Source organism: Xanthomonas sp. BRIP62411 (genome assembly GCF_003993525.1).
GTDB classification, from domain to species: Bacteria; Pseudomonadota; Gammaproteobacteria; order Xanthomonadales; family Xanthomonadaceae; genus Xanthomonas; species Xanthomonas euroxanthea.
The window spans coordinates 229,259-334,519 of the sequence record NZ_QEZI01000022.1 but is presented as its reverse complement, the minus strand read 5'-3'; the positions used below and the strand labels follow the sequence as shown (position 1 = coordinate 334,519).

The following is a 105,261-nucleotide window of genomic DNA, read 5'->3' as shown; positions in this document are numbered from 1 at the left end:
GCTGATCTGCAACTTGGCTGCAGGGCCCTGGTCTGCTGATCTGCAACTTGGCTGCAGGGCCCTGGTCTGCTGATCTGCAACTTGGCTGCAGGGCCCTGGTCTGCTGATCTGCAACTTGGCTGCAGGGTCCTTGCCCGCCCACCGTCGCGGGACACGCCGCAAGTACGTCCCTGTAGGCTCTTACGCGGCATCCATGCCGCGTAAGGTCCCGCGACGGTGGGCGGGCAAGGACCTGTCGAAATGGTCGGTGTGTGTGTTTGCAAGCAGTGCATGACGTGCTCTGGTTGGATCACGGGGGCGTCCGCAAGCCGAGCGGAAGACCAGACTACAAACGTCTAGCCTGCCCACCGCAAGCCGAGCAACATGTTTTCAAGAAAACAGCCGACCAACTGTCTGGTGCGGTGCCCTCACCGGTTGCGGGACCGTGTGGCGGCATGGATGCCGCCACCGAGCCCCCAGGGACGGGTTCACGGCGTGTCCCGCAAGCGGTGAGGGCACCGCGCCCTCGACCGACTAAAGCGTTTCACCTGGCTCTCTGACTGCCTCCGACAAGAGGCGGCTAACAAAAACCATTGCGTTCACCGCCTGACGCGCGCTCTTTGTCTCCTGTCAGCCATTCGCGACCCGGGCGTGGCAGCAACAAACCCTGCTGCGCTGCACCTGACCGTAATCCGGCGGGGCAGTAGAATAGGACCATGAATGCGACCACTGCCCCCCTGCCCTATAGCGCCGCGCGTCTGCACGAGCTGGCGCAACTGCTGATCGGCAACATCCGCGAGCTGGCCCAGGCCGGCTGGACGCCGGCCACCAGCAGCAATTTCTCCCATCGCCTGGACGAACAGCACGCCGCGATCACCGTGTCCGGCCGCGACAAGGGCCGCCTGGTCGAGGAAGACATCATGGTGGTGGACTTTGATGGCCTGGCCGTCGGCCGGCCGTTGCGCCCGTCCGCGGAGACGCTGCTGCATACCCAGCTGTATCGCCGCTTCCCGGAGATCGGCTGCGTGCTGCATACCCATTCGCCGGTGCAGACCATCGCCTCGCGGCTGTATGCCGGCGCCGGCGTGATCCGGCTGGAAGGCTATGAGCTATTGAAAGCCTTCGAGGGCAACACCACCCATGAAACGGCAGTGGACGTGCCGGTGTTCGCCAATACGCAGGACATGCAGGTGCTGGCCGCGCAGGTGGAGGCCTTGCTGGACAAACAGAGCCTGTGGGGGTATCTCATCGAAGGACACGGTCTGTATGCCTGGGGCCGCAACATGGCCGAGGCACGCCGTCACCTGGAGGCCTTCGAATTCCTGCTGCATTGCGAACTCGAGCTGCTGAAGCTGCGCGGCCCGCGCTGAGTCCTCGCCACCTCCCCCTTCCCTTGTGAGCCAGATCGCCATGAGCCGACTGCGTATCTTCGCCGACACCAATCCCAGCATTCCGGAATTCGACAGCCGTGACGGCGATGCCATCGCCGCCGAGCTGACCAAGATCGGCGTGACCTTCGAGCGCTGGCATGCCAGCCAGCCGGTCGAGCCCGGCGCCACGCCCGAGCAGGTCATGGCTGCCTACCGCGTCGACATCGACCGCATCAGTGCCGAGCGCGGCTTCAAGACCGTGGACGTGGTCAGCATCGCGCCGGACAATCCCAAGCGCGAGGAAATGCGCGCCAAGTTCCTGGACGAGCACTTCCACAAGGAAGACGAGGTGCGCTTCTTCGTCGCCGGCTCGGGCCAGTTCACGCTGCACGTGGACAACAAGGTCTACGAGATCGAATGCGTGAAGGACGACCTGATCGCCGTGCCCGACAGCACCCTGCACTGGTTCGACATGGGGCCGGAGCCGCACTTCGTGGCGATCCGCTTCTTCACCGAGCCCGATGGCTGGGTCGGCCACTTCACCGGCACCGAAATCGCCCAACAATTCCCCCGCTACGCCCCCGAGAAACCTCCAAAGGCCAGCTGACGATGACACGACCGCAAGCGATCCTCACCGATATCGAAGGCACCACCAGCAGCATCTCGTTCGTCAAGGACGTGTTGTTTCCGTATGCGCGCCGCGCCATGCCGGCCTACGTGCAGGAGCACGGCGGTCACCCGCAGGTGCGGCACTGGCTCAACCAGGTGGCCGACGAGATCGGCGAGGACGTGCCGGACGAAGTCCTGGTCAGCACCCTGCAGACCTGGATCGACGAGGATCGCAAGCACACCGCACTCAAGGCGCTGCAGGGAATGATCTGGAGCGACGGCTACAAGACCGCCGACTTCACCGCGCACATCTATGCCGATGCGGCGATCCAGCTGCAGGCCTGGCATGCGGCCGGCATTCCGCTGTACGTGTATTCGTCCGGCTCGGTGCCGGCGCAGAAGCTGTTCTTCGCCCATAGCGATGCCGGCGACCTGAGCGCGCTGGTCACCGACTGGTTCGATACCGAAGTCGGCCCCAAGCGCGAGAGCGCCAGCTACCGCCGCATCGCCGAACGCATCGGCGTGCCGCCGGGCGAAATCCTGTTTCTGTCGGACGTGATCGAAGAGCTGGACGCCGCCAAGCGTGCCGGCATGCGTACCGCGTTGCTGGACCGTCGCGAGGATTACCCCACCCCACGCTCGGCCGACGAGATCGGCAGCCACCAGCGCGTGGAAAGTTTCACCGAGCTGGCGCTGTAAGCGCGATCGGCAAGCCCGCTGCGCTCATCCTCGGGTGAGCGCAGTCGTTACCCGGCGTTGCATGCGCTCTTGATGCATTGCGGATCAAGCGCGCCGTGCGCACCCGCCTGACGGCAGGCTCGCGGCGCTGTTGCAGGCGTGGCTCAGCCGACCTTGCCGATGCGCAGTGGCGAGACTTGGCAGGCCTGCTGCAGGCAACGTGTTCTGCAAGATGTGCTTGAAGCGGATCGATGGACGTTGTGCAACGTCATGGCCTGCGTTGCGATCACTGCGCCCCCGCGCTCCACCCGTCCTCCCAGACCTCGGCGTTTGTCATGTCGCTGCATTCCCCCTTCGGACCGAACGCCTTGTTGCGGCGACTCTCCTTGTTGATCCTCATCGTGGCCTTGATGGCCGGCTGTCACCCCGATGCCGGTGCCGCACTGCCCAAGCAGGCGGCGGCAGGCAAGGATGAGGTGGACCCGGTCGACCAGGCGGCGCTTGCGCAGGCATTGAACGCGCTGCAGCCACAGCGTCCTGGGGTGACCGACCTGTATGTGGTCGGCTTCGCCGGCGATGCCAGCGACGATGTGTTCCGCAACGAAACGCTCTACCTCAAGCAGCTGTTCGAACGGCGCTTCGATGCGCGCGGCCGCGTGGTCACGTTGATCAACAACCCGGACAATCTGGGCGAGCAGCCTTACGCGCCATTGGCGACCTACGACAACCTGTACGACACGCTTGCGGCGGTCGGCAAGCGCATGGATCGCAAGGAAGACGCGCTGCTGCTGTTCGTCACCACCCATGGCACCGAAGACCACACGCTGTACGTGCAGGTGGACCAGAACGAGGAGGATTTCATCAGCCCGCAGGATCTGCGCCAGGCGCTGGACGATGCCGGGATCGGCAACCGCATCATCGTGCTGTCGGCCTGCTACTCGGGCGGCTTCATTCCGGCGCTGCGTTCACCGGACACGCTGGTCCTCACTGCTGCGCGCGCAGACCGGCCTTCGTTCGGCTGCGGCAACACCTCCAATGCGACCTACTTCGGCCAGGCCTGGTTGATCGATGCGATGAACCGCAGCGACGACCCGTTGGCGGCGTTCGCCAGCGCCAAAACGGCGATCACTGCGCGCGAGAAACAGGACGGCGAATTGCCATCGTTGCCGCAGCAGTCGCTCGGCAGGCACATCGCGCCGGTGCTGGCACGCTGGCGTGCAGGCCTGCATGCAGGCCCGGCGGTGGCCTATCCCTATCCACCGCTGGATGCTGTGCCGGATGACGGGCAAGACCGCGCTCCAGAAAGCGATTCCGATACGCAGCCACTGCACAGCGCGACGAACGCCAAAGCGCCGGCCGCTCCCACCCGCCCGCGCAACCCGCTGCCCGTGCCGCCGACACCGGCACCGCCACCCTGATCACTGTCATGCACTGAGACTAATTCTCATTTCGTCAGCGCTTGCGCGGCCTCGCTACACTCGCCGGGCCAGCCAGCGCACGCCAGCCAGCATCGATCCCCGCCAGCGCGCCATCGCCTGCCAGCCCGGATCCCAGAACGCCTCCCTCGTGGAGGCGTTTGTGTTTCTGCCCCCCAGGATTCAGCCGCGCATCCATCCACAACGCTCCCGTAGGAGCGCATTCATGCGCGAAGGACTCTCCACACACACCCGCACCCCGCACAGCCCTCAAGGATCGGCGCGCTGCAGGCGATACACCGTGCGTGCGCTGTACTGCCCGGTCGGCAGCGACGCGCGCACGTCCACGGTGTGTTCACCCACCTCCAGCGTGGTCGGCAATGCGCCACGCCACAGGTGCGTGGACGGCGTGGCCTCGGGCGAGCGGTCGTAGCCGCGCAACTGCTCGGCCGCATCGTCGCGCACGTTCTCGGCCAGCAGGCGCGGATCGGCACGCTCCACCCGCTTCATCGGCTGCCATGCGCCATTGTCGATGCGCATCTCGACGAGGGTGTCGTCCCGGCCCATGAACACATTGGCGTAGATCCCCCAGGCCGCATACGCGCCCTGGCGCAGCACCTTGGGCGCGTGCAGCAGCAGTTGCGCATCATCGACCGAACGCGCGACGTGATAGGCCAGCGTGTAGTCGCCGCCGGGCGCCACCTGCAGCACCGCGTAACCGTTCGGCGTGCCGTCGCTCATCGTCGCGTCGGGAATGCCGGCGGCGTCCTTGGCACCGGACCAGAACGCACCGCAGGCCGCGCCGACGTTGTATTCGTGCAGCGGGCGGGCGCCCTGCCAACCTTCGTCGGCGCCGTGATCGACCTGTCGCTGGGTATGACTGTGTGCGCTCAGCACCAGCACATGCGGGAAATCCTTCAACAGGGCGAACAGGCGGCGGCGATCGGCATGCCGGAAGGTCTCCTGCCCCGGCGCCGCGTCGAACAACGGAATATGCATGCCCAGCACCAGCAGCCGCTCGCGTGGCAGCTGCGCCAGATAGGCCTGCAGGAACGCGAACTGGTCCTCGCGCAGGCCGCCGACATAGGCCGGTTTGCCGCCTGGCGTATAGATCACATCGTCCAGGAACACGAAGCTGGCGTTGGCCTCTTCCACCGCGTAGGTGTCCGGGCCGTAGACGGCACGCCAGCTGTCCAGCGACTGCGCATCGTCGCCCGCATCGAAGTTGAGATCGTGATTGCCCGGCACATGGAACCACGGCACGCCCAGTTGGGTGGTGACCTTGTTCAGGGCCGGGTACAGGCTCAGATCGTCGCTGACGATATCGCCCAGCGTGGTGCCCAGCCGGGCCGGGGTCTTGCCGACGATCGGCGCGACGATATCGCGCTGGTAATACCCCACGTCGGTGAGGCTGGCGGTCTGGCTGTCGGCGAACACCAGCATCTGGAACCCATCCTTGCCGGCACTGGCGCGCGGGGTCAGCGCGAAATCCCAGTGCCGGGTGTTGCGCCCGGTGGCGGCGATGCCAGGGTACTTGCGCTTGGCCGATCCCGTGGGTGCGTAGTGACGCCAAAAACCCGGCAGTCCGTCCGCGCTTGGCACAAAGCTGCGGTCGCCTGGCTTGATCACGAACACCGTCTGCCCGTCGCGTACCGGCAGGCGGTAGCGGCCTTGCGCGTCGGTGCGCACCAGCTGCTCGCCATTGGAGACGGTCACGTCGCTGATGCCCGGCTCGTCGGCGCTGCGTCCGGCACGCCCGTCGCGCTCTTCGTAGACGATGCCATCGACCACGGCATCGCGTGCGTACGCGCCCCCCGCGAGCAAACCCAGGGCCAACAGAGCGAAACGAAGCTGCATGCGTTTTTCCGCGGAAAGACCAGCGGAAATTGTACCTGCCAAGGCCGGGCGCACATCACGCCCCCCCCCTCATCGTAGGAGCGCACCCGGGCGCGACGGGCGTTATCGGTAACGCTCCATCGCGCCCGGGTGCGCTCCTACGGGGTGATGCTATTGGTGCCGCGACTCCAGCAGTGCCACCGCATCGGCCAGGCCCAGGCCGCGCGCGCGCAACAGCACGATCAGGTGATACAGCAGGTCGGCCGACTCGCCGAGCAACTCGGCATCGCCCTGCACCACGCCGGCCAGCGCGGTTTCCACGCCCTCCTCGCCCACCTTCTGCGCGATGCGGCGGATGCCCTGCTCGAACAGCCTGGTGGTGTAGCTGCCGTGCGGGCGCTCCTGCTCGCGCGTGGCGATCAAGGCATCCAGGCTGCCGAGGAACTGGCCGGGCGCGGTGGGGAAACAGCTGGTGCGGCCAAGATGGCAGGTCGGCCCATGCGGGCGCGCCTGCACCAGCAGCGTGTCGGCATCGCAATCGGTCTGGATCGACACCACCTTCAACACGTTGCCCGAGCTCTCGCCCTTGGTCCACAGGCGCTGCTTGCTGCGGCTGAAAAAGGTGACTTCGCCGCGTTGCTGCGTGACCGCCAGCGCTTCGGCGTTCATATAGCCCAGCATCAGCACGCGCAGGTTGTCGGCGTCCTGCACGACCACCGGCAACAAGCCATCGCCCTTGCTCCAGTCCAGTGTTGCGAGCGCATCGCCCGCTGCCGTCTCGTTACTGCCCATCACGTACCTCGATCTGTTGCGCGCGCAGGAATTGCTTGAGTTTCGGGATCGGAATCGCACCACTGTGGAACACGCTTGCCGCCAGCGCGCCATCGACATCGGCCTGGTCGAACACGTCGGCAAAATGCTGCATGTCGCCGGCACCGCCGGAGGCAATCAACGGCACGTGGCACAGCGCACGCACCTGGCGCAGCTGCGCGATGTCGTAGCCGCGCCGCACGCCGTCGTTGTCCATGCAGTTGAGCACGATCTCGCCGGCGCCCAGGCGCTGCGCTTCGGCCACCCAGTCCAGCGTACGCATCGGCAGGGCCTGGGTCTTGCTCGGATCGCCGGTGTAGCGGCGCACGCGCCACTGCCCATCGTCCTCGCGGATCGAGTCAATGCCGACCACCACGCATTGCACGCCGAAGGCGTCTGCGAGCTCGGAGATCAGCTGCGGCCTGCCGAGCGCCGGCGAGTTGATCGAAATCTTGTCGGCACCGGCATGCAGCACCGCGCGCGCGGTGTCCACATTGCCGATGCCGCCGGCCACGCAGAACGGGATATCGATCAGCCGCGCCACCCGCTCGACCCAGGTGTAATCGACCGAGCGCCCTTCCGGGCTGGCACCGATGTCGTAGAACACCAACTCGTCGGCACCTTGCGCGCGGTAGCGCAGCGCCAGTTCGACGATGTCGCCCATGTCGATGTGGTCGCGGAACTTGACACCCTTGACTACGCGTCCGTCGCGCACGTCCAGGCAGGGAATGATGCGGCGGCTCAGCATGCCAGTGCCTCCTTCAACGCCAGATGCCCTTCCAGCAAGGCCTTGCCGAGCACGATGCCGGCGCAGCCGGCAGCCTTGGCGGCAACGACATCGGCCAGGTTGCGCGCGCCACCGGACACCTGCACCTGCAACTGCGGCGCCAGCGTGCGCAGGTGCGCGTACAGCTGCATGTTCGGGCCAGACAACATGCCGTCGCGCGCGATGTCGGTGCACAGCAGATGCTGCAGGCCGGCCTGCGCGTAACGCACGGCCAGCTGATCCAGCGTGGCCTCGGCCGCTTCGGTCCAGCCATGCACCGGCAACTGCCACACACCGTCGGCGTCCTGGCGCGTGTCCAGCGCGATGGTCAGCCGATCGGCGCCGAATTCCTGCAGCCAGGCGATGACGGTATCGGCCTGGCGCACCGCCAACGAGCCGATCACCACGCGCGCGGCGCCGGCATCGAGGATGCGTGCCACGTCCTCGCGTGAGCGCACGCCACCGCCGGTCTGCACCTGCAAGCCGGTGGCACGGGCGATCTCGCCGAGCGTGCTCGCCAGCGTATAACCGCCGGCCTTCGCCGCATCCAGATCGACCAGATGCATCCACTGCGCGCCGGCATCGGCAAATGCCTGCGCGCGTGGCAGCACATCGTCGCCGTACTGCGTCTCGCGTGCGTAGTCGCCTTGCAGCAAGCGCACCACGCGGCCGTTGCGGATATCCAGCGCCGGGTAAACGGTGAAACTCATGGGAAGCTCATCTCAAGAAAATTGCGCAGGATGCGTGCACCGGTCTCGGCCGAACGCTCGGGGTGGAACTGCGCGCCGCAGCGCAGGCCGTGCTGCACCACTGCGGTGAACAGACCACCGTGGTCGCAGGCGGCCACGGTGTCGGCCGTCACCGGCGCGGCATACCCATGCACGAAATAGGCACTGGCGCGTTCCGGCAAGCCGGCCAGCAACGCGGAGTCGCGCATCGGCACCAGCTGATTCCAGCCCATATGCGGCACGCGTATGCCGAGTGCGGGCGTCATGTGCCGCACGATGCCCGGCAGCACGCCCAGGCAATCGACATCGCCTTCTTCGGAATGTTCGAACAGCAGCTGCATCCCCAGGCAGATGCCGATCAGCGGCACCTGCAACTGCCGCAACGGCTCGACCAGGCCCTGTGCGCGCAGGCGCGACATCGCCTCGGGCGCGGCGCCGACGCCAGGCAGGATCACCCGCTGCGCGCCCTGCAACCCTGCTGCATCGCGTACCAGGCGCGCTTCCACGCCCAGCCGTTCCAATGCGTAGCGCACCGAGCCCAGATTGGCGCCGCCGGCATCGATCAACGCGACATCGGTCATAGCGCACCCTTGGTGGTGGGCAAGGCGGTGCCTTCGCGACGGATCGCCTGGCGCAGCGCACGCGCCAGGGCCTTGAAGCAGGCTTCGACCTTGTGGTGGTCATTGTCGCCACGCACGCTCAGGTGCAGGTTCAGGCCGGAGGCATCGCAGATCGAGCGGAAAAAATGCGGGACCAGTTCGGTCGGCATGTCGCCCACGCGCTCACGCTTGAACTGGCCTTCGAACACGAAGTACGGCCGGCCGCTGAAGTCCAGCGCGGCGCTGGCGATGGTCTCGTCCATCGGCAACGTGAAGCCATGCTGGGTGGTATCGCCGGCAACACGCCACGGGCTGTCTTCGGGGTCGAAGCCGTAACGGCCGATGCCGCGCTTGTCGCCCAGCGCTTCGCGCAAGGCTTGGCCCAATGCCAGACCGGTGTCTTCGATGGTGTGGTGCTCGTCGATATGCAGATCGCCCTCGGCGCGGATATCCAGCGCAAAGCCGCCGTGCTTGCCGATCTGCTCCAGCATATGGTCGAAGAACGGCAGGCCGGTGGCGGTCTTCGGTTCGGCCACGCGATCCAGATCCAATTCGACGCGGATCCGGGTTTCCTTGGTATTGCGCTGGACCACCGCACGCCGTGGCGCATCAGCCAGCTCGTGTGCAATGCCTGGCCAGTCCCACTCGCCGCCGAATTCGTCGGTGCGCAGCTGGAAACCGCGGATATTGAGGTTCTGCGCGAACTGGATGTCGGTGATGCGGTCGCCCACCATCGCCGAGCGTGCCCAGTCGATCGTGCGGTCCTGCAGGTAAGGCACCATCAGGCCGACACCGGGTTTGCGCGTGGGCGCGTTGTCGGCCGGCCAGCTGCAGTCGATCAACACCTCGCGGAACACGATGCCCTGGCTGGCGAAGATCTGCAGCATCAGGTTGTTCGGGCCATCGAAGGACGCCTGCGGATAGCTCTCGCTGCCCAGGCCGTCCTGGTTGCTGACGATGACGAATTGATAGCCGGCGTCGCGCAACTTCAGCATCGCCGGAATCACGTTGTCGACCAGCCGCAGTTTTTCGTAGGCGTCGATCTGGTAATCGGCCGGCTCGGTGATCAGCGTGCCGTCGCGGTCGACGAAGAGAATCGGGGTCATGCGGCGGCCTCCTGCGTGCGTTGCAGCGCGCTCAGCACGCGCGCGTTCTGTTCGGGCGTGCCCAGGGTGATGCGCAGGGCATCGGACAGCTGCGGTACCGCGCGTTGATCGCGCACCACCACGCCGGCCCCCAGCAGCGCCTGGAATGCCGCCTCGGCATCGTCGAAACGCACCAGCAGAAAGTTGCCCTGCGAGGGGTACACCTGACGCACGCCGGCCAGCTGCTCGAGTGCGGTATGCACGCGTGTGCGCTCGCTGCGCACCTCGGCGATGCGCCGGCGCGTGACCTCCAGCGCCGGCGCGGACAAGGCCTGTTCGGCCATTGCCGCGCACGGCGTCGGCACCGGGTACGGCGCCTGGCAGCGCCGCAACAGGGCGATCAACTCGGCGTTGGCGATCAGGCTGCCGATGCGTGCCGCTGCCAGCGCATGCGCCTTGGACAACGTGCGCAACACCGCCAGATTGTCGTAGCGCGCAAGCAGGCTCACTGCCGAGGCTATGTCGGAGAACTCGCCATAGGCTTCGTCAACCACCACCAGCGCCCTGCCCCGCAGGGCCTGCAAGGCGGTTTCGATGTCGTCCAGGGCAATTGCCGAGCCGGCCGGGTTGGACGGCGAGCACAGGAACACCAGCTTGGCCTGCGAGCTCAGCGCTGCTTCGACGATCGCCGGGATATCCGCGTGGAAACCGTCCGGTCCATCCACCAGCGGCACCTCGACCAGGGGTGCGTTCTGCAGGCGTGCGCACACCGCGTACATGCCGAACACCGGCGGGGTCACCACCACCGCATCGCGCCCGGGCACGCACAGGCCGCGCACCAGCAGATCGATTGCCTCGTCGCTGCCACGGCCGATCAATAGCTGCTCGGGCGTACAGCCATACAGCCCCGCCAATGCAGCGCGCAGACCCTTGGGCTGCGGGTCCGGGTAGCGCCGCGTGCTGCCGTCGGGATCGGCAGGATTGCCCCAGGCTGACTCGTTGGCGTTGAGCCACACATCGCCCTGCAACGCGCTGGTGCGCGCCGACGAGTAGCCGGCGAACGCACGCAGGTCTTCGCGCACCAGTTCCAGAATCGATGGCGTACTCATGCCGCCACTCCCATGCGCAATGCCACTGCATTGGCGTGCGCATCCAGGCCCTCGGCGCGCGCCAGGATCAGCGCGCATGCGCCGATGCCGTCGATGCCGGCCTTGCTGGCGGCCTGCACGCTGACCATGTTCTGGAAGCTGGCCACGCTTACGCCGCTATAGGCGCGCGCCGCACCGCTGGTCGGCAGCACGTGGTTGGTGCCGCTGCAGTAATCGCCCAGCGCTTCGGGCGTGTAATCGCCGAGAAACACCGAGCCGGCCGCTTCGACCTGGCCCAGCCACGCACGCGGCTCGCGCAGCGCGAGGATCAGGTGCTCCGGTGCATAGCGATTGCTGATCGCAAACGCTTCTTCCAGCGCCTGCACCTTGATCAGGCGCGATTGCGCCAGCGCCTGGCGCGCGATCCCGGCGCGGGAGAGTTGCGCCAGCTGGGCATCAAGTTCCACCTGCACCGCCGCGATCAACGCATCGCTGTCGGACAACAGCAGCACCTGCGAATCCGGGCCGTGTTCTGCCTGCGAGAGCAGATCGGCGGCAACGAAGGCCGGCTGCGCGCCGGCATCGGCGATCACCAGCACTTCGGACGGGCCGGCCGGCATGTCGATCGCCGCCGCGCCGGACTGCGCCACCTGCTGCTTGGCCTCGGTGACGAAGCTGTTGCCCGGGCCGAACAACTTGTCGCAACCCGGAACCGAATCGGTGCCATACGCCATTGCCGCAATCGCCTGCGCACCGCCGAGCTTGAACACACGGCGCACGCCGGTCAGTTGCGCGGCGACCAGCACCGCCGGATCCACGCTGCCGTCCTTGCGCGGCGGCGTGCACAGCACCACCTCGCGGCAGCCGGCCAGACGCGCCGGCACGCCGAGCATCAACGCAGTCGATGGCAACGGCGCACTGCCGGCCGGCACGTACAGACCGACCCGGCCGATCGGCCGCACGATCTTTTCGCAGACCACGCCCGGCGCGGTCTCCACTGCATAGCCTTCGCTCATGCCGGCACGGTGGAAGGTGTCGATGCGCGCCACCGCGTCCTGCATGGCCTGGCGCAGTTCCGGCGCCACCGCCGCTTCGGCGGCGGCAAATTCGGCATCGCTCACGGCGAAGCTGTCCAGCGCCACGCCATCGAAACGCGCGGTGATCTCGCGCAAGGCGGCATCGCCGCGTGCGCGCACATCGGTAATCAATGCAGCCACCGCATCGCGCGTCTGCGTGGCCACGGTCTGCACCGGGCGGGTCAATGCCTGGGTCCGCGCAGCGGTGTCCAGTTGCGACCAATCGAGAATATTCATGCCAGCGAGCGCTCCACCGTCAACACCATCAGACCTTGCGCACCTGCGCGTTCGAGTTCTTCCAGCCGCTGCCAAGTCACCGCGCCATGGCACATGGTCTGCAGCCGCAGTGCGCCGTTGCCGTCGTCGGGCAGCTGCACCAGCGGCTCGGCATCGGGCAGCAGGCGGCGCAGCGCATCCACGGCGTCATGCTCGGCGCGGAACATCAGCAGCTTGCTGTCGCGCAGCTTGAGCACGCCGTCCATGCGCCGCAGCAGCATCGCCAGCAATGCTGCGCGCGCGTCGGCCGGCTCGCGCACCGCACCGGCCAGCACCGCTTCGCTTTCCATCACCAGTTCCACCGGCTTGAGCTGGTTGGCGGCCAGGGTGGCGCCGCTGGAAACCAGGTCGCAGATCAGATCGGCGGTGCCCAGGCGCGGAGCAATTTCCACCGAGCCGGACAATTCCACCACTGCCGCATCGATGCCCTGGCGCTCCAGCCAGTCGGCCAGGATCGCCGGGTAGCTGGTGGCGATCCGCTTGCCGGCCAGTTGCGCCACGCCCTGCCAGTCCCACTCTTCCGGCACCGCCAGCATCAGCCGGCACTGGCCGAAACCGACCCCGCGCATCGCGTGATACGCGGCCGGCAGGCCATTGCGGCGGCGCTCGGATGCCTGCTCCTCGAGTTCGTTCTGGCCGACGATGCCCAGGTCGCAGACGCCATCGGCGATCAGGCCGGGGATGTCGTCGTCGCGCACCAGCAGCAGGTCCACCGGCAGCGATTCGCCGTAGCAGAACAGCTTGTCGCGGCTCTGCCGCCAGCTCAGACCGCAGGCCGCCAGCAGGCTGCGCGCCGGTTCGGCCAGGCGGCCGCTCTTCTGGATGGCGATACGCAACCGGTCACGTGCCGGTGCTGCCGTGGAAGCACTCATCTTGTTCTCTCAGTGGGATTCGACAGGGCGCGAGGATTGCTCGCGCAGGGCCTCGGCGTAGCCGCCGGCACCATGTTCCAGGGTGCGCGCAACGCGCCCGATGGTGGTCACGCTGACCTGGGTCAGTTCGTGGATTTCGCGATACGGCACGCCCTTGATCAGCAACGGCACCACCCGCCAGCGATCCGACATGGCCTCCAGCTCGGCGGGCGTGCACAGATCGCGCAGGAAGGCCTCGACCGCGCCAGGCTCCTTCAGGCAGGCCAGGGCATCGGCCAGCATCTTGAGGGAGGCGGCGGCATCGGCACTTTCGCGGGGGGCGGGTCGTTGTTTCATTGCGTTAATGTAATAGCGTGTTAGCACATTAACGCAAACGCAGGCCATAGGACAAGCGCCGCGGGCAAAGCGTTCAGGGACGCCCCGGACGGTGCAGCGAGTCAGAAACGACAAACCCACCGACACCGAGGCGTCGATGGGTTTGTCCGTGCATCGGGATGCACCCGGCGCCGCTGCTGCCGTTACCGACCAGGCGGCGCCCCCTCACCGCTTCCGGCGACGTCAATCGCCGTCGACGCCCCCGGCCACCAGCATCGCCCTGGCCTGCTCCAGCTCCACCAGCAAGGTGCTGGCCAGCTCGTCGCGGGCCACCTCGAACTGCTGCTCGCGCACCAGGTCCTTGACCGCCACCACCCCGCGCGCCAGCTCGTCGTCGCCGGCCAGCACCACGAAGCGGATGCCTGCGCGCGCGGCGTACTGGAACTGCTTGCCGATCTTCTTCGGCTCCATCTGCACTTCGGTATTGATGCCGCCGATGCGCAGCCGGCGCGCGATATCCAGCGCGTCCTCCAGCCGCGACTCGTCCATCAGCGCCACCATCGCGTGCACGCTGCTCTCGGCGATGCCCTGGATCAGGCCGGCCTCGCGCAGCTGCCAGAACAGGCGGGTCAGGCCGATCGAGATGCCCACGCCGGGCAATTTGGACTTGGTGTAGTGGCTGGCCAGGCTTTCATAGCGGCCGCCCGAGCAGATCGAGCCGATCTGCGGGTGGTCGGTCAGCGTGGTCTCGTAGACGGTGCCGGTGTAGTAGTCCAGCCCGCGCGCGATCGAGAAGTTCAGGCAGTACGCGCTCTCCGGCACGCCCAGTGCCTTGACCAGATCCAGCACTTCGCGCAGCTCGGCGATGCCCTCGCCCAGGGTCGCGCTCGCAGCGACCGAGGCCTCCAGCGCCTGCAACTGCGCAAGCGCATCGGCATGCCCGTTCGAGCGCACCGCCACGAAGGCCAGGATCCTGTCGACCTGCTCGGCGGCGATGCCGAAGCCTTCGCCCACCAGCGTGTCGCGCACGTAGTCGGCGCCGCGCTTGTCGATCTTGTCGACCTCGCGCAACACCGCCAGCTGCAGCTCGCCCTCGGCCACGCCCAGGCTTTCGAAGAAGCCGCGCAGCAGCTTGCGGTTGTTCAACTGCACCTTGAACGCGCCGATGCCCAGCTCGGCGAACACCGCGTGGATCACCGCCAGCACCTCGGCGTCGTAGCGGATGCTCAACGCATCCTTGCCGATCACGTCGATGTCGCACTGGTAGAACTCGCGGAAACGCCCGCGCTGGGCACGCTCGCCGCGATACACGCGCTGCATCTGGTAGCGGCGGAACGGGAAGCTCAGGTCGTGCTCGTGCTCGGCCACGTAGCGCGCCAGCGGCACGGTCAGGTCGAAGCGCAGCGCCAGCTCGGGCAAGCCCCCCTCGCCGCCTTCGTCCGCCGCGGCGGCGGCATTGGCCAGCGCACCGGTGGACTGCACGAAATACACCTGGCGCTCGGTCTCGCCACCGGACTTGGTCAGCAACACATCGGACAGCTCGAATACCGGAGTTTCGACCGGCAGGAACCCGAACCGCTCGTAATTGCGGCGGATGACGTCCAGCATGCGCTGGAACGCGATCTGCTCGCGCGGCAGCAATTCCATGATGCCGGGCGGCGTACGGGGCTTGATCACGAGCGAAACTCCTGCAGGGCAATGTGGCGAACGCGCAATTCTACCGGCTGGGCGGCCGCGCTGACCGCATGGCGTATCATTCACCTGCGTTCCAGCAGTGCGTGACTCATGTACCGGCAGCTTTCAGACCCCAGCACGACCTGCCCGGCGCCCAGCGCGTCCGGGCGCAGCGATGCGCGCGGTTCCGACTGCGCGCTGTGTGCAGTCCGCGGCCGGGCCATCTGCGCGGCGCTGTCGCCGCAGGAAATGGACGCGCTCGACCAGGCCACCAGCGCCCAGTCCTATGCGCCCGGCAGCACCCTGGTGCGCGCCGGCGACATCCGCCAGCACGTCTATACGCTGACTTCCGGCGCGCTGCGCATGGTGCGCACGCTGGCCGACGGCCGCCGCCAGGTCACCGGCTTCGTGCTGCCGGGCGACTATGTCGGCCTGACCGAAACGCCGCAGCACCGCCACGACATCGAAGCCATCATCGACAGCCGGGTCTGCCGCACCCCGATGGCACAGATGCGCCAGTTGCGCGAGCGCTATCCGCAGCTGGAACGCAAGCTGCTGCAGCGCGCCAGCATGGAACTGGCCGCCGCACAGGACACCGGCCTGCTGCTGGCGCGCCTGCAACCCAGCGAACGGCTGGCGCACTTCCTGCTGCGCCTGGCGGCCCGCTCCACCCAGCCCGGCGCCAGCGGCGACACCGTCGCGCTGCCGATGAGCCGTAGCGATATCGCCGACCATCTCGGGCTGACCGTGGAAACGGTCAGCCGCACCTTCACCAAACTCAGGCAACAGCAGTTGATCGCGCTGCCGCAGCTGCATCTGGTGCAGATCCTGGATTACGCGGCGCTGCGCAGCCTCGCCGGCGATACCGTCTGAGACTTAACAGCTGGCAAGCCGGAACGCCTCAGCGCCCGCCCGCATTCGCACTTGCCACCGACGCACCACATCCGCCGCCCAGCAGCCGCGATTGCCGCAGCCAGGCCCGGTCCGGGTAGTAGGCGAACACGAAGGCGCCTTCACGCAAGGTATCGATCAATTGCCTGGCCACCGCCGGACGCACCGCCGGGCAGCCCAGGCTGCGGCCGAGCCGGCCCTGCGTGCGGATCACCGCCTCGCTGACATAGGGCGCGCCGTGGATCACTATTGCGCGGTCGCGCGCATGATCGTTGAACCCGGGCTCCAGGCCCTTGAGCCGCAACGAATAGCCGTTGTGACCGGTATACGACTCCTGCGCGGTGAATGCGCCCAGGCTGGACTGGAAACTGCCGTCGTCATTGGAGAACTTGGCCGCCAGGTTGTTGCCGGTATTGCGCCCGTGCGCCACCCATTCCTGGAACAGCAGCCGCTGCCGCTCCAGATCGAATACCCATAGCCTGCGCTCGGTCGACGGCCGGCTGTAGTCGATGACGCTGAGCACGCGCTCGGTGCCCACCTGCTGGCGCTGCCGCGCGCATTGCAAGGCTTCGGCCGCCAGCGCCAGCACCTGGCGATCCAGCGATGGCGCCTGCCGCGCCAATGCATCGACCAGACCGATACGCGGTGCGCCCAGCGCCGGCAACGGCGAGGCAGACATGGCATCGGCCGCGCTGGCCGCTCCAGCCGCTGCCCACCCGCACAACGCGGCGGCAACGGCGATCACTCGATAAGACATGCACCAACCCACATCGGACGCGGCGCCACGCTGGGGCCGCACCCGCTAGAAATAGCCCCATGGGCGGCACTTTCCAACCCCAATAGCCTGAACACGTTCGGTCAGGCCGCATCCGCAAGCAGGCGCTGCCGCAACGCGGCATAGTCCGGCGCCAGCGTTTCGGCATGCGCGGGACGCTGCAGCAGCGCGGCCAGCGCCGGCGGCACGGCCACCTCGCGCCCGATCAGGGGCTCGACCACGCCCTCGAACTTGGCCGGATGCGCGGTGGCCGCCACCGCCCAGTCGCCGGTGCCGCCTTCGGCCCCTTCCGCGCGCAGCTGCTCCAGCACATGCACGGCGGTGGCGGTATGCGGGCAATGCACTTCGCCATAGCGGGCAAAGCGCTGCTGCACGGTCTGGCGGATCGCGGCATCGTCCACCGAAAGCGCACGGAATGCCTCGCGCAATGCGGCATCGTCGCCGTCGTAGAGCCAGCGCAGCCGTTCGAAGTTGCTTGGCGCGCCCACGTCCATCGCATTGGCCAGCGTCGCCACGCTGGGCTGCGGCGCGTAATCGTCGCCGGCAAAATAATCCGGCACTACATGATTGGCATTGGAGGCCAGCGCGATACGGCCCAGCGGCACGCCGAGCGCACGCGCCAGGATCGCCGCCAACCCGTTGCCCAGGTTGCCGGTGGGCACCACCAGGTTCAGCGCGGCACCTGTGCCGGCATGGTGCTGCAGGGCGGCATGCGCGTAATAGCTCATCTGCGGCAGCAAGCGGCCCAGGCTGATGCTGTTGGCCGAACTCAGCGGCAGCTGCGCCTGCAGATCTGCATCGTTCAGGGCCTGCTTGACCATCGCCTGGCAATCGTCGAACGTGCCGGCCACGCGCAAGGCCTGGATGTTGTCGCCGAAGCAGCCCAGCTGATGCGCCTGGCGCGGCGACACGCGGCCATCCGGATACAGCACCACCACGCGCAGGCCCGGCTGGCGATGGAAGGCCGCCGCCACCGCAGCGCCGGTGTCGCCGGAAGTGGCGACCAGGATGGTGAGCGGCCGGCCTTCGGCACGCCGCAGGCGGGTCAGGCAGGCCGCAAGAAAGCGCGCACCGAAATCCTTGAACGCGGCGGTCGGGCCATGGAACAGCTCAAGCGCGTAATCGCCGGGCGTGCCCAGGGCCACCAACGGCGCCGGGAAGTCGAACGCTTCGGCACAGATGGCCGGCAGCTCTGGCGCCAATGCATCGCCGTCGAAGAATGGCTGCAGCAACGTGGCGGCGGTGTCGGCCAGCGTGGCGCCTGCCGTCAGCGTGCGTGCCGGTGGCAGGGCCTGCGGCACGTACAGGCCGCCATCGGGTGCCAGGCCGGCGGCAATCGCCTGGCTCAGGCTTGCGGCGGGCGCGCCGCCACGGGTGGAGAGAAAGTTCATGGTGACGACTCCAGACAAGGCGAAGACGGGGCGTGGCCCGTGAATGAAAAGACCGGACACTGCGGCATGGCCGCGCTGCGCCGCAGGGGCGCCCGGCAGGAGCGGCGCGGCGCTATGCTGCGCGCACCTCCCAGTGGAGCCGGCAGATGATCAAGGTCAGCGTGATGTACCCGTACCGCGAAGGCGCCCGCTTCGACCATGCCTACTACCGCGACGCGCATATGCCGCTGGTGAGCGCGCGGATGGGCGCGGCCTGCCTGCGCTACACGGTGGACAAGGGCATCAGCGGCGGCGAGCCGGGCAGCCCGCCGGCCTACATCGGCATGTGCCACATTTTCTGCGACTCGGTGGAGGCCTTCAACGCCGGCTTCGGGCCACATGCACAGGAAATCCTGGGCGACATTCCCAACTACACCGATCTTGCGCCGGTGATGCAGATCAGCGAGGTCGTGGTCGGTTGACGCGTGCCTTGCGCGCTGCACGGCCTGCCTGCGATGCGCGGGCGATCGATCGACAACGACAGGCGTGCGATGGCTCATGCGAGCAACCGCGCGGCCGGGCTGGCGATCGGGGATACCCAGTGCTGGCTATCCAGGCCAACGCCTGCGAAGGCGGCCTTCACCGCTGCGGCGGCAGCGTCGGCGGCCGCGCGCGATGCGAACCAGGCGAACACACTGGGGCCGGCGCCGGAGATGCTGGCACCGAGGGCATCATGATCCAGCGCGGCCTGCTTGGCAGCGGCGAAGCCGGCGATCAACGGCGCGCGGCGTGGTTCGATCAGCACATCGCGCAGGCCCGTACGCACCAAATCGGCATCACCGGCATGGCAACCGGCCAGCACCAGGGCCAGGTTGGTGCTTTGGGCGACGAACTCGCGCAGCTGATAGTCGCCGGCCAGGGCTTCGCGCGCGCGCCGCGTTTCCAGCACCGCGTCCGGATGCACCAGCAGGCTGTGCCACGCCGCCGGCACGTTGATCGGCACCAGACGCTCCAGCGTGCACAACACCAGGCCGCCTAGAAACAGCGGGCCCAGGTTGTCGCCATGGCGGCTGCCGCTGGCCACCGCCTCGCCATCGAGGGCGTGCTGATACAGCTGCTCGTTACTCAGCGGCGCATCCAGCAGCGCGTTGGCGGCAACCAACGCCGCCACGCAGGACGCTGCCGAACCGCCCATGCCCGAACTCAGCGCGATGCCTTTGTCGATTTCGATCTCGAAACCGAACGGCAGCGCCAGCGCCGCGCGCAACGACATCAAGGCCGCACCCGCGGTGTTACGCGCGGCATCCAGCGGCAAGGCCACGGTAGTGCCGCGGATGGCGGCGATGCGCACCAGCGGCGCCTCGATACGCCGCACCGTGACGGTGTCGCCGACGCCGTCGATGGGATAGCCGAGCAGATCGAATCCCACAGCCACATTCGCCACCGAGGCCGGTGCGAAGGCGCGTGCCTGGCCCAGCTCGCGCGCAGCAATCGCCACCTGTTGCATCTGCGCGGCCTGGTCTGCAACCGCCTGGTTCACAAGCGTGCCCCCTCGCCCGCCGCCACCCGCAGCAGATCGGCAAACACGCCGGCCGCGGTGACTTCCGGGCCCGCACCGGGCCCCTGCACGACCAACGGATTCTCGCAGTAGCGGCGCGTGGTGAACTGCACCACGTTGTCGGTCAGGCGCAGATTGGCGAAGGCGTGATCGGCCGGCAGCTCCACCATGCCCACGCTGGGCGCGCGATCCGGCGGCAGCTGCGCGACATAGCGCAGCACATTGCCGCGTGCACGTGCATCGGCCAGGCGCTGTGCGAAGGTCGCATCCACCTCATGCAGGCGCGCCATGAAATCGTCCACGCTGGCCTGACGCAGTGCTTCGGGCACCAGGCTCTCGACCTGCACGTCCTCCAGGCTGATCTCGCGCCCGGCTTCGCGCGCCAGGATCACCAGCTTGCGCGCGACGTCCACACCGGACAGATCGTCGCGTGGATCCGGTTCGGTATAGCCCATGCCGCGTGCCTGCGTCACCAGCTCGGCAAACGGCACGCTGCCGTCGTATTTGTTGAACAGCCAGGCCAGCGTGCCGGAGAAGATGCCTTCGATCGAGGTCACCGTATCGCCGGTATCGACCAGGTCGCGCAGCGTGGTGATCACCGGCAGGCCGGCGCCAACGGTCGCTTCGTAACGGAAGCGCGCGCCGCTGGCATCGGCCGCCGCACGGATCGCCTGATACCGCTGCAACGGACCGGAGCCGGCCTGCTTGTTCGGCGTCACCACGTGGATGCCGGCAGCCAGCCACTCCGCATAGCGATCGGCCACGTCCGCGCTGCCGCTGCAATCGATGATCACCGTATGCGGCAGGTGCGCGGACAACAGATGCGTGGTGAAACGCTCCAGATCGGTCGCGGTGGCGGCGGAGGCGAAGGCATCGCGCCAGTTGCCGACCAGGCCGCGCTCGTCGAGCAACATGCGGCCGCGCGACACCACCGCGCGCAGGCGCAGATCCAGGTTGGCCTTGCCCAGCAACTGCGGTTGCGCGATGCGCAACTGGTCCAGCAACGCCGCGCCCACATTGCCCGGGCCGATCACGCCGACAGAGAAGGTCTGCGGCGACAACCAGAAGCCGGCATGCGCCGCACGCAAGGCCTTGGTCGCATGCGCCGCGTCGATGGCCACCGAGATGTTGCGCTCCGAGGAGCCCTGCGCGATCGCCAGGATATTGACCTGCGCACGCCCCAGCGACTCGAACAGCCGCGCCGCCACGCCGGGTTGCCCGGCCATGCCATCGCCCACTGCAGCGAGCACGCTGATGCCGGTGGTCAGTTGCACGCGCTGCACCTGGCCGACCGTGAGTTCATGCGCAAACGCCTGCAGCAAGGCATTGCGCGCGCGCTCGGATTCATGCTGCTTGACCACGCAACAGATCGAATGCTCTGAAGAACCCTGCGAGATCATCACCACCGACACCTGCGCGGTGCGCAGCGCCGCAAACACGCGCTCGGCGGTGCCCGGCACGCCGATCAGGCCGGTGCCTTCCAGGTTGAGCACGGCCAGATCCGGGCTCAGCGTCAGCCCCTTGATCGGCCCGCTCACCGCGCTGCTGGCGGTGATGCGCGTGCCCGGGTGTTCAGGCTGGAAGGTATTGCGGATGATGATCGGCAGGCCGCGCTCGATCGCCGGCGACATGGTCTGCGGATGCACCACCTTGGCGCCGAAATAGGCCAGTTCGCAGGCTTCGTCGTAGCTCAACGTTTCCAGCTGTACCGCTTCGGGCACCACGCGCGGGTCGGCCGACAGCACGCCATCCACATCGGTCCAGATATGCAGCTCATCGGCATCGAACAAGGCCGCAAAGATCGCGCCGGAATAATCGCTGCCGTTTCGCCCCAACGTGGTGATGCGGTCGGCGCGGTCGCGCGCCACAAACCCGGTGACCACCACGCGCGTCTGCCGATGCGCCTGGCGCCAGGTCGCAAGCCGCTGCGCGCTGACCTCCCAATCCACATCCACGCCCAATTCGCCGCGGTTGACCACCAGTACATCGCGCGCATCCAGCACCGCGCAATCCTCGCCAAGCGCACGGAAATGGTCGCCGAGCAACTGCGCCGAATACACCTCGCCCAGGCCTTGCACGCGGTCGAGCACTTCGCGCGGCAACTCGCCGATCACCGCCAGCGCGCCAAGGATCTGCGCCAGATGCTCGAAGCGCTCGTCCAGCCAATCCACCGTCGGCCCGGAATGCTCGCCCAGCAAGGCCACCGCCGCACCGCGATGGCGTGCCCGCGTTTCATGCCAGCGCTCGCGCCACTCGGGGCGATCTTGCGCCGCCAGTTCGGCCAATTCGATCAACGCATCGGTCACACCTTTCATCGCCGACACCACGGTGACCTGCACCGACTCCTCGCGTGCCAGCAACAGCTGCGCCACGTGCCGGTAGCGCTCGGCATCGGCCACCGAGGTGCCGCCAAATTTGTGCACAACGGTGCGCGCAGAGGACGCGGAAACAGCAGCGGGTTCGAGCGAAACAGCAAGCGATGGCATCGACAGACCTCATTAGGGAGGCCCCGTCCGCATCAGATGAGGGAGGAAAGCCCCCGCATCCTGATCCGGGTGCGGGGCCGTGGTTTTCGGAAGTTACGCGAAGACGACGGGCCGCACCGGGCGAATGGTGACGGTGGTAATGGTGGTGCTAATGCCGGCCACGCCCGCACCCGGCCGCAGCTGCGGCTGGCAGGTAAGCGAGGTGGTGGCGAAGGCATCAGGCATGTACGCAAAAGACATCACCGGGGTGAAGGCTGTCAAGCACTGCGCATCAAGCCAGCCTTGCGCAACGCAAGACCCACGCAGAAAGCCTTGCAGGACAAACATTTAAGCGATGCAGCCACAAGCGATTGATTGCTATGGAAACTTTTTGTGCGCCGCGCCGAGCGGCGCTTGCGCAGCATCCTGTCGCGGAGACCTGGTGCCGGACAACACGGATCCGGCTAGTCCAGCGTGGCGGCCACGCCACCTCTCGCGCCTGACGCAGAGGTGCATCAGACGCTTTTGACCCATGCAGGCCCTAGCCAAGCACCTGCGGATTGAGTTGCCACACCGCATGGTTCAACGCCGCCGCAAAACTCACCCACAACAGATATGGCACCAACAGCCACGCGGCAGCGCGTTGTCGCCTGGCGAAAGCCGCAATCGTCAGCACCAACGTCAACCAAAGCGCCACGATGTCGACAAATGCCCACGCCCCCATGTGCCAGGCAAAGAACAGCCAGCTCCACAACCCGTTCAACCCCAACTGCAACACGAACAGGCTCAGCGCCCCACGGGCACTGCTCCACCCACCGCGCCGCCAGACCAGCCACACGGACACCGCCATCATCCCGTACAACACAGTCCACACCGGCCCGAACACCCATCCCGGCGGTGCCCAATCCGGCCGCAGCAAGCCGGCGTAGAAGCTCGCCGCCTTGATTGACGCCGCCGCCCCTAATGCCGCAACCAGATAGCACAGCACCAACCAGCCCAGCAGTCCCAGCAATCGCGATTTACTCGTCATTTTCATGTCCAATCTCACTACGCCTGCTTTCGCAAAAAAAAACGCTTGCCGTCGTGCCAACCCCTTCACTTCCGCAGCGCTAGCCAATGCCCAATAAATCAGAGCACGTAAATCATACATCGACGGGAGATTCAGCCCCCCGCATTCCCAGTGATCCACCTGATTTAGCGGCCGCCTGAATTTCCAAGCAGTTCAATTGACATCGATTCAAGCCCGCCAACTCGCGAAACCGATTAACTCAGGATAAAGTCAATCGACGGAGCAGTATTCAATAAAAGCAAGGTTATTATCTATCACGAAACCTGCGCGGGCACTGCAACCAGGGAATATCATATTCGCCTAGACGCCATGACCGATTATTCCTGCTGGATGAGCTGGGCTGCACATCATGGTGTCGATCATTGTCCGGTCTGTTTTGATGAGCGTCTCCCGCTTGTCTACGGCTCCATCAGTCGACGGTGGACAGTGGCGCCAGTCGTCGACACACTAGTTAAGTGTGCTGTACGTCACAATTCAAGCGAACTGATCCGATGAAGGTCGCGTCAATTTCTTGACGACGTAGACTTTACATAGGCATACGCAGTATCGCCGGTCGTCATACGCCCGGATCGCTAATGCACTGCCTCCTCCCCCAGCTTTTGCAACCACGTGCGTCGCGGTTGTCCTGACCGCTCAGGCGCATTCACCCCTCTGCTCAGCCTTGCTTTGATTGCCGCATGTGTGCCCCAGGCGCACAGTGGTGAAGTGCGGCCGAACGCGGTGACTGACGCCTCCACCGCCCTCACTCCCATGCGGCAGGCCGAGCAGTTACGCGGCCAGCAGCGGTATGCGGATGCTTTGGCCATTTACGAGCGCGTGTTGCGTGCGAACCCACGGGATCGTGGCGCCTACACCATGCGCGCGATCACGCTGAGCGACCTCGGGAGCGCACAGCTTGCGGCAGAGGCCGTATGGCGGCATCCGGACTGGTTCTCGCAGCAGGAGCGCGAGCGCATCGAAAACGACCGCGTCGCCCGCATGATCGGGTGGGCCAGCGCCGAGCCCATCGATGCCGTGCACCGCTACGCGGAGACCGACCAGGCCCTGGTCAACATCGCCCGCATCGAACGCGAATCACCGCCGACGTCGAGGTGGGAAGCCACGCGGCTGCGTGTCGATGGCCTGGCCGCACTCAACCAGCGTCAGCGCCATCGCGACGTGGTGGCCAGCTACCAGGCCTTGAAAGCAGAAGGCATCGACGTTCCCGCGTATGTGCTGCCGACGGTCGGCGATTCGCTGATGGGCCTGCGCCGCCCGGCCGAGGCCGAGGCCGTGCTGCGGCAAGCCTTGCAGCACACCCCGGACGACTTCAATACACAACTGTTGCTGGGCTACGCCCTGCTGGAGCAGGAACGCTTCGATCTAGCGATGCCACTGTTCGAAACGCTCGCGGCCACGCAGGCACCCTGGCCGCGTCGCAACGGTGCGAACAGCGGCTACGAAAACTGGGATCGCTTCAGCGCAGACATCGCCCTGGCCACCGCGCGCTCGGCCGCCAATGACAATCGCGGCGCGGACCGCCTGCTGCGCGAGCGCGTGGCCATCGGCCCCGACAACGCGGAACTGCAGGCGGCACTGGCCTCGATCGAATTCCGTCGCGGGCACCCCGGCAAAGCGCTGCAGCGTCACGCGGTGGCATTGACGCTGGACCCGCATCAAAAGCAGGCGCGCAGTGGCGTGGTCGAGGCGCAGCGCGATCTGGATCGCCTGGACCTGGCCGATGCGACATTTGCCCCGTTGCGCAGGGAATATCCGGATGACGCCGGCCTGCAACGGCTTGGCGCTTCGCTGGAACGTCAACGCGGCTGGCAGGTGCATCTAAGCCATGCACGCGGACGCAGCGACAACGACACGTTGACCAACAGCACCTCGCCGCTGGGCAACGACTTCGGTAGTACGTTGCTGGAAGCCGAATCGCCATTTCTCGGCGAAGGCTGGCGTGTGGGTCTGCGTGCACGCGACGACTGGGCCGATTTCCAGGACACGCGTGTGCGCTATCGCAGCTTCTGGCTGGGAACGCACTATCACTACGACCGCCTGGATGTCAGTGCGTACGGCGGACGGGCGCTCGACGACTTCGATCGCGATGGCACCGCCTGGGCACTGGATGCCGGCTGGCGGTTTTCCGATGCCTGGTACGGCAGCGTCGCCTGGCGCACGCGCGATCCGGAAGCCTCATTGCAGGCCCGCCGCTTCGGCATCACCGGCGACAGTATCGGCGCGGCCCTGCGCTGGACACCCAACGACGAAAGCCGTTGGGAACTGCAGGCACGCCAATTGCGTTACAGCGACGGCAATCGGCGCGATCAACTCGATCTGTCCGGCAGCCAGCGCCTGTGGGCCAGCCCGCACCTGCTGCTGGATGGCCTGCTCGCCGCTTCGGCCGGACGCGCCGAAGACGAGCGCGCCGTCACTTACTTCAATCCGCGCCGCAGCTCTGCGGTGGCGGCCGGCGTGCGCATCGATCAGATCGGCTGGCGTCGCTACGACTACGCGTTCCGGCAGCGGTTGGAGGTCACGGTCGGGCCGACCTATCAGTCCGGCTTCGGTAGCCAGTGGGTGCCCGGCGCGGCCTACCGGCACCTGTGGTCGCTGGGCGACGGCAGTGCGCTGAGCTACGGCGTGAGCTGGTCGCGCCCGGTCTACGACGGCCAGCGCGAACAACAACTTGGATTCGACCTGGATTTCCGATGGGGAGGTACGCCTTGATCCGCCTGCCGCTGCTGCTGGTCGCCTTGCTGCTGATGACGTTCGCGTCGTCGGCGCAGGCGGGCCTGCTGGTGCTCAGCTACCACGATGTTCGCGACGATGTCGCCGCCAAGGGCGATCCCGATCGTTATGCGGTGTCCACCAGCAACTTCGCCGCACATCTGGACTGGCTGCGCTCGCACGCCTATCACCCGGTGAGCGTGCAGCAGGTGCTGGATGCACGGGCCGGCAAGCGTGCCCTGCCCTCCAGGCCGGTGTTGCTGACCTTCGACGACGGCTTGCGCAGCGTCTACACGCGTGTGTTCCCGTTATTGCAGGCCTACGGCTATCCCGCGCTGGTTGCGCCGGTGACTAGTTGGGTCGAATTGCCGGCCGGCCAGGTGGTGCCCTACGGCCATCGCGATTTCACCCACGAGGATTTCGTCACCTGGGCGCAGCTGCGCGAGATGCAGGACAGCGGCCTGGTCGAAATCGGCTCGCATAGCGACGATCTGCACAAGGGCATCGCGGGCAACCCGTTCGGCAATCAGACCCCGGCCGCGGTCACCCGGCGCTGGGATGCAGGCAAGGGCTACGAGAGCGAAGCGGAGTATCGCCAGCGCATCCAGACCGACCTGCGCCATAGCCGCGACGCGATCGTGGCGCATCTGGGCACACCGCCGCGCGCCATGGTGTGGCCGTATGCCGCCTACAACCGCGCCAGCAACGCCATTGCCGCGCAACTGGGCATGACGCTGAGCTTCGACCTGGAAGGCCGCTCGCACGAAGCCGATATCGGCCAGCAGGGCCGCGACCGCGTGGACGGGCAATCGCTGGCCAGCCTTGGCCGCCTGTTGCTGTTCAACAATCCCGATGTGCGCGACCTGGCCGGCGAACTGCGACGCGATCTGTCACGCGATGGCCTGCGTGCGATCCAGATCGATCTGGATTACGTCTACGACCCGGACCCGGCGCAGCTGGCACGCAACCTGGACATCCTGGTCCAGCGGGTCAAGGACATCGGCCCCAGCCATGTGTTCCTGCAGGCCTTCGCCGACCCGGACGGCGATGGCGCCGCCGATGCGTTGTATTTCCCCAACCGCCATCTGCCGATGCGCGCGGACCTGTTCGGACGTGTGGCCTGGCAACTGCGTACCCGTGCCGGCGTGCGTGTGTTCGCCTGGCTGCCGGTGCTGGGCTTCCATCTGCCCGATGCACAGCAGCAGGCCGCGCTGCAGATTCGCGGCAAGGATGCCAAGGATGTGCCGCGCCTGGATCCGGGCAATCCGCGCACGCATCAGCTGGTCGCCGACATCTACGAAGACCTGGCCGCCAACACCTACTTCGAAGGCCTGCTGTTCCATGACGATGCCTATCTGCGCGACGACGAAGTGCCTGCCTACGGCAATGGCGACCCGACCAGGCGCACGCAGCAGCTGATCGGTTTCACCCAGGAGTTGAAGGCGGCCGCCGAACGCTGGCGACCCAAGCTGGTGACGGTGCGCAACCTGTTCGCGCAGCCAGTGCTGGAGCCGCACAGCGAAGCCTGGTTTGCGCAGCGCCTGGACGCCTTTGCTTCGGCCTACGACTACACCGCGCTGATGGCGATGCCGTACATGGAGCAGGCCAACGATCCGCAGCAGTGGCTGCAGCAGCTGGCACAGCGTGTTGGCCAGCAGCCGCATGGTTTGGAGAACACCATTTTCGAACTGCAGACCGTGGATTGGCGCACCGGCAAGCCATTGCCTGACGGTGTGCTGCTCGCACACAGCAAATTGCTCCTGGCTGCGGGCGTGCGCCACCTGGCGTACTACCCCGACGACTTCATCGGCGGCCACCCGTCTCTTCCCGAAGCGCGCGAGGCCATGTCGGCTCGGCAATTCCCATATATCGAGCGGTAGCCGATGACGACCAGCCTCCTGTTGGGCGCCCTGTTCAACTTTGCGTTTTTCTATCCCATCATCATGGCGTTCTTCTGGATGATCGGAGGCACGTACTACTACCTGCGACGCGAACGCGGCACGCCCGGCCCCTCGTCGCCGCCACCGTTGGCCAGCGAGCCGTTCGTATCGCTGCTGGTGCCCTGCTACAACGAGGCCAAGCATGTCGGCGAGACCATCGCCGCGATGAGCGCGCAGAACTATCCGGATTTCGAGATCATCGCCATCAACGATGGCAGCAGCGACAACACGGCCGAAGCGCTCGACGATCTCACCCACCAGCATCCGCGCCTGCGCGTGGTGCACCTGGAACAGAACCACGGCAAGGCCAACGCACTGCGGGTCGGCACGCTTGCATCGCGCTCGGACTATCTGGTGTGCGTGGATGCCGACGCCATCCTGGACCCGAATGCCACGCGCTGGATGGTGGGCCACCTGATCTCCGGCCCGCGCGTCGGCGGTGTCACCGGCAATCCGCGCGTGCGCAACCGCACCACATTGATGGGCCGCATGCAGGTGGGCGAATTTTCCGCCATCGTGGGCCTGATCAAACGTGCGCAGCGCGTCTACGGGCGCCTGTTCACGGTGTCGGGCGTGATCTGCGCGTTTCGCCGCTCGGCGCTGCACCACGTCGGCTTCTGGTCCGACAACATGGTCACCGAAGACATCGACATCTCCTGGCGTCTGCAGCTGGACGACTGGGATATCCGCTACGAGCCCAACGCGCTGTGCTGGATCCTGATGCCGGAGACCTTCCGTGGCCTGTGGATGCAGCGCCTGCGCTGGGCACGCGGCGGCGTGGAAGTGCTGCTGAGCCACGGCCGCCGCGTGCTGTCCTGGCGCAGCCGACGCATGTGGGGCGTGTTGCTGGAATACGCGCTCAGCCTGGCCTGGGCCTACACGATGCTCTTCATCATCGTGCTGTGGCTGCTCGGCAAGGTCATCCCGCTGCCGCCTGCGCTGTACGTCGACACCATCCTGCCGCGCTGGCATGGGCTGGTGCTGGCGGTGGTGTGCCTGATGCAGTTCGCCACCAGCCTGGTGATCGAACGCCGCTACGAAAAAGGCCTGGCGCGCCAGTTCTTCTGGGTGATCTGGTATCCGGTCGCCTTCTGGATGATCGGCATGCTCACTGCCGTCATCGCCTTCCCCCGCGCCCTGCTCGCACGTCGCAGCAAACGCGCCCGCTGGAAAAGCCCCGACCGAGGAATCCAATGACACCGCCCATCATCAACCTGCCACAACGCCTCGGCCGCTCGCGCCGCCTCGCCTACGGCGCCGCCACCGCCGGCGCCTGGATGGTCTATTTCTATCTGTGGGCACCACTGGCAACGCTGATCGCCTGGTTCTTCGGCCTGCGCAGCGCCTACACGGAGCTGTATCTCAAGCACAACGCCCTGGATCCATTCGCGCTGGGCGCCCTGCCGGTGATCGCACTGATGAGCGCCATCACCACCGTCGGCTGGGCCGAGTACAACCGCATCCGCTTCGCCAAGGCCGACCGGCGCAAGCGCCGCCCCACCGTGCTCGAACCGGAAGTCGATCAGCGCCTGGGCGTCCCCGAACAGCTCGGCAGCCTGCTGCGCCACAGCCGCATCTCATCGGTGGCGATGGATAAGTTTGCGCGGCCGGTGGGGGTGCGGGTGGTACGGCGCGGGTGAGTGGCTCTTGCAGTTCGTGCAACATCCTGGCGCAAAACCATGATGTTCGCTCCAGGCTCGGCCCGTATCAAAGAAACCGTACAACGTGCGCACCGGCGGATGCACATTGCGGACAGGAGCCTGGGCACCGTGACGATTTATACGGTGAGAACAACCATGGCAACTCTCCACATCCACGCCATCAAAACAACGGGCGCAGATCAGCTTCGGGCCGGGATCCTGTACACCACGGAATCGTATTTGACTCCCGAACTTCGCCCAACCTCGACTCCACCAAGGGACTCTGCGATGCGACGGCTTGGCCTATTCACATCCGCTACGGGATAGATGAATCCGGCAGAGCCAAACGCTTCCGCCCCCCAGCCGACGATTGTTCTAACCGCTTCACGCCCGTACCCATGGCCATGTTCGCTTTCCCGGATCCAGATGCCGACTTCCGGCTCAGGCGTACCTGTGCGATGAAGACCGCACAGTCCAGCAAATGCTCGCGTAGCGTCGATCCGTATCACAAAGTTGAAATCCTCCCCCTTTTCATTTTCCTTCAACCACCCTTGCCAGACACCCTTGAAATCCATCCGTGATTGCGGAGGATCAAACGACATGTAGCGCGTCAAGGAAGGAGTGATGCATGCAAACACCTCGTCTGCATCAGCTGGCGTAAACGGCCGAAGTCGCAGGCGCGGCGACACCAGTTCGATCTGGCTCCAGTCCACTCGCAGGTGTTCCAACGTCATGCATTGCGATCCTTATCCAAGCAACGTCCCATTGACCTCGGCGACCCAAGCGCATGGAGCTTCTAGAATAGCCTTTTGTATGGTTGCGGGGGTAATGCCCATTTCCACCAGTTGATCGCGGGATAAATGATTTTCGTGAACCCTGGTGCGAATATCAAAAATTGCATCGATATCGGCCCGGCCAGCGAGTCTGCTGGTTTTCTCCATGATGCACTGCTTTATATTCAATCCATATGATCCAGATGGTTTTTAGATATCTGGCGTAATCAACGGCGGCCTCGTTCGCATGGCAGCAGCTCCGTCATCTCACTCCTCCCGCTGCGTCGCAGCCGTGGCGGCACGTCTTTGAGATCGGCTTACGCATCATGACCGCTTGCGTGTCGGTTGGACCAGCCCATGACCGCGGCTGCCCATTTGCCAGATCATTCCGATCAGGTGGAAACATCTTCGAGGATGAGCCGGCACACATGTGCCTGCCGAAACCAAACCGCTCGAGATGCTAAGTGATTGATTCCTGGTGACCCCGGCCCGATTCGAACGGGCGACCTTCCCCTTAGGAGGGGGACGCTCTATCCAGCTGAGCTACGGGGCCAAGGTGGGCATTGTCGCACGATCGTTGCGATTGCCAAGCCGGTGGGTGGTTGGCGGAGCCTGCTAAAATCGGCGGCTACCCGTGTCGCGGTGGCCCTGGCTGCCGCGCGACCGTCCCGACCTTTGGAGATCCCATGTCCGCTGACCTGCTCAAGGCGCTCGACCTCGCCGCGTCCAATTCCGGTACCTATCTTGGCGAGGCGACCTGGTCGCAGGCGACCGGCGCCGGGGTGCTGCAGCCGCTCAATCCGACCACCAATGCGGTGATCGCCGATGTGCAGGCGACCACGCCGGAGGATTACGAGCTGATCGTCCAGCGTGCGCAGGCCGCCTTCAAGGTCTGGCGGACCACGCCTGCGCCGCGCCGTGGGGAAGCCGTCCGCCTGTGTGGCGAGGCGCTGCGCGCGCACAAGGATGCGCTGGGCTCGCTGGTGGCGCTGGAAATGGGCAAGAGCAAGCCCGAGGGCGATGGCGAGGTGCAGGAGATGATCGACATCGCCGACTTCGCAGTGGGCCAGAGCCGCATGCTGTACGGCTACACCATGCATTCGGAGCGTCCGGGCCACCGCATGTACGAGCAGTACCAGCCGCTGGGCCTGGTCGGCATCATCAGTGCGTTCAACTTCCCGGTGGCGGTGTGGGCGTGGAATGCGTTCCTGGCGGCGATCTGCGGCGATATCTGCATCTGGAAGCCGTCCAACAAGACCCCGCTGACCGCGATCGCGACGATGAAGATCTGCAATGCGGCATTGAAGGACGCCGGCTTCCCGGACATCTTCTTCCTGATCAACGATGCCGGCACCTCCCTGTCCGAGAAGCTGGTCGAGGACAGCCGCGTGCCGCTGATCAGCTTCACCGGGTCGACCCAGATCGGCCGCGTGGTTGCGGAAAAGGTCGCGCGCCGCCTGGGCCGTTGCCTGCTCGAACTGGGCGGCAACAACGCCATCATCCTGGACGAAACCGCCGACCTGAAGCTGGCCATCCCCGGCATCGTGTTCGGCGCGGTGGGCACCGCCGGGCAGCGCTGCACCACCACGCGCCGCCTGATCGTGCATGAATCCATCTACGACAACGTGCTGGCCACGCTGGTCAAGGCGTACAAGCAGCTCGACAGCAAGATCGGCGACCCCACCGACCCGGCCAACCTGATGGGCCCGCTCAACAGTCAGGGTGCGGTGGAGCAGTTCCTGGCCTCGATCGCCAAGGCCAAGGCGGCCGGCGGCACGGTCGAAGTGGGCGGCACCGCGATCGATCGCCCTGGCAACTTCGTGCTGCCGGCGATCGTCACCGGGCTGCAGAACAGCGACGCGGTGGTGCAGCACGAGACCTTCGCGCCGATCCTGTACGTGATGAAGTACAGCACGCTGGACGAGGCGATCGAGCTGCAGAACGGCGTGCCGCAGGGCCTGTCGTCGTCGATCTTCACCCAGAACCTGAAGGCGGCCGAGAAGTTCCTGTCGGCGGCCGGCAGCGACTGCGGCATCGCCAACGTCAACATCGGCACCTCCGGTGCGGAGATCGGCGGTGCGTTCGGTGGCGAGAAGGAGACCGGCGGTGGCCGCGAATCCGGCTCGGATGCGTGGAAGGTCTATATGCGTCGCCAGACCAATACGATCAACTACTCCGACTCGCTGCCGCTGGCACAGGGCATCAAGTTCGATCTCTGATCGACGTGTGCAGGCGCGCCGGGCATCGCGCCGGCGCGCTGTCGCATGCGTGCCGGACCATGGCTGCTCCGGTGCGTCCGCGCCCGGCATCCACGCTCCCGGCGGCGTGGCCCCGATGCCGTGGTCACAGCCGTGAGTCGCACCTGCGCATCATCTGTGCGTCCACGATTGCCCTCGCCGCTCAGTCCGATGCCGGGGCGAGCAGACCTCCAGCCCCGCCCGTTCGCGTCAAACCCGACCACGCGATTGCGTTTGGCCGCAGATGGCACGCCATTCGGGCGGCGGCTCTGGGATAATCGGGCCACGCCAGCCGTCGGCTGCCGCCACTTCAGGAGTTCATGATGAACGTCGTCGTTCGACAGACCAGCGCCATGGCCATCGTCAGCCTGGTCTCGGGCATTCTCGGCTGGACGCTGATCCCGTTTCTCGGCAGCCTCTGCGCCATCATCACCGGCCATCTGGCGCGCGGCGAAATCCGCCGCAATCCGCAGGGGCTGGACGGCGACGGGCTCGCCATCGGCGGGCTGATTCTTGGCTGGTTGGCGGTTGCGCTCTGGGTGGCAGGGGTGGCGATCTTCATCCTGTTCTTCGGCGGCCTGGCCTGGCTTGCGGCAGCCAACAGTTGAGCATGGCCGCGCCCTCCTCCGCCCAACGCTTCAACGACCGCGTCGCGGCCTATGTGCGCTACCGGCCAAGCTATCCGCCACAACTGCTGCGCTGGCTGCACGAAGAGCTGGGCGTGACGCCGGCCACCACGGTGGCCGATATCGGCGCCGGCACCGGCATCTCCAGCCGGCTGTTCCTGGAGGCCGGCTATCCGGTCACGGCGGTGGAACCCAACCCGGCCATGCGCGAAGCCGCGCAACAGTGGCTGGCGGAATTCCCCACCTTCCGCGCGGTCGACGGCACCGCCGAGGCCACCGGGCTGGCCGCCGCCAGTGTCGGATTGGTGTCCGCGGCGCAGGCCTTCCACTGGTTCGACGTTCGGGCGGTGCGCGCCGAATGGGCGCGCATCCTGCAGCCCGGCGGGCTGGCGGTGATCTACTGGAACAGCCGCGAACTGGACACCACCGATTTCCTGCGCGGCTACGAACAGCTGCTGCTGGACTACGGCACCGACTATTCGGCCGTGGCCGAGCGCTATCAGGACGATGCCACCATGCAGGCCTGGTTTGGCGACGGCTTCCGCGCGATGGCGCGCTTTCCCAACGTGCAACGGCTGGATTTCGATGCCTTGCGTGGCCGGCTGTTGTCTTCGTCATATGCGCCGCTGGCGCATGACCCGCGTCATGTCCCGATGCTCGCCGCGCTGCGCACGCTGTTCGATGCGCACGCGCGCGACGGGCTGATCGACTTCCAATACCAGACCCGGGTGTTCGCCGGGGGATTGAACTGACCCACATGTATTCGCTTGCCCGCCCCTTGCTGTTTTCCCTCGACGCCGAGCGCGCCCATGCGCTGGCATTGCGCTCCATCGATGTTGCCTACCGCACCGGCACCACATCGCTGCTGGCCAGGCGCCCGGAGCCGCTGCCGACACCGGCCTTCGGGCTGATGTTTCCCAACCCGGTCGGTCTCGGTGCCGGCCTGGACAAGAACGGCGAGCACATCGATGCGCTGCTTGCGCTTGGCTTTGGGTTTGTCGAGATCGGCACGGTCACCCCGCGGCCGCAGGAGGGCAATCCCAAGCCGCGCATGTTCCGCTTGCCGGAGTACCAGGCGGTGATCAACCGCATGGGCTTCAACAACCTGGGCGTGGATGTGCTGGTGGCCAACGTGCAACGCGCGCGTCGTCGCGGCGGCCTGCTCGGCATCAACATCGGCAAGAACAAGGACACGCCCAACGAAGAGGCGACCAGCGATTACCGCTATTGCATGGAGCGCGTCTACCCGCTGGCCGATTACATCACCGTCAACATCTCCTCGCCCAACACCGCCGGCTTGCGCGAACTGCAGGAAGAGCAGGCGCTGCGTCGGCTGATCGCCGACCTGCGCGAAACCCAGGAAGCCCTGGCCGCGCAACACGGCAAGCGCGTGCCGATGCTGGTGAAGGTGGCGCCGGACCTCAACGACCGCGACATCGATGCGGCCGCGCGCGTGCTGGCCGACCTGGCGGTGGATGGCGTGATCGCCACCAACACCACGGTGACGCGCACCTTGATCGCCAATCATCCGCTGGCTGGCGAGGCTGGCGGCCTGTCGGGTGCACCGCTGCTGGGGCAATCCACGCTGGTGCTGCGCCGCTTGCGCGCCCGCCTGCCCGAGTCGATTCCGTTGATCGGCGTGGGCGGCATCAATTCCGGTGCGGACGCGGTGGCCAAGATGGCGGCCGGCGCGACCCTGGTGCAGTGCTACAGCGGCCTGGTCTATCGCGGGCCGCCGCTGATCGGCGAATGCGTCAATGCAATCCGCCGCCGCCGCGAGGCGCCCAGCGGCGGTGCGGTGTCGCCGTTATGAGCACCGCAGCGCAGGCCGGCTGGCGCTTGAGCGAGCACGCGCCACTGCGCGCGCTCAATACCTTCCATGTGGAGGCCACGGCACGCTGGTTGCTGGGCATCCACGCACCCGATGCGCTGCCGCAGGCGCTGGCGGCACCGGAGATCGCCGGGCAACCACTGCTGGTGTTGGGCAGCGGCAGCAACGTGCTGCTGGCCGGCGACCCGCCGGGCTGCGTGCTGTGTTTCGAAAACCGCGACATCGCCATCATTGCGCACCACGCCGACCATGCCATCGTGCGCGCCGGTGCCGGCGTCAACTGGCATGCGCTGGTGTTGTATTCGCTGCAGCAGGGGTTGTCGGGGCTGGAGAACCTGGCCTTGATTCCCGGCACGGTCGGCGCCTGCCCGATCCAAAACATCGGCGCATACGGCGCGCAGGTGGGCGACTTCATCCATGTGGTGGATGCCTTCGACCTGCAGGCCCAGCAATTCGTGCGACTGACGGCGGCCGAGTGCGCCTTTGCCTATCGCGACAGCGTGTTCAAGCAGCAGCCGGAGCGTTACCTGATCGTCGCGGTGGAATTCAATCTGCCGCTGCTGCATGAGTTGCGGCTGGACTATGCCGGCATCCGCGAGGAACTGGCCAGCATGGGCGCCGAACTGGCCGGTGCCGCAGATGTGGCGCAGGCGGTGATCAATATCCGTCGGCGCAAGCTGCCGGACCCGGATGTGCTCGGCAATGCCGGCAGCTTCTTCAAGAATCCGTTGCTGCCCAGCGAGCAGATCGCCGCGTTGCAGGCCACATTCGCCGACATGCCGGTGTATCCCGGCGAACAGCCCGGCCAGGGCAAGTTGTCGGCGGCCTGGTTGATCGAACAGTGCGGCTGGAAAGGCCGGCGCGAGGGCGATGCCGGGGTATCGCCGGACCACGCGCTGGTGCTGGTCAACTACGGCACTGCCAGCGGTGCGCAACTGCTGGATGTTGCGCGGCGCATCGCCGAGTCGGTGCGCGAGCGTTATTCGGTGATCCTGGAGCCGGAGCCACGCATCATCGGAGCGCATTGGTGACCGCAGCGCAGGCGTCGCGACGTGCCGCGCTGTGGATGCTCACCAGTACCTTCGCCTTCGGCCTGATGGCCATCTGCATCCGGCTGGCGTCAAGCACGATCGCCACCACCGAGATCGCGTTCTTTCGCAATGCGTTCGGGCTGCTGGCCCTGTTGCCGCTGATCCTGCGCCCCGGCAAGGCGCTGCCGCGCACGCGGCAGTTACCGCAATATCTGGCACGCACCCTGATCGGCCTGGCCTCGATGCTGTGCGGGTTCTGGGCGATCGGCCACCTGCCGTTGTCGCAGGCGATCTCGCTGTCGTATTCCACCCCGTTGTTCGTCACCGTCCTTGCCGTGGTGTGGCTGCGCGAACAGGTGCGCCTGCGGCGCTGGCTGGCGGTGGCGGCCGGATTCATCGGCGTGCTGGTGATCCTGCGGCCGGGCTCGTCCACCTTTACGCCCGGGCTGCTGATTGCGCTGCTGGCAGCGGTGATCAGCGCCGTGGTAGCGATCCAGATCAAACAGCTCTCGCGCAGCGACGACTCGGACACCGTGGTGTTCTACACCTATGTGTTCTGGGTGCCGATGTCGCTGATTCCGGCACTGTTCCAGTGGACCTGGCCGCACGGTATCGACTGGCTCTGGCTGGCGGCGACCGGCATCTTCGGCACCGCCGGGCAGCTGTTCTGGACGCGCGCGCTCAAGCTGGGCGAAGTCTCCGCACTGCAGCCGATCAGCTTCATGCAGCTGCCGCTGGTGGCGCTGCTGGGCTGGTGGCTGTTCGGCGAGGCGATCGAACACCATACCCTGGTCGGTGCGGCCATCATCATCAGTGCCAACGTCTACATCGCGCATCGTGAAAGCGTGCTGGCACGCCGCGCCGCCACGCATGCGCCGCTGGAAGGCGCAAAACCGGGCGAGTGATCGATCGTCCGCAGGCGGCCTGACCGGCGCGCGCAATGGCGTGGCGACGCTGCCGACGTACACTGCGCCGGTACGCGCTCCCCGGGCATCGAAGGGCGATGCGTACGCACATTCGTTGACTGTTCCAAGGTGAGGTCGGCATGCCGGTTCCAAGCAAAACCATCGGCCTGATCGGCGGCATGAGCTGGGAATCCACCCTGCCCTACTACCGCATCATCAACCAGCGGGTGCGCCATGCCTGCGGCGGCCTGCACTCGGCCAAGGTCTTGTTGTACAGCGTCAATTTCCATGAGATCGAGCGCCTGCAACACGCCGGCGACTGGGACGGCGCCGGCCAGGCGATGGCGGCAGCGGCGCGCGCGCTGCATGCCGGTGGCGCCGACTTCCTGGTGCTGTGCACCAACACCATGCATTGCGTTGCCGATGCGATCACCTCCGCCACGCCGCTGCCATTGCTGCATATCGCCGATGCCACGGCCGAGGCGCTGATTGCGGCGGGCGTCACCCGGGTCGGACTGCTCGGCACGCGTTTCACCATGGAACAGCCGTTCTATCGCGAGCGCCTGGCTGCGCGTGGCCTGCAGGTGCTGGTACCGCCGGCCGACGTACGCGCGCAGCTGCATCGGGTGATCTACGACGAACTCTGCCAGGGCATCATCCGGCCGGCGTCGCGCGGCTATTTTCGTCAGGTCATGGCCGACCTCGGCCAGGATGGCGCGCAAGCGATCATCCTGGGCTGTACCGAGATTTCGCTGCTGGTGGACAGCAGCGATGCACAGTTGCCGTTGTTCGACACCACCGCCCTGCATGCCGAAGCGGCCGCGCACGCAAGTGTGCGCGACTGACCGCCACCAAAGGCGCAGCCAGCGCGCCTTTCCCGAAGTGCGTCCGCCCCGCCGTTGCGTGCAAACGTGCAAGCTGCGCATTGCCGCAGCGATGGCATGGGTGCCTCACACTCCGCGGCTGCAGCACGCGCAGGCGCGCGATCACCTGCCACAGGATGTCATGCCTTGAAGACCCGTCCAGCAACAGGCACCGCACCAGCAAGCCAGCTCACACGCGGTGATTACAAGACGCTGGCGTTGTCCGCACTGGGCGGCGCGCTGGAATTCTACGACTTCATCATCTTCATTTTCTTCGCCACGGTGCTGGGGGAGCTGTTCTTCCCGCCGGGCATTCCGGAGTGGATGCGGCAGTTGCAGACCTTCGGCATCTTTGCAGCCGGGTACCTGATCCGCCCGCTGGGCGGGATGGTGATGGCGCACTTCGGCGATCTGCTCGGTCGCAAGCGCATGTTCGCGCTGAGCATCGGGCTGATGGCGTTGCCGACGCTGGCCATCGGCGTGCTGCCGACCTACGCGCAGATCGGCCTGGCCGCCCCCTTACTGCTGCTGACGATGCGGTTGCTGCAGGGCGCGGCCATCGGCGGCGAAGTCCCCAGTGCATGGGTCTTCGTCGCAGAACACGTGCCTGCACAGCGCAGGGGACTGGCGTGCGGGACCTTGACGGCCGGCCTGGCAGCCGGCGTGTTGCTCGGCTCGCTCAGTGCCGGGGCGATCAATCGCGCCTTCACACCGCAGGAAATCGCCGAAGGCGCCTGGCGCCTGCCGTTCCTGGCCGGTGGCATCTTCGGCCTGCTTTCGGTGTATCTGCGGCGTTGGCTGCACGAAACACCGGTGTTCGCCGAGCTGATGGCGATGCGTGCCCTGGCGCGCGAGACGCCGCTCAAGGTGGTGCTGCGCGATCATCCACGCAGTGTGGCGCTGTCGTTGTGGCTGACCTGGATGGTGGCGGCCGGGGTACTGGTGGTGTCGTTGATGACGCCGACGCTGCTGCAGAGCGCCTACCACTATCCGGCAGCGGTCGCCTTGCAGGCCAACCTGCTTGCGGTCCTGCTGCAGGCGGCCGGCTCGATCGTGGCCGGCGCCTTGTCCGATCGCTACGGCAATGGACGCGTGCTGCTTGCCGGCAGCGTATTCCTGGGCGCCAGCGCCTGGCTGTTCTATCGGCTGGCCGGTGATCCGCAGTTGCTGTTTCCGCTATATGCCCTGATGGGCGCGGCGCTCGGCGTCCTGGGCGCGGTCCCGCGCGTCATGGTCGAGGCGTTTCCGCCGGTGGTACGCCTGTCCGGCGTGTCATTCGCCTACAACCTGGGCTATGCGGTGTTTGGTGGCCTGACCCCGTTGGTGGTGGTGATGCTGCTCAAGCAGCACCCGATGGGACCGGCGTATTACATGATTCTGCTGGCCGTGATCGGCAGCGTGATCGGGCTGCAGTTGTGGCGCCGGGAACGTGCGAGTCGTCGCTGAGTCAAAGGCAGCACGGCGCCACTTTCGGTACCCGCACTTACGCCGACCGCGTTCGACCGCAAAGCGGTCGTGCCCTCAGGTCGAAGCGGGATGGCGACGCCAATGCGGCCGCCGCGCGCCGCGAAACATCACCAGATACAGCCCGACCACCCACACCAGCGCGGCCGACCAGCCGCCCAGGATGTCGGAGGGGTAATGCACCCCCAGGTAGATCCGCGACACCCCCACCAGCACCGCGAACCCACTTGCAGCAATGGCCACCGGCCAGCGCCAGCGGGTGTTCCAGGCCAGCGAGACCACCACCGCGGCGAGCGTCATCGAGCCCATCGCATGCCCGCTGGGAAAGCTGAAGGTGCTTTCCGGGGCAATCGATTCCCACAGGCTGGGGCGGTCGCGCTGGAAAACCTGCTTGGCGCCCATGTTCAACAAGGCCGAGCCAGCAAAGCCGAGTGCGGCAAAGGTTCCCTCGCGCCAGCGCCGCAGCATCAGCAATACCAGCACGATGGCGATATCGGCCGGGATCACCCCGTACTGGTAGCCAAGCTTGGAAACCACCCCGAAAAACGCATCCAGCCCCGGCGTGGCGATGCTGCGCATGCTCCACAGCAAGGGCTCGTCGAAGTAAAAATTTTCCAGTTCGTGGACTTCGTCGGCCAGGTCGACGAACAGGCCCAGCGGCAGCAGCACGCCGGCAAACAGCAACGCCATGCGCCACGCATTGCTGCGCAGCCATCCCCTGAAACCGGCCGGCGATTCAGCCGGCGCGGCGGACATAGGTGCGTTCGACGTACTGATCGATCAGATCGATGAATTCGTAGGCAATGTTCTCGCCACGCAGGGTGACGCTTTTCTCGCCATCGATGAACACCGGCGCCGACGGCGCCTCGCCGGTGCCCGGCAACGAGATGCCGATGTTGGCATGGCGCGATTCGCCCGGCCCGTTGACCACGCAGCCCATCACCGCCAGGGTCATGTTCTCCGCGCCGGGGTTGCTGATCTTCCACTCCGGCATCTTGGCGCGCACATGGTTCTGCACCACGCCGGCCAGTTCCTGGAAGAACTCGGAGGTGGTGCGGCCGCAGCCCGGGCAGGCGGTGACCATCGGCGTGAAGGCGCGCTGGCCGGTGGTCTGCAGCAGTTCCTGCGCGACGATCACCTCCTGGGTGCGCGACTGGCCCGGCTCCGGCGTCAGCGAGATGCGGATGGTGTCGCCGATGCCTTCCTGCAGCAAAACGCTCAGCGCCGCGGCCGAAGCCACGATGCCCTTGCTGCCGATACCGGCTTCGGTCAGGCCCAGATGCAGCGCAAAATCGCAGCGGCTCGCCATGTCGCGATACACCGCGATCAGCTCCTGCACGCCGGACACCTTGGCCGACAGGATGATGCGCTCGCGCGCCAGGCCCAGTTCCACCGCGCGCTCGGCCGAATCCACCGCCGAGCGGATCAGCGCCTCGCGCAGCACGCGGCCGGCATCCCAGGGCGTGTCGCGCTGCGAGTTCTCGTCCATCAGCTGCGCGGCCAGCGACTGGTCCAGCGAGCCCCAGTTGGCACCGATGCGCACCGGCTTGTCGTACTTGATCGCAAACTCGATCAGCTGCGCGAACTGCAGATCCTTCTTCTTGCCGAAGCCGACATTGCCCGGATTGATGCGGTACTTGGCCAGCGCTTCGGCGCAGGCCGGCTCGGCGGCGAGCAACTGATGCCCGTTGTAGTGGAAGTCGCCGATCAACGGCACCTCGATCCCCATCATGCGCAGCTTGTCGACGATGCGCGGAATGGCCGCGGCCGACTCGGCGTTGTTGACGGTCAGGCGCACCATTTCCGAGCCGGCGCGCCACAGGTCGGCCACCTGCTTGACGCTGCCGGCGATGTCGGCGGTGTCGGTATTGGTCATCGACTGGACGACCACCGGGTGGCCACCGCCAACGGTCACGCTGCCGATCTTGACGGCCTGGGTGATGCGGCGCGGCCAGGCGGTGGCGTCGGCGGGAGGGGTTGGGCGAGTCACGGCGTCGTACATCGCGGTATTTTAGCCTGTCATCGGTCCGCTCACAGCTGAAGCGCTGCGCGCGCCGTCTTCCAGGCCGATGCGACGGTTTGTCGCAGGCCGCCACGCCCCCGAGCGCATAGCATTGCCGTGATGAATTCCTCAGACGCCTCTTTCCTGCGGACCCTGTGCAGCCTGCGCTGGCTGGCCACTGCCGGCCAGGCCGCCACCATCCTGGTCGCCACCGGGCTGATGGGCCTGGATCTGCCGCAGCAACCCTTGTGGGCCGGCGTGGCCGCACTGGCGGTGTTCAACCTGTATGCGCAGCTGCGGGTGGCCCATCGCGGCGCGGTCAGCCCGGCCACCGAATTCGGCCACATCCTGGTCGATGTCACGGTGCTGACCTGGATGGTGGGCTGGAGCGGCGGCATCGCCAACCCGTTCGGCTCCCTGTTCCTGGTGCTGATCGCCCTAGCCGCGCTGGCCCTGCCGCTGGGCTGGGCGATGGCGGTGGCGGCGGCCTGCGTGGCCGGTTATGTGATCAGTGCAGCGTTCGGGCTGCCGCTGCCCTATGGCAGTTTCGACCCGCTCAGCCTGCATATGTGGGGCATGGCCGCCAACTTCCTGTTGTCCACGGTGGTGGTGCTGGCCTTCGCCACCCGGCTGGCCTTGTCGATGCGCGAACGCGAGCGCGAGATCTCCACGCTGCGCGAGCGCTTCGCGCGCAACGAGGGCATCGTGGCGCTGGCCACGCATGCGGCCTCGGTCGCGCATGAGTTGAACACGCCGCTGGCGACGATGACGCTGCTGGTCGACGACATCGCCGACCAGTGCGACCAGAGCGAGTTGCGCGAGGATCTGGACACCCTGCGCGAGCTGCTGGTGCAGTGCCACGAGCGCGTGCTGGCGCTGGCCGCACCGGCCGACAACGGCCACCTCAGCCGCGAAGTCGCGGTCAAGGACGTGCTGGAACAATGGCGGCTGGTGCGCCCGACCATCGAGCTGCGCCGCAACGACGATGCGCCGATGCGCCTGCTGCTGCAGCCCGGGGTCAGCCATCTGCTGATGGTGTTGCTCAACAATGCGGCCGATGCCGGCGAACGCGCCGGCCGGCCGCAGATCGACCTGACGCTGCGCGTGGAGCAGGATCATCTCAGCGGCGAAGTACGCGACTACGGTCCGGGCTTCGATACCTCGCAAGCCATGCTGCCCGGCACCCTGTTCAACAGCGGCAAGCATGACGGCATGGGTGTTGGGCTGGCGCTGTCGCATGCCACCGTCGAACGGCTGCAGGGCGAGTTGTGGATGCTGCCCGCCGAAGGCAGCGGCGCCCGCGTCGGTTTCCGTCTGCCGCTCTCCGAACACGAGGCACTCGCATGACAAGCACTCCCCTGCGCACCGGCCTGCTGGTCGACGACGACACCTTGTACCTGCGCACGCTGCAACGCAGCCTCGCCCGCCGCGGCGTGGACACCCTGACCGCCACCGATGCGGCCAGTGCCTTGTCGACCGCACGCAGCGCCCTGCCGGATTTCGCCTTGATCGATCTCAAGCTCGGCCACGATTCCGGCCTGAGCCTGATCCAGCCGTTGCGCGAGATCCGCGCCGACATGCGCATCCTGCTGGTCACCGGCTACGCGAGCATCGCCACCGCCGTGGAGGCCATCAAGCTCGGTGCCGACGACTATCTGCCCAAGCCGGCCAATATCCCCACCATCATGCGGGCACTGGGCGAAGAGGACGACGAGCTGCCCGAGCCGGACGAAGAAGAAACCGCCCGGGAAATGATGACACCGCTGAGCCGCCTGCAATGGGAGCACATCCAGCAGGCGCTGCACGAGACCGGCGGCAATGTCTCGGCTGCCGCACGCCTGCTCGGCATGCACCGCCGCTCGCTGCAGCGCAAGCTGACCAAGCGGCCAAGCCCGGGGCCGTTACGCGAGCCTGGGCGTTAAGACGCGGCCAGTTGCCGTGAGGACAAATCGTTCGAGGGCGCGGCACCCTCGCCGCTCGCCGGACACGCCGTGACCCCATCCCCAGGGGCGCGTTGGCGGCATCCATGCCGCCAACGTTCCGGCAACCGGCAAGGGCACGGCTCCAGCCAGTTGGTCGGTGCTCTTGTGAGAGCTGTCTGTCGTGCGGCGCCCATCAGACATGGCCCATGCGTCGTGAGCGAACGACGCATCCAGCACCGCTCTTACCGTGCACACCGACCATCTCAACTGGTCCTTGCCCGCTCACCGTCGCGGGACCCTGAGCGGCATGGATGCCGCGCCGGAGCCTACATGGACGTACTTGCGGCGTGTCCTGCGATGGTGGGCGGGCAAGGGCCCTGCAGCCAACGCGCAGCGTCGAGGGCGCGGCGCCCTCACCGCACCAAACAGTTGGTCGGCGCTCTTGTGAAAAGCTGTCTGTCGTGCGGCGCCCATCAGACATGGAGCCGATACGTCATGAGCGAACGACGCATCCAGCACCGCTCTTACCGTGCACACCGACCATCTCGATAGGTCCTTGCCCGCTCACCGTCGCGGGACCTTACACGGCATGGATGCCGCGTAAGAGCCTCCATGGACGGATTCACGGCGTGTCCCGCCATGGTGGCCGGGCAAGGGCCTGCAACCAAGCGCCGGATCGACCACTCTACCGACTGTGGAGCTTCAATCTCAACGCGGGCCGAATACGCTCGCCCTGCGCGAGGTCGCCGTGATGCCATCGGCGCCCAGGATCAAGTTGCGGCCCCAACTGCTGAGGCGCGTGGCGTTCCAGCCGATTGCGATATCCAGCGATTGCGTGCTGCTGTCGTTGCCCGACCACGACCAGCCCAGGTAGCCAACGTTGTATTCGCGGGCGCGACGCATGATCGCCGCCTCGTCCACCTGCGCGCCGCGATGGTCTCCTCCGAACTCGCCGATCACCAGTGCCAGCTTTTTATCGCGGAAAGCGCGCAAATACTTGTTGACCGTTGCATCGCTGCCGAACACTTCGTACATGTGCACGCTGAAGATCAGGTTGCGGCGGCTGTCGCGCGCCAGCAAGGCGGCCGCGTTGTCGCGCATGTAGAACTTCCAGTCCTGGCCCCAGTTCGGTGCATCCACCATCAATGCGTGGGTCAGCCCGGTCTTGCGCAACGCGGCGATCGCCGTTGCATGGCCATTGACCCATTCGCTGGCGCTCAACTGGTTGCCGAACGGCTCGTTGCCGATGTTGATGATGACGTGGTCTTCGTTGCCGATCAGTGCCTTGCGGATGCTGGTCCAGTACGCAGTGGCATGGGACAGACCGGCGGCGGCGCCGTCTTCGCCATAGCCGGTGGTGTCGTGCACCTCCAGCACCGCGATCAAGCCCAGGCTTTTGCAGCGCGCGATGATGCGCGCCACCTCGGCCTCCGGCGTACGGTTCCAGCGATAACCGGAACTGAGCACCACACGCACGCTGTTGGCGCCGGTGGCGGCAATGGCGGCCAGGGCCGCATCGGTTCGGCTTGCGTACCAGGCGTGCGGCAGATTGACGCCACGCAATACCACGGTATTGCCATTGGACTCACTCAGCTGGGTGCCGGACACCGACAGCCCTGCGTGCGCGGCAGACGACAATGCCAGGCCTGCAACGACCAGCAGCATGCGGCGGGCAAAACGGGGCAACGGTGATTTCACGATCGATTTCCAGGCAGCGGGGAGGATGACGGGCGATGGCGTAATTCACAGCGCCCGTGAACACTGTGTCAATTTGCGGTAGCTGTTGATGCAATGCCTGTCACACAACGAACAAGCAACAAATTAGGTGCGCTGAATCGTTACGGCTCGTGGGACGACAAGGTGGGCTTACCACCAGTGATCGGCCAGGCGTCGATAATGTTGAGCGGCGCGGATCGGTGCCGACGGCGCTGCCGGCCCGTCGCATCAGGCATGACGCAGGAACCGGCGCAATCGCCGGCCTGGCGCCCAGCCGTCGCCCAAACCGTTGCCTGATGCCGTCGCATTGCGGCCGTCGCCGCGGCGCTTCAACCGCGGCCACCGTGCGGGAAAGCCGCGTCAACTGAACAAAGCCCGGTGCTGTCGATCAAGGGATCACGCTTCAGGCCGATACGAGCACATGCATTCCGCGCTCGCTCCCGTCAGTTCCCCTCCTCCGCCCGAGGTCGATGAGTCGACCCGGTTGGCCGTCCTGCGTGGTCTGTGCCTGCTGGACTCGCCGCCCGATCCGGTGTTCGAGACCATCGCCGCGATGGCTGCCCGCAACCTGGGCGCGGAAATCGCACTGGTGTCGCTGGTGGACGAGCATCGCCAGTGGTTCAAGGCCCGCATCGGCCTGGAGCCGCAGGAAACACCGCGCGACCAGGCGTTCTGCGCGCATGCGATCCGCACCCACGAGTTGATGGTGGTGCCCGACGCGCAACTGGATCCGCGCTTTTGCGACAACCCGCTGGTGCTGGGCCCGCCGTTCATCCGCTTCTACGCCGGCGCACCGCTGACGCTGCGCGACGGCCACCGCATCGGCACCTTGTGCGTGATCGGAACCAGCCCGCGCCCGGGTCTGGACGCCGAGGCGATCACCCAACTGGAAGGCCTGCGCGACCTGGCGGTGCTGCGGGTGGAAAACCTGCGCAGCACCACCTATCGCGACGGCCCGACCGGGCTGCCCAATCGGTCGCGCTTTGCCGAAGACCTGGATGCCTGGCTGTCGCAACGCGACAGCGCCCCGGCCACCACCGCCGTGGCGGTCGACATCTGCGGCAGCGATTATTTCCGCGAAATGGTCAAGGCGCTGGGCTGGGACTATGCCGACGGCTATGTGGCGCTCGCGCAGCGCCGCCTGGCGGCCTATCTGCCCGCCGGCACCGCGTTGTATCGGCTGGACCCGACCACCTTCGGCTTCCTGGCCCAGGTCGAGACGCACCGGTTGTCCACGCTGTGCACCAAGGTCTCCAAGGCCTTTGCCGAGCCGCTGGAACATCAGGGCATTCCGCATACCCCGGTCGCCTCGATCGGCGCGGTCTCGCTGCAAACCAGCTATGGCGCGGCCGACACCATCCGTTCACTGACCACTTCGGTGGACATCTCGCGCGAGCGCGGCGCGCCCTGGAGCATGTACGAGCGCAAGCACGACGTGGCCCAGCGCAATACCTTCCGCCTGCTGGCGGCCCTGCCCGCCGCGCTGGACAGTTCCAGTCAGCTGCGTCTGCACTACCAGCCGCGCGTGGACCTGCACGATCACCGCTGCGTCGGAGTGGAAGCGCTGCTGCGCTGGCAGCATCCGATGATCGGCCCGGTGATGCCCGCCGACTTCGTGCCGATGGCCGAGAAGACCGCGTTGATCAACCGCATCACTGCCTGGGTGATCGACAACGGCATCGCCCAGGCCGCGCGCTGGCAGCAACAGGGCCTGGACTTCAATCTGGCCTTGAACGTGTCGGCCGCCGACCTGGACCGGCCCGGATTCGTCGGCCTGCTGCGGCGTGGCCTGGAGCGCCACAAGCTGGATCCGCGCCGGCTGGAGATCGAATTCACCGAAAGCGCGATGATCCGCCACCCCGAGCATCTGGCCGAGCAACTGGCGGCGATCGCGGCGCTGGGCGTGCACATCGCCATCGACGACTTCGGCACCGGCTACAGCAATTTCAGCTATCTCAAGCAGCTGCCGGCCAGCTCGTTGAAGATCGATCAGTCCTTCATCCGCTCGTTGCCGAACAACCGCACCGACCGCACCCTGGTGCCGGCCATGATCCAGCTCGGCCACAGCCTGGGCCAGCGCGTGGTCGCCGAAGGCATCGAATCGGCGGAGGCCTACACGCAGTTGCGCGCCTGGGGCTGCGACGAAGGCCAGGGCTACTGGATCGCCAAACCGATGCCGGCGGCCGCACTGGAAACCTGGCTGCAGACGCCGTGGCACGAGCAGTTCGAAGCACCGGTCAACCTGCTCGCTGCGAGCCTGGCCGCGGCGCGGGTGTAAGCGGCAACCGCACAACGGCCAAACGCAATGCGGCGCGACACCTGCGTGTCGCGCCGCATATGCACGGCTGATCTCAGCGTGCGGTCCGATCGACTACCAGAACACCGCATAGAGCGCGACCAGGATCGCCACCACCCCGATCGCACCGATCTTGAAGCCCAGCGTGGTGCCGTAGGCCACATCGTCAGTGCGGATCAGATCGCGTGCCTGGGTCGGGGCGGTCATCAACGACACCAGCACCGCCAGCACCAGCGCGGCCACGAACACCACGCCGATGCGGTCCATGAACGGCAGTTCCGGCCAGGCGAACTTGAGCGCGAACGACAGCACCACCGAGCCGATCGCCGCGGTCAGCGCGCCGGCTTCGTTGGCGCGCTTCCAGAACAGGCCGAGCATGAAGATCACCACCACACCCGGGGTGAAGAAGCCGGTGAATTCCTGGATGAACTGGAAACCCTGGTCGAAGTTGCCCAGCAACGGCCGCGCGGTCAGGATGCCGATGATCACCGCCACGATGGCCACGATGCGGCCCACGCGCACCAGCTGCTTCTGCTCAGTCTGCGGCCGGAACTTGGCGTAGAAATCCAGGGTGAAGATCGTCGCCACCGAGTTGATCTTGGAAGCCAGCGAGGCCACGATCGCCGCCACCAGCGCCGCGAACACCAGGCCCAGGATGCCGGTCGGCAACAGCTGCATCATGGTCGGATAGGCCTGGTCGGGCTTGGCCAGGTCCGGCGCCAGCACCACTGCGGCAATGCCCGGCACCACGATCACCAACGGCATCAGCAGCTTCAGGAACGCGGCGAACACCATGCCCTTCTGCGCCTCGCCGATGTTCTTGGCCGCCAGCGCGCGCTGGATGATGTACTGGTTGAACCCCCAGTAGCTGATGTTCATCACCCACAGGCCGCCCAGCAACACGCTCAGGCCGGGCAGGTCCTTGTAGAACGGGTTGTCCTTGCTCAGGATCATGTGGAAGTGCTCCGGGTGCGCACTCCACAGATGCTTGAAGCCGGCCAGCACGCCGGCACCGTCGCCGATCCGTGCCAGGGTCAGCCCGGCCACCAGCAGGCCGCCCAGCACCAGCAGCGTGACCTGCACGATGTCGGTCAAGGCCACCGCCTTCAACCCGCCATACAGCTGGTAGACCAGCGCGAACACGCCGATCAACGCCAGCGCCAGGGTCTGGTCCATGCCGGTGACCTGGCTGACCGCGATCGAGCCCAGCCACAGGATCGAGGTGAGATTGACGAACACGTACAGCAGCAGCCAGAACACCGCCATCAGCGTGCGGATCCACTTGCCGTAGCGCTGTTCCAGGAACTGCGGCATGGTGTAGATGCCGTTGCGCAGGAAGATCGGCAGGAAGAACTTGCCGACGATCAGCAGCGTCAGCGCCGCCATCCACTCGTAGGACGCGATCGCCAGGCCGATCGCATAGCCGGAACCGGCCATGCCGATGATCTGTTCGGCCGAAATGTTCGCGGCAATCAGCGAGGCACCGATCGCCCACCACGGCAACGACTTGCTCGCCAGGAAGTAATCCTCGGCGCTCTTGGTGTGACCGGCCTTCTCGCGCGAGACCCACTGCGCGAGCACGAAGATGCCGGTCAGATAGACCAGCACAATCACGATATCCAACGTCGCCAAACCCACTGCACTCTCCTGTCTGGCTCTGGGCGGCGCGTCGTGGAGCGGACAGGCCTGCAGACTGCCGCCGCCCGCACCGCGTGCGTGGCGGCAGCGCGGCGAACCGCAGCTGCAGGCCTTCCCGGCCGATCGACGCGCGCGTCCCGCGGCGGCTGATGACACCACCGCTGAGGGTGGCCGCTGTAGCACGTCGCCGGGACCGGCGACGCGTGTGTCCTGATTACCTGGGCACGCCCGCAGGCGCGCCTGCGGGTGTGCTGCTTACTTGACCGGGCAGTCGAGCGTGACTTCGGCTTCGTTGAGCGCGCCCAGCGCGATCTTCGACACCGACAGATCCAGCGCCGCAGCGCTTTCGATGCTGGCGACCTGGGTCAGCTTGGTCACGTCCGCACCGGCCACCGCAAAGCACTTCAGCGGCACGCCCAGCACCTTCCACTGGCCCTGCGGCAGCGCGGCCAGGGTCTTCTGCGCATCGACACGGCCGCCGCAGTTGTCGCCACAGCCCACGCCCAGCCATACCGGCCCAGTCACCGCGCTGTCGCGGCGCACGGTCAGCTGCAACTGCACATCGCCGTTGCTCTCGCGCGAGACGTCGACCGGCTTGCCGGACACCAGCAATACGCTGGAGGCCTTGGCACCGGACCACACCAGGCGCCGCGCATCTTCCTGCGCCTTGTGATCGACGGCGGTCATCTTCAGGCTGCCATCGGACAGACCCACCGGCAGCGTGGTGGCCGGCATGTTGGCCTGGCCGGCGTTGGACAGCTGCATCGCAATGCCCAGCGCCGGCTTGCCGCGCACGAAGTACACCCCGCCCACCGACTGCTCGCCGGACACGCCCGATTCCTCCGGCAGCGCGGCCAGGTCGCCCTTGTCGGCATAGGTCAGGCCGAAGCCGAACTTGAACTGCGGGTCGTAATCCTTCTGGCCGACGTTGTTGGCGAACTGCACCGCGGTCCTGGGCCAGGAGAAGCTCAGCTTGCCTTTGAAGTCGTTCTGCACCGTGCCATCGGCCTTGCGCAGCAGCACGTCGGCAATGCCCTCGCCTTCGGAACCCGGCAACCAGGCGGCGACGAACGCATCGGCCGCATTGATGTACTGGTTCATCCACAACGGGCGCCCGCTCAGGAACACCGCCACCACCGGGATGCCCTCGGCCTTGAGCTTCTTGATCAATGCCAGCTCGCTCTCGTCGCCCGGCTTGTACAGCAGGGTGGCGATGTCGCCCTGGAACTCGGCGTACGGGTTCTCACCGAACACCACCACCGCCACGTCGGGCTTGGTCTTGTACGCACCATCGACTGCCAGCTCGGCGGTGCCGCCGGCGGCCTTGATCTGCTTGTCCAGGCCTTCCCAGATGGTGTTGCCGTTGGGGTAGTCGCTGCGCTTGGTACCGGTGCCCTGCCAGTTCAGCGTCCAGCCGCCGGACTGCTTGCCCATGTCGTTGGCGCCATCGCCCAGCACCAGCACGCGCTTTTTCGGATCCAGCGGCAGGATGCCGGCCTGGTTCTTCAGCAGCACCAGCGACTCGCGTACCGCCTGGCGGGCGATCGCGCGATGTTCCGGCGCGCCCAGCAATTCGTACTTGCCGCCGAGCGGGCGCTTGGACGGCTTGCCGGCTTCGAACAGGCCCAGGCGCAGCTTGACGCGCAGGATGCGGCGCACCGCATCGTCCAGGCGCTCCATCGAAATCTGGCCAGACTTCACCGCGGCCAGCTCGGTCTCGTAGATGCCCTTCCAGCTGTCGGAGGCCATCGCCATGTCGACACCGGCGATGAACGAGGCCGGGCAGTTCTCGTTGGTGCAGCCCTTGACCTGGCCGTGGCCATTCCAGTCGCCGACCACGAAACCGCCGAAGTTCATGCGGCCCTTGAGCACGTCGGTCAGCATGACCTTGTTGCCGTGCATCTTTTCGCCGTTGAAGCTGTTGAACGAGGCCATCACCGTCTGCGCACCGGCCGCGATCGCCGGCGGATAACCGGCCGCGTGGATGTCGCGCATGGTGGCTTCGGACACCTTGGTGTCGCCCTGGTCCTTGCCATCGGTGGTGCCGCCGTCGCCGACGAAATGCTTCACCGAGGAAATCACGTGGCTGCCGTCGAGGAACTGCGGGGTGCCCGGCGTGCCCTGCACGCCTTCGACCATCTTGCCGGCGAAGCTGGCCACCACGTCCGGCGACTCGGAATAGCCTTCGTAGCTGCGGCCCCAGCGGTCGTCCTGCGGCACCGCCACGGTGGGCGCAAAGGTCCACTCCATGCCGGTGACGCGGGTTTCGGCGGCGGTGACTTCACCGATCTTCTTGATCAGCTCCGGGTTGCGCGTGGCGCCCAGGCCGATGTTGTGCGGGAACAGCGTGGCACCGACGATGTTGCTCTGGCCGTGCACCGCATCGATGCCGAAGATGATCGGGATCGCATTGTCGCCCTTGGAGGTGTCCATCGACGCTTCATAGAAGGCGTCGGCCAGCTTCAGCCACTCGGCCGGCTTGGCGTCGTACTTGCCGCCCGGGTCGGAGTTGCCACCGGCCAGCACCGACCCGATGCGGTACTTGCGCACGTCGTCCGGGGTCATGCTGGCGATGTCGCCCTGGATGGTCTGGGCGACCTTCTCTTCGACACTCATCTTGGCCATCACATCGGTGATGCGCTGCTCCAGGGCCTGGTCCTGGGCGAACGGCCACTTCGGCGACGGCCACTGGTCGGGATGGATGGCGGTGGACGCCTCGGCGGGCGCGGCGGCCGGTGCGGTCTTGCTTGCCTCGGCGGCGGTGTCCTTGCCTTGGCAGGCGGCCAGCATCAGCACCGCGGCGGCGGTAGCCAGAGAGAGGGCACGACGCGCGACAGGCGAGGCGGTACGACGAAGCAGCTTGTCCAAGATCCAGGTCTCCAGGTGGTTCTCCCCACGGCGATGCGTGACGCCGCAGGCCATTAGGCGGCGTACGCTTGCGTGATTCCCCTACCCTGTCAACACCGCGCGCTCGTATGCCAAACGACGAGCAACTTATTGGCCCGGGCTATAGGCTTGGAATACCGGCAGCACCCGTCAAACCACGGGAAACCGCCAAATCCGGCGTGGCGCCTGGGCTTGCGTGGCGGCGCACTTTGCTGCGATGCACCACCGTGCCGGCTCCGCACTGCGCAGCCCAACCCGCCGTTGCAGGTATTGCCGGGTTCGCTTGCGGCGCCCTGTTCGAATGCCCGCCAACAGGTGAGCTCGCCGTCAAACAACTGTCATACCCCGGGCCTAGCGTGACCGGCTTGCCGATGCGCCACCGGCCATCGTTGATCGTCGTCTTTGCCTGGAGTTTCGATGTCCGCCTCCCCCGATCCCGCCCGCCGCCGCCTGATGCACCTGCTGGCGTCCGTCCCGCTGTTGCCGCTGGGCAGCGCCAGCGCCGCCGCCCTGCAACACCTCGGCGGTGCGGCATTAGCCGCACGCCCGCTGCGGCCGTCGGACACCCCGACCCAGCTGGTGTCGGCCACCTTCCATGGCATGCCGGCGCCCAGCCTGGCCAACCCCGCGGCGATGGCCACCACCACGGTGGGCTCGTCGCTGACGGTGGCGCGCAGCGACGGCAGCACCCAGCGGTATGCGCTTGCGTACCACCCGTTCTTCGTCACCGGCGATCAGGTGCCCGACGGCAAGGGCGGCACCGTGCTGGCCGGCGGCTACTACGACATCCAGCACCGCCCGATCATCGACCGCTCCAAACCCGGTGCCGAACGGCCGTTCTTTTCCGACTGCCCGGACGGCTCCTCGCTGCTGACCCTGCCCGATGCCAAGGTGCCCGGGGTCAAGGGCAATCACGTCTTCGCGGTGGTGCAGTTCGAATACACCACCCGCGACCAGGCCGGCAACGACACCAACCGGCACCTGCCCGCGCCGATCGCCGTGCTGACGCTGGATCAGGACCCGGCCACCGGCAAGCTGTCGCTGGTGAAGTACCACAACGTCGACACGGCACCGGTGCACGGGCTGTGGACCACCTGCGGGGCCAGCCTGTCGCCGTGGAATACCCACCTGTCCAGCGAAGAATACGAACCCGACGCCACCGCGCTGGCCGGCAATACCCAGTTCCGCAGCTATAGCACGCATCTGTACGGCGACCCGGAGAAGGCCAACCCGTATCACTACGGCCATCTGCCCGAAATCACCGTCCACCCGGACGGCACCGGGAGCGTGCGCAAGCATTACTGCCTGGGCCGCATCTCGCACGAGCTGGTGCAGGTGATGCCCGACCAGCGCACCGTGCTGATGGGCGACGACGCCACCAATGGCGGGCTGTTCATGTTCATCGCCGACCGCAAGGCGGACCTGTCGGCCGGCACCCTGTACGTGGGCAAGTGGCAGCAGACCTCGGGCGTGGGCCCGGGCGCGGCCACGTTGCGCTGGATCAAGCTCGGCCATGCCACCAGTGCCGAGATCCAGGCCATGGCCGACCGCCTCACCGCCGCCGACATCCTCGACGTGCATCTGAGCGACCCGGGCGATGCCGCGTTCACCAAAATTCCGTTCAACGGCACCTTCAACTGGATCCGCATCAAGCCCGGCATGGAGAAGGCGGCCACGTATCTGGAAACCCACCGCTACGCCGCCCTGGCCGGCGGCAGCCTGGGCTTCACCAAGCTCGAAGGCACCACCGTCAATGCCCGCGACAAGATCGCCTACATGGCGATGTCCTACATCGTCACCAGCATGCGCGACGGCTCGGGCGACGTGAAGGTGGAGGGCCCGGACGCGGGCGCGGTGTACGCCTTGAATCTGCGCGGCGGCCAGCGCGACCACCACGGCGCGCCGATCCACAGCGACTGGGTGCCGATCGACATGGCCGCACCGGCCGCGCTCACCGGCCACGACCTGGCCAAGGCCGACGCGCTGGGCAACCTGGCCGATCCGGAGCGCCTGGCCAACCCGGACAACCTCAAGTTCTCCGAAGCGCTGCGCACCTTGTTCATCGGCGAAGACAGCAGCCTGCACGTCAACAATTTTCTGTGGGCCTACAACGTGGACAGCGGCAGCCTCACGCGCCTGCTGTCGGTGCCCGCCGGCGCCGAATCCACCGGCCTGCATGCGGTCGACCAGATCCACGGCTGGACCTACGTGATGAGCAATTTCCAGCACCCCGGTGATTGGGAAAGCCCGCTGCACGACACCGTCAAGGCCACACTCGATCCGCTGGTGCGCGCCAACTACAAGAACCGCTTCGGCGCGGCGGTGGGCTACCTCACCGGCGACCCGGTGGCAGTAAAGCTGGGCCAGGCCTAGGCGCCGCCGTTCCAGTTGCAGCGTTGCGTGGCGCTGCAGCTGACACATACAGCATGGCGCTCTCGTTGCTGTCGCAATGCCGGTAGGAGCGCACCTGGGCGCGAGGAGCTTTGCCGATCTAACCTGTCGCGCCCGGGTGCGCTCCTACAGGTGAGGTCGCCGGATGTCGGGCCGCGTCGGCGAGAAGCGGATCAGACCGCAAGTGCATGAGCGCGCGGCTCAAGACTGCCGCAACTCCAGCGCCACCATCACGATGGGCTTGGCCCAGCCGGGCACCTGCGCCAGTTCGTCCGGCGTGGTCGGGTACTGCAGGCCGTTGCGGTCCAGTTCCAGCACCAATAGCGGGGCGACCTGCCCGGTCGCATCGGCGGGCACGCTGTTGTCGTAGACATGCAGCACCGCCAGATGCGGCAGCAGCGCGATCAGGTTGGCACGCGAGGCATCGTAGCGCTCGCGGATCTTGTGCTCGGGGATGGCATGCCCGCCGGCGGCCACGCGTGCGGCCACCCGTTCGATATGCAGCTCGACGCTGGACAGGCCGCAGAACCAGATCGCCACGGTGTGCTGCGCGCAGGCCTGCCGCAGCAGGCGCGGGATGGTCGTCGCCCCCAGGGTGGTTTCGAATGCATAGTCGCTGCCGGCATCCATGGCCTGGCGCAACCGTCGCACGCCCTCCTGCCAGGCTTGCGCATTGGCCTGTTCCGGTGGCCACCCCTGCTCCACCAGCTCCCGGGTGAACGCGTCCGGGTTGAACCAGGTGCCGCCGTCTTCCCGCAACACGCTGCCCAGCAGCGAACTCTTGCCGGCGCCGTTGACGCCGGCCAGCACCAGGATGTTTCCCACGATTTAGAGCGACGGGCCCAGGGTGACCTTGCTGCGCCGGCGTGCCGGCTTGCCGATCACCTGGGCCAGGCCTGGGCCATCGGTCACTGCCGCCAGATGCGCGTCGAACCTGGCCTGCAACGCCTGCAGCGATTGCGCCCGCGTCGAGGCGGCCGCCGCTGCGCTCGCCTGCCTCACCAGACGGTGGTACTCCTCCGCATCCACCACGACCGCCTCGGGATGGTTATGGTTGGTGATGACCACCGCGCCATGCGAGCGCACCTTGCGCATCAGGCTGGGCCAGCCCTTCACCTTGATGTCGGCGGCAGGGGATGTTTCGAGCTCGGGCAGATCCTGGAGGCGAGACATGGGACGGTCCTGCACGTGGGGGTGACTCACAGCCTACGCCCAACTTCCCATTTTGGGAAATTTGGCTATTTTGAACCAATCCATGCCGGACAGGCCGCCGCACAACGAAAACGGGGCCCGCAGGCCCCGTCGTCTTGCAATCGATGCGCCAGGCTCAGCCGCGCAGCTTGGCCAGCAGTTCGCGCGTCACCGGGTCCGCCACGTCGGCCGACTCGCCCTTCAGTGCCGGCAGCAACTGGCTGGCCAGCTGCTTGCCCAGCTCCACACCAAACTGGTCGAAGGCATTGATGCCCCACATCACCGACTGCACGTAGACGCTGTGCTCGTACATCGAGATCAGCGCGCCCAGCGCTTGCGGGGTCAGCGCGTCGAGCAGGATCACCGTGCTCGGGCGGCCGCCCGGATAACTGCGGTGCGGATCGCTGCTGTCCTGGCCGTTGGCCAGCGCCTCGGTCTGCGCCAATACGTTGGCCATCAGCGCGACATGGTTTTCCGCGTACGGATCGTCGTTGTGCACGGTGCCGATGAAATCGGCCGGCACCACGCTGGTGCCCTGGTGCAACGCCTGGAAGAAGCTGTGCTGCACATCGGTACCGGCACCGCCCCACCACACCGACACGGTGTCGCTGTCCACGGCAGAACCGTCCAGCTTGACCCGCTTGCCCAGGCTTTCCATCACCAGCTGCTGCAGGTAGGCCGGCAGCAGGGCCAGACGCTGGTCGTAAGTCATCACCGCATGCGTGGCGCTGCCGAGCAGGTTGCGGTTCCACACCGCCGTCAGGCCATGCAGCACGGCGACGTTTTCTTCCAGCGGCGTGTCGAGCGCATGCGCGTCGAACTGCGCCGCGCCTTCCAGCAATTGTTCGAAACGTTCGAAGCCGATCGCCAGGGCGATCGGGAAACCCACCGCCGACCACAGCGAATAACGGCCACCGACCCAGTCCCACATCGGCAGTACGCGGCTCGGCGCGATGTCGAAGGCCTTGGCGGCGCGCTCGGGATTGGCACTCACCGCGTACAGCCGCTCGCTGCCACCCAGCCAGGCGTGCAGGATGCTGCCGTTGAGCAGGGTTTCCTGGGTGCCGAAGGTCTTGGAAATCAGGATGCCGGCAGTGTGTGCCGGGTCCAGCGTGGCCAGCGTGCGCTGCATTGCCGCGCCGTCGACGTTGGAGACGAAATGCACGCGAAACCGCGCACCCGACGGCGCACGCAAGGCGTCGGCCACCAACCGTGGCCCCAGGTCCGAGCCGCCGATGCCGACGCTGACGATATCGGTGACGTCGGTGGCTTCCAGTTGCTTGATCAGCGCGCCCATGCGCTGGCGCACTTCCGCAGCGGTTGCATACGCTTCGGAGGCCACCGGCGCATCGGTCAGGTCGCCGCGCAACGCGGTATGCAGTGCAGCGCGCTGCTCGGTGACATTGACCTGCTCGCCGCGGAACAGGCGCTGGAACGCGCCGGCCAGATCACGCTCGCGCGCGATGGCGAACAAGGCATCGAGCGCGGCGCGGTCGTACTTCTGCCGCGCGAAATTGAAATACAACGGACCGACCTGCCTGGCGTACTGCGTCGGCCGTTGTGGCTCGGCGGCAAGCAATGCGGGGATGGCAGCGCCGCGCAGGCGCTGGGCGTGGGCGTGAAGCGCGTCGAATCCGTTGGTGTGTGTCATGCGGCCTGCGTGGGGATGCTGTGGTTGGTGTGGGTGATCGCGTTGCTGCCGTCCACATATACCAGATTGGGCTTGAAGGTCTCGGCTTCGGCTTCGCTCATGCTGGCGAAGGCGGCCACGATGATCAGATCGCCCACCTGCACGTGACGCGCGGCGCCGCCGTTGAGCGAAATGATGCCGCTGCCTTCGTCGGCACGGATGGCATAGGTGCTGAAGCGCGCACCGTTGGTGACGTCCCAGATATGCACCTGTTCGAACTCACGGATGCCGGTGGCTTCCAGCAGCAGGCCGTCGATGGCGATCGAGCCTTCGTAATTGAGCTCGGAGTGGGTGACAGTGGCGCGGTGGATCTTGGCTTTCAGCAGGGACAGGTGCATGACGGGCAACGGCAAAGGAAAGCCGGCATTTTAGCGGAAAGCGCCGATGTCCACCGGCCTGCCGCGCAACCGGTGGTGAGGGCTTCAGGCCGGCGCTGGACAACCGCGCCTGTGCGCAGGATCGCAGGCGTTGCCGGTCGCGGCCTGACGCAGCGCCTGCAGCGGCATCAGACCGCTCAGAATTCCAGGTTGTCGATCAGCCGCGTGGCGCCCAGGCGGGCGGCGATCAGGGCCACGCGCGCGCCGGCATGGCTGTCGCCCGGTTCGCTCAGGTCGGGCAGCCGCACCACCGCGTAATCGACGCGGAAACCGGCCTGTTCCAGCGCCTGGGTGGCGGCGTCCTCGACCTGCGCACGCGGCGTACCGGCGGCGTAGCTGTCGCGCATCTGCAGCAGCACCTTGCGGATCTGGGTCGAGCGCGGGCGCTCGTCGGCGGTCAGATACTGGTTGCGCGAGCTCATCGCCAGGCCGTCGGCCTCGCGCACGATGCTGCCGCCCAGGATCTCGATCGGAAACGCCAGGTCGGCCACCATCTGGCGGATCACCGCCAGCTGCTGATAGTCCTTCTTGCCGAAGGCGGCCACGTCCGGCTGCACCTGGTTGAACAGCCGCGCCACCACCGTGCACACGCCGTCGAAATGCCCGGGACGGCACACCCCTTCGAGCACGTCGCTGACGCCCGGCGCGTGGATCGGCGTGGCCAGCGCGGTGCCGAGCGGATACATGGTGTCCACGTCAGGCAACCACAGTGCATCGCAGCCGGCGTCTTCCAGGCCGCGCAGGTCGGCCTCCGGCGTGCGCGGGTAACGCGCGAAATCTTCGTTGGGGCCGAACTGGGTCGGGTTGACGAACACGCTCGACACCACGCGGTCGGCGTACTGGCGCGCCAGCATCACCAGCGAATAGTGGCCGGCGTGCAGGTTGCCCATGGTCGGCACCAGCGCCACCCGCAAGCCCTCACGCTTCCAGCCGGTGACCAGCGCGCGCAGGGCGGAAAGATCGGTCAGGGTCTGGATCATGCGGCGTACGCGTGCGCTGCATCGGGGAAGCTGCCGTCGCGCACGGCCTGCGCGTAAGCGCGCACCGCGCCCGCCACCGAGCCGCCTTCGGTGAGGAAATCCTTGACGAACTTGGGACGGCGGTGGCCGCTGTCCAGGCCCAGCATGTCGTGCATCACCAGCACCTGGCCATCGCAGCCGGGGCCGGCGCCAATGCCGATGGTGGGCACCTGCAGCTCGGCGCTGATCTGTGCGGCGATCGGCGTGGGTACGCATTCCAACACGACCAGGCTGGCGCCGGCATCGACCACGGCCTGCGCATCGCGGCGCAACTGCTCGCCGGCTTCGCCGCGCCCCTGCACCGTGTAACCGCCAAAACGCAGCACCGATTGCGGGGTCAGCCCCAGGTGCGAGCAGACCGGGATCTCGCGCTCGACCAGATAGCGGATCACCTCGAGCTTGTGCCCGGCGCCCTCGATCTTGACCATCTCCGCGCCGGCCTGCAGCAGCCGGGTGGCAGCGTCCAGCGCGCGCTCCGGCGTGGCATCGGCCTGGAACGACAGATCGGCCACCAGCAGTGCCTGCTCCAGCACCCGCGCCACTGCGGCGGTGTGGTAGACCATGTCGGCAGTGGTCACCGGCAAGGTGGAATCGTGCCCCTGCACCACCATGCCCAGCGAATCGCCGACCAGGATCAGGTCCACGCCGTTGGCATCGAAGGTCCGCGCGAAACCTGCGTCGTAGGCGGTCAACATGACCAGTTTTCGACCCTCGCGCTTGGCCTGCGCCAAGGCGGGCACGGTCCAGGGCTTGCTGTCGGTATGGCTGCTCATGAAGTCATTACGTGGGGTGATAAGCCGGCCATTATCTACCCAATCGGCTCCAGCCCACAGGCATCGATGGCCTGCAGAGCGTGTCGCACTGTTCCATGGCCCGGAATGATCGCGTCCGGGGCAAGCTCGGACAGCGGCAACAGCGCAAAGGCGCGCGCCTGCAGATGCGGGTGCGGTACCTGCAAACGCGGCAGGTCGATCACCTGGTCGGCGTACAGCAGCAGATCCAGGTCCAGCGTGCGCGGGCCCCAGCGCTCGCCATCCACGCGCTGCCGACCGAAGGTCTGCTCGATGCCGAGCAGGGCCTCCAGCAGCGGCAGTGGCGCCAGCGCAGTGCGCAGCTGCGCCACGGCATTGATGAAATCGGGCTGGTCTTCGCGGCCCCAGGCCGGCGTGCGGTACAGGCGCGAGGCGGCAACCAGCGTGGTCTGCGGCAGCTCGCCCAGCGCGGCGATGGCCGCGCGCACGCTGGCCTCGGCCGGGCCCAGGTTGGCGCCCAGGCCGACAAAGGCGGTATGCACGCCCTATTCGCCTGCGGGCGCGCCGGTGCGACGGCGGCGACGGCGGCGCTTGCGCGGTGCATCCTCCTCGCCGGCGTGATCGGCCTGCGCGGTTTCGATCGCATCGACCAGTTCCTGGCCGGAGGACTTCTGTGCCTCGCGCCAGAACTCCACATCGGCGGCATGGTCGGCCGAGGCGAACTGGCGCAACACCAGGAAATCGAACGCGGCGCGGAAACGCGGATGCGACAAGGTGCGGAACACGCGCTTGCGCTGGCGCGAGGAGAAGCGCGTCTGCAGCAGCCAGATTTCCTGCATCGGCAGCGAGAAACGGCGCGGCAGCGCCACGCGTTCGAGCTGATGCAGGGTGACCCGGTCGGCGGCGCGACGCTGCGCGTCCTCCGGCTGCACGCCTTGCGCCTGCAGGCCCATCAAGGTGCGGCAGAACGCCGGCCAGAGCAGCAGGGCGAACAGGAACGCCGGCGACACCGGTTCGTCGTTGGCCACGCGCGCGTCGGTGTTGCGCAGGCCTTCCAGCACCATGGCGCGCAGTGCGCCACTGCGGTTGGATTTCAGGGCCGCCGCACTTTCCGGGAACAGCGCACCGAGCAGGCCGTAACGCTCCAGGCCTTCGAAACTGGCCACGCCGTGCCCGGACAGGAACAGCTTGAGAATCTCTTCGAACAAGCGCGCTGGCGCCGCTTCGGACAACAGACCGGCCAGGCGCGGAATGGGTTCTGCGGTGCCGGCTTCGATGTCGAAGTTCAACTTGGCCGCCAGACGCACCGCGCGCAGCATGCGCACCGGATCTTCCTGGTAGCGCAGCTCCGGGTCGCCGATCAGCTTCATCAGGCGCGCCTGCACGTCTTCGAAGCCGCCGCAGTAATCGCGTACCGAGAAATCCTCGATCGCGTAGTACAGGGCGTTGCAGGTGAAGTCGCGACGGATCGCATCGTCTTCGATGGTGCCGTAGACGTTGTCGCGCACCAGGCGGCCGTTATCCAGCTCGCGGTCGCCGCTGCCATCGTCGATGTTGGCGCGGAACGTGGCCACTTCGATGATCTCGCGACCGAACACCACATGCGCCAGGCGAAAGCGGCGGCCGATCAGGCGACAGTTGCGGAACAGCGCTTTGACTTCTTCCGGCGTGGCACTGGTGGCCACGTCGAAATCCTTGGGATGGCCGCCGACCAGCAAGTCGCGGACCGCGCCGCCGACCAGGTAGGCACCAAAGCCCGATTCGCGCAGGCGGTACAGCACGCGCAACGCGTTGGGGCTGATGTCCTTGCGCGAGATGGTGTGCTGATCGCGTGGGATGACGCGCAGCGTGAACGGAGATGTAACTGAGGATTCGATGATGGCGCTTCCGTCTTGTGTTGCAGGATTGCCCAACGGGTTTGAGCGCACTATACTAGCGCGCTGCACAAGACGCACCAAACGCTCCCTTCGTCTAATGGTTAGGACGTGGCCCTCTCAAGGCTAAAACAGGGGTTCGAGTCCCCTAGGGAGCACCACCGTCGTCTGGCTGCAGAACACGCCAAGGCCCCGCATTGCGGGGCTTTTGCGTTGCTGGGCATCGGTGACTGCCGCTGGTCGGGCGACGCGCGATGATCCCGTTCCCCGCCCCGGCGAACATGTCGCCCATGGCGACTGCGTCGATCCGATCTACCGGTGCGCCGACTGGCTGAGGCCGGTTGCGGGCCAAACACCCGTGCACCAAGCCGCGCAGTCGGCCGCCCGCTCCACGCCTGCGGCTGCATGTGCTGCCACGCGAGGGCGGCGCATCGGCCTGGCCGATGCCGATCACCCCGCGACAAACATCATGTATGGCCCGATCAGGACATGGACCTGCGCGACAATGCGTCCGCATCGGCGCCACGTGCGATCGCCCTCGTACTTGCGCGCAGCGATTGCAGATCGACGTGGATGTTTGCAGTGCATGGCAACGCCTCACTCGGCCAATGGATGAAAAATGCCGGCATCACTGTCGGTTTCGGCGACGGCGTCGTGGGCATGCAGACTTTCCAGGTGGCGCACCGCCACATGGAAAACGGCATGGTGCTCGGCCAGCACCTTGCGCAACCGCCGCGCGGCATCTTCGACATACATCAGGTTGGCGCCATTCAAGCGGGCGAACGCCTGCTCGTCGACACGCCGTACCGCCGCCTGTACCGGCGTCGCCAGCGCCTGCTCGCACAGGCCGACCAGCGCGCGGATACCGAAACGCGGCAAGCTCGCGCCCAGCTCCACGCGTATTTGCGCCACGCTGCGCTGGCTGTGCGGCGTGGCGTACGAACCGTGCTGTTGCAGCCACTGCGCCACCTCTTCGACCGGCAACGCATCGCGCCTTGCGTGTTGCTGCAAGAACGCACCGCTCAGCAACTGGCGCGACAAGGCCGCCGAACAGGGACAGGTGGAGGCGTACAGCACCTCGACCTGCAACTGGATCCGGGTGCGGCCTGCACTTGACTGGGCATCGATGCGCACCGGATAGGCGCGCCAGCCGCTCAGTCCTTCGCTGCGCAGCGCCGGCACCCGCAACATCAGCTCAAAGCTCAGCGTCAGCCGCGCCGCCCGGCTGCCGCAATCGGCATGACTGTCGATCAGCGCCTGCAGCAGCTGCGACACCATCGCCGGCGACACCGGCTGTTCCAGATGCCGATCCAGCAAGCGATACAAGCGCGACATATGGATGCCCTTGAGTTCCGGGCGCGGCAGATCCACCTGCACGCCGGCACGCGCGGCCACGCTGCCGCCGGGTTCGGCATCGTCCAGGCGCACCGGCACGGCAATGTCCTGCATGCCGACCCAGCGCAGCGGCGCACTCGATGTGGACGGTTCGGTAACGGCAACATCGGGAAGCGTGGTGGACATCGAAAGCTCGTTGAAGGAGATGGGGGAATCGCGCCTCAGGCGCGACCGGGGAACATCTGGAAGTAATCGTCGATACCGGCATGCAGCGTTTGCGCCAGTTCGTCCTGATGCGTATCGCCACACAGCCGCCGGCAATCGTCGCGATTGCTCATGAAGCCGGTTTCCACCAGCAACGACGGAATATCCGGCGACTTCAACACCGCAAAGCCAGCCTGCCCGACCTGGTCCTGATGCAGGCGCGTCACCTGCTGCAGCCGCCCGAGCATCAACTTGCCGAACGCCACGCTGCTGGCGATGGTGCCGCTCAGCGACAGGTCGGCCAGCACCTGCGACAGCACCGGGTTGCTGGGCACCCGCAGACGGCGCGCACTGTCGCCCATGTCGTCGGCGGCGTTTTCGCTGTCGGCGATCCAGCGCGCCAATGCCGAGCTGGCGCCGTTCTGCGACAACGCAAACACCGAAGCACCGCGCGCCTGGCTGCTGGGCGCAGCATCGGCATGGATGGACACGAACAGATCGGCATTGCGGCGATGGGCGATCAACACCCGCTCGTGCAACGCCACGAAGCGATCATCGCTGCGGATCATGGTCGGCCGGTAACGCGGGTCGGCCGCCAGACGCTGGTGCAGCCGCCCCGCGACCGCCATGGCCACATGCTTCTCGTAGCGCGCATCGGCACTGACCGCGCCGGGATCCTTGCCGCCATGACCGGCGTCGATGGCGACCACGTAGGGATGCAGGCGGGAGCGCGTGGGCGCAGCCGCCGCAACAGCCGGCTCGGTCGGATCGGCTGCGGACAACGACGCAGTACCGGACACAGCAGCAAGATCGAGCACCAGCGCACCATCCTCCCAGCGCGCCGTGGCTGTCAGCGGCTGCACCAGATCGAGCACCACGCGCAGCCCATCGCAATGCGGGCCGCTACGGATGGCAACGACTGCGAGACCGTCAGGCAATGGATCGACCTGCGGTGGCTGTGTCGAAACGCCCGGCAAGTCGATGACCAAGCGCGCTGGATTGGACAGGCTGAAGCTGCGGTAGGCGACCTGCGTACTCAATGCAAGTCGAAGCTGCAGTTCCCTACCCTGGCGCTGCAGGTTGCAGCTGCGCAGCTCCGGGAGCGACTGCGCATGGGCAAGGCCCGGCGACAGCACCAAGGCTGCGCCGACGGTGCGCAACACCTGCCGCCGCCTCATCGGGCCGGTTCCGGAGGATCGACGCGGCCACCGAGCCGATTCGAGTATGGAAGGTTTGGCATGGTGACCAGGCAAACAACACTCTGAGGTAAGGAGCGCGACACGATGTAACCGGACGAACGACGGAACGAAGTGTTATAAAGTAACATTTATCGCGCAAAAGCAAGCCTGTTGTGTCCCGCCTACACCCTCACGTTCACTCTTGCCGAAGAGCCACAATGTCCCCCGTCATCCCCGACAGCTATACCGCCTGGCGCCACTGCATCGAGGTCGACTGCGGCCAGCCACTGACCGCCTCCTTCATCGCCCGACGTCTCGCGAGCCTGCACGACCTCGGCGACCACCACACTCAGCAATTTTTGCGTCGTTGGGGCGAACGTCATTACCGGCGGGTGACTGGATGGTTTGCGCGTGCTGATGGCGAACTCGAGCCGAGCCGCTAAATAGCGCGCGCGCTCCAGCACCGCACATCACGCCTGACCGGATAGGTCCAGGTAACGGCGGATGCGGTTGACTGTCCTCGCTGATCGGCGGACGGTATGCCACAGCGATTTTCTGCGACAAACAATCAACAAAATCTGCCATTCAACACGTAACGTATAAGCGCCTGAATCGCAGGCGGAGTTGCCCCATGCAGGGGGAAGGCAAAATCATGAAGAACGCAAAAACCTGGCCTATGGCTTTTTGTTTAATCGTCGGACTCTTCGCATCGAGCGCAGCGATGGCTGATTGCTGCCCCAGTGGCGGCATCGGCGCGCCCGCCGTCGGGCTTGGCGATAGCAATCCCAAGGCAGCCAACCTCGCTATGGACTCCTCGCTTGCCATCTACGAGTTCCATCGTGATGGCGTGACATATTTGCAAATCAACGATGTCACCGGCGTGGTCCACGCTGTCGTCGCCCGGGTGGATGACGCTCTATGGACCCTACCAATGGGCAAGGATGTGGATCGCGTTGTATTGCCCAAGAAAAATAAAATCTCCTCAGCTCCAAGCCTGAGCGAGCTGACTGCAAACGATGCAGCCCAGCTTAGTCAAGCCCAACTTGTCTATAAGACAAGAAACTTCACAGTGCTCACACGGCGCGGAGCAACTGGGGATCAGTGGATCGTGTCTCCCTGACCAGTACGGGATTGGCTTCAGCGACCAGGAATGTCAGAACCAATGCATGGCGGCGATGAAACATGCCGCCATGCGCTTTCAATCTTGCTTTCAGTTCTGCTTCTACGTCATTCGAGTCGCGCCGCACCGTGTCAACCGATGCGGAATCAGCAATAACACGTACTGCAACACCACGGGTCTCCCTCGCTATCCATGCACGCACCTGGATGAAATGCCTGCCAGCCGGAGGCAGAATCTCGACGCAATTGAGCACACTGCGATAGGCGCTCAACTGTAGCTCCAAAGACAGGCTCCTGCAGTCGCCACGAAACACATACTGGAACTTAGAAGCACAGAAGCGCTCAAGCGCCGGCGAACATAGCGCTTGATACAACCCATGCGTCTCTATTTCCAACGGATACAATGCAGCCACATATTGCTGCAACAGCTGCGATTCGATAACACCCACTCGTGTCATCTCCATCGCAACCGAGTGCTGCCCTTTTGCTCTCAAATCGGCCACCACATCTTTGCGCATCCGATTGATCTGCACATTGATGTCGGAGTATTCAAGCACGCGATTGCGCAACAAGCGCTCGGCGCTGGCGTAGCTTGCGCGACCCAAAGTGTAAATATCATCCTTCGACTGATTCGATATACCGTCGCGGACAGGCTCACGTAGACGGGCGTTAAAGACAAACAGAATCGTCGTCACAAACGCATAAAGCAGTTGGATATTGAAAACAGCCTGATCAAAGAACCCGAGCTGATACACCTTAGGCATTGAGAACTCAAGCGCAAAACTTGCCAACAGCGCCCCTAAGGCATTCCCTCTCCACCCATGCCTGAAAGTCAGCACCACCATCGGCACGAGCATCGCGACCATCAAAACGTTTCGAATCGATGGATCATTCAAGACACTAAGAGTGAAGAAGAAGCTGAGGACAACAACCACAGCGACGCCAACATCCCGCGGAAAACTGGAACGCACAGGACTCTGATTCCAATTGGCCCACAACATTACCGGCAACAACAGGGTGAGCACGCCGAGATAGCTGCCCGCTCCATATCGCAACAGCAAGTCGATAACAGGGTAGATCGGCGGCCCACCGAGCAGCCCATTCAATAACAGGCTGCATAACGCATTCCAAAGCGCTAGCGCGAGAGCAGCGGGGACAAGCCACTGCTCCCGCTTGACGATGTAAGGAGCGCGGTAACGCAGCAGTCCAATCGCACAGGCGATCAAGGGCGCGTGCAATAGGGGGCTCAAATACGACCAGAGCGGGCTGAACCCCTGAAGCTCGCCCAAAGGAATCCGCAGGAACAACATCGCTGCAGCGTCCCCTGCCAACAGAAACGGCCACTCCCGATAGGGTCGATAGAGCAAGGTAACGACCCGCAAACCAACTGGCAGGTACCACTGATCAAGGGAAAAACGCCAAAGCAACAGAAACACCAAGCAGTAGCACACGCTGATCAGCATGCCCCTGACAAGCTCTTTAGCTACTGCCATACCACCACTCCTTGGTTCCACGATTCGCCCTAGTCTGGAGGGAAACTGCCTGGTGGAGTATAGCGGTGGCGCACAATTTGCAAAAAGAGCCGGTGCCCTTCAAGGCGGTTATCGCCGTTGAAGACGCGCATTGCACTTTGCTGGTGCGTTGGGCCACGCGGGAATCGGGTCGCCTGACACAGCAGAGGCCAGAGCTGCGAGCAGTCGCGAGGAGGCGCATGCACCGCATCCAGCCCAACGATGACAGCCGGCGCGATTGAGGCGCCTGCAGCGATGCAGGCATGCGAGACATCGGCAAGATGCCAGGCGAGACCGTCAACGAACAAGGCCGCGCAGTGCGCGGCCTTGTTCGTCTTCCATGCCGATATCAGCATAACGGAGCAGATCAGCCCTCCATCTGCTCCAGCTCCTTGCCCTTGGTCTCGTAGACGTACCTGAGCACGAAGAACACCGAGATGAACGCGGCGACGGTGTAGATGCCGTAGGCGCCGGCCAGGCCGATGCTGCCCAGCAGGATCGGGAAGCTGACGGTGATGGCGAAGTTGGAGGTCCACTGCGCGGCGCCGGCAATGGCCAGGCCCGAGCCGCGGATCTGGTTGGGGAACATCTCGCCCAGCATCACCCACATCACCGGGCCCCACGAGGCATTGAAGAACACCACGTAGACGTTGGCGGCCACCAGCGCGAGCATGCCCATGGCATCGGACATGGCGAGCTTGCCGTTGGGATCCAGCGAGGCGGTGGCAAAGGCATAAGTCACCAGGGCCAGCGAGACCGCCATGCCGGCCGAGCCGACCCATAGCAGCGGCTTGCGGCCGATCTTGTCGACCAGCATCACCGTGACCAGGCAGGCGCCGATGCTCAGTCCGCCGGAGAGCACGTTGATCAGCAGCGCGTCCTGTTCGGAGAAACCCACCGCCTGCCACAGCACGGCGCCGTAATAGAACACCACGTTGATGCCGACCAGTTGCTGGAACACCGCCAGGCCCACGCCGATCCAGACGATCGGGCGGATCTTGCCGGTGGCCTTGTTGATGAGGTCGGAGAACTTGGGTTTGTGCTGGTCGGCCGACATCGAGGCCGAGATCTCGGCCAGCTTGGTCTGCGCGGCGGCGTTGCCGTACAGGCGCTTCAAGACCACCAGCGCCTGCTCGCGGCGGCCCTTGACCACCAGGTAGCGCGGGCTCTCCGGGATGACCAGCAGCAGCAACAGGAACAGCAGCGAGGGAACCGCCTGCATCCAGAACATCCAGCGCCAGGCGGCCTGCCCGGCCCATAGCGGCTCGGTGGAGGCACCGGCGGCGTTGGCCAGCAGGTAGTTGCTCAGGAACGCGCAGAACAGCCCGCTGATAATGGCGATCTGCTGCATCGTGGCCAGCCGGCCGCGATAGCGCGCGGAGGCGACCTCGGCGATGTAGGCCGGCGAGATGACGCTGGCCGCGCCCACCGCGAAGCCGCCCATCACGCGGGCGAAGATGAAGAAGCCGGAACTGTGCGAGGCACCGGCGCCAATGGCCGAGAGCAGGAACAGTGCCGCAGAAATGATCAGGACCGCGCGGCGGCCCCAGCGGTCGGCCAGACGGCCGGCGAAGAAGGCGCCAATGGCGCAGCCCAGCAGCATCGAGGCGACTTCGAACCCGGTCTCGGCGGCACTGGAATTGAAGGTCTGCTTCAGGCCGTCGACAGTGCCGTTGATCACGCCGCTATCGAAACCGAACAAAAAACCGCCGATCGTGGCTACGCAACTGATCAGGACGATGAAACGGGTGTTCTCGCCGGCATCGGGGGCGCCGTCTATGGAGACACTGGACATGGGTTCACCTGGAAGCATGCAAAGGAGCGGCCACGGGGGCGGCCGACATCGGCCGGCGACGCGCAGTGCGCCGCCGGCCACGGGACATCAACGCGTCAGATACTGGTTGATCAGGTTCTCGTAGGCTTCCTGGCGGCCGCTGAGTTGCTTGGGTTCGTTGCCGGCCGCGTACTGGGCCAGATCCACCAGCGTGCTGCTGCCGTTGGCAAACTCCGCACCCGCGCCGCTGTCGAAGCTGGCGTAACGCTCGGCGCGCCACTGCTCCAGCGGCGAGGACGTCAGCAGCGCATTGGCCACTTCCAGCCCGCGTGCAAACGCGTCCATGCCGCCGATATGCGCCAGGAACAGGTCCTGCGGGTCGGACGACTCGCGGCGCACCTTGGCATCGAAATTCAGCCCGCCCGGTGCCAGCCCGCCCTGGCGCAGCACCACCAGCATCGCGCCGACGGTGTCGTACAGGTCGGTCGGGAACTGGTCGGTATCCCAGCCGTTCTGCGGGTTGCCGCGGTTGGCATCGATGCTGCCGAGCAGGCCTGCATCGGCTGCCACCTGCAGGTCGTGCTCGAAGCTGTGGCCCGACAGCGTGGCGTGGTTGGCTTCGATATTGAGCTTGAAGTCCTGGTCCAGGCCGTGCTGGCGCAGGAAGCCGATCACCGTGGCGCTGTCGAAGTCGTACTGGTGCTTCATCGGCTCCATCGGCTTGGGCTCGATCAGGAAGTTGCCTTGGAAGCCGATCGCACGGCCGTAGTCGCGTGCCAGGGTCAGAAAGCGCGCCATGTTGTCCTGCTCGCGCTTCATCTGGGTGTTGTGCAGGCAGGCATAGCCCTCGCGGCCGCCCCAGAACACGTAGTTCTCGCCACCCAGCTCGACGGTGGCATCGATCGCGGCCTTGACCTGCACCGCCGCACGCGCCACCACATTGAAGTCCGGGTTGGTCGATGCGCCGTTCATGTAGCGCGGGTGCGAGAACAGGTTGGCGGTGCCCCACAACAGCTTGACGCCGGTGTCGGCCTGGCGCTGCTTGGCGATGCCGACCATGTGTTTGAGGTTGCGCTCGTACTCACCGATGTCGTCGGCATCGGGCGACAGGTCGATGTCGTGGAAGCAGTAATACGGCACGCCGAGCTTGGTGAAGAATTCGAACGCGGCATCGGCCTTGGCTTCGGCACGGTCCAATGCGGTGTTGCCGATATCCCACGGATACGCACGCGTGCCGGGGCCGAACGGATCGGCGCCATTGCCGCAGAAGCTGTGCCAGTAGGCCACGGCAAAGCGCAGATGCTCGGCCATGGTCTTGTCGCCGATCTGCTTGTTGGCGTCGTAGACCTTGAAGGCCAGCGGGTTGTCCGAGTCGCGGCCTTCGAAGCCGATCTTGCCGATACCGGGGAAATATTCTTTGGCGCCGATGTAGACGGTGTTGCTCATGGGGTGGAATGTCCTTGCTGCTGGGGGAGTTGTAGAAAGCGGGTCGATCAGCCGGCGTAGAGCGGGCTGACCACCTGCAGGTGCTTGAGGAAGGTCTGGTAGTGCTGCTGGTACTGGGCCACGCGTTGCGGATCCGGGTGCGCCGACAGGTCCTGGTCGATCTGCAGATGCTCCAGCACCACATCCGACAATGCGTCCGCACCGCCGTCGTCGCGATCACAGGCCCACAGGGCCTGCAATGCGGCACCGAAGGCAGCGCCTTCGGGCTGGGTCGGCACCACGACCTGCAGGTTGAAGATATCGGCCACCATCTGCCGCCATTGCGCGCTCTTGCTTCCGCCGCCGGTGAGCAGGATGGTGTCGAACTGCAGACCCGCCGCGACAAAGGCATCGAAGCCGTTGCGCAGGCTGTAGGTCGCCCCTTCCATCGCGGCGCGATAGAAATGCGCGGCGGTGGTGTTGTGCAGGTCCATGCCGAACAGGCAGCCGCGGGCGTCCGGCAAATTGGGCGTGCGCTCGCCGTTGAAGAACGGCAGCAGCACCAGGCCATCGGCGCCCGGCGTGGTGCTGGCGATCAAGGCCTCGGTCTGCTCGCGGGTGATCGAGAACATGCGCATCACCGCCTCGGTGGCGACGGTGCAGTTCATGGTGCAGATCAGCGGCAGCCAGCCGCCGCTGGACGAACAGAACGCCGCCCAGCGTGCCTCGTCGTCCACCACCGGGTGATCGGCGTAAGCGAACAAGGTGCCCGAGGTGCCCAGGCTCATGGTCAGGCGACCGGGCACGACGTTGCCGGTGCCGATCGCGGCCATCATGTTGTCGCCGCCGCCGGTGGTGACACGCACGCCGGCCGGCAGGTTCAATGCGTCGGCGGCTGCGTTGGACAAGGCATAGACCGCGCCGGTCTCCACCAGCGGCGGCAATGCCTCGCGCAGGTCGCGCTGTGCGTCCACCGCGCCTAGCATGCGTTCGGACCACTGCCGTGTGCGCACGTCCAGCCAGCCGGTGCCGGAGGCATCGCCGACTTCGGCAAAGCGCTCGCCGGTGAGCCAGAAATTCACGTAGTCGTGCGGCAGCATCACCGTGGTCATCGCTGCATACGCCTCGGGACGATGCTTGCGTGTCCACGGCAATTTGGAGGCGGTGTAGCCGGCCATGATCGGGTTGCCGGCGGCGGCCACGCTGCCTGCCGCACCACCCACCGCGTCCATGATTTCGTCGCATTCCAGCGCGGTGCTGGTGTCGCACCACAGCTTGACCGGCGCGGTGACGCTGCCATCGGCGGCCACCGGCACGAAGCCGTGCTGCTGGCCGGAGACCGAAATACCGCGCACCCGTGCACGCTGCTCGCCATCGAGCTGGGCGAAGCAATGCACGATGCCGTCGATCCACCACTGCGCCTGCTGCTCGCGGGTGCCATCGTCGCGGCTGATCAGCTCCATCGGCGCGGCGATCGTGGCGACCACGGCGCGCTCCTGCGGATCGTAGGCAACCAGCTTGACGCTCTGCGTGCCCACATCCAGTCCTACGTACAAGCTCATTGCATCACCAATCGGTTGTTGTTGAGGCCCACCTGCTGGGTGCGACCGGCGCCCAGTTCCAGGTCCAGGGTCTGCCCTGCGTAAGACAGTTGATAGCGCCCGCCACGATCGCTGTGCACGCGGGCCTGCTGCAGGCGACCGCCGTCCCAGTGCAGGTCCACGCTGGCGCCGCCGCGCACGCGCAAGCCCCGCACACTGCCGCGCGGCCAGGCCTTGGGCAGGGCGGGCAGCAGAAACACGCTGCCGCCCCAGCTTTGCAGCAGCATTTCGGTGATGCCGGCGGTGCCGCCGAAGTTGCCGTCGATCTGAAACGGCGGATGCGCGTCGAACAGATTCGGGTAGGTGCGTTCGGGCGAGATCAGCAGTTGCAGGATGCGGTAAGCATGCTCGCCATCGGCCAGCCGCGCCCACAGGTTCAGCCGCCAGCCGATGCCCCAGCCGGTGGTGTTGTCGCCACGGGTTTCCAGCGTGCGCCTTGCGGCAGCCGCTAGCTCGGGCGTGTCGCGCAGATTGATCTGGCTGGATGGATGCAGCGCGTACAGATGCGAGACGTGGCGGTGATGGATCTCCGATGCCTGCATGTCCCAGTCCTGCTGCCACTCCTGCAATTGCCCTGCCTTGCCGATGCGGTTGGGCGGCAATTGCTCGCGCAATTCACCCAGGCGTTGCGCAAAGGCAGCGTCGACCTTGAGCAGCTTGCTCATCGCGATGCATTGGGCGAACAGATCGCGCAGCAGCTGCGCATCCATCGTGGGGCCGGCACACAGCGCGGCGTTGAACGGATGCTGGTTTTCCGGCGACATCGAGGGGTTGGTCACCATCGCGCCGGTCTGCGGATCCTTGACCAGCGTGGCGACGAAGAACTCCGCCGCGCCCTTGAACAGGGGATAGATCCTGCCCAGATAGGCACGGTCGCGGCCGTAATCCCAGCGGTCCCATAGCTGTTGCAGCAGCCAGACGCCGCCCATCGGCCACAGGCTCCACTTGGCGCCATCGATCGGCCCGGCCTGGCGCCACAGATCGGTGTTGTTGTGCACCACCCAACCCGGTGCGTCGTACATCGCGCGTGCGGTGTGCGCGCCGGTTTTGGCCAGATCGAACAGCATGGCTTCCAGCGGTTCGACGCACTCGTGCAGCGCATTGGCCTCGCTGGGCCAGTAGTTCATCTCGGTGTTGATGTTGATGGTGTACTTGCTTTCCCACGGCGGCTGCATCAGGTCGTTCCAGATGCCCTGCAGATTGGCCGGCTGGGTGCCGGGCCGCGAGCTGCAGATCAGCAAGTAACGGCCGAACTGGTGATACAGCGCAGCCAGTGCCGGATCGTTGCCCTGTGCAAAACGCTGCACGCGTTCGTCGGTGGGCAGCTTGGCCGCGTCGCTGCTGCCCAGGTCGATCGCCACGCGCCGGAACAGCCGCTGGTGATCGGCCAGATGCGCACGCAGCAATGCGGCGTAATCCAGTTTGCCCGCCCTCTGCATGCTTGCGGCGGTCAAGGCGAGCGGGTCGCCATCGACAGCGTCGTAGCGTTGGTAGCTGGTGGCGGCGGTGAGCAGCAGCACCACTTCATCGGCCGCTTCGATGCGCAGACGGTCGCGCAGGCCACTGAGCGTGCCGCCCTTGACCTGCGGCAGCACGCGCAAGGCAAAACGCAGCTTGCCCTCGATGCCGGCGAAACTGCCGTTGCGACCGCTGAACAGCAACCCGCCCTGCTCCACCGTGACCTCGCCGGTCTGCGGGCTGTCGATGCCCACGCGCAGGGAAATTGCGCGTGGCCGATCGCAGGACAGGCGCACCACGATGCATTGCGACTGCGCCGACACGAACACCTCGCGCGTGTGCACAGCACCGCCGGAGCGAAACGTGGTGGTGGCCACGCCAGTATCCAGATCGAGCTGGCGGCGATACTCGCTGATGCCGTCGGCACGATCGAAGTCCAGCAGCAGATCGCCCAGCGGTTGATACGGCATCTGCTTGAGCGGACGCGAGAGCAGCTTGGCGTCGGCCAGTGTCTCGGCCTCGGCATAGCGCCCGGCAAACACCAGCGCGCGCACCTGTGGCAGGGCCGCCAGCGCGTCGGGGCTGGTGGCATCGTACGGGCCGCCTGCGTACAGCGTGTCCTCGTTGAGTTGCAGGCGCTCGTGGGCAATGCCGCCCCACACCATCGCGCCCAGCCGGCCATTGCCGACCGGCAACGCCTGCACCCACTCGTTGGCCGGTTCGCGGTACCACAGCTGCAAGGCATCGGCGGGCGCCGCGGCCGGCAACGCGGCGTGTCTGGACGATGCGGCAGCCTGCACGGCAACCGGCGCAGCGCCCAGGACCGCAATCGCGGCCCCGGTTGCCTTGCACAGTTCGCGACGGGTCAGCACGGCCACCGCCGTGCTGCCTCACCGGAACCGCACGCGACTGCCTTGCGGCGTTCCGGCATCTGCTTGCTCATCGACTGAAGACAGCCTGCGATCATCGACGACGCGCTTTGCCGGACGCAATCTTGCGCTGCAACACGCTGACCGGCTTGCCGTCGTACTGGATGCTGGTATCGGTCTTGGGCTCGAGCGCACCGGCGTCGTCGCGCGGGCCATCAACGAAGCGCACGTTGATGGTGCGCTTGGCCTGCATGCCGGTCCAGCTGCCCTCGCGCTTGCCGATGCTCAGCTCGCCCTTGGCCTGGTTCCAGACCAACGGGATGCGGCTGAACTCGCCCTTCTCGTAGCCGTAGCCCTTGCCGTCGTCCTCATACAGCGAGAACTGGCCATCGGCGCCGGTGTAGACCACCACGGTGAGCGGCGCATCCGGCTTCTGATCCACGTATTCCTGCACCGGGCCGGTCGGCACGATGGAGCCTGCGCGCACGAACAACGGCATGCGCTCGATCGGCGCGGCCGCCTCGATGCTCTGGCCGCCCTCGTAGCGCTTGCCGGTGGCGAAATCCAGCCAGCTGCTGCCGGCCGGCAGATACACCTGCCGCGAGGTGGCGCCGAAGCGGGTCACCGGTGCGACCAGGAACGCCGGTCCGAACAGGTACTGGTCGTTGATGTCGCGCGCCTTCGCGTCGTTGGGGAAGTCCATCATCATGCCGCGCATGATCACGCCATCGCGCTGATAGGTATCGCCGGCCAGGCTGTAGATGTACGGCAGCAGCGCATAACGCAGGCGGTTGTAGTACGCCATGCTGTCGTAGAACGGCGTGCCTTCGGGGGCGATGTTCCAGATCTCGCGGTACGGGAATTGACCATGCGAGCGGAAGATCGGCACGAATGCGCCGAACTGGAACCAGCGCGTGTTGAGTTCGCGCCATTCCGGCAGATGCGCCGGGTCCTGGTTCTCGTAGCGCTTCTCCACCGCAAAACCGCCGATGTCGAAGGTCCAGTTGGGCAGGCCCGACAGCGCCATGTTGACGCCCCCGGAGATCTGGTCGCGCATGTCGTCCCAACGCGAGACGATGTCGCCGCTCCACACCGCCACTGCATTGCGCTGGGTGCCGGCATAGCCCTTGCGCGAGAGGATGAACACGCGCTTGTCGTCGGCCGCGCGGTCGCCCACGTACACGCCATGGGTGTGCGGCAGCGGATAGGAATTGAAGTACTCGGTGGACGAGCCCAGCGCATTGGGGGTGGTGCGTGCCTTGCGCTCGCCGATGTCCAGGTTGGAATGCACGTCCGGTTCGTCGGCGTCCATCCACCAGGCATCGAAACCCTTGCTGTTGAGCTTTTCGTTGACCTGGCGCCAGAAGATGGCCTGGGCCTTTTCCGAGTACGGGTCGTAGAACGAGTTCTTGTAGCCCTTGCCGATCCAGTCCAGCTCACCGACTTCGACATTGCGCTTGTACATGAAACCGGCAGCGTCCAGTTCCTTGTAGTTGGCGGTGGTGGGATAGAACTTGGGCCAGATCGAAATCATGATCTGCGCATGCATGTCATGCACGGCCTTGACCATGCCGTCCGGATCGGGGAAGTGCTGCGGGTCGAAATCGTGCGAGCCCCAGGCGTCTTCCGGCCAGTACGACCAGTCGAGCACGATGTTGTCCAGCGACAGCTTGCGCTTGCGGTATTCGGCCACCGCGCCGACCAGCTCGTCCTGGCTCTTGTAACGCTCGCGGCTCTGCCAGAAGCCATACGCCCACTTGGGCAGCATCACCGACTTGCCGGTGAGTTCGCGGTAGCCGGCCACGGCCTGGTCGTACGAATCGGCCGAGACGAAGTAGTAGTCGATCATCTGGCCGGCTTCGGACCACAGCGACAGGTCCTTCGCTTCGGCGGCCGGCAGCGGGTCGCGATGCAGCAGCGCGATGTAGCTGGGGTCGATCAGGTCCCACTCGACCTTGACGGTGTGGCGCGTGCCCGGCTCCAGCGCCAGCTTGAACTCGTGATTCCACGGGTTCCAGTTCTGGCGCCAGCGATCGACGATCAGCTTGCCGTCCACGTACAGCTTGGCGTACTCGCTCGAATACAGCGAGAAGGTGTGCTCGCCACCGGTGAGTGCTTCGATCTGCCCCTCCCAGGTGACCTGCATGCGGCTGTTCTTGTCCTTGGTGATCGCCTTCTTCGGATACTTGGTCAAGTCGCTGAGGTACTGGTAATTCACCTCGCTCTCGCGACGTTCGACGATCTGCTTGCCATCGATCGCATAACGCGCGGTCAGCGCACCGGCCTTGCCCTTGGCGTCGTACAACTTCAGCGTCTTGGGCAGCGGCTGCAGGCCACGCGGGTCGCCCAGGCGACTGATCGAGTTGTTGTCCCACAGCAGGCCGTAGTTGCGGCTGGACACCAGGTAGGGCACAGCCATGTCGATGTTGTTCTGCTGCAGCTCGACGTTGCGGCCCTTCTGGTTCATCCAGCCCTGCTGGTGCTGGCCGAAGCCGTACAGTGCTTCGTCGTCGGGCGACTGGAAGCGCTGACGCACGGTCAGGTATTGCTTGCCTTCCACCTTCAGCGGGGCAAAGCTGCGCCCGCCGGCCACTTCCGACAACACCGGCCTGCCATTGGCATCGGCAAAGCTGACGTGGCCATCGACGGTGGAGACGGTGGCGGTGACCTTGCCGGTCTTCAGCTGCACGTTGCCGCCCTGCTCGGCCACCTGGAAGGCGGTGTCGCCTTGCACCGGCACGCGCATCAGGCTGGGGCTGCGGGCGAAGTCGCCATCCGGGTCGGCACTGACGCGGATGATGCCGGCGTCGACGACCTGCAGACGTACCGGTGCGGCGCCCTTGGCGCTCGGCACCACGGTGACGCCGTCGGCGGCCTTGCGCACTTCCTGCGCGTGCGCGGCATTGGCCAGCAAGGCCAGCGACAACGCCAGGCACTGGGCAAGCGGTGTACGTCGGGTGGCAGGCGCATGGCCGGCGGAACGGTTGATGGTTTGCATGTTCACTCCCTTGGAATTACGAAACGGTGCCGCGGGGGCGGCAGCGCATGGTTCAGTGGATTCAGCCTGGCGGACCGCGTGCTGCGCGGCGGTGGGGCTGTGCAGCACGCTTCCGAGCAGGCTTATTTGTAGGTGGCCAGCTTGATCTTCAGCAGCTGCGGCGCGCTGGAAAAGTTGACTCCGTAATCGGTCTGGTCGCCGTTCCAGTTGCGCTCGAACTTCCAGTCGCTGCCTTCGTAGACGCCTTCCTCGACACGGTCGTAGAGCATGTTGGCGGTCGCCTCGCTGGCCGGATGCAGGGTCACGCGCACGTGATAGCCGGTGACCAGGAATTCGTCCGGACCCAGCTCGGCGATCAGCGCCGCACCGATCGGCTCGGGGTTGCCCGGCGGCTCGCCCTTGAACCAGAACTGCGGCACGCCGTAGGTGATGGTGGCGCTCCAGCGGTCGTTGAGCTTCAGCTCCTGCACCGCCTGGCCGGGCTCTTCGGCGGTGCCGTGCAGCTTGCCTTCGGAGGCGGCCTTGGCGAACGGGCGCATGCCGCGCTTGACCAGCTCGAAACCCAGCGCGAACGGCGCCAGCGTTTCTTCATTGACGTGCTTGGCGCCCAGCGGATAGTTGGAGTACCGCGTGTAGTCCATGCCGAACGCCGACCAGCCGATGCCATCATGGCCCAGCGCGGGGAACAGGTAACGTGCGTATTCGGGGCGGTTGCCGGTTTCAGCGACGAACAGCGCATTGTCCGGGCGCGCGTAGCGTTCCAGCACCGTGGTGTAGGTGCGGTACTCGGGCATGTAGATATCCGGCGCCAGCAGATCGATATGCGGGCCGGCCGCCTTCCACACGTCCAGCACGTTGTCGGTGGGGCCGCCGCTGGCGTACTGGCCGGGCTGGCCGGGATTGAACGGGCCGCGCAACGCGGCATTGACGTACATCGGCAGCGGGTATTCGGCCTTGCCAGCCTCGGCCACCTGGTCGATGTAGCGACCGATCGACCAGGCATGGAAGATCTCATCCGCATCGGCACCGAACACCTGTGCCCAGCTGCCCGGCTGCTTGTTCAGGCGCTTGAGCAGTGCGTCCGGCACCGGGCCGTCGAACAGCTTCTGCGCCATCGGCGAGAAGTCGCGCACGCTGCCGTAGGTGCCCGGCTCGTTCTCGGGCTGGATCATGATCACGGTGTGCTGCGGATCGACCTGCTTCAGATGCTGCATGAAGGCCACGAAGGCCTTGCGGTCGGCATCCAGGGTGGCCTGCGCATGCGGCGACAGCGACCCGATCGCCTTGCCCTCGCGCGTCACCACGCGCGGGAAGCGCTGGTTGTCGGTCTTGACCCAGTGCGGCGCGTACGCCGGGCCGTTGTTCTTCCAGGTCGCAAACCACAGCAGCACCAGCCGCACCTTGTGCTCGCGCGCTTGCGTGAGCAGCGTATCGACGAAGGAGAAATCGAACTTGCCTTCTTCCGGCTCGACCTGCTCCCAGGCGATCGGCACCTGCACGGTGTTCGGGCCCAGCACCTGCATCGCCGGCCACACCTTGTCCATCACGCCGGGATAGTTGCTGGAGTTGTTGACCTGCGCGCCCAGGATCAGGAACGGCGCTCCATCGACCATCAACGCGTGCTTGCCGTCCTTGCTGACGAACTGCGGCATCGGCGTCTGCGCAGCCGGCGCCGCTGCCGTGGCAGGTGCGGTCGCTGCGGTGCCGGCAGTCGGTGCGACTGCGGTCGGCTTGGCTTTGTCGTCCTGCTCGCCGGATTGGCACGCAGCCAGTGCCAGCGTCAGCGCGGACAGCAGCAGCGGACGCAGGCATCGGCGTGCAGTCGAAGGAGTAATCACACGTGCAACGGGGGAATGCATGGACATAAGACTCCGTGTCACCAGGTATCGGTGCGGAAGGGGGAAACAGGAAGGTGTTCGCGATTGACCAGGTTGGCGTCTTCCGGGTTTTCGCTCCAGCCGTAACGCACCGCGACCGGTGCAGCCACCGCGTCGCTGCGCACGATCACCCGATCGCCGTCGATGCGCGCGGTGGCCGGATGGAAGTGTTTGTCGGCACCGGCGACGCGGAAGCCCTGCACGTCGCCACCATTTCGCACCTGCAAGGCACTGCCCTGCAGATCGAAGCGCAGCACGGCCTGGCCCTGCTCAAAGCGCGCCTGCTTGAACACCGGCGCGCTGTACACCAGCGTTTCGCCGTACGCCACATGACGTGCAGCAATCGCAAGTCGATGGCCGACATCGCGCTTGTTGGTCGGATGGATATCGGTGGGGTTGCCGATATCGATGATCACCGCCTGCCCGGTTGCCGGCAGCGCCAGCGTCTTGGACTGCGACTCGCGCAACAGCGCCCACGGGCTCAGCTCGCCCCTGTCGCCACCGGCCTTGAAGTTGGCCAGCTGCACCCACAGGAACGGCAGCGTTTTCGCGCCGCGCTCGGCGCGCCATTGCTGGATCATCGCGGCGAACTGCGCGCGGTATTTCACCGCGCCGGCCTCACTGGCATTGGTCTCGCCCTGGTACCAGATCACGCCCTTGACCGGGAACGGCTGCAGCGGATGGATCATCTGGTTGTACAGCAGCGTGGGCAGCTGATTCTTGTTGTCGGCCAGCGACACACGCACGGCGGCGGGACGGAACTTCCAGCCGCCTAACGCGCGCTTGGCACCGGCGCTGGTCTGCACGAAGCGCTGCTCGTCCGGGCCATGCATGCCGCCGCCGCCACTGAGATCTTCCACCCGCACCGCGATGTGGTTGACGCCTGCATGCAAGGCGGAGGCAGGCACCTGGTAGACGCGCGGCAGGTTCCACTGTTTTTCGGTCGTGCCGACCTGCTGGCCATTGACGTAGGTGATGTCCGAGTCGTCGATCTGGCCCACGCCCAGTTCGATACCGGCCTTGGCCTCGGCAGCGCTCAGGGTGACCGTGGTGCGATACCAGGCGATGCCGTCCATGCCGTCATAGCCGCTGGATTCCCATTGCTGGCTGGTCGGGATGCTGTCCCAGTCGCTGTCGTCGAACGACGCTTGGCGCCACTGCGGCATGTCGCCATCGACCTTGGGCCAGCGCGCGATGCGCTTGCCGGTGGCGGCCTGCGCGGCGGCATCGCGCTGCTTGATCGCCTCGATCGCGCCCTGGTTCTGCTCGCCATTCAAGCCCAGCGAGGCCGCGTCCATCCACGCCTCGATCGCGCTGCCGCCCCAGGTGCTGTTGACGATGCCGATCGGCACGCCGGTGCTGGCGCGCAGCTCCCTGGCGAAGAAATATCCCACTGCGGTGAACTCGCCGGCGTTGTCCGGCGTGGCGGCCTTCCAGTCGCCGCCGGTCAGGCGCGCTTCCGGCTGCAGCGACCACGACTTGGGCACCTTGAAATGCCGCAACTGCGGGTCGTTGGCCGCGGCCACCGCCTGCGGGCCATCGCTGGCCTGTGCCAACGGCCACTCCATGTTGGATTGCCCGCTGGCCAGCCACACATCGCCGACCAGCACATCGCGCACCTGCAATTGGCCGCCGTCGCCCTGCACGCTCAGCACATAAGGGCCACCGGCGCTGTGCGCGGGCAGGCGAACCCTCCACTGCCCCTGCGCGTCGGTCTTGGCAGTGGCCTGCTTGCCGTCGAACCGCACCGTGATGGCAGCGCCCGGGGTTGCCCAGCCCCACACCGGCATGGCCTGATCGCGCTGCAGTACCGCGCCATCGGCAAACAACAACGGCAAGCTCGGTTGTGCCAATGCGGTGGGGCTGGCCAGGACCAGGCCCAACAGGCAGCCACGACGGATAAGGGAAGCGCTCATGCAATGATCTCCAGGGACGGCGCGACCAATCGGCGCGCAGCGATGCGACGGCGCACGCCGCCGTACACGGTAAGACAGCGGGATGACGCGCGCAGCGACGCAGCGCTCATCGTGGATCGCCGTAGAAGATGCCACGCCCACCGGTGGCGAAGTACACGCGCCCGGGGATGCGCGGATCGCCGGTGACGCTGTACGGCTTGCCGAACCGGTGCGCGTCGTCGTTGATGCGCAACCACTGCGCGCCTTCGTCGTCGGAGCGGAACACGCCGTCCACCCCATCCACGCGGCCGGCCAGATACAGCGCCGGCGGTGCGCCCGCGTGCAGCGCCTTGCCGATGCCCAGCGAACGCGCCTGGTCCGGTTTGGACAAGGTCTGCAAACGCCCGCCCTGCCAGCGCATCACGCCCAGCGTGGGGCTGGCCAGATACACCACCCCCGCCCGCCATGGATCCGGGCGCAGCTGCGGACGCGCACGCTCGTCGCGCGCCGGGCTGCCGACCTGGGCACCGGTGTCGCGAAAGCTCGCTGCGCCATCGCGGCTCTCGAACAGGCGCCCGCTGGCGGTATCCACTGCGTACCAACGCTGCGCATCGACGCGATCGGCCACTGCCACTGCGGTCTCGGGCAGCCCCTGTACACGCTGCCAGTGCTTGCCGAAATCGGCTGTGCGCCAGTTGCCGCCGGCGTCCGGCGCCCACACCACCTGCGAGGCATCGGCGGCAATGGCGATGTTGCCGGCGCCCTGCCCGGCCGGCGGCTCGCTGGCGAATGCCGTCCACTGCGCGCCGCCATCGCGCGAATACAGCGCACGGATCTCGTTGTTGCGGCGATCACGCACGGTGCCGCTGCGCACCACCCACTGCGCGGCCTGCCCGGCGGCGTCGATGCTTTCGCCATTGGTCAGGCGCGGGCCGGCGTACTGCAGCTGTGCACGTTCCAGCTCGTCGTGCCGAAAACCGTCGATATCGCCGAGTGCGCTGAGCAGATGCGCGCCGGCCATCGGGCTGAGCAGATCCAGCGGCACGGTCTCTTCCAGCCCGCGATCCTGGAACCACCACTGCAAGGGCTGCTGCGCAGAGACCTGCTGCAGATTGCGCGAGGCCCAGATGCCGTAGCCGGTGACGAACAGGGCGTGGTTGCTGTCGAACGGATCGATCGTCAGCGCGCCCATCCAGTGCGGCGTGGCGTGCGCGGTCCACGGCGCATCGCCGTGATCGAACTGCGCGCCGGCCAGCAACGGCGTCCAGCTGCGCCCCCCATCGACGCTGCGGAACAGCTCATCGCGCGGGCTACGACGGCGGAACGTGCTGGCCAGCAGCACCTGCGGCTGTTGCGGATCCACCGCCACCGCGCCCCAGCCGAAGCCATCGCCGCTGGCCGGCTGCGCGATCGGGCTGATCTCGCTCCAACGCGCCAGTGCCGGGGTGTACTTCCACAGCGCGCCACCGGCCATCAGATCCGGGCCGGGCTGGTCGCCGTAGCTCAGGTACCACTGCCCATCGCTGCCACCGGCCATATGGCTGGGACGCAGGCCCCTGGGTTGCCCGGCCACTGCCGTCCAGCTGCGACCGGCGTCGTCGGAAACATACAGGCTGGTCTGCGCGGTGGACACGCCGACATAGATGCGCGGGGTCGGCCGACCGGCGCGGCCACTGGCGGCATCGAAGACGACAAAGGCAATGCCCACTGCCTGTTCGCGTCCGACATGATTGCGCGCGGTTGCACCTGCCAGGGCCTCGGCAGGAAATGCGTCCACCCGCGCCCAGTGCGCGCCGCGATCGTCGCTGCGCCACAGGCCTGCATCGCGTGAGCCCAGCAACAGCACACGGCCGTCGTGCGGGTCCACCGCCAGGCGTTCACCATTGGACCGGCCCAGTTGATTGCCGCCGAGTTTGAACGGCAGCGCGGCACGCTCGAAACTGCGGCCGCGATCGAACGAGCGCAGCAGCGCGGCATTGCCGGCACGTTCGTGCATGTAGGTGCCCGCAGCCAGATACAGCGCCTGCGGGTCGGCAGGATCGACCGCAAACGCGTCGATCCCCATCAGATTCCAGTCGTCGGCACCCAGCCAATCGGTCAGCGCCACCCACTGCTGCGCGCGCCCATCCCAGCGGTACGCACCACCGACATCGGTACGTGCATACGCAAGATCGCGCTCGGCGGGATGGAACAGCACACCGGTGACGAATCCGCCACCGCCAATGGCGACGCTGCGCCACTGGTAAGGTTCCTGCACCGCCGGATCGGCAGCCTGCAGCGGCAGGAGCGAAAACGGCAACAGCAACAGCAGTGCCAGCCACGCACGGACCGGCCGCATCGCTGCGGTAACGCGGCGCACAGTAGGCGGATCGATTACAGCGATCATTCCTCCGGCTCCCTTGCGATCGACGGCGCGCCGTCGATAGGAAAAACACCGGTCCGACGGGCTGCCTGCACAGCTCGCCGAACCGGCGACGCACTTCCTACGGCGCGTTCTACAGGCTGGCCCGCAAGGTCAGGCCATACCGACGATCGTTGATCACGAAGTCGCGGTAGCGCGACTCGGTCCCCAGGTAGCTTTCGCGCCGGGTATCGAGCAGGTTCACGCCATCGAGCGAAATCGACCACACATCATTGATGTTGAAACGCAGCGAGGCATCCAGCTGGCCGAAGCCCTTGTTGTAGACCGGCAAATTGCCGGTGCCGTTGCCTGCGGTAGTCACCAGCCAGTCGCTGCGCCAGTTATAGGCCACACGGCCCTGGAAGCGCGAGGTTTCGTAGCTGAGGATCGCGTTGTAGCTGTTCTTGGACAGGCCTTCCAGCGGCACGGTCAGCGCCTGGCCGTTGGTGTCGGTGGCGGTGGGGCTCGGCGCCTCGCTGTCGACATAGGTGTAGTTGGTCTGCAAGCCGAAGCCGCTCAGCCAGCCCGGCAGGAAGTCGAAGAACTGCGTGTAGCCCAGTTCCGCACCGCGGATCTTGCCGGCATCGCCATTGACCGGACGGGTGATCTGCCACACGCGGCCGTCGTAGACCTCGTTGAACACGCTGTCGGCGATGAAGCCTTCGACCTTCTTGTAGAACAGGGTGCCGTACATCATCGAACCCTGGCCGAAATACCACTCCAGCGCCGTGTCGAACTGATCGGCCTTGACCGGTTCCAGATCGGGGTTGCCCGCCCTGCCGGTGAAGGTCGAGGCGCCGTTGGAGGTGCCGGTGCTCAGGCTCAGGTTCGGGTTGAGGCGATCGAAGGTGGGACGCGAGATACCGCGCGAGGCGGCAAAACGCCACTGCAGCTGATCGCTCAGCATCCAGCGCAGGTTCAAGCTCGGCAGCACGTCGGTATAGGTCTGCTGCGCGTCCACCGGAATCAGGCCGCCGCCCTCGCCGTCAGTGCCGGTACGCACGCCGGTGGAGCCGACCTCGGTCCGCACCACGCGCACGCCGATGTTGCCGTCGAACGGAATCGAATCGCTGTCCACGCCGAAGCGCAACACGCCGTAGGCCGCGTAGGTCTTCTCGGTCTGCGCGTTGATGTTGTTGGGCGAAAACTCCAGAGGGCTGGCACCGAAGGTGGCCAGGGTCTGCCGATAGTTCGCCACCGCCGCATCGGACGCGGTCAGGGTCGGGCCGAAGGCATGACTTTCACCGCGGAAGAAATCGGTGATCGGATTGGTCACGACACCAACGCTGGGGAACTGCGAGAACGGCGCACCCGCGCAGTTGTTGATGCACATGAAGCGATAGATATTGCCCTTGGTCTCGGCATCGCGGTCGGTGTAGCGCACACCGGCCTTGAAGCTGCGCACGAAGTCGCTGTCGAAGGCCAGATCCATGTCGGCGCGCCAGGCGAACTCGGTGCCCTTGTTGTCGTCCTTGTTGTCCAGGTGATAGCGCCAGCCGTCGTAGTTGTTGACGTCGGCCAGGTAGCCTTCCGCGCCGCTGGCATCGGTCACCGACAGGCGCGGCAGATCGCCGCGGAAGTCGACGTTGAACTGCGGGCTGGTGGACTGACCGGTGGACAGGATGTAGCGCGTGCCGGTGGTGGTGGCATCGACATACTGGAAGTCGGTGCTCAGGGTCAGCTTCTCGTTGACCGTCCACTTGGCGCCCAGCGAGTAATCGGTGGTCACCGAATGCCGCTCGGTCAGGCTGGTGTTGGACTCGGTCGGCACGTTCTGGAACGAGCCGTTGACGAATTCGTTGCGGTCGTTGACTTCGATGCCGGGCAGGCCCTGCATCGGGTTGGCGCCGGTCAGGGCGAAGAACGAATAGTCGTGCCAGCTGAAGTCGTATTCCGAACGCAGCACCTGCGTGTAGACCTCCACCGCATCGTTGGGACGCCATTGCATCGCGAACGCACCGGTCTTGCGCTCACGCTCGCCGACGGTGGTGTTGATGCCGGCGCCGTGCGGCACCGACACGCCCTGGCCTTCATAGCCCGGCAGATCGGTCTGGGTGTACCACGGCTCGATCGAGATGGTGTCCTGGCGGAACGGGCTCTTCTGCTGCGAGTAGTTCACCAGCAGGCCGATCTCGCCGATGCCGGTCTGCCAGCGATCGCTGAACAGGCCCGAGAACGCCGGCTTGCCGTCGTCGGCCAGGTCGTAATAGTTGTACTGGACGCTGCCGGCGATCTTGCGGCCGTCGTAGTCGAACGGCAGGCGCGTGCGCAGGTCGACGGTGCCGCCTAGGCCACCTTCGATCATGTCGGCCGAGGGATTCTTGTAGACGTTGACGCCGCCGAGCAGTTCGGCCGACACGTCCTCGAAGCTCAGGCCACGGCCATCGTTGGCGGTGAAGATGTCACGGCCATTGAGTTCGGTACGCACCTGGGTCAGGCCGCGGATGGCGATCGAGCTGCCTTCGCCGTAGTTGCGCGTGATCTGGATGCCGGAGATGCGCTGCAGTGCCTCGGCGACGTTGTTGTCGGGCAGCTTGCCGATGTCTTCGGCAACGATTGAATCGACGATCTGCTCGGCGTTCTGCTTGACCAGCTGTGCCTTGGTGACGCTGCTGCGCGTGCCGGTGACCTGCACGGTGTCGAGCTGCTGGGTGGTGGAGTCCTGAGCCGGAGCGGCAGTGGTGGTCGCATCCTGCGCGTAGGCCTGCGCGCTCAACAGCGTGGCCACACTGAGGGCCATCGCGGAGCGGCGGAAATCACGGATCGAACGCTGACCCACAGTCCGGCCTGCCGGAATGTGGCGATGTTGCACTGACATGGTGCTCCCTCCCAGGACGCATGTACTTCTAATTTTTTAGCGGGTCGGTGCGCGAACGCCCTGCCCGTCGTTGGTGCTGGCCCGCATCCGCCCACGACCGGAAGGCCGGGCGGTTGCGATGCGTGGTAATCCTGACAAGGCTTACCTAGCGGCTGCGGCCGGAGCATAGGGCGGCGCCGTCGTGCCACACCAATGAAATATTCCTGGAAAGCTATTCGTAAAAACTATAGCAACCCCGACAAACCCGCCGGGTCTGGCATTGCCAACCCGGCGGGCCGGATCGGCAAAAGCGGGCTCAACTCCGCGAGCCCGGACACAGCAGTTCCGTGACGGCGTGCGCTTACCAGTTCATGCGCAGCACCAGCGAGTAGCGCCGGTCGTTGACGAAGGAAGAGCGCGTATACAGACGCCGATCCATTTCACCGCCTTCGTAGGAGGTCGGCCCCATTAGCACCTTGGTCACCGTGTTGGTCAGGTTGTTGGCCTGCACGCCCAGTTGCAGGTGCGCGTTGAAGCGGTAGAAGAACGAGCCGTCGAGCTGGCCGTAGTCGTCGGCCCAGGTGGGCAGACGGGTGGACGCATCGCTGGTGGTCAGCAGGTAGCGCGAGCGCCAGTTGTAGGCCAGGCGCAGCGACAACGGCCCCTTCTCGTAGATGCCGGCCAGGTTGTAGCTGCGCCGCGACAGGCCTTCCAGCGGCAGCTCGACCCCGGTGACGGTGGTGTTGGTGTACGGGTCGGTGGCGGTGTTGGCGCCGCCCTGGCTGTCGACGAAGGTGAAGTTGGCATTGACGCCGAACCCGCTCAGCCAGCCCGGCAGCTGGTCGAAGAACTGGGTATAGCCCAGCTCCGCGCCGCGGATGGTGCCCTCGTCCATGTTGTACGGGCGTGTCACCAGCCAGGGGCGGTTGTCGTAGATCTCGCTGCGGGTCTGGGTGGAGAAGTAGTCCTTGACCTTCTTGTAGAACAGCGTGGCGTACAGCATGTCGCTGGTGTCGAAGTACCACTCCAGCGCAGTGTCGAACTGGTTGGCCACCATCGGCTTGAGGTTCGGGTTGCCGGCGGTGCCGACAAAATCGGTCGCCTGGCCGGCGTCGTTGGTTTCCACGTTGAGCAATACATACGGCTGCAACTGGGTGTAGTCCGGGCGCGCCATCGCCTTGGAGGCGGCGAAGCGCCACTGCAGGCTGTCGGTGAAGCGCAGGCGCAGGTTCAGGCTGGGCAGTACGTTGGTGTAGCTGCCCTGCGAGTTGTTCTCGAAGTACTGCCCGGTATAGCGCGCCTGCAGTTCCGGCGAGACATTGAGCCCGGCCAGGTTCTGGAACTGGCCGAAGCCTTCGGCCTGGGTCTTGGTCTGCACCACGCGGATGCCGATGTTGCCGTCCACCGGCACGCCCCAGGCCTCGTCGTTGCCGAAGTACAGCGCCGCGTAGGCGGCCTGGGTGCGTTCGTGCTGCCGGTTGGTGTCCTGCGGCTGATAGGTGTCCGGCGCCCAGCCGTAGCCGCGCAGCGCCACGATCTGCTGGATCATCTGCGAGGCCGAGGCGTAGTTGTTGACCAGGCCGCTGTTGGGCACCACCAGCGTGGTCGGCACGTTCACGCCGCCACGGAAAAAGTCGGAGAAGGTGAACAACGACGACTGGTCGGTCATGAACTCGGACATGTTGGCCAGGCCGTTGCTGGTGCCCGGAATGGCGGCCCAGTTGTCGGAGATCACGCCCCAGTTGTAGCCGGAATTCTTGTTGATCTGGTTGCGGTCGGTGGCGCGCATGCCGAAGCGCGCAAAGCGCAACCAGCTGCTGTCATCGAAGGTGTATTCCAGATCCACGCGCGTGGACAGCTGACGCCCGCGGTTCTTGCCCAGGTGGTCCATCGCCGCCGCCCAGAAGTAGTTGGACGGGTCCTGGGTGAAGGCCGGGTTGGCGATCTGCACGCTGGGATACCTGCCCGACACGTCATACGACAGGCCCGGCAGATAGGTCGCACTGAACACGGTGAAATCCAGCTGTTCGTTCTCCGACTCCACCAGCTGCATATCGCCCTTGATCTGCAGGTTGTCGTTGAAGAAGTGGCTGAAACCCACCGACATGTCGGTGGTGGTGGTGCGCTGTTCGGAATAGCGGTTGTCGGTGTTGAAGCGCACGCCGTCGCCGGTGAGCACCCCGCGCCACGAGCTGGACACCGGCGAGCCGCGCAGGAAGCCGCCGCGATCGTCGTAGTCGAAGGTCGTGCCTGGAGCCGGCGTGATGCTGTTGTTGCTGTCGTTGAAGAACGCGGCGCGCTCCTGCCAGTTCATTTCGTAGCGCGAGCGCAGGAACTGCGCGTAGATCTCGGTGGCATCGCTGGGCTTCCACTGGAACGCCGCCGCGATGCCGTCGCGCTTGCGCTCGAAATCCAGCTGACGCCAGTTCACCCCGCCCGGCACGAACACCTCGCTGCGTCCGCTGCCGGCCAGCACGGCCTCGTCGGTGCGCCGCACGTACGGCTCCACCTGGATGCCGTCCGAGCGCGTGGCCAGCTCCGAGTGCGCGACGTCGATCATGAAGCCCATTTCGCCGATGCCGGTGTTCCAGCGGTCGCTGAACAGGAACGAGGCCGACGGCTTGTACTTCTTGCTCATGTCGCCGTAGTTGTAATCGACATTGCCACCGACGATCCGGCCCGGGTTGTCGAACGGCATGCGCGTGCGCAGATTGACCGTGCCGCCCAGGCCGCCTTCGATGATTTCCGCCGAGGGGTTCTTGTACACGTCCACCCCGGCCATCAACTCGGCCGGCACGTCTTCGAAGCTCAGCCCGCGGCCGCTGGCGGCGCTGAAGATGTCGCGGCCATTGAGTTCGCCGCGCACCTGGGTCAGGCCACGGATCATCACGCCACTGCCTTCGGCGGAGAAATGGTCCGGGTCGCTGCGCGCGGCAAAGTGATCGATGGTCACGCCGCTGACGCGCTGCAGGGTCTCGGTGACGCTGCGGTCGGGCAAGGCGCCGATGTCCTCGGCACTGACCGAATCCACGATCTGGCTAGCATCGCGCTTGATCACCTGCGACTTGATCAGGCTGGCGCGCACACCGCGCACTTCCACCGCATCCAGATCCACCGCGTTGCCGGCAGTATTGCCGGCGGGGGCAGTCGGGGGCGACTGCGTCTGTTGGGCGTACACCGGTGCGGCGAGCAACAGCCCGATGCTGACGGCCATGGCGGAATGACGCAAACGCGGGGTACGACGTGCGTGCACGCCCGTCCCTGCCGAGGCATGGCTTGAAAACTTGTACATCTGAATCCCTCCCAGGACGCAAGACGACGGAAGACTGGTTAGCGCGGCACCGTCAACGGGCCACGTGATCGTGCAGGACACGGACGTTGCCGCCCGGCTCCACCTCCCACTGCATGGCGGCTTGGCCGCCGATCACCTGCCCGACTTCACGTGCGCTTCAGCGTGCGATCTGGCTCACAGATATAGGCGCGTGGTCTAGCGCCAGCCAATGAAAAATTCACAGCCTGGTATGCCCTTCTGGAATACGAATGGAAGAGCCCGCTTATCCAGTGGATTCCGGCCCGCGCAAGGCCGGATACAAACGCCGTGCAGTGGTGCGCAGCGCCTGCAGGATGCGCTCGGCCCCCGGCGGCAGGATGTAATCGCGCCGGCGGATGATGCCGAACGACTCCATGCGCACACCCAGTTCGATCGGCAGCACGGTCAGCAGCTTGGCCTGGATCAGCGGCGCCACCGATTCCACCGGCAAGGCGGTCAGCATGTCGGTGCCGCGCAGCAGCGTGGAGGTCACCGGCAGCGACGAGGTCTCGATCGCATTGGTCGGCGTCTGCACTCCGTGCTCCATGAACATCGAGTCCAGCCGCGCGCGCAGCACGCTGTCGGCTGGCGGCAGGATCCAGCCATGGCGTACCAGGTCCGCATGCTGCAGGCCGACCCGGCTGGCCAGCGGATGGCCGGCCCGCGCGATCACCGAATGCGGCTCGTCGGCCAGCGGCTCGAATTCCAGCTCGCCCACGCCCTCGGGCCCCAGGATGCGGCCGATCACGATATCCAGCTGGCCGTCCAGCAACTTGGCCACCAGCGGACGGCTGTAGTCCATTTCCACCCGCACCAGGATGTCGGGGAACTCGCGCTTGACCTCGGCGATCGCCTGCGGCACCAGGTTGGTGCCCGGATTGACCACCGTGCCGATCGAGGCCTGGCCCATGCGCCCGGCCCGCAACGCGGCGATTTCCTCCTGCGCCCGGCCGATCTCCGACATCGCCGCACGCGCACGCCGGATCAGTACATGGCCGTACCAGGTAGGCTCCACCCCGCGGGCATGTCGCTCGAACAGTTTCACCCCCAGCATGTCTTCCATTTCCGCCAGCAGCTTGGAGGCGGCCGGTTGCGTCATGCTGGCGGCCTCGGCCGCACGCAGCACCGAGCGTTGTTCGTGCAGATGCAGCAGCAGCAGCAGCTGGCGCGTCTTGAGGCGGGCAGCGTTGAACCAGGGAGTGCTGGAATTTGCCATGGGGTGTCGCCACGCAGGTGTATTCGTAGGAGGAATAGAATATGCCGAAAATTTCATTTGCAGCACATATCTCCGCGCGCGAGGCTATCGAACGCCGCAGCAGGAGCCCCTACCTCCCGGGCGCGGCCAGAACAGACGTGACCCCATCTTCCACGAGATGGCAACACGCACGCCATGATTGCGGAGGTGGACGACGATGACGGCAACTTGCCGGCCAATTGCAGGCCGTAGGAGTGCGCACGCAGGTGCCGCAGCCACCGCGTCGTCGCTGCCTGGCATTTTCCGCGCAGCGCCGTGCAGCGCTGCACCCTCCCCCGACGTTGGCGGCCCTTCGGTCGCCGACGGCCGTTTTCCGCTCTATCGCGAGTAACACGATGACCTCAGACACCACCGCCAGCCTGTTCGCCCTGCCACTGATCGCCATCCTGCGTGGCATCACGCCGGAAGAAACGCTCGACCATGTCGGTGCACTGATCGACGCCGGTTTCGACGCGATCGAGATCCCGCTCAATTCGCCGCGCTGGGCCGAGAGCATTGCGCTCGCGCAGCAGACCTACGGCGAGCGCGCCTGGATCGGCGCCGGCACCGTGCTGCGCAACGACGATGTCGACACCCTGGCCGGCATCGGTGCGCGCTTCATCGTCACCCCGAACACGCGCCCGTCGCTGATCCGCCATGCGGTGTCGCGCGGACTCACCGTGGTGGCCGGTTTCGCCACCGCCAGCGAGGCGTTCGACGCCATCGATGCCGGCGCAACGATCCTGAAGCTGTTCCCGGCAGCCACCTATGGCGCAGCGCATGTGCGCGCGCTGCGCTCGGTGCTGCCCACCCACATTCCGGTCTACGTGGTCGGCGGCGTCAGCCCGCAGACCCTGGCCGGCTTCCTTGCCCAGGGCGCCGCCGGCGCCGGCATCGGTGGCGAACTGTACAAACCCGCGCAATCGCTCGAAACGACCCAGACGCATGCACGCGCCTTCGTGCAGGCCTACCAGGAACTGCAAGGATGAAGATCACCCGCCTCACCACCTACCACGCCGCACCGCGCTGGCTGTTCCTCAAGGTCGAGACCGACGAGGGCATCACCGGCTGGGGAGAGCCGGTCATCGAAGGCCGCGCGCGCTCGGTGGAAGCTGCCGTGCACGAACTGGCCGGCTATGTGATCGGCAAGGATCCGGCGCGCATCAACGACCTGTGGCAGACCATGTACCGCGCCGGTTTCTACCGCGGCGGCGCCATCCTGATGAGCGCCATCGCCGGCATCGACCAGGCCTTGTGGGACATCAAGGGCAAGGCGTTGGGCGTGCCGGTGTACGAGTTGCTGGGCGGGCTGGTGCGCGATCGCATGAAGACCTATCGTTGGGTCGGCGGCGACCGCCCGGGCGCGATCATCCAGCAGATCACCGATTACCGCGCGCTGGGCTTTGACACCTTCAAGTTCAACGGCACCGAGGAAATGAAGCTGATCGACAGCGCGCGCGCGGTCGATGCGGCGGTGGTCAAGGTGGCCGAGATCCGCGAGGCCTTCGGCAACACCATCGACTTCGGTATCGACTTCCACGGCCGCGTCGGCGCGCCGATGGCCAAGGCGCTGCTGCGCGAGCTGGAACCGTTCAAGCCGCTGTTCGTCGAAGAACCGGTGCTGGCCGAGCAGGCCGAGTACTACCCGCGCCTGGCCGCAAGCACCTCGATTCCGCTGGCCGCCGGCGAGCGCATGTTCTCGCGCTTCGAATTCAAGAACGTGCTGTGCGCCGGCGGGATCGGCATGGTGCAGCCGGACCTGTCGCATGCCGGCGGCATCACCGAGTGCGTCAAGATCGCCGCGATGGCCGAGGCCTACGATGTCGGCTTCGCACCGCACTGCCCGCTCGGCCCGATCGCGCTGGCCGCCTGCCTGCACGTGGACTTCGTGTCGCACAACGCGGTGCTGCAGGAACAGAGCATCGGCATCCACTACAACGAAGGTGCCGACCTGCTCGACTACGTCATCAATAAAGACGATTTTCAGTGTGTCGATGGCAGTATCGCCGCCCTGCCCAAGCCCGGGCTCGGTGTGGAGATCGACGAAGACATGCTCAAGCGCGCAAACGAAAATCCGCCGGACTGGCGCAACCCGGTCTGGCGTCACAGCGATGGCAGCATCGCCGAATGGTGAGCACGCCCGAACACACCGCCGTGCTGGCGGTCGACAGCCGCTGCACGCATGGCGAAGGCGTGCTGTGGTGCGAGCAGCGTGAAGCGCTGTACTGGGTGGACATCAGCGAAAAGCGCCTGTGGCGGCATCATCCGCACAGCGCCCACACCCGGTACTGGACGTTGCCGGACCGCCCCGGCTGCCTGGGATTGATGGACGACGGCCGCGTGCTGATCGCGCTGGCCAAGTCGATCTGCATCGCCGACCCGGACAATGCCGACGGCGACAGCCTGCCGCTCCAGCACCTGGCCGATATCGAAGCCGACAACCCGCATACGCGCAGCAACGATGGCCGCGCCGACCGCAACGGCAACCTCGTGTTCGGCACCATGGACGAGCACGACCACAAGGCCGCACGCGGTGCGATGTACCAGTTCTCGCTGCGCCACGGCCTGCGTGCGTTGCCGCTGCCGGGCGTGTCGATCCCCAACTCGATCTGCTTCAGCCCCGACGGCCGCACGCTGTACTACTGCGACTCGCTGCGCCCGCAGATCCTGTGCTGCGATTACGATGCCGACACCGCCCAGACCAGCAACGTGCGCGTGTTCACCACGCTGGACCGCGACGATGCCGAGCCGGACGGCTCCATCATCGACAGCCAGGGCCATCTGTGGAATGCGCAGTGGCGCGCCTGGCGCGTGGTGCGTTACCGCCCCGACGGCAGCATCGAGCGCATCGTGCAAGTGCCGGTCAAGCACCCCACCTGCAGCGCCTTCGGCGGCGCCGCGCTGGACCGCCTGCACGTGATCAGCTCGCGCCTGGACCACAGCGCCGAGGAACTGGCCCGCACCCCGGAAGCCGGCGGCCTGTACGTCTGCGACGTGCCGATCAACGGCCTGCCCGAGAGTCGGGTGGCCAGCGCATGATCGCCATCGACTGGGGCACCAGCAGCCTGCGCGGCTATCTGCTCGCTGCCGACGGCCAGGTGCTGGAGCAGCGTCGCGGCAGCGACGGCATCCTGGCCTGCCAGGGCCGCTTCGGCGAGGTGCTGAGCACGCTGATCGAGGGCTGGGACGGCCCGCTGCTGCTGTCGGGCATGATCGGCAGCCGCAATGGCTGGGTCGAACAGGCCTATCTGCCCTGCCCGGCCGATACCGCCGCGCTGGCGCAGGCGATGCGCAGCTACGACGACCTGCTGCCCGGACGCACGCTGTGGTTCGTGCCCGGCGTGAGCACCGGCCAGCAGCACGGCGTACCCGATGTCATGCGGGGCGAGGAAACCCAGCTGGTCGGCCTGCTCGCCGCGCTCGGCGACGGCACGCACGTCGCCTGCCTGCCCGGAACCCACAGCAAATGGGCACGGCTCGACCACGGCCAGCTGACCGGTTTTGCCACCGTCATGACCGGCGAGCTGTATGCGGTGCTGCGCCAGCACAGCATCCTGGGCAAGCTGATGCAGGACGATCCTGCGGACCTGGACACCGACGCATTCGCGCAAGGCGTTGATCGCAGCGCCGAGCCCGGCGGGCTCAGCCACCACCTGTTCGGCGCGCGCACCCTGGGCCTGTTCGACCGCCTCACCGCCGCCGCGCTGCCGTCCTATCTGTCGGGCCTGCTGATCGGCCACGAACTGCGCGAGCACCGCGGCGATCACGCCACCGTGCACCTGGTCGGCAGCCCCGGCCTGGCACAACGCTATGCGCTGGCGCTGGCGCATCTGGGCGTGCAGACACAGCGGCATCCGGAAGATCTGGCCGCCAGGGGATTGTTCGCGCTGGCCAGGCAGCGCGGGTTGGCCTGAGCGCAGACGCCCAGCACGTAACCGGCCGGCCACGGCCGGGGCGGACAAATCCCCGCCAACCCCACACCGGCCACCGGACTGCTTTAGAATTGACAGGCTAAACGCCGGATTCCGCCATGCCTTTTGTTGTCACCGAAAACTGCATCAAGTGCAAATACACCGACTGTGTCGAGGTCTGTCCGGTGGATTGCTTCCATGTCGGCCCGAACTTCCTGGTCATCGACCCGGATGAGTGCATCGACTGCACGCTGTGCGAGCCGGAATGCCCGGCCAACGCGATCTACCCGGAAGACGACGTCCCGGCAGGCCAGGAAGGCTTCGTCGCGCTCAACGCCGAGCTGGCCAAGGCCTGGCCGGTGCTGACCGTGCGCCAGGAGCCGCTGCCCGATGCCGCCGAATGGGACGGCAAGCCGAACAAGTTGCCGCTGCTGCAGCGCTGACATAGCGCCTGGCCGCCTCCAGCCGCAGCAACGCTACGGCAGCGCAGCGACGACACCGCATCAGAAACGCAAAACGGGCGCCGAAGCGCCCGTTCTGCTGTCTGCGATGGCTGCAGCGGCCTCAGCCGCCCAGCTTGCCCTTCAACGCGGTGATCACCGCCACCGGCGCTGCCGCGGTGGCCGGCATGCCGCGCGGATCCACTGCCGACACGTAGCTGCCGGCGTCGACCTTCACCACGCGCACCAGGAAGCTGGACCCTTCGTAGCTCACGTCATAGGAACCGAGCATCTGCGCCTTGCTGGCGATGGTCAGGCCGGGAATGTCGGCCAGTGCCGCACCGACCTTGGCGAACACCTCGTCGCGCTCGCCCGGCACGGTGAAGCCGCTGTTGGCGCTGGCGGACGGCGGCGCCGAGGTGTTCTGCTGCGCGGTCGAAGCCAGCGTCGGCACCTTCATCGCGCCGGAGGTATCGGGCAGGTTCAGATCCGGCGGCACTTCCAGCGGACGGGCTTCCGGGGCCAGCGCGTAGTCACCGCGTGCGCCCTTGTGGAACCAGCTGCAACCGCTCGTGGCGGCGACGGTGGCGGTCGCCAGCAACGCGAGCGAGAGCACGCGGACGGGGGAAACGGAATGACGCATCGATAGATCTCCTGGGTCAGGCCGCGAGCATTTCGCGGCTGGAAAGCGCTTCCAACGCAACAGCGTCGGCGGCAAGGCGGTCGGCGGCAGGCTGGTGCGCCGCAGAAAGGGGCAGTAACGGCAAACGCAGGCCGTACCCGATCCCGGCGCGCTGCAGCAGCGCCTTGACCGGGATGGGATTGGATTCGATGCCGCAGAAACTGTGGTACTCGCTCAGGCGTGCGTCCCACGTGGTGGCCGCCTCGCGCTGGCCGTCGCGGGCCAGGTCGCACAGGCGCCGATAGGCCGACGGCAAGGCGTTGGACGCCACCGAAACCAACCCGTCGGCACCGGACAGCATCGCCTGTGCGGCGCTGCCGTCATCACCGCTGAGCACCACGAAGGACTCGCTGCGCAGCGCCACCAGCGCGGCCACGCGCTCCGGCTCGCTGCGCGCTTCCTTGATGCCGACGATGTTCGGATGCCCGACCAGCGCGGCAACCGTCTCCGGCAACAGGTCGCATCCGGTGCGGCCAGGCACGTTGTACAGCACTACCGGCAAGCCGCCGTTGTCGGCAACCGCCAGGAAATGCGCCTGCAGGCCGGCCTGGGTCGGACGCACGTACGGCGGCGTCACCACCAGCGCGTACTGCGCACCCAGCGCAGCGGCGCGGCGCGTCTGCGCGATGGTCTTGGCGGTGCCCGACAGGCCGGTGCCGGCCAGCACCGGCACGCGGCCGGCCACCTGCGCAACGGCGGCACGCAACAAGGTGTCGTACTCCTCGTCGCTCAATGCGGCGGCCTCGCCGGTGGAACCGGCGACGACGATTCCCTGCACGCCGCCGTGCAGTTGCTGTTCCAGCAACCGCCGCCAGGCATCCAGGTCGAGTGCGCCGTCCGGACCGAAAGGGGTCGCCAGCGCGGTGATGATGCCGGAAAGGGACAAGATTCTGCTGCTCTTACGTGACAGGAAAGGCCCGCGCGCACGCGGGTTGTGGCCGCCTGCATGTTACTTGCGGCGCGAAACCACGGGCAAGTATGCTGGTCACCGCCAGGGCGCCTGCCCGGGCGGCCATTCAGCCTGATGCAATGCCGGAAGCCCCTTTGACCGACTCGACTCCCCGGCCCTCGCCGACCGAAAACCACCTCCTGATCAACGCCTACACGACGCATCCGGAGTCCCCCCTGTTGCCCGTCACCCGCCGCATCGCCGATAGCGGCTGCAATCTCGTGGACGCCCGCCTGGCCACGGTGGGGCGCGATGTCTCGGTCACCGCCCTGGCCACCGGCTCCTGGGACTCGGTCGCCAAGCTGGAGGCCATGCTGACCCGCCTCGAGCGCGAGGAAGGCCTGAAGCTGGTGTGGTACCGCACCGGCCCCAAGCAGACCCAGTCCAACCTGCTGCCCTACATCGTCGAAGTCATCGCCGCCGACAAGCCGGGCATCCTGTTCCAGCTGGCCGATTTCTTCGACCGCCAGGGCATCACCATCGAGAACCTGCAGAGCACGCGCTACCGCGCCATGCAGACCGGCGCGGAGATGTTCTCTGCGCAAGTGACGATCGGCGTGCCGGCCAACATGCACATCGCCGCACTGCGCGATGATTTCCTGGAATTCTGTGATCACCTCAATCTCGACGCGATCATGGACCCGATGAAGTTCTGAGGCAGACGTCCCGATGGCCATTGCCCTTTCCGCACTGAAACAGATGTTCGAGCACATCCGCTCCGAGACCGACTGGAATCTCGACGGGCCGTTGCGCTGGGAATATTTCTTCGCCGACCCGGCGCAGCAACCGCTGCAACAGCTCGCCGCGCAACTGACCCAGGACGGCTATCGCGTCATCGACATCTTCCTCGGCGAACGCGACGAAGACGATGGCGACGACGAGGAGTCCTACTTCCTGCATGTGGACAAGCTGGAACAGCACACCATCGAGTCGCTGAATCAGCGCAATGCGCAGTTCGATGCGCTTGCCAAACGTTTCCACGTGGCTGCTTATGATGGGATGGACGTCGGCCCGGCATGAGCGCGCCGCACGCCCCTCCACTTTGGGCTGAGCAACGATGACCGACGCTGTACTTGACCTCCCCGCCGCAAGCCTGGACCTGCCACTGTCGCTGTCCGGTGGCATTCAGACCACCTTGCGCGGCTACGCCGGCAAATGGCTGGTGCTGTACTTCTACCCGAAGGACAGCACGCCCGGCTGCACCACCGAAGGCCTGGATTTCAACGCGCTGCTGCCGCAGTTCACGCAGGCCGGCGCGGTCGTGCTGGGCGTGTCGCGCGACTCGGTGAAGTCGCACGACAATTTTTGCGCCAAGCAGGGCTTTGCCTTCCCGCTGGTCAGCGATGGCGACCAGGCCCTGTGCCGCGCCTTCGACGTGATCAAGGAAAAGAACATGTACGGCAAGCAGGTGCTCGGTATCGAGCGCAGCACCTTCCTGCTGTCGCCCGAAGGGGTGGTGGTGCAGGCCTGGCGCAAGGTCAAGGTGGCCGGCCACGCCGACGCCGTGCTGGCCGCGTTGAAGGCGCACGCCAGACAGTGACGCCCCCTGGTTTCCCGTGTCCTCCATCACCCTGCCCCGCAGGCGTGATGGCTCGCCCCTGTTCCATCACTTGGAAGACCCAATGACCCGAGGCAAGCGCATCTACGTGCTGGACACCAACGTGCTGATGCACGATCCCACCGCGCTGTTCAAATTCGAGGAACACGATGTGTTCCTGCCGATGCAGGTGATCGAGGAACTGGACAACGCCAAGAAGGGCACGTCCGAAGTCAGCCGGAATGCGCGCCAGGTCAGCCGCTTTTTGGACGAATTGCTGGAGAACACCAACGCCGAGCAGATCCAGGCCGGCATCCTGCTCAGCCATCCGCAGGGTATCCAGCTCAAGGGCCAGGCCGCCATCGGCCGGCTGTATTTCCAGATCCATCCGATCGACCCGGGCCGCACCTTCGGCGCGATGATTCCGGACAACAAGATCCTGGCATCGGTGCTGGCGCTGTGCGAGGAGAACCCGGATGTACCGGTCATCCTGGTGTCCAAGGACATCAACCTGCGCATCAAGGCCTACATCAGCGGCCTGAATGCCGAGGACTACCAGAACGATCGCGCGCTGGACGATTTCAGCCTGCTGTTCACCGGCGCCATCGAGCTGCCGGAAAACTTCTGGGAAAAGCACAACCAGGACCTGCGCAGCTGGAACGAGCGTGGCCGCACCCATTACGAGATCGTGCTGGCCGACGACGAGGACTGGTATCCGAACCAGTACCTGTATCTGCCGGGCGAGGACGAAGTGGAACTGCGCGTGGCCAAGGTCGGCGGCGGCAAGGCCACGCTGTGCCTGGTCGACGATTTCCGCAGCGGCCAGCACGCGGTGTGGGGCATCGTGGCGCGCAACCGCGAGCAGAACTTCGCGCTCAATGCCTTGATGGACCCGGAGATCGATTTCGTCACCCTGCTCGGCACCGCCGGTACCGGCAAGACCTTGCTCGCCCTGGCCGCCGGCCTGGCGCAGACGATGGATCAGCAGCGTTACCGCGAAATCATCATGACCCGCGCCACCGTCAGCGTCGGCGAAGACATCGGCTTTCTGCCCGGCACCGAAGAGGAAAAGATGACCCCGTGGATGGGCGCACTGACCGACAACCTGGAAGTGCTCACCCACAACCAGGAAGGCGGCTCGTGGGGCCGCGCGGCCACCAACGACCTGCTCGCCAGCCGCATCAAGATCCGCTCGATGAACTTCATGCGCGGGCGCACCTTCCTGTCGCGCTACCTGATCCTGGACGAAGCGCAGAACCTCACGCCCAAGCAGATGAAGACGCTGATCACCCGTGCCGGCCCCGGCACCAAGATCGTGTGCCTGGGCAATGTCGAACAGATCGATACGCCCTACCTCACCGAGACCACCTCGGGCCTGACCTATGCGGTGGACCGCTTCAAGGCCTGGCCGCACAGCGCGCATATCACGCTGCGTCGTGGCGAGCGGTCGCGCCTGGCCGACTTCGCCTCGGAGGTGCTGTGATGCACCTGCTGCGCAGCGCGGCGGCGTTCACCGTCCTGGCACTGGCCGGCTGCGCGACCACGCCACCTCCGGCCAGCGTGCCCACCAACCTCAAGAGCGGGCAATCCTGGGTCATCACCCGCCAGAGCGTCGCCGAGCAGGTGCTGGACACCTGCTCGCGCGACAGCCCGGCGCGCCATCCTGGCCAGATCACCGGCTACTGGACACCGAGCCAGCAGCAGATCGAGCAGCTCGAATCCAGGCAGGATGCCTTGACCCCGACCATCCCCGAGCCACGTGATTTCGACCGCCAGTACGTCGGCGTGGTGATCCAGGGCCAGCAGCTGATCTACATCAATGCCTTCAGGCTGCCGAACGATCCGCCAGTGAAACCGGCCAGGGACGCGATCCGGGTGTGCGATGGCGGCAGTGCGTTCTGGGGCGCGTTGTACGACCCGCAAACCGGCGCGTTTTCGCAGATCGCCATCAACGGCACGCCCTGACCGGCGATGGGCCTGTTGCTGCCGCGCTGGGTCTGGATCGGCGCGGTCGCGTTGTCGGGTGTGGCCGGCATGGTCAACGTGGTCGGCTACCTGGGTTCCGAACACCAGGTGGTCAGCCACCTCACCGGCACCACCAGCCTGCTCGGCGTGGCCCTGGTGCAGGACAGCGCACCGGAGATCGGCTTCCTGTGGGGCATCCTGATCGCCTTCTGCGCAGGCGCCATGCTCAGCGGCCTGATCATCCAGGACGATGTCCTGCGGCTCGGACAGCGCTACGGCGCGGCGCTGCTGCTCGAAGCGCTGCTGTTGCTGGCCGCGATTCCGCTGTTCAAGCTGCATCACGTCGGCGGCGCGCTGGTCGCCGCAGGCGCCTGCGGGCTGCAGAACGCCATGGCCACCACCCTCAGTGGCGCCGCGGTTCGCACCACGCACCTGAGCGGCATGTTCACCGACCTGGGCATCGGCCTGGGGCACCTGCTGCGCGGGCGTCCGCTGCAGGTGCGCCGGCTCACGCTGAGCGGGTTGATCATCAGCGGCTTTCTCGCCGGCAGCGTGCTCGGCACCTGGCTGTTCCAGCGCTGGCACTACGACGCGCTCTACCTGCCAGCCGGCCTCACCGGATTGACCGGTGCCGGCTACATTGCCTACCTGCAATGGCGTCGCTGGCGTACGCAATGATCCGCACTTCCGCCAGGCGGCAGTGCAGAATCCCCTCATGACCACGTCCAGCACGCTGTCCGCCCTGACCATCGCCGGCTCCGATTCCGGCGGTGGTGCCGGCATCCAGGCCGACCTCAAGACCTTTGCCGCGCACCGCGTGCACGGCTTGTCGGCGATCGCTGCGTTGACCGCGCAGAACACCCGCGCCGTCACTGCCGTGCATGTCCCGCCGATCACGTTCTTGCAGGCGCAGATCGATGCCTGCTTTGCCGACTTCCAGATCCAGGCGGTCAAGCTCGGCATGCTCGCCAACGCCGAGGTCATCCATTGCGTGGCCGATCTGCTTGAAAGCCATCGCCCGCCGTTCGTGGTGCTCGACCCGGTGATGGTGTCCACCAGTGGCGCCCGCCTGCTCGAAGACGCCGCGCTGGAGGCCCTGCGCACGCGCCTGCTGCCGCTGGCCACGCTGATCACACCGAATACGCCCGAAGCCGAACTGCTGACCGGCCGCCGCATCGACGATGCCGATGCCGCCGAGCACGCCACCGCCGCCCTGCTCGACCTCGGCGCCAACGCGGTGCTGCTCAAGGGCGGTCACCTGCACGAGGGCACGCGCGTGATCGACCGCTTCGATGACGGCGTCACCCAGGACGTGTTCATGCATCCGCGCCTGCAGGTCGATGCGCACGGCACCGGCTGCAGCCTGTCGGCGGCCATTGCCGCGCAGGTGTGCCAGGGCCTGTCCCTGCTCAATGCCTGCGAAGCGGCCATCGACTACGTCGCGCGCGCCATCCGCCTCGGCCACAGCCCCGGTCACGGCGAGGTGCTGGTCCTGGACCATTTCGGTGCCGCGCCCAGCCCATGAGCGTGCACGCCAGCACGCTCACCGTCACCGCCGTGGATGGACATGCCTGGCAGGTGCTGCGCCACGCCCCGGCGCGGCCGATCGCCAGCCTGCTGTGGCTGCCGGCACTCGGGGTCGCCGCGCGACACTACCAGCCGTTCGCGCATGCACTGGCCGGCACCGGCATTGCGGTGTACCTGCACGAATGGCGCGGCAATGGCAGCAGCACCCTGCGCCCCTCGCGCCAGCACGACTGGGGCTATCGCACGCTGCTTGCCGACGATATTCCCGCCAGCCGGGCGCTGCTCGACCTGCATGACCCGCAGCTGCCCTGCGTGCTCGGCGGCCACAGCCTCGGCGGCCAACTGGCCTGCTGCCATGCCGCGTTGCAGCCTGCACGGATTGCGCAGCTGTGGCTGGTCGCCAGCGGCTCGCCGTACTGGCGCAATTTCCCGGTGCCGATGCGCTACGGCCTGCCGCTGATCTTCCGACTGCTGCCATGGCTGGCACGTACCCAGAGCGTGCTGCATGGACGAACGCTCGGTTTCGGCGGAACCGAGGCGCGCAGCCTGATCGCCGATTGGGCGCAGGTCGGTCGCAGCAATCGTTATCGTGCGGCCGGCACGTCATGGAATCTCGAACAGGCGCTGGGCCAACTGCGCATGCCGATCAGCGCAGTGACCTTCGCACGCGACCGCTTCGGCCCGCCCGGCGCCTTGCAGGCCTTGCTGCAGAAAATGCCGCAGGCACCTGCCGAGCGCATCGCCCTGGACGATGCGCAACTGGGCACGCGTAGCGATCATTTTGCGTGGATGAAGACGCCTGCTGCCGTTGCCGCTGCGCTGCGGCGGCAGCTTGGCGATGCGGGCAGCGACGATCGACTTTCACAAAGGGATTGACGAGCACTCCAGGCATCCGCATAATTCCGCTCCTGACGACGCGCCCGTAGCTCAGTTGGATAGAGTACCTGGCTACGAACCAGGCGGTCGGGAGTTCGAATCTCTCCGGGCGCACCATCTTCAGAACAACGAGAGACAGCCTTCAAACGCTGTCTTTTTAGTTAAAAGGTCTTATCGCACTGCGATGGATCTGCAAGTCGAAACGCAAGTCAAAACAAGATAATGCGCCCGTAGCTCAGTTGGATAGAGTACCTGGCTACGAACCAGGCGGTCGGGAGTTCGAATCTCTCCGGGCGCACCAATCTTGAAGAAAACGACCAGCTTGCTGGTCTTTTTTTTGCCTGCCGTTCGAGGACGAATCGTGGCTGCGCCGTTACGACGCAGCCAACACCAAGCAAGACGCGCGACAGGCCGGCATGCGCGCGGCATGTCACCGCATCACGGCGATCAGGCCATCGCATCCAGCGCATCGGCCCCGGCCACCACCACGACCGGCAGCAGCGAGGTCACCGGATGCCCGGCGTCGCGCCAGGCATCCAGCCCACCCAGCAGCGGCCGCACGTCGCGATATCCGCGCTCGCGCATCCGAGCGGCCAACCACGCCGCCGACACCTCGTCCGGGCACGCGCAATAGATCACCACGCTGCGATCGCGCGGCACGCTGGCAAGGATCTGCGCCAGCTGACGCTCGTCGGCAAACACCGCGCCGGGAATCGTGTACGGCTGCAGATCGCGATGGCCCGGCGCCCGGATATCCAGCACCGTCGGCCGCAGCGCTTCGTCGCCATCGAGCAGCGGCACCAGCTCCTCCACGGCGATCCGCGCATGCTCCAGCGAACGCAGCAGGGCATGCCGGCGCCACCAGCGCCAGCCGACGTAGCAGGCCAGCGACACGGCCACGACGACGATCGCACCGGACCCCAGGTCGGACAGCAGCGCCAGCACGTCCTGCACCTGCTGCGCGAACAGCGCGCCCAGGCCCAGGCCGACCAATGCCCACAGCGACGCACCCAGGGCGTCGTAGCGCAGGAACGCCGCCGGGCGCACCCGCATCGCACCGGCCATCGGCACCGAGACCATCGACAGACCGGGCACGAACTTGGCTACCGCCAACACCCGCACACCCCAGCGCGAGAAGAACCGCTCGGTCTTTTTCATGCAGGTATCGCGCGACAGCGACAGCCGGCACAGCGACTGCAAGGTGCGATTGCCGAAACGGCGGCCGGCTAGATACCAGGCCAGGTCGCCGAGCAGGCTTGCCAGCACCGACACCGCCAAGGCCGTCAGTCCGGCCAGCCAGGCATCCTCCCCGCCCTGCAGCGCGTAGCCGGCCCCGACCAGCACCAGGGTCGGCAGCGCCGGCACCGGCAGGCCCAGCGACAACGCCAGCACGTTGGCATAGACCAGCGCCAATCCGTACTGTTCGATCAAGCCCTGCATGCGGCGCCCCTGCGCGACGGCGAGGGCCCATTATCAGCCCTTCTTCACGCGCGCGACTGCCCGGCGGCGACGGAACGATACGTTTCGGCAAGCGACTGCAACCAGCCATCGAACAGCCCATCGCTGCGCAATGCGCGCCGCCACCAGCCCAGCGCCTCGCCCTCCTCGCCCGGCCGCCAGGCCAGGTAGAACGTTTCGTCGGGTTTGCGGGTTTCCACCTGCAGCTCGCACAGCAGGCCATCCTGCAGCGCGCCGCGCGCATATGGCTCGGGCAGAAAGCCGTAGCCAGCGCCGGCCAGCTGCAGCTGCAGCTTGGTCTGCATGTCCGGCACGGTGAGCACATCACGCGCGGACAGCAGGCCGACCGTGCGTGGCAGCAGACGCCGTGCCGAATCGGCCACCGCGATCGCACGATGTTCGGCCAGTTCGGCCGCGCCCAGCGTGCCGGCGCCGGCCAGTGGATGCGTGGAGGCCACCGCGAACACAAAGCGCAGCGTCCCGATCGCCTCGGCGACGTAGCCACCACCACTCGGGCCCTCGCCCGCCGCGACGATCAGGTCCACGCGCCGATCCAGCAGCGCCTCCCAACTGCCGGACAAGGATTCGCTCACCACGCGCAGGCGCGTGCTGTCGGCCACCGTGTAGAAGTCCAGGATCTGCGCCTGCAGCAAGGCGACCGGCAAGATCGCGTCCAGCCCGATCGCAAAGTCCGACTCCCAGCCCGACGCCACCCGCCGTACCCGCACCTCCAGCTCCTGCGCGGCGCGCAGCAGCTGCCGCCCTTCGCGCAGCAGCTCACGCCCCGCCTGCGTGGGCGTGGCCTTCGGTCCAACCCGCTCGAACAACTGCACGCCCAGGTCGTCCTCCAGCTTGGAGACCGTGTAGGAAATCGTCGACGGCACCTTGAACATCACCTTGGCCGCCGCCGTGAACGAACCGCGGCGGTCGATCGCGTCCAGGATCTGCAGCGCTTCCAGGCTGATGTTCATTGTTCGATTTTTTCGATGGTAGCTACCAAATCTACTCGCTTTTCGTTGCCGATGCGCAGGCCCAGACTACGCATCAAGCCGCTGGGACACCGATTTCCCCTTCCCGGCGACACTCGAACCTTTCAAGGAGAAGCAGCATGTTGACTGTCCGCAAGAGCGAAACCCGTGGCCGCGCCGAACATGGCTGGCTGTCCTCGCGCCATACGTTCTCCTTCGCCAGTTACCACGACCCGCGCCACATGGGCATCGGCCCGCTACGGGTGATCAACGAGGACAAGGTGACCCCGGGCGAAGGCTTCGGCACCCATGCCCACCGCGACATGGAGATCATCTCCTACGTCCTGGGTGGCGCACTGGAGCACAAGGACAGCATGGGCACCGGCTCGGTGCTGCACTACGGCGACGTGCAGCGCATGAGCGCCGGCAGCGGCGTCACCCACAGCGAGTTCAACCACTCGGCCAGCGAGCCGGTGCACTTCCTGCAGATCTGGGTGATGCCCGAACGCAACGGCATCGAGCCCAGCTACGAGGAGAAGCATTTCGATGCCGACAGCAAGCGCAACCAGCTGCGCCTGATCGCCTCGCCCGGTGGCGAGCACGGCTCGCTGCGCCTGCACCAGGATGCACGCCTGTATGCCTCCATCCTCGATGGCCAGGTGCACCTGCAACAGCCGCTGGCCGATGGCCGCATCGGCTACGTGCAGGTGGCGCGCGGCAGCCTGAGCGTCAATGGCCAGGCACTGTCGGCCGGCGACGCGCTGCAGATCACCGGCGAGCCGGAGATCGTGCTGGCCGATGCACGCGATGCGGAAGTGCTGGTGTTCGACCTGCCGCAGTAAACGGCGCCAGCCCGGCATGCAGCGTGCTGCAGACAATGCGGCA

Annotated in this window: 88 protein-coding genes and 4 tRNA genes; 41 read left to right on the top strand and 51 right to left on the bottom strand. The window is 66.2% G+C overall.

Annotated elements, in window-relative coordinates; translation table 11 throughout:
- The first annotated feature begins 695 nt into the window (after positions 1–695).
- The 4 genes from EO139_RS18225 (at position 696) to EO139_RS18210 (ending at position 4,054) form a co-directional block, all read left to right on the top strand.
- Entirely contained in the window at positions 696–1,349 is a 654-nt protein-coding gene (locus EO139_RS18225) for a methylthioribulose 1-phosphate dehydratase (protein ID WP_104535541.1), read from the top strand.
- Between the two features lie 40 nt (positions 1,350–1,389).
- Positions 1,390–1,956: an acireductone dioxygenase gene (locus EO139_RS18220; RefSeq protein ID WP_126971793.1), complete on the top strand. Its 567-nt coding sequence runs from the start codon at positions 1,390–1,392 to the stop codon at positions 1,954–1,956.
- A gap of 2 nt (positions 1,957–1,958) precedes the next feature.
- Positions 1,959–2,657, top strand: a complete 699-nt coding sequence (gene mtnC, locus EO139_RS18215; RefSeq protein WP_046342443.1) for an acireductone synthase — start codon at positions 1,959–1,961, stop codon at positions 2,655–2,657.
- A gap of 314 nt (positions 2,658–2,971) precedes the next feature.
- Entirely contained in the window at positions 2,972–4,054 is a 1,083-nt protein-coding gene (locus EO139_RS18210; protein ID WP_126971791.1) for a C13 family peptidase, read from the top strand.
- Positions 4,055–4,321: 267 nt separating this feature from the next.
- On the opposite strand, the gene EO139_RS18205 is transcribed toward EO139_RS18210, so the two are convergent.
- The 11 genes from EO139_RS18205 to hisS form a co-directional block, all read right to left on the bottom strand.
- On the bottom strand, positions 4,322–5,908 hold the full coding sequence (locus EO139_RS18205) for a calcineurin-like phosphoesterase family protein (protein WP_126971789.1): 1,587 nt from the start codon (positions 5,906–5,908) through the stop codon (positions 4,322–4,324).
- A 150-nt stretch (positions 5,909–6,058) separates the two neighbouring features.
- A complete protein-coding gene (hisIE, locus tag EO139_RS18200) occupies positions 6,059–6,679 on the bottom strand; it encodes a bifunctional phosphoribosyl-AMP cyclohydrolase/phosphoribosyl-ATP diphosphatase HisIE (RefSeq protein ID WP_126971787.1) in 621 nt (206 codons plus the stop codon).
- Complete coding sequence (gene hisF / locus EO139_RS18195; RefSeq protein WP_126971785.1) at positions 6,669–7,445, bottom strand: imidazole glycerol phosphate synthase subunit HisF; 777 nt, start codon at positions 7,443–7,445, stop codon at positions 6,669–6,671. Before hisF ends, hisIE begins: the two co-directional genes overlap by 11 nt.
- Positions 7,439–8,173, bottom strand: a complete 735-nt coding sequence (gene hisA, locus EO139_RS18190; protein WP_126971783.1) for a 1-(5-phosphoribosyl)-5-[(5-phosphoribosylamino)methylideneamino]imidazole-4-carboxamide isomerase — start codon at positions 8,171–8,173, stop codon at positions 7,439–7,441. The genes hisF and hisA overlap by 7 nt, the downstream gene beginning before the upstream one ends.
- Positions 8,170–8,772 (bottom strand): imidazole glycerol phosphate synthase subunit HisH, encoded by a 603-nt coding sequence (hisH, locus tag EO139_RS18185; protein WP_104648626.1) that lies wholly within the window; start codon positions 8,770–8,772, stop codon positions 8,170–8,172. The genes hisA and hisH overlap by 4 nt, the downstream gene beginning before the upstream one ends.
- On the bottom strand, positions 8,769–9,896 hold the full coding sequence (gene hisB / locus EO139_RS18180) for a bifunctional histidinol-phosphatase/imidazoleglycerol-phosphate dehydratase HisB (RefSeq protein WP_126971781.1): 1,128 nt from the start codon (positions 9,894–9,896) through the stop codon (positions 8,769–8,771). The genes hisH and hisB overlap by 4 nt, the downstream gene beginning before the upstream one ends.
- The gene (hisC, locus tag EO139_RS18175; RefSeq protein WP_126971779.1) at positions 9,893–10,984 is read right to left on the bottom strand and encodes a histidinol-phosphate transaminase; all 1,092 of its coding nucleotides are present in this window, start codon (positions 10,982–10,984) and stop codon (positions 9,893–9,895) included. The genes hisB and hisC overlap by 4 nt, the downstream gene beginning before the upstream one ends.
- Positions 10,981–12,276: a histidinol dehydrogenase gene (gene hisD / locus EO139_RS18170; RefSeq protein ID WP_126971777.1), complete on the bottom strand. Its 1,296-nt coding sequence runs from the start codon at positions 12,274–12,276 to the stop codon at positions 10,981–10,983. Before hisD ends, hisC begins: the two co-directional genes overlap by 4 nt.
- Positions 12,273–13,187, bottom strand: a complete 915-nt coding sequence (gene hisG, locus EO139_RS18165) for an ATP phosphoribosyltransferase (RefSeq protein ID WP_126971775.1) — start codon at positions 13,185–13,187, stop codon at positions 12,273–12,275. The genes hisD and hisG overlap by 4 nt, the downstream gene beginning before the upstream one ends.
- Positions 13,188–13,196: 9 nt before the next feature.
- The gene (locus EO139_RS18160) at positions 13,197–13,523 is read right to left on the bottom strand and encodes a YerC/YecD family TrpR-related protein (protein ID WP_039521339.1); all 327 of its coding nucleotides are present in this window, start codon (positions 13,521–13,523) and stop codon (positions 13,197–13,199) included.
- A 222-nt stretch (positions 13,524–13,745) separates the two neighbouring features.
- Complete coding sequence (gene hisS / locus EO139_RS18155) at positions 13,746–15,179, bottom strand: histidine--tRNA ligase (RefSeq protein ID WP_126971773.1); 1,434 nt, start codon at positions 15,177–15,179, stop codon at positions 13,746–13,748.
- A gap of 246 nt (positions 15,180–15,425) precedes the next feature.
- Between hisS and EO139_RS18150 the strand changes: the two genes are divergently transcribed.
- Positions 15,426–16,049: a helix-turn-helix domain-containing protein gene (locus EO139_RS18150; protein WP_080591401.1), complete on the top strand. Its 624-nt coding sequence runs from the start codon at positions 15,426–15,428 to the stop codon at positions 16,047–16,049.
- 28 nt (positions 16,050–16,077) lie between these two features.
- Here the strand turns inward: EO139_RS18150 and EO139_RS18145 are convergent, their stop codons facing one another.
- Both EO139_RS18145 and thrC read right to left on the bottom strand, forming a co-directional pair.
- Complete coding sequence (locus EO139_RS18145; RefSeq protein ID WP_026064774.1) at positions 16,078–16,824, bottom strand: murein L,D-transpeptidase catalytic domain family protein; 747 nt, start codon at positions 16,822–16,824, stop codon at positions 16,078–16,080.
- Positions 16,825–16,925: 101 nt separating this feature from the next.
- Positions 16,926–18,233: a threonine synthase gene (gene thrC, locus EO139_RS18140; protein WP_126971771.1), complete on the bottom strand. Its 1,308-nt coding sequence runs from the start codon at positions 18,231–18,233 to the stop codon at positions 16,926–16,928.
- 146 nt (positions 18,234–18,379) lie between these two features.
- Between thrC and EO139_RS18135 the strand changes: the two genes are divergently transcribed.
- Positions 18,380–18,694 (top strand): EthD family reductase, encoded by a 315-nt coding sequence (locus EO139_RS18135; RefSeq protein WP_104585347.1) that lies wholly within the window; start codon positions 18,380–18,382, stop codon positions 18,692–18,694.
- A gap of 74 nt (positions 18,695–18,768) precedes the next feature.
- Here the strand turns inward: EO139_RS18135 and EO139_RS18130 are convergent, their stop codons facing one another.
- From EO139_RS18130 to EO139_RS18115, 4 genes are all read right to left on the bottom strand, one after another.
- Positions 18,769–19,719: a homoserine kinase gene (locus EO139_RS18130; RefSeq protein WP_126971827.1), complete on the bottom strand. Its 951-nt coding sequence runs from the start codon at positions 19,717–19,719 to the stop codon at positions 18,769–18,771.
- A gap of 29 nt (positions 19,720–19,748) precedes the next feature.
- Positions 19,749–22,256 (bottom strand): bifunctional aspartate kinase/homoserine dehydrogenase I, encoded by a 2,508-nt coding sequence (gene thrA / locus EO139_RS18125; RefSeq protein ID WP_126971769.1) that lies wholly within the window; start codon positions 22,254–22,256, stop codon positions 19,749–19,751.
- A 93-nt stretch (positions 22,257–22,349) separates the two neighbouring features.
- Positions 22,350–22,583: a hypothetical protein gene (locus EO139_RS18120; RefSeq protein ID WP_104648615.1), complete on the bottom strand. Its 234-nt coding sequence runs from the start codon at positions 22,581–22,583 to the stop codon at positions 22,350–22,352.
- A gap of 193 nt (positions 22,584–22,776) precedes the next feature.
- Entirely contained in the window at positions 22,777–23,277 is a 501-nt protein-coding gene (locus EO139_RS18115; protein ID WP_206515162.1) for a TspO/MBR family protein, read from the bottom strand.
- A 777-nt stretch (positions 23,278–24,054) separates the two neighbouring features.
- Between EO139_RS18115 and EO139_RS18110 the strand changes: the two genes are divergently transcribed.
- From EO139_RS18110 to pgaD, 4 genes are read left to right on the top strand one after another with little or no spacing between them, the layout of a single operon-like run.
- Entirely contained in the window at positions 24,055–26,013 is a 1,959-nt protein-coding gene (locus tag EO139_RS18110) for a tetratricopeptide repeat protein (RefSeq protein WP_126971822.1), read from the top strand.
- Positions 25,995–27,893 (top strand): poly-beta-1,6-N-acetyl-D-glucosamine N-deacetylase PgaB, encoded by a 1,899-nt coding sequence (pgaB, locus tag EO139_RS18105; RefSeq protein WP_126971767.1) that lies wholly within the window; start codon positions 25,995–25,997, stop codon positions 27,891–27,893. Before EO139_RS18110 ends, pgaB begins: the two co-directional genes overlap by 19 nt.
- Positions 27,894–27,896: 3 nt before the next feature.
- Positions 27,897–29,150 carry a poly-beta-1,6-N-acetyl-D-glucosamine synthase gene (pgaC, locus tag EO139_RS18100; protein WP_104585337.1) on the top strand — a complete coding sequence of 418 codons (1,254 nt, stop codon included), beginning with the start codon at positions 27,897–27,899 and terminating at the stop codon, positions 29,148–29,150.
- A complete protein-coding gene (gene pgaD, locus EO139_RS18095; protein WP_104585335.1) occupies positions 29,147–29,593 on the top strand; it encodes a poly-beta-1,6-N-acetyl-D-glucosamine biosynthesis protein PgaD in 447 nt (148 codons plus the stop codon). Before pgaC ends, pgaD begins: the two co-directional genes overlap by 4 nt.
- A 200-nt stretch (positions 29,594–29,793) precedes the next feature.
- On the opposite strand, the gene EO139_RS18090 is transcribed toward pgaD, so the two are convergent.
- The 3 genes from EO139_RS18090 to EO139_RS18080 all read right to left on the bottom strand — a co-directional run bounded on the left by EO139_RS18090 (position 29,794) and on the right by EO139_RS18080 (position 30,919).
- Positions 29,794–30,327 (bottom strand): GNAT family N-acetyltransferase, encoded by a 534-nt coding sequence (locus EO139_RS18090; RefSeq protein WP_206515159.1) that lies wholly within the window; start codon positions 30,325–30,327, stop codon positions 29,794–29,796.
- Positions 30,328–30,339: 12 nt separating this feature from the next.
- Positions 30,340–30,534, bottom strand: coding sequence for a hypothetical protein (locus EO139_RS18085; RefSeq protein ID WP_126971765.1), 195 nt, complete (start codon positions 30,532–30,534; stop codon positions 30,340–30,342).
- Positions 30,535–30,842: 308 nt separating this feature from the next.
- A tRNA-Arg gene (locus EO139_RS18080) sits at positions 30,843–30,919 on the bottom strand.
- Between the two features lie 133 nt (positions 30,920–31,052).
- Here EO139_RS18080 and EO139_RS18075 point away from each other — a divergent pair.
- The 8 genes from EO139_RS18075 (at position 31,053) to EO139_RS18035 (ending at position 39,305) form a co-directional block, all read left to right on the top strand.
- Positions 31,053–32,585 carry an aldehyde dehydrogenase family protein gene (locus EO139_RS18075; RefSeq protein ID WP_115676813.1) on the top strand — a complete coding sequence of 511 codons (1,533 nt, stop codon included), beginning with the start codon at positions 31,053–31,055 and terminating at the stop codon, positions 32,583–32,585.
- 341 nt (positions 32,586–32,926) lie between these two features.
- Positions 32,927–33,211: a DUF4190 domain-containing protein gene (locus tag EO139_RS18065; RefSeq protein ID WP_016903110.1), complete on the top strand. Its 285-nt coding sequence runs from the start codon at positions 32,927–32,929 to the stop codon at positions 33,209–33,211.
- A gap of 2 nt (positions 33,212–33,213) precedes the next feature.
- Positions 33,214–33,981: a class I SAM-dependent methyltransferase gene (locus EO139_RS18060; protein WP_164739366.1), complete on the top strand. Its 768-nt coding sequence runs from the start codon at positions 33,214–33,216 to the stop codon at positions 33,979–33,981.
- A gap of 5 nt (positions 33,982–33,986) precedes the next feature.
- On the top strand, positions 33,987–35,042 hold the full coding sequence (locus EO139_RS18055) for a quinone-dependent dihydroorotate dehydrogenase (protein ID WP_104585325.1): 1,056 nt from the start codon (positions 33,987–33,989) through the stop codon (positions 35,040–35,042).
- Positions 35,039–36,091: a UDP-N-acetylmuramate dehydrogenase gene (murB, locus tag EO139_RS18050; protein WP_119128425.1), complete on the top strand. Its 1,053-nt coding sequence runs from the start codon at positions 35,039–35,041 to the stop codon at positions 36,089–36,091. The genes EO139_RS18055 and murB overlap by 4 nt, the downstream gene beginning before the upstream one ends.
- Positions 36,085–36,996 carry a DMT family transporter gene (locus EO139_RS18045; protein ID WP_104585321.1) on the top strand — a complete coding sequence of 304 codons (912 nt, stop codon included), beginning with the start codon at positions 36,085–36,087 and terminating at the stop codon, positions 36,994–36,996. The genes murB and EO139_RS18045 overlap by 7 nt, the downstream gene beginning before the upstream one ends.
- Positions 36,997–37,136: 140 nt before the next feature.
- A complete protein-coding gene (locus tag EO139_RS18040) occupies positions 37,137–37,841 on the top strand; it encodes an aspartate/glutamate racemase family protein (RefSeq protein ID WP_126971761.1) in 705 nt (234 codons plus the stop codon).
- A 165-nt stretch (positions 37,842–38,006) separates the two neighbouring features.
- Entirely contained in the window at positions 38,007–39,305 is a 1,299-nt protein-coding gene (locus tag EO139_RS18035; RefSeq protein WP_126971759.1) for an MFS transporter, read from the top strand.
- 75 nt (positions 39,306–39,380) lie between these two features.
- On the opposite strand, the gene EO139_RS18030 is transcribed toward EO139_RS18035, so the two are convergent.
- Positions 39,381–40,079 carry a phosphatase PAP2 family protein gene (locus tag EO139_RS18030; RefSeq protein WP_104585315.1) on the bottom strand — a complete coding sequence of 233 codons (699 nt, stop codon included), beginning with the start codon at positions 40,077–40,079 and terminating at the stop codon, positions 39,381–39,383.
- Positions 40,060–41,325 carry a flavodoxin-dependent (E)-4-hydroxy-3-methylbut-2-enyl-diphosphate synthase gene (gene ispG / locus EO139_RS18025; protein WP_024940821.1) on the bottom strand — a complete coding sequence of 422 codons (1,266 nt, stop codon included), beginning with the start codon at positions 41,323–41,325 and terminating at the stop codon, positions 40,060–40,062. Before ispG ends, EO139_RS18030 begins: the two co-directional genes overlap by 20 nt.
- A gap of 120 nt (positions 41,326–41,445) precedes the next feature.
- On the opposite strand from ispG, the gene EO139_RS18020 reads away from it, so the two are divergent.
- Together EO139_RS18020 and EO139_RS18015 are read left to right on the top strand one after the other, a co-directional pair.
- Positions 41,446–42,672: an ATP-binding protein gene (locus EO139_RS18020; RefSeq protein ID WP_164739365.1), complete on the top strand. Its 1,227-nt coding sequence runs from the start codon at positions 41,446–41,448 to the stop codon at positions 42,670–42,672.
- Positions 42,669–43,247 (top strand): response regulator transcription factor, encoded by a 579-nt coding sequence (locus EO139_RS18015; protein WP_104585309.1) that lies wholly within the window; start codon positions 42,669–42,671, stop codon positions 43,245–43,247. Before EO139_RS18020 ends, EO139_RS18015 begins: the two co-directional genes overlap by 4 nt.
- A gap of 708 nt (positions 43,248–43,955) precedes the next feature.
- On the opposite strand, the gene EO139_RS18000 is transcribed toward EO139_RS18015, so the two are convergent.
- Positions 43,956–44,912 carry a glycoside hydrolase family 5 protein gene (locus EO139_RS18000; RefSeq protein ID WP_126971818.1) on the bottom strand — a complete coding sequence of 319 codons (957 nt, stop codon included), beginning with the start codon at positions 44,910–44,912 and terminating at the stop codon, positions 43,956–43,958.
- Between the two features lie 472 nt (positions 44,913–45,384).
- On the opposite strand from EO139_RS18000, the gene EO139_RS17995 reads away from it, so the two are divergent.
- Positions 45,385–47,241: an EAL domain-containing protein gene (locus EO139_RS17995; protein WP_126971755.1), complete on the top strand. Its 1,857-nt coding sequence runs from the start codon at positions 45,385–45,387 to the stop codon at positions 47,239–47,241.
- A 93-nt stretch (positions 47,242–47,334) separates the two neighbouring features.
- Here the strand turns inward: EO139_RS17995 and EO139_RS17990 are convergent, their stop codons facing one another.
- Positions 47,335–48,897, bottom strand: a complete 1,563-nt coding sequence (locus EO139_RS17990; protein ID WP_104582942.1) for a sodium/sugar symporter — start codon at positions 48,895–48,897, stop codon at positions 47,335–47,337.
- Positions 48,898–49,152: 255 nt separating this feature from the next.
- A complete protein-coding gene (locus tag EO139_RS17980) occupies positions 49,153–51,765 on the bottom strand; it encodes an exo 1,3/1,4-beta-D-glucan glucohydrolase (protein ID WP_126971753.1) in 2,613 nt (870 codons plus the stop codon).
- A gap of 435 nt (positions 51,766–52,200) precedes the next feature.
- On the opposite strand from EO139_RS17980, the gene EO139_RS17975 reads away from it, so the two are divergent.
- The gene (locus EO139_RS17975; protein WP_104582941.1) at positions 52,201–54,156 is read left to right on the top strand and encodes an alkaline phosphatase PhoX; all 1,956 of its coding nucleotides are present in this window, start codon (positions 52,201–52,203) and stop codon (positions 54,154–54,156) included.
- A 219-nt stretch (positions 54,157–54,375) separates the two neighbouring features.
- Here EO139_RS17975 and EO139_RS17970 read toward each other — a convergent pair whose 3' ends face one another.
- The 8 genes from EO139_RS17970 to pcnB form a co-directional block, all read right to left on the bottom strand.
- Entirely contained in the window at positions 54,376–54,999 is a 624-nt protein-coding gene (locus EO139_RS17970) for an AAA family ATPase (RefSeq protein ID WP_126971751.1), read from the bottom strand.
- A 3-nt stretch (positions 55,000–55,002) separates the two neighbouring features.
- A complete protein-coding gene (locus EO139_RS17965; protein WP_126943174.1) occupies positions 55,003–55,347 on the bottom strand; it encodes a type II toxin-antitoxin system prevent-host-death family antitoxin in 345 nt (114 codons plus the stop codon).
- Positions 55,348–55,501: 154 nt separating this feature from the next.
- On the bottom strand, positions 55,502–57,016 hold the full coding sequence (pgi, locus tag EO139_RS17960; protein WP_126971749.1) for a glucose-6-phosphate isomerase: 1,515 nt from the start codon (positions 57,014–57,016) through the stop codon (positions 55,502–55,504).
- Positions 57,013–57,393: an aspartate 1-decarboxylase gene (gene panD / locus EO139_RS17955; RefSeq protein WP_126971747.1), complete on the bottom strand. Its 381-nt coding sequence runs from the start codon at positions 57,391–57,393 to the stop codon at positions 57,013–57,015. Before panD ends, pgi begins: the two co-directional genes overlap by 4 nt.
- A 176-nt stretch (positions 57,394–57,569) precedes the next feature.
- Complete coding sequence (gene panC, locus EO139_RS17950) at positions 57,570–58,412, bottom strand: pantoate--beta-alanine ligase (RefSeq protein WP_126971745.1); 843 nt, start codon at positions 58,410–58,412, stop codon at positions 57,570–57,572.
- Positions 58,409–59,224: a 3-methyl-2-oxobutanoate hydroxymethyltransferase gene (panB, locus tag EO139_RS17945; protein ID WP_119128416.1), complete on the bottom strand. Its 816-nt coding sequence runs from the start codon at positions 59,222–59,224 to the stop codon at positions 58,409–58,411. Before panB ends, panC begins: the two co-directional genes overlap by 4 nt.
- A gap of 35 nt (positions 59,225–59,259) precedes the next feature.
- Positions 59,260–59,745: a 2-amino-4-hydroxy-6-hydroxymethyldihydropteridine diphosphokinase gene (gene folK / locus EO139_RS17940; RefSeq protein WP_126971742.1), complete on the bottom strand. Its 486-nt coding sequence runs from the start codon at positions 59,743–59,745 to the stop codon at positions 59,260–59,262.
- Between the two features lie 3 nt (positions 59,746–59,748).
- Positions 59,749–61,116, bottom strand: a complete 1,368-nt coding sequence (gene pcnB / locus EO139_RS17935; protein WP_104582933.1) for a polynucleotide adenylyltransferase PcnB — start codon at positions 61,114–61,116, stop codon at positions 59,749–59,751.
- 47 nt (positions 61,117–61,163) lie between these two features.
- Here pcnB and EO139_RS17930 point away from each other — a divergent pair.
- Positions 61,164–61,238 (top strand) — tRNA-Glu (locus tag EO139_RS17930).
- Positions 61,239–61,674: 436 nt separating this feature from the next.
- Here EO139_RS17930 and folE2 read toward each other — a convergent pair.
- Both folE2 and EO139_RS17920 read right to left on the bottom strand, forming a co-directional pair.
- A complete protein-coding gene (gene folE2, locus EO139_RS17925; protein WP_126971740.1) occupies positions 61,675–62,598 on the bottom strand; it encodes a GTP cyclohydrolase FolE2 in 924 nt (307 codons plus the stop codon).
- Between the two features lie 35 nt (positions 62,599–62,633).
- The gene (locus EO139_RS17920; protein ID WP_126971737.1) at positions 62,634–63,794 is read right to left on the bottom strand and encodes an N-acetylmuramoyl-L-alanine amidase; all 1,161 of its coding nucleotides are present in this window, start codon (positions 63,792–63,794) and stop codon (positions 62,634–62,636) included.
- Between the two features lie 218 nt (positions 63,795–64,012).
- On the opposite strand from EO139_RS17920, the gene EO139_RS17915 reads away from it, so the two are divergent.
- Together EO139_RS17915 and EO139_RS17910 are read left to right on the top strand one after the other, a co-directional pair.
- The gene (locus EO139_RS17915) at positions 64,013–64,237 is read left to right on the top strand and encodes a hypothetical protein (protein ID WP_126971734.1); all 225 of its coding nucleotides are present in this window, start codon (positions 64,013–64,015) and stop codon (positions 64,235–64,237) included.
- Positions 64,238–64,446: 209 nt separating this feature from the next.
- Positions 64,447–64,914 carry a hypothetical protein gene (locus EO139_RS17910; protein ID WP_126971732.1) on the top strand — a complete coding sequence of 156 codons (468 nt, stop codon included), beginning with the start codon at positions 64,447–64,449 and terminating at the stop codon, positions 64,912–64,914.
- On the opposite strand, the gene EO139_RS17905 is transcribed toward EO139_RS17910, so the two are convergent.
- The 12 genes from EO139_RS17905 to EO139_RS17850 all read right to left on the bottom strand — a co-directional run bounded on the left by EO139_RS17905 (position 64,868) and on the right by EO139_RS17850 (position 90,045).
- Entirely contained in the window at positions 64,868–66,406 is a 1,539-nt protein-coding gene (locus EO139_RS17905; protein ID WP_126971729.1) for an MASE1 domain-containing protein, read from the bottom strand. The genes EO139_RS17910 and EO139_RS17905 overlap by 47 nt on opposite strands.
- Before the next feature lie 385 nt (positions 66,407–66,791).
- A complete protein-coding gene (locus EO139_RS17900; RefSeq protein ID WP_164739111.1) occupies positions 66,792–68,219 on the bottom strand; it encodes a sugar porter family MFS transporter in 1,428 nt (475 codons plus the stop codon).
- Between the two features lie 87 nt (positions 68,220–68,306).
- Entirely contained in the window at positions 68,307–69,644 is a 1,338-nt protein-coding gene (xylA, locus tag EO139_RS17895) for a xylose isomerase (protein ID WP_126942573.1), read from the bottom strand.
- Positions 69,645–69,691: 47 nt separating this feature from the next.
- Complete coding sequence (gene xylB, locus EO139_RS17890; RefSeq protein ID WP_126971724.1) at positions 69,692–71,185, bottom strand: xylulokinase; 1,494 nt, start codon at positions 71,183–71,185, stop codon at positions 69,692–69,694.
- Positions 71,182–73,554 (bottom strand): glycoside hydrolase family 95 protein, encoded by a 2,373-nt coding sequence (locus EO139_RS17885; protein ID WP_164739910.1) that lies wholly within the window; start codon positions 73,552–73,554, stop codon positions 71,182–71,184. The genes xylB and EO139_RS17885 overlap by 4 nt, the downstream gene beginning before the upstream one ends.
- A 91-nt stretch (positions 73,555–73,645) precedes the next feature.
- Positions 73,646–76,549: a TIM-barrel domain-containing protein gene (locus EO139_RS17880; RefSeq protein WP_126971718.1), complete on the bottom strand. Its 2,904-nt coding sequence runs from the start codon at positions 76,547–76,549 to the stop codon at positions 73,646–73,648.
- 122 nt (positions 76,550–76,671) lie between these two features.
- Positions 76,672–78,342, bottom strand: coding sequence for a GH35 family beta-galactosidase GalD (galD, locus tag EO139_RS17875; RefSeq protein ID WP_126971816.1), 1,671 nt, complete (start codon positions 78,340–78,342; stop codon positions 76,672–76,674).
- 83 nt (positions 78,343–78,425) lie between these two features.
- Positions 78,426–80,342: a sialate O-acetylesterase gene (locus EO139_RS17870; protein WP_126971716.1), complete on the bottom strand. Its 1,917-nt coding sequence runs from the start codon at positions 80,340–80,342 to the stop codon at positions 78,426–78,428.
- Positions 80,343–80,448: 106 nt separating this feature from the next.
- Positions 80,449–82,707: a cellulase gene (locus EO139_RS17865; protein ID WP_126971714.1), complete on the bottom strand. Its 2,259-nt coding sequence runs from the start codon at positions 82,705–82,707 to the stop codon at positions 80,449–80,451.
- Positions 82,708–82,816: 109 nt separating this feature from the next.
- Positions 82,817–85,540, bottom strand: coding sequence for a TonB-dependent receptor (locus EO139_RS17860; protein WP_104648544.1), 2,724 nt, complete (start codon positions 85,538–85,540; stop codon positions 82,817–82,819).
- Positions 85,541–85,880: 340 nt separating this feature from the next.
- Complete coding sequence (locus EO139_RS17855; RefSeq protein WP_126971712.1) at positions 85,881–88,811, bottom strand: TonB-dependent receptor; 2,931 nt, start codon at positions 88,809–88,811, stop codon at positions 85,881–85,883.
- A gap of 262 nt (positions 88,812–89,073) precedes the next feature.
- On the bottom strand, positions 89,074–90,045 hold the full coding sequence (locus EO139_RS17850) for a LysR family transcriptional regulator (protein WP_104582918.1): 972 nt from the start codon (positions 90,043–90,045) through the stop codon (positions 89,074–89,076).
- 374 nt (positions 90,046–90,419) lie between these two features.
- On the opposite strand from EO139_RS17850, the gene EO139_RS17840 reads away from it, so the two are divergent.
- The 5 genes from EO139_RS17840 to fdxA all read left to right on the top strand — a co-directional run bounded on the left by EO139_RS17840 (position 90,420) and on the right by fdxA (position 94,417).
- Positions 90,420–91,052 (top strand): 2-dehydro-3-deoxy-6-phosphogalactonate aldolase, encoded by a 633-nt coding sequence (locus tag EO139_RS17840; protein ID WP_115676785.1) that lies wholly within the window; start codon positions 90,420–90,422, stop codon positions 91,050–91,052.
- Entirely contained in the window at positions 91,049–92,197 is a 1,149-nt protein-coding gene (gene dgoD, locus EO139_RS17835; RefSeq protein ID WP_104582916.1) for a galactonate dehydratase, read from the top strand. The genes EO139_RS17840 and dgoD overlap by 4 nt, the downstream gene beginning before the upstream one ends.
- Entirely contained in the window at positions 92,191–93,102 is a 912-nt protein-coding gene (locus tag EO139_RS17830) for an SMP-30/gluconolactonase/LRE family protein (RefSeq protein WP_115676784.1), read from the top strand. Before dgoD ends, EO139_RS17830 begins: the two co-directional genes overlap by 7 nt.
- Entirely contained in the window at positions 93,099–93,977 is an 879-nt protein-coding gene (locus EO139_RS17825; protein WP_126971709.1) for a 2-dehydro-3-deoxygalactonokinase, read from the top strand. Before EO139_RS17830 ends, EO139_RS17825 begins: the two co-directional genes overlap by 4 nt.
- A 116-nt stretch (positions 93,978–94,093) precedes the next feature.
- Positions 94,094–94,417 (top strand): ferredoxin FdxA, encoded by a 324-nt coding sequence (fdxA, locus tag EO139_RS17820; protein WP_006453280.1) that lies wholly within the window; start codon positions 94,094–94,096, stop codon positions 94,415–94,417.
- Positions 94,418–94,538: 121 nt separating this feature from the next.
- Here the strand turns inward: fdxA and EO139_RS17815 are convergent, their stop codons facing one another.
- Positions 94,539–95,057, bottom strand: coding sequence for a hypothetical protein (locus tag EO139_RS17815; protein WP_104582913.1), 519 nt, complete (start codon positions 95,055–95,057; stop codon positions 94,539–94,541).
- A gap of 16 nt (positions 95,058–95,073) precedes the next feature.
- The gene (gene dapA / locus EO139_RS17810) at positions 95,074–95,982 is read right to left on the bottom strand and encodes a 4-hydroxy-tetrahydrodipicolinate synthase (protein ID WP_104582912.1); all 909 of its coding nucleotides are present in this window, start codon (positions 95,980–95,982) and stop codon (positions 95,074–95,076) included.
- 92 nt (positions 95,983–96,074) lie between these two features.
- On the opposite strand from dapA, the gene EO139_RS17805 reads away from it, so the two are divergent.
- From EO139_RS17805 to EO139_RS17760, 10 genes are all read left to right on the top strand, one after another.
- A complete protein-coding gene (locus EO139_RS17805) occupies positions 96,075–96,701 on the top strand; it encodes a glycine cleavage system protein R (RefSeq protein ID WP_002813792.1) in 627 nt (208 codons plus the stop codon).
- A 13-nt stretch (positions 96,702–96,714) separates the two neighbouring features.
- Positions 96,715–97,065: a ribonuclease E inhibitor RraB gene (locus EO139_RS17800; RefSeq protein WP_104582911.1), complete on the top strand. Its 351-nt coding sequence runs from the start codon at positions 96,715–96,717 to the stop codon at positions 97,063–97,065.
- 37 nt (positions 97,066–97,102) lie between these two features.
- A complete protein-coding gene (locus EO139_RS17795) occupies positions 97,103–97,585 on the top strand; it encodes a peroxiredoxin (protein WP_104582910.1) in 483 nt (160 codons plus the stop codon).
- Between the two features lie 82 nt (positions 97,586–97,667).
- Complete coding sequence (locus tag EO139_RS17790; protein WP_104582909.1) at positions 97,668–99,065, top strand: PhoH family protein; 1,398 nt, start codon at positions 97,668–97,670, stop codon at positions 99,063–99,065.
- A complete protein-coding gene (locus tag EO139_RS17785; RefSeq protein ID WP_126971707.1) occupies positions 99,065–99,547 on the top strand; it encodes a hypothetical protein in 483 nt (160 codons plus the stop codon). The genes EO139_RS17790 and EO139_RS17785 overlap by 1 nt, the downstream gene beginning before the upstream one ends.
- 6 nt (positions 99,548–99,553) lie before the next feature.
- Complete coding sequence (locus tag EO139_RS17780; RefSeq protein WP_104582907.1) at positions 99,554–100,225, top strand: YoaK family protein; 672 nt, start codon at positions 99,554–99,556, stop codon at positions 100,223–100,225.
- A gap of 37 nt (positions 100,226–100,262) precedes the next feature.
- Entirely contained in the window at positions 100,263–101,072 is an 810-nt protein-coding gene (thiD, locus tag EO139_RS17775; protein WP_164739908.1) for a bifunctional hydroxymethylpyrimidine kinase/phosphomethylpyrimidine kinase, read from the top strand.
- Positions 101,069–101,950: an alpha/beta fold hydrolase gene (locus EO139_RS17770; RefSeq protein ID WP_126971703.1), complete on the top strand. Its 882-nt coding sequence runs from the start codon at positions 101,069–101,071 to the stop codon at positions 101,948–101,950. Before thiD ends, EO139_RS17770 begins: the two co-directional genes overlap by 4 nt.
- A 40-nt stretch (positions 101,951–101,990) precedes the next feature.
- Positions 101,991–102,067: transfer RNA gene (locus EO139_RS17765), tRNA-Arg, on the top strand.
- 107 nt (positions 102,068–102,174) lie between these two features.
- Positions 102,175–102,251 (top strand) — tRNA-Arg (locus EO139_RS17760).
- A 146-nt stretch (positions 102,252–102,397) separates the two neighbouring features.
- On the opposite strand, the gene EO139_RS17755 is transcribed toward EO139_RS17760, so the two are convergent.
- On the bottom strand, positions 102,398–103,390 hold the full coding sequence (locus EO139_RS17755; RefSeq protein WP_126971701.1) for a DedA family protein/thiosulfate sulfurtransferase GlpE: 993 nt from the start codon (positions 103,388–103,390) through the stop codon (positions 102,398–102,400).
- A gap of 44 nt (positions 103,391–103,434) precedes the next feature.
- Positions 103,435–104,379 (bottom strand): LysR substrate-binding domain-containing protein, encoded by a 945-nt coding sequence (locus EO139_RS17750; RefSeq protein ID WP_126971699.1) that lies wholly within the window; start codon positions 104,377–104,379, stop codon positions 103,435–103,437.
- 137 nt (positions 104,380–104,516) lie between these two features.
- Between EO139_RS17750 and EO139_RS17745 the strand changes: the two genes are divergently transcribed.
- Positions 104,517–105,218: a pirin family protein gene (locus EO139_RS17745; protein WP_126971697.1), complete on the top strand. Its 702-nt coding sequence runs from the start codon at positions 104,517–104,519 to the stop codon at positions 105,216–105,218.
- Positions 105,219–105,261: the final 43 nt, after the last annotated feature.

Bases quoted from the DNA above. Each gene is read 5' to 3' on its own strand.
- EO139_RS18150 (WP_080591401.1), top strand. From the start codon at position 15,426: ATGGACGCGCTCGACCAGGCCACCAGCGCCCAGTCCTATGCGCCCGGC.
- thrC (WP_126971771.1), bottom strand. From the start codon at position 18,233: ATGAACTTTCTCTCCACCCGTGGCGGCGCGCCCGCCGCAAGCCTGAGC.
- EO139_RS18130 (WP_126971827.1), bottom strand. From the start codon at position 19,719: ATGCAACAGGTGGCGATTGCTGCGCGCGAGCTGGGCCAGGCACGCGCC.
- EO139_RS18040 (WP_126971761.1), top strand. From the start codon at position 37,137: ATGCCGGTTCCAAGCAAAACCATCGGCCTGATCGGCGGCATGAGCTGG.
- EO139_RS17805 (WP_002813792.1), top strand. From the start codon at position 96,075: ATGCTGGTCACCGCCAGGGCGCCTGCCCGGGCGGCCATTCAGCCTGAT.
- EO139_RS17815 (WP_104582913.1), bottom strand. From the start codon at position 95,057: ATGCGTCATTCCGTTTCCCCCGTCCGCGTGCTCTCGCTCGCGTTGCTG.
- EO139_RS17850 (WP_104582918.1), bottom strand. From the start codon at position 90,045: ATGGCAAATTCCAGCACTCCCTGGTTCAACGCTGCCCGCCTCAAGACG.
- hisA (WP_126971783.1), bottom strand. From the start codon at position 8,173: ATGAGTTTCACCGTTTACCCGGCGCTGGATATCCGCAACGGCCGCGTG.
- EO139_RS18015 (WP_104585309.1), top strand. From the start codon at position 42,669: ATGACAAGCACTCCCCTGCGCACCGGCCTGCTGGTCGACGACGACACC.
- EO139_RS18110 (WP_126971822.1), top strand. From the start codon at position 24,055: ATGCGGCAGGCCGAGCAGTTACGCGGCCAGCAGCGGTATGCGGATGCT.
- EO139_RS17905 (WP_126971729.1), bottom strand. From the start codon at position 66,406: ATGGCAGTAGCTAAAGAGCTTGTCAGGGGCATGCTGATCAGCGTGTGC.
- EO139_RS17900 (WP_164739111.1), bottom strand. From the start codon at position 68,219: ATGTCCAGTGTCTCCATAGACGGCGCCCCCGATGCCGGCGAGAACACC.
- EO139_RS18145 (WP_026064774.1), bottom strand. From the start codon at position 16,824: ATGTCTTATCGAGTGATCGCCGTTGCCGCCGCGTTGTGCGGGTGGGCA.
- hisG (WP_126971775.1), bottom strand. From the start codon at position 13,187: ATGAGTGCTTCCACGGCAGCACCGGCACGTGACCGGTTGCGTATCGCC.
- hisH (WP_104648626.1), bottom strand. From the start codon at position 8,772: ATGACCGATGTCGCGTTGATCGATGCCGGCGGCGCCAATCTGGGCTCG.
- EO139_RS17785 (WP_126971707.1), top strand. From the start codon at position 99,065: ATGCACCTGCTGCGCAGCGCGGCGGCGTTCACCGTCCTGGCACTGGCC.
- EO139_RS17840 (WP_115676785.1), top strand. From the start codon at position 90,420: ATGACCTCAGACACCACCGCCAGCCTGTTCGCCCTGCCACTGATCGCC.
- panC (WP_126971745.1), bottom strand. From the start codon at position 58,412: ATGATCCAGACCCTGACCGATCTTTCCGCCCTGCGCGCGCTGGTCACC.
- EO139_RS17870 (WP_126971716.1), bottom strand. From the start codon at position 80,342: ATGAGCGCTTCCCTTATCCGTCGTGGCTGCCTGTTGGGCCTGGTCCTG.
- EO139_RS17920 (WP_126971737.1), bottom strand. From the start codon at position 63,794: ATGAGGCGGCGGCAGGTGTTGCGCACCGTCGGCGCAGCCTTGGTGCTG.
- ispG (WP_024940821.1), bottom strand. From the start codon at position 41,325: ATGTACGACGCCGTGACTCGCCCAACCCCTCCCGCCGACGCCACCGCC.
- EO139_RS17865 (WP_126971714.1), bottom strand. From the start codon at position 82,707: ATGATCGCTGTAATCGATCCGCCTACTGTGCGCCGCGTTACCGCAGCG.
- EO139_RS17965 (WP_126943174.1), bottom strand. From the start codon at position 55,347: ATGTCTCGCCTCCAGGATCTGCCCGAGCTCGAAACATCCCCTGCCGCC.
- EO139_RS18085 (WP_126971765.1), bottom strand. From the start codon at position 30,534: ATGGAGAAAACCAGCAGACTCGCTGGCCGGGCCGATATCGATGCAATT.
- panD (WP_126971747.1), bottom strand. From the start codon at position 57,393: ATGCACCTGTCCCTGCTGAAAGCCAAGATCCACCGCGCCACTGTCACC.
- EO139_RS18065 (WP_016903110.1), top strand. From the start codon at position 32,927: ATGAACGTCGTCGTTCGACAGACCAGCGCCATGGCCATCGTCAGCCTG.
- EO139_RS17855 (WP_126971712.1), bottom strand. From the start codon at position 88,811: ATGTACAAGTTTTCAAGCCATGCCTCGGCAGGGACGGGCGTGCACGCA.
- pgi (WP_126971749.1), bottom strand. From the start codon at position 57,016: ATGACACACACCAACGGATTCGACGCGCTTCACGCCCACGCCCAGCGC.
- EO139_RS18220 (WP_126971793.1), top strand. From the start codon at position 1,390: ATGAGCCGACTGCGTATCTTCGCCGACACCAATCCCAGCATTCCGGAA.
- hisF (WP_126971785.1), bottom strand. From the start codon at position 7,445: ATGCTGAGCCGCCGCATCATTCCCTGCCTGGACGTGCGCGACGGACGC.
- EO139_RS17745 (WP_126971697.1), top strand. From the start codon at position 104,517: ATGTTGACTGTCCGCAAGAGCGAAACCCGTGGCCGCGCCGAACATGGC.
- hisC (WP_126971779.1), bottom strand. From the start codon at position 10,984: ATGAGTACGCCATCGATTCTGGAACTGGTGCGCGAAGACCTGCGTGCG.
- EO139_RS17995 (WP_126971755.1), top strand. From the start codon at position 45,385: ATGCATTCCGCGCTCGCTCCCGTCAGTTCCCCTCCTCCGCCCGAGGTC.
- EO139_RS17755 (WP_126971701.1), bottom strand. From the start codon at position 103,390: ATGCAGGGCTTGATCGAACAGTACGGATTGGCGCTGGTCTATGCCAAC.
- EO139_RS17910 (WP_126971732.1), top strand. From the start codon at position 64,447: ATGAAGAACGCAAAAACCTGGCCTATGGCTTTTTGTTTAATCGTCGGA.
- murB (WP_119128425.1), top strand. From the start codon at position 35,039: ATGAGCACCGCAGCGCAGGCCGGCTGGCGCTTGAGCGAGCACGCGCCA.
- EO139_RS17975 (WP_104582941.1), top strand. From the start codon at position 52,201: ATGTCCGCCTCCCCCGATCCCGCCCGCCGCCGCCTGATGCACCTGCTG.
- EO139_RS17795 (WP_104582910.1), top strand. From the start codon at position 97,103: ATGACCGACGCTGTACTTGACCTCCCCGCCGCAAGCCTGGACCTGCCA.
- EO139_RS18000 (WP_126971818.1), bottom strand. From the start codon at position 44,912: ATGCTGCTGGTCGTTGCAGGCCTGGCATTGTCGTCTGCCGCGCACGCA.
- EO139_RS17860 (WP_104648544.1), bottom strand. From the start codon at position 85,540: ATGTCAGTGCAACATCGCCACATTCCGGCAGGCCGGACTGTGGGTCAG.
- EO139_RS17915 (WP_126971734.1), top strand. From the start codon at position 64,013: ATGTCCCCCGTCATCCCCGACAGCTATACCGCCTGGCGCCACTGCATC.
- xylB (WP_126971724.1), bottom strand. From the start codon at position 71,185: ATGAGCTTGTACGTAGGACTGGATGTGGGCACGCAGAGCGTCAAGCTG.
- EO139_RS18030 (WP_104585315.1), bottom strand. From the start codon at position 40,079: ATGTCCGCCGCGCCGGCTGAATCGCCGGCCGGTTTCAGGGGATGGCTG.
- EO139_RS17880 (WP_126971718.1), bottom strand. From the start codon at position 76,549: ATGCAAACCATCAACCGTTCCGCCGGCCATGCGCCTGCCACCCGACGT.
- EO139_RS18225 (WP_104535541.1), top strand. From the start codon at position 696: ATGAATGCGACCACTGCCCCCCTGCCCTATAGCGCCGCGCGTCTGCAC.
- mtnC (WP_046342443.1), top strand. From the start codon at position 1,959: ATGACACGACCGCAAGCGATCCTCACCGATATCGAAGGCACCACCAGC.
- EO139_RS18060 (WP_164739366.1), top strand. From the start codon at position 33,214: ATGGCCGCGCCCTCCTCCGCCCAACGCTTCAACGACCGCGTCGCGGCC.
- EO139_RS18160 (WP_039521339.1), bottom strand. From the start codon at position 13,523: ATGAAACAACGACCCGCCCCCCGCGAAAGTGCCGATGCCGCCGCCTCC.
- EO139_RS17825 (WP_126971709.1), top strand. From the start codon at position 93,099: ATGATCGCCATCGACTGGGGCACCAGCAGCCTGCGCGGCTATCTGCTC.
- EO139_RS18120 (WP_104648615.1), bottom strand. From the start codon at position 22,583: ATGTTTGTCCTGCAAGGCTTTCTGCGTGGGTCTTGCGTTGCGCAAGGC.
- pgaC (WP_104585337.1), top strand. From the start codon at position 27,897: ATGACGACCAGCCTCCTGTTGGGCGCCCTGTTCAACTTTGCGTTTTTC.
- pgaB (WP_126971767.1), top strand. From the start codon at position 25,995: ATGGGGAGGTACGCCTTGATCCGCCTGCCGCTGCTGCTGGTCGCCTTG.
- hisD (WP_126971777.1), bottom strand. From the start codon at position 12,276: ATGAATATTCTCGATTGGTCGCAACTGGACACCGCTGCGCGGACCCAG.
- thiD (WP_164739908.1), top strand. From the start codon at position 100,263: ATGACCACGTCCAGCACGCTGTCCGCCCTGACCATCGCCGGCTCCGAT.
- EO139_RS18090 (WP_206515159.1), bottom strand. From the start codon at position 30,327: ATGACGTTGGAACACCTGCGAGTGGACTGGAGCCAGATCGAACTGGTG.
- EO139_RS18020 (WP_164739365.1), top strand. From the start codon at position 41,446: ATGAATTCCTCAGACGCCTCTTTCCTGCGGACCCTGTGCAGCCTGCGC.
- EO139_RS17830 (WP_115676784.1), top strand. From the start codon at position 92,191: ATGGTGAGCACGCCCGAACACACCGCCGTGCTGGCGGTCGACAGCCGC.
- EO139_RS17800 (WP_104582911.1), top strand. From the start codon at position 96,715: ATGGCCATTGCCCTTTCCGCACTGAAACAGATGTTCGAGCACATCCGC.
- folE2 (WP_126971740.1), bottom strand. From the start codon at position 62,598: ATGTCCACCACGCTTCCCGATGTTGCCGTTACCGAACCGTCCACATCG.
- EO139_RS17770 (WP_126971703.1), top strand. From the start codon at position 101,069: ATGAGCGTGCACGCCAGCACGCTCACCGTCACCGCCGTGGATGGACAT.
- EO139_RS17790 (WP_104582909.1), top strand. From the start codon at position 97,668: ATGACCCGAGGCAAGCGCATCTACGTGCTGGACACCAACGTGCTGATG.
- hisB (WP_126971781.1), bottom strand. From the start codon at position 9,896: ATGACCCCGATTCTCTTCGTCGACCGCGACGGCACGCTGATCACCGAG.
- thrA (WP_126971769.1), bottom strand. From the start codon at position 22,256: ATGCCATCGCTTGCTGTTTCGCTCGAACCCGCTGCTGTTTCCGCGTCC.
- EO139_RS18055 (WP_104585325.1), top strand. From the start codon at position 33,987: ATGTATTCGCTTGCCCGCCCCTTGCTGTTTTCCCTCGACGCCGAGCGC.
- EO139_RS18075 (WP_115676813.1), top strand. From the start codon at position 31,053: ATGTCCGCTGACCTGCTCAAGGCGCTCGACCTCGCCGCGTCCAATTCC.
- EO139_RS18135 (WP_104585347.1), top strand. From the start codon at position 18,380: ATGATCAAGGTCAGCGTGATGTACCCGTACCGCGAAGGCGCCCGCTTC.
- EO139_RS17750 (WP_126971699.1), bottom strand. From the start codon at position 104,379: ATGAACATCAGCCTGGAAGCGCTGCAGATCCTGGACGCGATCGACCGC.
- xylA (WP_126942573.1), bottom strand. From the start codon at position 69,644: ATGAGCAACACCGTCTACATCGGCGCCAAAGAATATTTCCCCGGTATC.
- EO139_RS18210 (WP_126971791.1), top strand. From the start codon at position 2,972: ATGTCGCTGCATTCCCCCTTCGGACCGAACGCCTTGTTGCGGCGACTC.
- EO139_RS17780 (WP_104582907.1), top strand. From the start codon at position 99,554: ATGGGCCTGTTGCTGCCGCGCTGGGTCTGGATCGGCGCGGTCGCGTTG.
- EO139_RS18205 (WP_126971789.1), bottom strand. From the start codon at position 5,908: ATGCAGCTTCGTTTCGCTCTGTTGGCCCTGGGTTTGCTCGCGGGGGGC.
- fdxA (WP_006453280.1), top strand. From the start codon at position 94,094: ATGCCTTTTGTTGTCACCGAAAACTGCATCAAGTGCAAATACACCGAC.
- panB (WP_119128416.1), bottom strand. From the start codon at position 59,224: ATGAGCAGCCATACCGACAGCAAGCCCTGGACCGTGCCCGCCTTGGCG.
- dgoD (WP_104582916.1), top strand. From the start codon at position 91,049: ATGAAGATCACCCGCCTCACCACCTACCACGCCGCACCGCGCTGGCTG.
- hisIE (WP_126971787.1), bottom strand. From the start codon at position 6,679: ATGGGCAGTAACGAGACGGCAGCGGGCGATGCGCTCGCAACACTGGAC.
- pgaD (WP_104585335.1), top strand. From the start codon at position 29,147: ATGACACCGCCCATCATCAACCTGCCACAACGCCTCGGCCGCTCGCGC.